Origin of the sequence: Sorangium sp. So ce367 (assembly GCF_051520455.1) — a bacterium.
Classification (GTDB): domain Bacteria; phylum Myxococcota_A; class Polyangia; order Polyangiales; family Polyangiaceae; genus Sorangium; species Sorangium cellulosum_B.
Genome location: NZ_CP150334.1, coordinates 4800928 through 4915646 on the forward strand (window position 1 = coordinate 4800928; position 114719 = coordinate 4915646).

General features: G+C 69.8%; 96 protein-coding genes (2 of these 96 only partly in view). 47 read left to right on the plus strand and 49 right to left on the minus strand.

Annotation, left to right across the window (positions count from 1 at the left end):
- The 6 genes from araA to WME97_RS18275 all read right to left on the minus strand — a co-directional run.
- Positions 1 to 1127, minus strand: the 5' portion of a protein-coding gene (gene araA / locus WME97_RS18250) for an L-arabinose isomerase (RefSeq protein ID WP_437555418.1). 379 nt of this gene lie to the left of the window's left edge; 1127 of the gene's 1506 nt are visible here — the first part of the coding sequence; the start codon lies at positions 1125 to 1127; its stop codon lies off the left edge, out of view.
- Positions 1128 to 1138: 11 nt separating this feature from the next.
- Positions 1139 to 2833 (minus strand): ribulokinase, encoded by a 1695-nt coding sequence (locus WME97_RS18255; RefSeq protein ID WP_437553358.1) that lies wholly within the window; start codon positions 2831 to 2833, stop codon positions 1139 to 1141.
- 320 nt (positions 2834 to 3153) lie between these two features.
- On the minus strand, positions 3154 to 3720 hold the full coding sequence (locus WME97_RS18260; RefSeq protein ID WP_437553360.1) for a hypothetical protein: 567 nt from the start codon (positions 3718 to 3720) through the stop codon (positions 3154 to 3156).
- Entirely contained in the window at positions 3717 to 5141 is a 1425-nt protein-coding gene (locus tag WME97_RS18265) for a M64 family metallopeptidase (protein ID WP_437555420.1), read from the minus strand. Before WME97_RS18265 ends, WME97_RS18260 begins: the two co-directional genes overlap by 4 nt.
- Before the next feature lie 310 nt (positions 5142 to 5451).
- Positions 5452 to 6888, minus strand: a complete 1437-nt coding sequence (locus WME97_RS18270; protein ID WP_437553361.1) for a DUF1552 domain-containing protein — start codon at positions 6886 to 6888, stop codon at positions 5452 to 5454.
- Positions 6885 to 8585 (minus strand): DUF1592 domain-containing protein, encoded by a 1701-nt coding sequence (locus tag WME97_RS18275; RefSeq protein WP_437553363.1) that lies wholly within the window; start codon positions 8583 to 8585, stop codon positions 6885 to 6887. The genes WME97_RS18270 and WME97_RS18275 overlap by 4 nt, the downstream gene beginning before the upstream one ends.
- A gap of 848 nt (positions 8586 to 9433) precedes the next feature.
- On the opposite strand from WME97_RS18275, the gene WME97_RS18280 reads away from it, so the two are divergent.
- Positions 9434 to 10486 (plus strand): LacI family DNA-binding transcriptional regulator, encoded by a 1053-nt coding sequence (locus WME97_RS18280; RefSeq protein ID WP_437553365.1) that lies wholly within the window; start codon positions 9434 to 9436, stop codon positions 10484 to 10486.
- A 341-nt stretch (positions 10487 to 10827) separates the two neighbouring features.
- Positions 10828 to 12045 carry an endo-1,4-beta-xylanase gene (locus WME97_RS18285; protein WP_437553367.1) on the plus strand — a complete coding sequence of 406 codons (1218 nt, stop codon included), beginning with the start codon at positions 10828 to 10830 and terminating at the stop codon, positions 12043 to 12045.
- A 236-nt stretch (positions 12046 to 12281) separates the two neighbouring features.
- Here the strand turns inward: WME97_RS18285 and WME97_RS18290 are convergent, their stop codons facing one another.
- The gene (locus WME97_RS18290; RefSeq protein ID WP_437553369.1) at positions 12282 to 13505 is read right to left on the minus strand and encodes a vWA domain-containing protein; all 1224 of its coding nucleotides are present in this window, start codon (positions 13503 to 13505) and stop codon (positions 12282 to 12284) included.
- 680 nt (positions 13506 to 14185) lie between these two features.
- Positions 14186 to 15619: an ADP-ribosylglycohydrolase family protein gene (locus WME97_RS18295; protein WP_437553371.1), complete on the minus strand. Its 1434-nt coding sequence runs from the start codon at positions 15617 to 15619 to the stop codon at positions 14186 to 14188.
- A gap of 121 nt (positions 15620 to 15740) precedes the next feature.
- Here WME97_RS18295 and WME97_RS18300 point away from each other — a divergent pair, with 121 nt between their 5' ends.
- The 5 genes from WME97_RS18300 (at position 15741) to WME97_RS18320 (ending at position 22800) form a co-directional block, all read left to right on the plus strand.
- The gene (locus tag WME97_RS18300; protein WP_437553373.1) at positions 15741 to 18506 is read left to right on the plus strand and encodes a DUF2961 domain-containing protein; all 2766 of its coding nucleotides are present in this window, start codon (positions 15741 to 15743) and stop codon (positions 18504 to 18506) included.
- A 50-nt stretch (positions 18507 to 18556) separates the two neighbouring features.
- A complete protein-coding gene (locus tag WME97_RS18305; protein WP_437553375.1) occupies positions 18557 to 19108 on the plus strand; it encodes an SRPBCC family protein in 552 nt (183 codons plus the stop codon).
- 215 nt (positions 19109 to 19323) lie between these two features.
- A complete protein-coding gene (locus tag WME97_RS18310) occupies positions 19324 to 20346 on the plus strand; it encodes an ABC transporter substrate-binding protein (RefSeq protein WP_437553377.1) in 1023 nt (340 codons plus the stop codon).
- A 7-nt stretch (positions 20347 to 20353) separates the two neighbouring features.
- Positions 20354 to 21862, plus strand: coding sequence for a sugar ABC transporter ATP-binding protein (locus WME97_RS18315; protein ID WP_437553379.1), 1509 nt, complete (start codon positions 20354 to 20356; stop codon positions 21860 to 21862).
- Positions 21859 to 22800 (plus strand): ABC transporter permease, encoded by a 942-nt coding sequence (locus WME97_RS18320; protein WP_437553381.1) that lies wholly within the window; start codon positions 21859 to 21861, stop codon positions 22798 to 22800. The genes WME97_RS18315 and WME97_RS18320 overlap by 4 nt, the downstream gene beginning before the upstream one ends.
- A gap of 205 nt (positions 22801 to 23005) precedes the next feature.
- Here WME97_RS18320 and WME97_RS18325 read toward each other — a convergent pair whose 3' ends face one another.
- Entirely contained in the window at positions 23006 to 23458 is a 453-nt protein-coding gene (locus tag WME97_RS18325; RefSeq protein WP_437553383.1) for a hypothetical protein, read from the minus strand.
- Between the two features lie 295 nt (positions 23459 to 23753).
- On the opposite strand from WME97_RS18325, the gene WME97_RS18330 reads away from it, so the two are divergent.
- Together WME97_RS18330 and WME97_RS18335 are read left to right on the plus strand one after the other, a co-directional pair.
- Entirely contained in the window at positions 23754 to 24884 is a 1131-nt protein-coding gene (locus WME97_RS18330; RefSeq protein ID WP_437553385.1) for a hypothetical protein, read from the plus strand.
- A gap of 126 nt (positions 24885 to 25010) precedes the next feature.
- The gene (locus WME97_RS18335; RefSeq protein ID WP_437553387.1) at positions 25011 to 25964 is read left to right on the plus strand and encodes a hypothetical protein; all 954 of its coding nucleotides are present in this window, start codon (positions 25011 to 25013) and stop codon (positions 25962 to 25964) included.
- A gap of 16 nt (positions 25965 to 25980) precedes the next feature.
- Here the strand turns inward: WME97_RS18335 and WME97_RS18340 are convergent, their stop codons facing one another.
- The 4 genes from WME97_RS18340 to WME97_RS18355 all read right to left on the minus strand — a co-directional run bounded on the left by WME97_RS18340 (position 25981) and on the right by WME97_RS18355 (position 29597).
- The gene (locus tag WME97_RS18340) at positions 25981 to 26565 is read right to left on the minus strand and encodes a hypothetical protein (protein WP_437553389.1); all 585 of its coding nucleotides are present in this window, start codon (positions 26563 to 26565) and stop codon (positions 25981 to 25983) included.
- A gap of 74 nt (positions 26566 to 26639) precedes the next feature.
- Positions 26640 to 27650 (minus strand): anion permease, encoded by a 1011-nt coding sequence (locus WME97_RS18345; RefSeq protein ID WP_437553390.1) that lies wholly within the window; start codon positions 27648 to 27650, stop codon positions 26640 to 26642.
- Between the two features lie 10 nt (positions 27651 to 27660).
- Positions 27661 to 28311 carry a DUF47 domain-containing protein gene (locus WME97_RS18350; protein ID WP_437553392.1) on the minus strand — a complete coding sequence of 217 codons (651 nt, stop codon included), beginning with the start codon at positions 28309 to 28311 and terminating at the stop codon, positions 27661 to 27663.
- Between the two features lie 245 nt (positions 28312 to 28556).
- Entirely contained in the window at positions 28557 to 29597 is a 1041-nt protein-coding gene (locus WME97_RS18355; RefSeq protein ID WP_437553394.1) for an AraC family transcriptional regulator ligand-binding domain-containing protein, read from the minus strand.
- A 224-nt stretch (positions 29598 to 29821) separates the two neighbouring features.
- On the opposite strand from WME97_RS18355, the gene WME97_RS18360 reads away from it, so the two are divergent.
- The 3 genes from WME97_RS18360 (at position 29822) to WME97_RS18370 (ending at position 32551) form a co-directional block, all read left to right on the plus strand.
- A complete protein-coding gene (locus WME97_RS18360; protein WP_437553396.1) occupies positions 29822 to 30790 on the plus strand; it encodes an aldo/keto reductase in 969 nt (322 codons plus the stop codon).
- A gap of 179 nt (positions 30791 to 30969) precedes the next feature.
- Entirely contained in the window at positions 30970 to 31734 is a 765-nt protein-coding gene (locus WME97_RS18365) for a zinc-dependent peptidase (RefSeq protein WP_437553398.1), read from the plus strand.
- Positions 31735 to 31810: 76 nt separating this feature from the next.
- Positions 31811 to 32551, plus strand: coding sequence for a hypothetical protein (locus WME97_RS18370; RefSeq protein WP_437553400.1), 741 nt, complete (start codon positions 31811 to 31813; stop codon positions 32549 to 32551).
- A gap of 149 nt (positions 32552 to 32700) precedes the next feature.
- Here the strand turns inward: WME97_RS18370 and WME97_RS18375 are convergent, their stop codons facing one another.
- The 3 genes from WME97_RS18375 to WME97_RS18385 are packed head-to-tail and all read right to left on the minus strand — an operon-like array spanning position 32701 to position 35891.
- A complete protein-coding gene (locus WME97_RS18375) occupies positions 32701 to 33288 on the minus strand; it encodes a hypothetical protein (protein ID WP_437553402.1) in 588 nt (195 codons plus the stop codon).
- Positions 33289 to 33297: 9 nt separating this feature from the next.
- Positions 33298 to 35433 carry a molybdopterin cofactor-binding domain-containing protein gene (locus WME97_RS18380; protein WP_437553404.1) on the minus strand — a complete coding sequence of 712 codons (2136 nt, stop codon included), beginning with the start codon at positions 35431 to 35433 and terminating at the stop codon, positions 33298 to 33300.
- On the minus strand, positions 35430 to 35891 hold the full coding sequence (locus tag WME97_RS18385) for a (2Fe-2S)-binding protein (RefSeq protein ID WP_437553406.1): 462 nt from the start codon (positions 35889 to 35891) through the stop codon (positions 35430 to 35432). Before WME97_RS18385 ends, WME97_RS18380 begins: the two co-directional genes overlap by 4 nt.
- 234 nt (positions 35892 to 36125) lie before the next feature.
- Here WME97_RS18385 and WME97_RS18390 point away from each other — a divergent pair, with 234 nt between their 5' ends.
- Positions 36126 to 37790: an NTP transferase domain-containing protein gene (locus tag WME97_RS18390; RefSeq protein WP_437553408.1), complete on the plus strand. Its 1665-nt coding sequence runs from the start codon at positions 36126 to 36128 to the stop codon at positions 37788 to 37790.
- Here the strand turns inward: WME97_RS18390 and WME97_RS18395 are convergent, their stop codons facing one another.
- Together WME97_RS18395 and WME97_RS18400 are read right to left on the minus strand one after the other, a co-directional pair.
- Positions 37791 to 38558 (minus strand): hypothetical protein, encoded by a 768-nt coding sequence (locus WME97_RS18395; protein ID WP_437553410.1) that lies wholly within the window; start codon positions 38556 to 38558, stop codon positions 37791 to 37793.
- A gap of 82 nt (positions 38559 to 38640) precedes the next feature.
- The gene (locus WME97_RS18400; RefSeq protein ID WP_437553412.1) at positions 38641 to 39165 is read right to left on the minus strand and encodes a hypothetical protein; all 525 of its coding nucleotides are present in this window, start codon (positions 39163 to 39165) and stop codon (positions 38641 to 38643) included.
- A 325-nt stretch (positions 39166 to 39490) separates the two neighbouring features.
- Between WME97_RS18400 and WME97_RS18405 the strand changes: the two genes are divergently transcribed.
- On the plus strand, positions 39491 to 40060 hold the full coding sequence (locus WME97_RS18405; RefSeq protein ID WP_437553414.1) for an SgcJ/EcaC family oxidoreductase: 570 nt from the start codon (positions 39491 to 39493) through the stop codon (positions 40058 to 40060).
- Between the two features lie 33 nt (positions 40061 to 40093).
- Here the strand turns inward: WME97_RS18405 and WME97_RS18410 are convergent, their stop codons facing one another.
- Both WME97_RS18410 and WME97_RS18415 read right to left on the minus strand, forming a co-directional pair.
- The gene (locus tag WME97_RS18410) at positions 40094 to 41338 is read right to left on the minus strand and encodes a glutathionylspermidine synthase family protein (protein WP_437553416.1); all 1245 of its coding nucleotides are present in this window, start codon (positions 41336 to 41338) and stop codon (positions 40094 to 40096) included.
- Positions 41335 to 42186 carry a DUF350 domain-containing protein gene (locus WME97_RS18415; RefSeq protein WP_437553418.1) on the minus strand — a complete coding sequence of 284 codons (852 nt, stop codon included), beginning with the start codon at positions 42184 to 42186 and terminating at the stop codon, positions 41335 to 41337. Before WME97_RS18415 ends, WME97_RS18410 begins: the two co-directional genes overlap by 4 nt.
- Positions 42187 to 42345: 159 nt before the next feature.
- Between WME97_RS18415 and WME97_RS18420 the strand changes: the two genes are divergently transcribed.
- Genes WME97_RS18420 through WME97_RS18430 form a run of 3 tightly spaced genes read left to right on the plus strand, consistent with a single transcriptional unit; the run spans position 42346 to position 45217 of the window.
- The gene (locus tag WME97_RS18420) at positions 42346 to 43287 is read left to right on the plus strand and encodes a hypothetical protein (protein WP_437553419.1); all 942 of its coding nucleotides are present in this window, start codon (positions 42346 to 42348) and stop codon (positions 43285 to 43287) included.
- A gap of 5 nt (positions 43288 to 43292) precedes the next feature.
- Complete coding sequence (locus tag WME97_RS18425; RefSeq protein ID WP_437555422.1) at positions 43293 to 44642, plus strand: hypothetical protein; 1350 nt, start codon at positions 43293 to 43295, stop codon at positions 44640 to 44642.
- Between the two features lie 2 nt (positions 44643 to 44644).
- Positions 44645 to 45217 (plus strand): hypothetical protein, encoded by a 573-nt coding sequence (locus tag WME97_RS18430; RefSeq protein ID WP_437553421.1) that lies wholly within the window; start codon positions 44645 to 44647, stop codon positions 45215 to 45217.
- Positions 45218 to 45327: 110 nt separating this feature from the next.
- On the opposite strand, the gene WME97_RS18435 is transcribed toward WME97_RS18430, so the two are convergent.
- Both WME97_RS18435 and WME97_RS18440 read right to left on the minus strand, forming a co-directional pair.
- On the minus strand, positions 45328 to 45933 hold the full coding sequence (locus WME97_RS18435; RefSeq protein WP_437553423.1) for a hypothetical protein: 606 nt from the start codon (positions 45931 to 45933) through the stop codon (positions 45328 to 45330).
- An 11-nt stretch (positions 45934 to 45944) separates the two neighbouring features.
- Positions 45945 to 47225, minus strand: a complete 1281-nt coding sequence (locus tag WME97_RS18440) for a TPM domain-containing protein (RefSeq protein WP_437553425.1) — start codon at positions 47223 to 47225, stop codon at positions 45945 to 45947.
- A gap of 1728 nt (positions 47226 to 48953) precedes the next feature.
- On the opposite strand from WME97_RS18440, the gene WME97_RS18445 reads away from it, so the two are divergent.
- On the plus strand, positions 48954 to 49193 hold the full coding sequence (locus tag WME97_RS18445; protein WP_437553427.1) for a hypothetical protein: 240 nt from the start codon (positions 48954 to 48956) through the stop codon (positions 49191 to 49193).
- 51 nt (positions 49194 to 49244) lie between these two features.
- Here WME97_RS18445 and istB read toward each other — a convergent pair whose 3' ends face one another.
- Positions 49245 to 50027, minus strand: a complete 783-nt coding sequence (istB, locus tag WME97_RS18450) for an IS21-like element helper ATPase IstB (protein ID WP_437544978.1) — start codon at positions 50025 to 50027, stop codon at positions 49245 to 49247.
- Positions 50024 to 51262, minus strand: coding sequence for an IS21 family transposase (gene istA / locus WME97_RS18455; RefSeq protein ID WP_437555340.1), 1239 nt, complete (start codon positions 51260 to 51262; stop codon positions 50024 to 50026). Before istA ends, istB begins: the two co-directional genes overlap by 4 nt.
- 217 nt (positions 51263 to 51479) lie before the next feature.
- Here istA and WME97_RS18460 point away from each other — a divergent pair, with 217 nt between their 5' ends.
- Positions 51480 to 51740: a hypothetical protein gene (locus tag WME97_RS18460; RefSeq protein ID WP_437553428.1), complete on the plus strand. Its 261-nt coding sequence runs from the start codon at positions 51480 to 51482 to the stop codon at positions 51738 to 51740.
- A 519-nt stretch (positions 51741 to 52259) separates the two neighbouring features.
- Here WME97_RS18460 and WME97_RS18465 read toward each other — a convergent pair.
- Positions 52260 to 53015 carry a hypothetical protein gene (locus WME97_RS18465; protein ID WP_437553430.1) on the minus strand — a complete coding sequence of 252 codons (756 nt, stop codon included), beginning with the start codon at positions 53013 to 53015 and terminating at the stop codon, positions 52260 to 52262.
- A 1948-nt stretch (positions 53016 to 54963) separates the two neighbouring features.
- Between WME97_RS18465 and WME97_RS18470 the strand changes: the two genes are divergently transcribed.
- From WME97_RS18470 to WME97_RS18500, 7 genes are all read left to right on the plus strand, one after another.
- Complete coding sequence (locus WME97_RS18470) at positions 54964 to 55614, plus strand: ATP-binding protein (protein ID WP_437553431.1); 651 nt, start codon at positions 54964 to 54966, stop codon at positions 55612 to 55614.
- 64 nt (positions 55615 to 55678) lie between these two features.
- Positions 55679 to 56290 carry a hypothetical protein gene (locus tag WME97_RS18475; protein ID WP_437553433.1) on the plus strand — a complete coding sequence of 204 codons (612 nt, stop codon included), beginning with the start codon at positions 55679 to 55681 and terminating at the stop codon, positions 56288 to 56290.
- 1511 nt (positions 56291 to 57801) lie between these two features.
- Positions 57802 to 58338, plus strand: a complete 537-nt coding sequence (locus tag WME97_RS18480) for a hypothetical protein (RefSeq protein ID WP_437553434.1) — start codon at positions 57802 to 57804, stop codon at positions 58336 to 58338.
- Positions 58335 to 59099: a hypothetical protein gene (locus tag WME97_RS18485; protein ID WP_437553436.1), complete on the plus strand. Its 765-nt coding sequence runs from the start codon at positions 58335 to 58337 to the stop codon at positions 59097 to 59099. The genes WME97_RS18480 and WME97_RS18485 overlap by 4 nt, the downstream gene beginning before the upstream one ends.
- A complete protein-coding gene (locus WME97_RS18490; RefSeq protein ID WP_437553438.1) occupies positions 59096 to 59662 on the plus strand; it encodes a hypothetical protein in 567 nt (188 codons plus the stop codon). The genes WME97_RS18485 and WME97_RS18490 overlap by 4 nt, the downstream gene beginning before the upstream one ends.
- A 377-nt stretch (positions 59663 to 60039) precedes the next feature.
- A complete protein-coding gene (locus WME97_RS18495) occupies positions 60040 to 60510 on the plus strand; it encodes a hypothetical protein (RefSeq protein ID WP_437553440.1) in 471 nt (156 codons plus the stop codon).
- A 215-nt stretch (positions 60511 to 60725) separates the two neighbouring features.
- Positions 60726 to 60875, plus strand: coding sequence for a hypothetical protein (locus tag WME97_RS18500; RefSeq protein WP_437553442.1), 150 nt, complete (start codon positions 60726 to 60728; stop codon positions 60873 to 60875).
- A 176-nt stretch (positions 60876 to 61051) separates the two neighbouring features.
- Here the strand turns inward: WME97_RS18500 and WME97_RS18505 are convergent, their stop codons facing one another.
- Genes WME97_RS18505 through WME97_RS18515 form a run of 3 tightly spaced genes read right to left on the minus strand, consistent with a single transcriptional unit; the run spans position 61052 to position 65276 of the window.
- Positions 61052 to 62596, minus strand: coding sequence for a hypothetical protein (locus WME97_RS18505; RefSeq protein ID WP_437553444.1), 1545 nt, complete (start codon positions 62594 to 62596; stop codon positions 61052 to 61054).
- Between the two features lie 36 nt (positions 62597 to 62632).
- Positions 62633 to 64231 (minus strand): hypothetical protein, encoded by a 1599-nt coding sequence (locus WME97_RS18510; protein WP_437553445.1) that lies wholly within the window; start codon positions 64229 to 64231, stop codon positions 62633 to 62635.
- A gap of 52 nt (positions 64232 to 64283) precedes the next feature.
- Positions 64284 to 65276 carry a PEGA domain-containing protein gene (locus tag WME97_RS18515; RefSeq protein ID WP_437553447.1) on the minus strand — a complete coding sequence of 331 codons (993 nt, stop codon included), beginning with the start codon at positions 65274 to 65276 and terminating at the stop codon, positions 64284 to 64286.
- A 350-nt stretch (positions 65277 to 65626) separates the two neighbouring features.
- Here WME97_RS18515 and WME97_RS18520 point away from each other — a divergent pair, with 350 nt between their 5' ends.
- The 5 genes from WME97_RS18520 (at position 65627) to WME97_RS18540 (ending at position 68539) form a co-directional block, all read left to right on the plus strand.
- Positions 65627 to 66706, plus strand: coding sequence for an RNA polymerase sigma factor (locus tag WME97_RS18520; RefSeq protein WP_437553449.1), 1080 nt, complete (start codon positions 65627 to 65629; stop codon positions 66704 to 66706).
- 119 nt (positions 66707 to 66825) lie between these two features.
- Complete coding sequence (locus WME97_RS18525) at positions 66826 to 67713, plus strand: helix-turn-helix transcriptional regulator (protein ID WP_437553451.1); 888 nt, start codon at positions 66826 to 66828, stop codon at positions 67711 to 67713.
- Positions 67714 to 67863: 150 nt separating this feature from the next.
- Positions 67864 to 68130: a sigma factor gene (locus tag WME97_RS18530; protein ID WP_437555424.1), complete on the plus strand. Its 267-nt coding sequence runs from the start codon at positions 67864 to 67866 to the stop codon at positions 68128 to 68130.
- Positions 68118 to 68330 carry an RNA polymerase sigma factor gene (locus tag WME97_RS18535; protein WP_437553453.1) on the plus strand — a complete coding sequence of 71 codons (213 nt, stop codon included), beginning with the start codon at positions 68118 to 68120 and terminating at the stop codon, positions 68328 to 68330. Before WME97_RS18530 ends, WME97_RS18535 begins: the two co-directional genes overlap by 13 nt.
- Positions 68327 to 68539, plus strand: a complete 213-nt coding sequence (locus WME97_RS18540) for a hypothetical protein (protein ID WP_437299416.1) — start codon at positions 68327 to 68329, stop codon at positions 68537 to 68539. Before WME97_RS18535 ends, WME97_RS18540 begins: the two co-directional genes overlap by 4 nt.
- 64 nt (positions 68540 to 68603) lie before the next feature.
- On the opposite strand, the gene WME97_RS18545 is transcribed toward WME97_RS18540, so the two are convergent.
- A complete protein-coding gene (locus tag WME97_RS18545; RefSeq protein ID WP_437553455.1) occupies positions 68604 to 69671 on the minus strand; it encodes an efflux RND transporter permease subunit in 1068 nt (355 codons plus the stop codon).
- On the opposite strand from WME97_RS18545, the gene WME97_RS18550 reads away from it, so the two are divergent.
- The 3 genes from WME97_RS18550 to WME97_RS18560 all read left to right on the plus strand — a co-directional run bounded on the left by WME97_RS18550 (position 69664) and on the right by WME97_RS18560 (position 74288).
- Positions 69664 to 70422, plus strand: a complete 759-nt coding sequence (locus tag WME97_RS18550; RefSeq protein WP_437553457.1) for a sensor histidine kinase — start codon at positions 69664 to 69666, stop codon at positions 70420 to 70422. The genes WME97_RS18545 and WME97_RS18550 overlap by 8 nt on opposite strands.
- Positions 70419 to 71834 carry a sigma-54-dependent transcriptional regulator gene (locus WME97_RS18555; RefSeq protein ID WP_437553459.1) on the plus strand — a complete coding sequence of 472 codons (1416 nt, stop codon included), beginning with the start codon at positions 70419 to 70421 and terminating at the stop codon, positions 71832 to 71834. The genes WME97_RS18550 and WME97_RS18555 overlap by 4 nt, the downstream gene beginning before the upstream one ends.
- Positions 71835 to 72038: 204 nt before the next feature.
- Complete coding sequence (locus WME97_RS18560) at positions 72039 to 74288, plus strand: copper-transporting P-type ATPase (protein WP_437553461.1); 2250 nt, start codon at positions 72039 to 72041, stop codon at positions 74286 to 74288.
- Positions 74289 to 74305: 17 nt separating this feature from the next.
- Here the strand turns inward: WME97_RS18560 and WME97_RS18565 are convergent, their stop codons facing one another.
- The gene (locus WME97_RS18565) at positions 74306 to 75175 is read right to left on the minus strand and encodes a sterol desaturase family protein (protein WP_437553463.1); all 870 of its coding nucleotides are present in this window, start codon (positions 75173 to 75175) and stop codon (positions 74306 to 74308) included.
- A gap of 63 nt (positions 75176 to 75238) precedes the next feature.
- Here WME97_RS18565 and WME97_RS18570 point away from each other — a divergent pair, with 63 nt between their 5' ends.
- A complete protein-coding gene (locus WME97_RS18570; RefSeq protein WP_437553465.1) occupies positions 75239 to 75895 on the plus strand; it encodes a TetR/AcrR family transcriptional regulator in 657 nt (218 codons plus the stop codon).
- A 73-nt stretch (positions 75896 to 75968) separates the two neighbouring features.
- On the opposite strand, the gene WME97_RS18575 is transcribed toward WME97_RS18570, so the two are convergent.
- From WME97_RS18575 to WME97_RS18595, 5 genes are all read right to left on the minus strand, one after another.
- A complete protein-coding gene (locus WME97_RS18575; RefSeq protein ID WP_437553467.1) occupies positions 75969 to 76814 on the minus strand; it encodes a hypothetical protein in 846 nt (281 codons plus the stop codon).
- A 368-nt stretch (positions 76815 to 77182) separates the two neighbouring features.
- On the minus strand, positions 77183 to 77578 hold the full coding sequence (locus tag WME97_RS18580) for a four-helix bundle copper-binding protein (protein ID WP_437553469.1): 396 nt from the start codon (positions 77576 to 77578) through the stop codon (positions 77183 to 77185).
- A gap of 416 nt (positions 77579 to 77994) precedes the next feature.
- Positions 77995 to 78366 carry a cupredoxin domain-containing protein gene (locus tag WME97_RS18585; RefSeq protein ID WP_437553470.1) on the minus strand — a complete coding sequence of 124 codons (372 nt, stop codon included), beginning with the start codon at positions 78364 to 78366 and terminating at the stop codon, positions 77995 to 77997.
- 71 nt (positions 78367 to 78437) lie between these two features.
- On the minus strand, positions 78438 to 78587 hold the full coding sequence (locus WME97_RS18590; protein WP_437553472.1) for a hypothetical protein: 150 nt from the start codon (positions 78585 to 78587) through the stop codon (positions 78438 to 78440).
- 272 nt (positions 78588 to 78859) lie between these two features.
- Positions 78860 to 79642, minus strand: coding sequence for a hypothetical protein (locus WME97_RS18595; protein ID WP_437553474.1), 783 nt, complete (start codon positions 79640 to 79642; stop codon positions 78860 to 78862).
- Between the two features lie 179 nt (positions 79643 to 79821).
- Between WME97_RS18595 and minC the strand changes: the two genes are divergently transcribed.
- On the plus strand, positions 79822 to 80667 hold the full coding sequence (minC, locus tag WME97_RS18600; protein WP_437553476.1) for a septum site-determining protein MinC: 846 nt from the start codon (positions 79822 to 79824) through the stop codon (positions 80665 to 80667).
- Between the two features lie 54 nt (positions 80668 to 80721).
- Here minC and WME97_RS18605 read toward each other — a convergent pair whose 3' ends face one another.
- Positions 80722 to 82464 carry an ABC transporter substrate-binding protein gene (locus tag WME97_RS18605; RefSeq protein ID WP_437555426.1) on the minus strand — a complete coding sequence of 581 codons (1743 nt, stop codon included), beginning with the start codon at positions 82462 to 82464 and terminating at the stop codon, positions 80722 to 80724.
- Positions 82465 to 82784: 320 nt separating this feature from the next.
- Between WME97_RS18605 and WME97_RS18610 the strand changes: the two genes are divergently transcribed.
- Entirely contained in the window at positions 82785 to 83477 is a 693-nt protein-coding gene (locus tag WME97_RS18610; protein ID WP_437553478.1) for a cyclase family protein, read from the plus strand.
- A gap of 71 nt (positions 83478 to 83548) precedes the next feature.
- Here the strand turns inward: WME97_RS18610 and WME97_RS18615 are convergent, their stop codons facing one another.
- Positions 83549 to 84514, minus strand: coding sequence for a DUF4423 domain-containing protein (locus WME97_RS18615; RefSeq protein ID WP_437553479.1), 966 nt, complete (start codon positions 84512 to 84514; stop codon positions 83549 to 83551).
- Between the two features lie 151 nt (positions 84515 to 84665).
- Between WME97_RS18615 and WME97_RS18620 the strand changes: the two genes are divergently transcribed.
- Positions 84666 to 85325, plus strand: a complete 660-nt coding sequence (locus tag WME97_RS18620) for a hypothetical protein (protein ID WP_437553481.1) — start codon at positions 84666 to 84668, stop codon at positions 85323 to 85325.
- Between the two features lie 83 nt (positions 85326 to 85408).
- Here WME97_RS18620 and WME97_RS18625 read toward each other — a convergent pair whose 3' ends face one another.
- The 7 genes from WME97_RS18625 to WME97_RS18655 form a co-directional block, all read right to left on the minus strand.
- Positions 85409 to 87106: a hypothetical protein gene (locus tag WME97_RS18625; RefSeq protein ID WP_437553483.1), complete on the minus strand. Its 1698-nt coding sequence runs from the start codon at positions 87104 to 87106 to the stop codon at positions 85409 to 85411.
- A 148-nt stretch (positions 87107 to 87254) separates the two neighbouring features.
- Positions 87255 to 87692 (minus strand): NADAR family protein, encoded by a 438-nt coding sequence (locus WME97_RS18630; RefSeq protein ID WP_437553485.1) that lies wholly within the window; start codon positions 87690 to 87692, stop codon positions 87255 to 87257.
- Between the two features lie 88 nt (positions 87693 to 87780).
- Positions 87781 to 88944, minus strand: coding sequence for a sugar ABC transporter substrate-binding protein (locus WME97_RS18635; protein WP_437553487.1), 1164 nt, complete (start codon positions 88942 to 88944; stop codon positions 87781 to 87783).
- Positions 88945 to 89311: 367 nt separating this feature from the next.
- Positions 89312 to 89566: a hypothetical protein gene (locus tag WME97_RS18640; protein ID WP_437553489.1), complete on the minus strand. Its 255-nt coding sequence runs from the start codon at positions 89564 to 89566 to the stop codon at positions 89312 to 89314.
- Positions 89567 to 89610: 44 nt separating this feature from the next.
- Complete coding sequence (locus tag WME97_RS18645; protein WP_437553491.1) at positions 89611 to 90798, minus strand: sugar ABC transporter substrate-binding protein; 1188 nt, start codon at positions 90796 to 90798, stop codon at positions 89611 to 89613.
- A gap of 371 nt (positions 90799 to 91169) precedes the next feature.
- The gene (locus tag WME97_RS18650) at positions 91170 to 92612 is read right to left on the minus strand and encodes a DUF1552 domain-containing protein (RefSeq protein ID WP_437553493.1); all 1443 of its coding nucleotides are present in this window, start codon (positions 92610 to 92612) and stop codon (positions 91170 to 91172) included.
- A complete protein-coding gene (locus WME97_RS18655) occupies positions 92612 to 94237 on the minus strand; it encodes a DUF1592 domain-containing protein (RefSeq protein ID WP_437553494.1) in 1626 nt (541 codons plus the stop codon). The genes WME97_RS18650 and WME97_RS18655 overlap by 1 nt, the downstream gene beginning before the upstream one ends.
- A gap of 63 nt (positions 94238 to 94300) precedes the next feature.
- Between WME97_RS18655 and WME97_RS18660 the strand changes: the two genes are divergently transcribed.
- The 3 genes from WME97_RS18660 (at position 94301) to minE (ending at position 95886) form a co-directional block, all read left to right on the plus strand.
- Entirely contained in the window at positions 94301 to 94570 is a 270-nt protein-coding gene (locus tag WME97_RS18660) for a hypothetical protein (RefSeq protein ID WP_437553496.1), read from the plus strand.
- Between the two features lie 158 nt (positions 94571 to 94728).
- A complete protein-coding gene (minD, locus tag WME97_RS18665; protein WP_437553498.1) occupies positions 94729 to 95556 on the plus strand; it encodes a septum site-determining protein MinD in 828 nt (275 codons plus the stop codon).
- 12 nt (positions 95557 to 95568) lie between these two features.
- Positions 95569 to 95886: a cell division topological specificity factor MinE gene (gene minE / locus WME97_RS18670; protein WP_437553500.1), complete on the plus strand. Its 318-nt coding sequence runs from the start codon at positions 95569 to 95571 to the stop codon at positions 95884 to 95886.
- Between the two features lie 8 nt (positions 95887 to 95894).
- Here minE and WME97_RS18675 read toward each other — a convergent pair whose 3' ends face one another.
- A complete protein-coding gene (locus WME97_RS18675; protein ID WP_437553502.1) occupies positions 95895 to 96824 on the minus strand; it encodes an SWIM zinc finger family protein in 930 nt (309 codons plus the stop codon).
- Positions 96821 to 100015: an SNF2-related protein gene (locus tag WME97_RS18680; RefSeq protein WP_437553504.1), complete on the minus strand. Its 3195-nt coding sequence runs from the start codon at positions 100013 to 100015 to the stop codon at positions 96821 to 96823. Before WME97_RS18680 ends, WME97_RS18675 begins: the two co-directional genes overlap by 4 nt.
- A gap of 866 nt (positions 100016 to 100881) precedes the next feature.
- Here WME97_RS18680 and WME97_RS18685 point away from each other — a divergent pair.
- The 3 genes from WME97_RS18685 to WME97_RS18695 all read left to right on the plus strand — a co-directional run bounded on the left by WME97_RS18685 (position 100882) and on the right by WME97_RS18695 (position 104605).
- A complete protein-coding gene (locus WME97_RS18685) occupies positions 100882 to 102504 on the plus strand; it encodes a DUF1552 domain-containing protein (protein ID WP_437553505.1) in 1623 nt (540 codons plus the stop codon).
- Positions 102505 to 102634: 130 nt separating this feature from the next.
- Positions 102635 to 103597, plus strand: coding sequence for an SMP-30/gluconolactonase/LRE family protein (locus WME97_RS18690; protein WP_437553507.1), 963 nt, complete (start codon positions 102635 to 102637; stop codon positions 103595 to 103597).
- A gap of 24 nt (positions 103598 to 103621) precedes the next feature.
- Complete coding sequence (locus tag WME97_RS18695; protein WP_437553509.1) at positions 103622 to 104605, plus strand: asparaginase; 984 nt, start codon at positions 103622 to 103624, stop codon at positions 104603 to 104605.
- Between the two features lie 94 nt (positions 104606 to 104699).
- Here the strand turns inward: WME97_RS18695 and WME97_RS18700 are convergent, their stop codons facing one another.
- The gene (locus WME97_RS18700) at positions 104700 to 105920 is read right to left on the minus strand and encodes a hypothetical protein (protein WP_437553511.1); all 1221 of its coding nucleotides are present in this window, start codon (positions 105918 to 105920) and stop codon (positions 104700 to 104702) included.
- 695 nt (positions 105921 to 106615) lie between these two features.
- Between WME97_RS18700 and WME97_RS18705 the strand changes: the two genes are divergently transcribed.
- The 3 genes from WME97_RS18705 to WME97_RS18715 are packed head-to-tail and all read left to right on the plus strand — an operon-like array spanning position 106616 to position 109869.
- Positions 106616 to 108241, plus strand: a complete 1626-nt coding sequence (locus WME97_RS18705; protein WP_437553513.1) for an FG-GAP repeat domain-containing protein — start codon at positions 106616 to 106618, stop codon at positions 108239 to 108241.
- A 30-nt stretch (positions 108242 to 108271) separates the two neighbouring features.
- On the plus strand, positions 108272 to 108820 hold the full coding sequence (locus WME97_RS18710) for a hypothetical protein (protein WP_437553515.1): 549 nt from the start codon (positions 108272 to 108274) through the stop codon (positions 108818 to 108820).
- A gap of 23 nt (positions 108821 to 108843) precedes the next feature.
- On the plus strand, positions 108844 to 109869 hold the full coding sequence (locus WME97_RS18715) for a hypothetical protein (protein WP_437553517.1): 1026 nt from the start codon (positions 108844 to 108846) through the stop codon (positions 109867 to 109869).
- An 18-nt stretch (positions 109870 to 109887) separates the two neighbouring features.
- On the opposite strand, the gene WME97_RS18720 is transcribed toward WME97_RS18715, so the two are convergent.
- Both WME97_RS18720 and WME97_RS18725 read right to left on the minus strand, forming a co-directional pair.
- Positions 109888 to 113559, minus strand: coding sequence for a serine/threonine-protein kinase (locus WME97_RS18720; RefSeq protein ID WP_437553519.1), 3672 nt, complete (start codon positions 113557 to 113559; stop codon positions 109888 to 109890).
- An 11-nt stretch (positions 113560 to 113570) separates the two neighbouring features.
- A protein-coding gene (locus WME97_RS18725; protein ID WP_437553521.1) for a protein kinase domain-containing protein crosses the window boundary here: on the minus strand, positions 113571 to 114719 show its 3' portion. The gene runs 387 nt beyond the window's last position; 1149 of the gene's 1536 nt are visible here — the last part of the coding sequence; the start codon falls outside the window, past its right edge; the stop codon is at positions 113571 to 113573.

Sequence of the window (114719 nt, forward strand, 5' to 3'; positions counted from 1 at the left end):
CCGCCGATCGAGAGCGGGTGGATCTCCAGCGACGGCCTCCCGGCGGAGATCGACGGACAGATCTCCAGCATGTGGGCGCCGAGGACGCGCTCGTGCCCCGGGACCAGGTGATACGTGTAGTCCTCCATGAAGGAGACGCCCCCGCGCAGCCCCGTCGCCATGACCTTCAGGGCGCGGACCAGGCCGCAGGACTTCCAGTCGCCCTCCGCCCCGAAGCCGTAGCCGTCGTTCATCAGGCGCTGCACGGCGAGGCCGGGGAGCTGCTTGAGACCGTGCAGATCCTCGAACGTCGTGGTGAAGCCGCCGAAGCCGCCCTCCTTCAGGAAGGAGCGCATCGCCGCCTCCTGCCTCGCCGCGTACCGCAGATCCCCGTGGCGATCTCCGCCCCTCCTCAGGGCGGGAGCGATGGTGTACGCCTCGTCGTACTCCGCCACCAGGCGATCGACCTCACGCTCGTCGACCTCTGCGATGCGCCCCACGAGATCGCCCACGCCGTAGCCGTTCACCGACCAGCCGAACTTGACCTGCGCCTCGACGCGGTCGCCGCCGGTGACGGCCACCTCTCTCATGTTCATGCCGCCGAAGCGCGCGATCTTGAGCCTCCGCGCGTCGGTGATGGCGCAGGCGGCGCGCGCCCAGACGTCGAGCTTGGCGAGGACGTCGTCGTCCGTCCAGTGGCCGACGATGACCCTCCGGTCGATGCGCAGGCGAGCGCCGATGTACCCGAACTCGCGGTCCCCGTGGGCCGACTGGTTCAGGTTCATGAAGTCCATATCGATGCTGTCCCAGGGCAGCTCGCGGCCGTACTGCGTGTGCAGGTGCGCGATCGGCTTCTCCAGGCGCTTGAGCCCCGCGATCCACATCTTCGCGGGCGAGAACGTGTGCATCCACGTGATCACGCCGGCGCACCGCGGCGACGCGTTGGCCTCGCGACAGACGGCGAGGATCGCCTCGGGGCTCTTGAGCGTCGGCTTCCAGACGACCCTGACCGGGAGCTTGCCCGAGGCGTCGAGGGACGCGGCGATCTCCCGCGCGTGTTCGGCGACCTGCTTCAGCGCCTCCTCACCGTAGAGGTCCTGACTGCCGGTCAAGAACCATACCTCGAAGCCTTCTCGAAGATCCTGCATGGCGATCCCGCTCATTGCGTCAACTCCCTCTCAACAAACGATCCCAGCGCGACGTAATCCCGGTACAGCGCGTCATAGAGCCTGGCGCGCGTGGGATCCGGCAGATACCGGGCCTCGGTTCCAGGCGACATCGCGCGCTGCGCGTCCTCGACGGTGGCGTGAAGGCCGGCGGCGGTCGCGGCGAACATCGCCGCGCCCAGCGCGACCGGCTGCTCGCCGGCGCGGACCTCGACCGTCATGTCGAGCACGTCCGAGAGGACCTGCATGGTGAGGGGGCTCTTGCGGGCGACGCCGCCGACACCGATGATGCCGTCGATGCGGAGCCCCTCGGATCGGAACCGCTCGACGATGGCGCGCGATCCGAAGGCGATCCCCTCCACGAGCGCGCGGTAGATCCGCGGCGCGTCCGTGCCCAGATCGAGGCCGACGATGGCGCCCTTGAGCCGCTGGTCCGCGTCCGGGGTCCTGCGCCCGTTCAGCCAGTCGAGCGCCAGCACGGAGCTCCGCGCCGGCGGGATCTCCGCGGCCGCCCGCTCCAGCTCGGGGATGATCCGCTCGATCGCCGCATCGGCGAGCGTCACGTCGGCGACCGTCGTCCGGAGCGAGTGGCCTTCGCCGGGCAGGGCAGGGAGGATGGCGAGGAGCGGCCAGCTAAGGAGCTGCTTGAACCAGGCAAAGACGTCGCCGAAGGCGGACTGCCCCGCTTCGTAGCCGATCGCACCCGGGAGGATCGAGCCGTCGACCTGGCCGCAGATCCCGGCGACGAGGACCTCCGGCGCGCCGGTCTTCGGGACGACGAGCATATCGCACGTGCTCGTGCCCATGACCTTGAGCAGGCGGTTCGGCTGGATGTTGCCGCCGACCGCGCCCATGTGCGCGTCGAAGGCGCCGACGGCGACGACGACGTCGTCCGGGATGCCGAGCGTCGTGGCCCACCCGGCCGAGATCGTCCCGAAGGGCACGTCGGCGGTCCAGGTCTGCGAGCCGAGGGTGGCCTTGAGCGCGGGCAGGCGCGGATGGAGCCTCGCCAGGAACTCGTTCGAGGGATAACCGTCGAACTCGGGGTGCCACATCGCCTTGTGCCCGGCGGCGCAGCGGCTCCGCCTGATCTGCCGGAGGTCGTCGGTGCCGGTCAGGACGGCGGGGATCCAGTCGCAGTGCTCCAGGACGGTGACCGCCGCGCGCGCGACCGCCGGGTTGGTCTCGAGGACGTGGAGCACCTTGGCCCAGAACCACTCGGACGAGTACACCCCGCCCTCGTACTTCGTGTAGTCCACGCCGCCCCAGGTCCGGGCGACGCTGTTGATCCGCGCCGCCTCGGCCACCGCGGTGTGGTCCTTCCAGAGGATGAACATCGCGTCCGGGTCCTCCTCGAAGCGTGGGCTGAGCGCGAGAGGCCTGCCCTTCGCGTCGGCCAGGACCGGCGTGGACCCGGTCGTATCGACCGCGATCCCGCGCACCTGCGCGGCGACGTCGCCGCCCGCCTGGTCCAGCGCCGCGCGGATGGACGCCTCCATGGCATGCAGGTAGTCGAGCGGATGCTGGCGGAACCGGTGCGCGCGCGCGTCGCAATAGAGGCCCTGCGCCCAGCGCGGGTAGGGCGCGACCGAGGCCCCCGCGAGCTCGCCGTTCCGCGTGTCCGCGACGACCGCCCGAACGGAGTCGGTGCCGAAATCGATCCCGATGACGAATGTTCCCTTGCGCATGACGACCCGTAAACCGAGCTAAGCCAGTAAGGATGTGCCCCGGGTTAAATGTGAACGTTCACAATGTGACTGTCAATCACAATCTGCTGGATCGCGACGCTTCTGCCGTCCCGGAGGATGAACCAGGCTGCAACTCTCTTCTCGTGCGGTGAGGCCGGGAGGGGGCGATGGTCCGCCGGCTCACGCGACGAGCACGACCACGACCACGACCACGACCACGACCACGTGAGCGTTCACGTTGGTGACCGATGGTGGTGGAGGGGGGCTTCGCGCCCTGAGCGTGATCGAACGAGCTTGGCGAACGCCTGTGGGGAAGCGGCTCAGCCGCCTTCGAGGCAGAGCCTGCGCACGAAGCGCCTCACGGTCGAGGCGCGATGCTCGGCGTAGTAGCCCTCCGCGGCCGCTCTCGACGCCTCGCCCGGCGCGTCGAGGCAGTTTGCGATGATCTCGTAGCCGTCCTGGAGATGGTTCGGGTCGCCGGGATGCGTGCGACGATATTCGTGCACGAGCTCCCGCATGCGCGCGCCGTTCCGCGCGCTCATCGCGTCGTTGAGCAGCCCGATCAGGCCGTTCTCATGCTGGATCTCGACGTGGCGCTGCGTGATGGGGTGGGGGTGGGCGGGGCCGTCGTGGCGGTCGTCAGGGCTCGGCCCGATGACGGGCAGGTCGTCGATCGCCGCGGCGAGCACGGTGCTGCCGGCCGACGCCCGTGGTTCGTTCGACCCACGGCGCGACGTTGCCTCGCGCGGCGCCTCCTCTCGCGACGTCTCCTGCCGAGAGGAAGGCAGCCGTCGCGCGTCGGGCTCTCGAGAGCGATGCACGAGGTAGAGCGCCGCGCCGAGGAGCAGCAGCGCGGCGACGGACCAGCGCGTGCGCGCCGACCTCATGGAATCGTCACGGTCCACGTCACCGTCTCTTGCGACCGGGGCCAGTTGTCGCGACCCCAGCAGGGATCGTAGTAGCGGGGATTGGTCGAGGGAGGAGGGTCGAGGCACTCGCCGCTGCGGTAGCGCACAAGCTCTTCGCCGGCGTTGTCGTAGGCCTTGGCGACAATGGTGTGGGTGCCCGAAGCGAGGCCCGCCGCGGCGACGTTGTAGACGGGGCCGCCGTCCGTCGCGATCACCTCGCCGTCGAGCGTCCAATCCACGCTGATGACGTCGGGATCGATCACCTTGACCGCGAGCGTCGCCGGATCCGTGACGGCCCCTGCGGGCGGATCGGCCGAGTCGATCGGCTTGATGCGCATCCAGATGTCCATGATCATCTTCTCGCGCGAGACCGGGTTGAAGCTCGTGTTCTTGTTGTCTCCGAACAGGCTGTTCATCATCGAGTTCGAAGACGGGCGGTACTGTCCGCTATCCACGTAGCGGCTGCCGATGAACGTGCCCTGGACGCCGGTGGCGTCGACGGCGTCGTACTCCAGCCACTTGTCCCATTTGCCCGCCGTCGTCGTGCAGTTGCCCGTGGTGTTCACCTCGACGTACTCCGTGCCGCCGCCGCTGCACGTGTTCGCGCCGCAGGCAGAGCCCGTCGCCTTGGCGCAATACTCGTCGGCGAGCTGATGGAAGCCGTGGCCGCCTTCGTGCAGCGCCGCTCCGGCGGCTTCCTCATGCCCGCCGGACCAGAGCATCCAGGCCGAGCCGGTGTTCCACCAGCGATCGTTGTTCAACACGATGGCGTGCCAGTCGACCTCGAAGTCCTCGGGGAGGTTCGCCTTGAGCGCCTGATCCGCCGCGCGGGTGTCGCACTCCGCGAGGCGGCTCTCGTCGTCGCCCGTGCAGCCGAGCGCTCCAGGGATGCCGTTCGAGCGGCTGACCAGCTTGACGGCGCAGATGTTGACGAACTTGCGATACCTGCCGTACGGCTCGCCGATCGGGCTGCTGAAGCGCTTGGCCATCGCCTCCTCGATGTGCTCGAGGTACGTGGTGTTCACGGTCGTGGCGTCGTAGCCGTCGCCCACGATGACGTAGTTGATGCGGTTCTCTGGTGGGCCCGCGCTCTCGATGGCCACGCCGTTCGCGCCGCAATCGAGCACGTAAGCGGAGTCGCCTCCTCCTGTGCCGCCGGGCACGAAGCTCCCCCCCGCGCCCGTGCCGGTCGAGCCGCTCTGGGCCGCGCCACCTGCGCCGCCGGAGCCCGGAGTTCCGCCGCCTGTTGCTCCGCTGCTCACAGAGCCGCCGGAAGAGGAGGTGCTGCCCTCCGACGGGCCCCCGCCGTCGGTCGTCGCCGCGGGGCTGTCCGACGCCTCTCCGCAGGCGCAGAGCGCCACGACGCTCAAGAGGTGCAGGTGGAAGCTCGACCTCATCATCTTCACCTCACGACCTTTCGCAGGCGACGTCCACGCCGAGCTCCACCGTATCCCATCCCCGAGGCTCCCCAGGCGTCAACCAAGCCCCTTCGGTCACGCCGGGCACGAAACCCACCCCCTTCACCCACCATCGTTCACCAACGTGAACGTTTACGTGGTCGTGGTCGTTTACGTGGTCGTGGTCGTGGTCGTTCACGGCCGACCGTTGACGACCACGACCACGACCACGACCACGTGAACGTTCACGTAAACGTTCGGATGTGGGAGGACTCTGCGCGAGGCTTGGTTGACGGCTACGGCCGGCTCACGGTCACCCGAACAGCCCTTCGATCGCGGTGGTGTGCAGGTCGTTGTCCCCCATCACGAGATCCGGGACCCCGAAGGAGCCCGCGATCGCCATCCACAGGTCGTTGGTGGAGCGGGCGCCGCGGTTGCCGTTGGTCCACACCTGCCCGCCGCGGAGCTTGGTGCCCGCGCCGCCGAACAGCACCCACGCCATCTTGTCCCAGTTGTGATGCCGCGTGCCGACCTCCGTGATGTACGGGACCAGCGTGGTGTCGAGCAGCGTCCCGCCGGCCACGTCCTTCGTCTCCGCGAGCTCCTTCAGGAAGCCGGCGACGTAGCCGGCGTAGAACTCTTCCACCCGCGTGAGGAACTCGAGGGTGTCGGGCGTATCGGGATCGTGGCTCGTCGTGTGGTGCACCTTGAAGATGGCGGAGTTGGGCGGCCACAGCTCGCCGAAGCTCACGTGGTTCGTGCCAGGGGACCACTGGAACGTGACCACGCGCGTCAGGTCGCAGCGGAACGCGGCCTTGATCACGGCGAAGTGCAGGGCGCCGATGCGCGCGTGCTTCACGTCGTCGCGCTCGTTCACGACGTGCGAGCTGCCGTAGGGATCGATGTGCCCGCTCACCTGGATGACCTCGGGCTCCTGGGGCATGCCGCAGGTCGCGGGATCCCTCGGGTCCGCGTCGAACTCCGCCTCCACCTCGCGGATGGCGGCGGCGTGCCCCTCCAGCGCGTCTCGCTGGGAGCTCGGCGCGAGGCTCTGAAGGCGCTTCAGGTCCTTCATTGCGAAGTCCAGCACGCTCTTCTTCTGCAGGCGCGCCCGCGCCAGGGCGTCCAGGTTGTCGTCCGTCGGGCCGCCCGGCATGAGCGTGCCGAACACCCGCCTGTACACCTCTTGCGGCTGGTAGTAGGGCTTCATCGGCGCGCGTGCGCCCGAGTAGGACATGTGGCGGGTCGACACCTCGGGCGTGTCGGCGCGGTTGTCGCAGGAGACCTGGAGGGACGCGATGGGCGTGCCCTGGAGCTCGGCCGCCTGCTTCACGAGCAGCTGGTCGATGCTGGGCGCCTCGGCCATCGGATCGTCGCCGCCGTTGCCCGGGTACAGCTGCTTGGTTCGCGTCCCCGTGCACATCAGCACCGTCCCGCGCTCGTGGCCGCCGCCGACAGACCCCTCGTGCGGCAGCTTCAGGTCGCGCATCACGACCATCCGAGACTTCATGGCCTCGAACGGGGTCAGGATGCGGGAGAGCGTGAAGTTGGTCCCGTTGCCTTGCGGCCAGTAGTTCTCGTACACGGTGCCCACCGGGCGCTGCACGATCAACAGGCGCCTCGGGGGCGCCGCGCCCTCGGCGGCCGACTCGAGGCCCTTGAGCACCGTCATGAGACCCGCGGCGGCGCCGATGCCTTGCAGGAAGCGGCGGCGAGACCATCCGTAAGAAAGGTTGTAGCCCACGGTCATTCCTCCCTGGCGCGCTCGGTCAGCGCGGGCGACGCCACGATGGCTTTCACGACGTTGGTCAGCGTCCGCTGGCCCTCAGGCAGCGCCTCGATCACGCGCTCGACCTGACAGTCACGGGTCTGGAGCGCCTCATCGTCCGTGCCGTAGGTCAGCAGGTGCCGGGTGATGCAGGCGGCGAACCCGTCGTTCTGCGCGACGGCCTCGGCGAACTCGACGGCGCTCGAGTAACTCCCCGCGACCTCGGCGATGTTGCCCAGGTTGACGCGCGCGTCGATCGGCTCCCCGTCGAGGGTGTCGCGGTACCGGCCGACCGGATCGTAGTTCTCGAGCAGCAGGCCGAACGCGTCGAACTGGGCGTGGCACGCGGCGCAGGTGGAGTTCGCGGCGCGCGCGTCGGCGCGCTCGCGCTCGGTCATGTCGGCCTCGAGCAGCTCCTTGATCGCGTCCGAGAGCGCCTCCGGGGGCGACGGGATCTTCCCGAGGCAGAGCATCGCGCCGCGCACGAAGAGCCCTCGCGCCACGACGCTCGTGTTGTCGGTCCGGGCCAGCGCCGCGAGCAGGCCGGGCTGCGTGAGGATCCCGGCGCGCTCGTCGGCCGGCAGCTCGACCTTCGTGAACTCCTCCGGGCTCGCGCCCGTGTGCTCCACGCCGTAGACCTCCGCGAGCACGCGGTTCACGAACGTCTCCCTCGTGGTGAGCAGGGCCGACACGTCGGCTTCGCGGCTCCACAGCAGGTCCTCCAGGAGCAGCTCGGTCTCGTGGAACATGCTCGCCTGGAGCGCGGGGGTGTACTCCGGGAAGAGCCCTCGATCCTTCACCGTGCCGAACAGGTTGCTGAGCCCCCACGCCGCGATCAGCGTGGTGTTCAGGGTGCTGCGCGTCTCGGGCTTCTCGAGCAGCCGCTCGGCCTGGCGCGCCAGCTCCTCCGGATCGTTCAGGGCGCCGGAGTCGGCGGCGGCGGCGAGCTCAGCGTCCGGCAGGCTGTCCGTCAAGAAGAACGAGAGCTCGCTCGCGACCTCGTGCGCGGCGAGCTTCACCACGTCACCGTCCGCGGCGCCGCCGAGCTCGGTGCGGTAGGAGAACGAGGGGGACGCGATGAGCGCCTCGACCGCGAGCGAGACGCCCCGCTCGTAGCTCTGCTCCTTCCCGAGCGCGTAGACCGACCACAGGTTGTCAAGCTCCGTCTCGTCCACAGGCCGGCGGAACGCCCGTTGCGCGAACTTCGTCAGGAACGTCTTGGCGCAGGCGTCGTCTCCGTCGGGGGCGCACCCCGTCACCTGCTCGAAGCGCCCCGAGATGCTCTCGGCCGCGTAGGCAGCCCTCGCGAGCCGCGTATGCACAAGGGAGGTCCCCACGACAAGGCCCTTCTTGGCAAACGGCTTCAGCCGCGCGTCCGGCGCCTGTTCCGCCTCGATGGCCTCGTCCCCCAGGAGATCCCGGATGGCGTTCATGAACTGCAGGTCGGCGAGCAGCACAACCCGCCGTTCGAGCCGCGGGTTGCACACCGCGTCTCCGCCGCCCGAGGAGCTCGTGCCGCCGCCGGTCGGGTTCGCGCCGGCGCTCGAGGAGCCCGAGGAGCCCGAGGAGCCCGAGCCGCCGGCGCCGATGTCGCCCACGCACCCTGCGACGAGGAGCGAAGTGCACGCGGCCGCTCGCAGCAGCCGGGAGGCTAACCCGCTGTGAATGGATGTTTCCACCTCCCATCGATCACGCGCGGTATCAGGACCGCTATCGTGGGAAGATTTCATGGCTCCGGCTGCGCGACCTCGGCCATCGAGCCACCTCGGCGCTTTGCGGGGCACGCGCCTCAAGGCGGCGGCCAATAAAGAAGATAATTTCACACGATCCCTCCTGTGAGTCCGCCCTGCTGTGTGAAAAAGTGCCTTCCTGACGTCCGGGGCTGCGGTAGATGAGCTGGCGCCGCGCCGCGTAACACCTACACGAGCCGCCGCTGCCGCGCGGCCGACCCCAATGGGTCGGTGGCGCGGGAGGCGAGCGCACCGCGCAGCAGGTCAGACCCGCCGCCTCTCCTCGCGCTGACATCAATGACGAATGCCCCGGTGCGAATGACGTACGACGACGACCTGACCGGCGCAATGCCTAAGGATGTTTCCCAGATTGTGAACGTTCACATATCGAATGTCAACTAGAATCGACCGATGCCCAGCGATTTCTGAACCGGTTGAGTACGAGGGCCGGCGGCGCTCCTCCGGAGCGCCGCCCTCGAGGGGAGGAGAGGCCTGGCCGCGGACCTTGTCGACGTGGCCAGGCCGGCCGGCAGCCGTCGGCACGCCGTTCGCATGGGCCAAATCTGACAGCCGGCGTGAAATCTGCGGGATCGATCGCGGCTCCACCGGGAATGGCATCTACGACGACGAACGACCAGCGTCGGTGCCGCGCTCCAGTCCGATGGCGACGATCCCCGGCGCGCACCCGCCCCGTGACGCGAAAGCCGAGTGAAATGAAGAATCCCGAACAGTTTGTGAACGCTCACATTGAAGAACTCCGTTCCAATCGAGCGGCCCGCGACTATCCTCCCGCGCCGATGGCTGAGAAATCTCTTCCGGAGCGCCGCGTCAAAAGGGGCGGCGGGCGGCGGGCCGCGGTCATGGTCGACGTGGCCAAGCTCGCTGGCGTCTCGTATCAGACGGTCTCGCGGGTCCTGCACGACAGCCCGCACGTGCGCCGTGACACGAGGGAGCGGGTGCTGGATGCGATCCGCCAGCTCGACTACCGGCCCAGCTCGGTTGCGCAGGCGCTCGTCACCGGGCGGTCGCGGACGCTCGGTGTGGTCAGCTTCGACACGACGCTCTACGGTCCGGCGTCGACGCTCCTGGGGCTCGAGGAGGCGGCGCACGACGCAGGTTATGGCGTGAGCATCTCCAGCTTGAAATCGTTCAGCCGCGCGCCGGTGCTGGAGGCCGTGCAGCGGCTGCGGGACCAGGGGGCCGACGGCATCGTCGTGATCGCCCCGCAGCGGTCGGCGGTGGACGCGCTGCGCCACGTCACCTCCGATGTGCCGGTGGTCGCGGTCGAGGGCGGTCCGGACGACTCGGTGCCGGTGGTCGCGGTCGACCAGCTCGGGGGCGCCGTGTCCGCGACCCGCCACCTGCTCGATCTGGGTCACAAGACCGTGTGGCACATCGCCGGCCCGACCGACTGGCTCGAGGCCGACCAGCGCATCGACGGCTGGCGCTCGGCGCTGCAGGCGGCCGGCGCCGAGGTCCCGCCGCTCCTGCGGGGGGACTGGAGCGCGCGCTCCGGCTACGAGCTCGCCCCGCAGCTGACGCGCACGCCGGGCGTCACCGCCGTGTTCGTGGCCAACGACCAGATGGCGCTCGGCCTCCTCCGCTTCCTCCACGAGAACGGGCGCGAGACGCCGCGCGACCTCAGCGTCGTCGGCTTCGACGACATCCCGGAGGCGGCCTACTTCACGCCGCCGCTCACCACGGTGCGCCAGGACTTCTCCGAGCTCGGGCGCCGGTGCCTCCACGTCCTGCTCGGGCAGATCGAGAGCGGCCAGCGCTCGTGGTCGCGGGTCGTGGTCGAGACCGAGCTCGTCGTGCGCAAGAGCACGGCCGTCCCCCGGCGCCGGTGAGACCGTGCGCGCTCTACCGTACCGACTCCGTGATGTGTTCACGGACCGGACCTTAAGCGGGTAAGCGAGGGGTACCGAGCTGGGCTGCCGCTTGAATTGCAAAGTTGCTTCGCGATTGCAACATGCGCTGTCGATGCACGTTTCCTGTCAGCTCGAAACTTGAGATGTAGGACGCTTCGCGCGCGTGTCGTGATCACTTCCAGGTGTGGCGGGAATCATCCGTCGCGAGTTGCACGGCGTGCGTATCGCTGAGTGTGGGCGCCGCCGTTCGTGCCGCTGCCCCCCGGCCTTCTCGCTCCCAGCTTCACCAACGACAATCGTCCGACTTCCGGAAGTCCAACATGAACAAGAAGCGTTCTTCTCGATTGCTGTGCAGCACGGCGTGGATCGCGCTCGGAATGGCGACCCTCTTTGGATGCGGCGACGGGGGCGGCGGGGTTGACGACGGCGTGGGCGGCTCGGGCGGGGCGGGGAGCACCGGCACCAGCGCCAGCACGAGCTCCAGCAACGGCACGACCAGCAGCTCCAGCGCCAGCACGACGACCGGCGTCGGCCCTGCCACCAGCAGCAGCTCGGGCGGTCCCGGGACGACCAGCTCCAGCTCCGGCGGCGCGACCACGGGGGTCGGCGGCGGGGACGCGTCGACAAGCGCGTCGACAAGCGCGTCGACCGGAACCGGCGGAACCGAGCCCGAGGGGAAGTTCGTCGGCAACATCACGACGAGCGGCGCCGTGCGCGACGGCTTCGCGAAGTACTGGAACCAGATCACGCCCGAGAACGAGGGCAAGTGGGGCTCCGTCGAGAGCTCCCGCGGGAACAAGAACTGGAGCTCGCTCGACAGGACCTACAAGTACGCGCAGGACAACAAGATCATCTTCAAGCACCACGTCTTCGTGTGGGGCAGCCAGCAACCCTCCTGGCTCGGGAGCCTCTCGCCGGATGAGCAGAAGAAGGCCGTGCGGAGCTGGATGGAGGAGTTCTGCAAGCGCTACCCGGACACGAAGTACATCGACGTCGTCAACGAGCCGCCGCCCCACACCACGCCTTCGTACACGGCCGGCCTCGGCGGCAACGGCGCCAGCGGCTGGGACTGGATCGTCAACTCCTTCAAGTGGGCTCGCGAGTTCTGCCCGAACGCCGTTCTGATCCTCAACGACTACAACAACATCGAGTACGAGAACGAGCACAGGCACTTCAAGGACATCGCGAAGAAGGTGATCGAGGCGGGCGCCCCGGTCGACGCCCTCGGCGCGCAGGCGCACGACGCCTTCAAGATCAACACCAACACGGTCAAGGGGTACATCGACTCGCTCGCCGAGCTGGGCAAGCCCGTGTACATCACCGAGTACGACATCGGCGAAGCGAACGACAACCGGCAGAAGCAGATCATGGAGGAGCAGTTCACCATGTTCTGGAATCACCCCAAGATCCCGGGGATCACCCTGTGGGGTTACATCGTCGGCAAGACGTGGAGGAACGGCACCGGCCTCCAGCAGGAGAACGGCACCATGCGGCCGGCGATGCAGTGGCTGATGGACTTCCTGGACCGTGGTGGCTGACGCGGAGCCGGCGCGCTGAGCTGGACGAGCTCCCTCGACCGGAGGGGCTCGGGCGCGCCCGTATCTCGTACGAATGCGGGCGCGCTCCCTCCAGGTCTGCGTCGGTCTCTCTGGCCTGAGCCGGGTTCACGATCCGATCCTGGATCGTGAACCCGCTCGCTGGCTGCGTATCGGGATGCGAGAAGCTGGCCGGCGCCTCCTCGCGAAGACCCGTGTCGGCCAGCGAGCGTCGTCGATCACTGGGGCACTTGGATCACGTCCTCGCAGGTGAAGTCGACGCCCAGCGAGACCTCGACGTCGGCCTGGACCACGGCGCAGGTATCGTCGCAGAGGACGATCGCCGTCGGGTTCGCAGGGTCGTCGTAGCGCCATGTCCCCGCGGCCGCGCAGGCCTGGTCATACGTGAGGGTCGTCGGCATGTTGCTCGTGGCGCTCGTGTAGGTCACGTTGACCTTTTGCTTGTCGAAGCTCCTCCCGTCGGGCGGCGGCGGGATCGGGATCGTGCACGAGACGGCGGCGCCGCGGATCTTCTCGATGGCCGTCTTGAACGCGGCGATCGTCTCGTCTGGGTTGCCGGTGTTCAGCATGGATGCCTCTCCCGTGCCGCCCGCCTCGGCGATCTGGTGCAGGTTGGTGAGGCTAGGCGGCGCGTCTGCTTCCCCCTGCGGACTGTCGACCCCGATCACGAAGGTCGGGATGTTGGCGGCGCGCGCCGCGTTGACCTGCGTCACGACGGCCTCGAGCGTGTCCGCCGTGCCCCCGCACAGCTGCGGATAGCCATCGGTCACGAGCACGATCGCATATTTCCCGGGGTTCTGCTGGCGCTGCGCTTCGATGAAGGCGAGGGTGCCTTCGACCGCGAATACCGTCGGCGTGGTGGTGCGCCACGTTCTCGAGCTGCTGATCTCCGGCTCGATGGCATCGATCGCCATGCCGAACGCCGGGGAGGGCAGCGGCGTCATCGGGACATGCGGGGTCAAGTAGATGTCGGCCTGGCACGCCTGACGCGCCGCTTGCGCGCCTGGGAAGAACGTGAGCGACGCCTGGAACCCGGCGGACGAGGGATCCACGAAGAACTGCTTCGTCGCGATCGCGACGGGATCCCACTTGAGATCCTTCCTGCGCCACTCCACGTCGCTCGCTGTCATGCTGGCCGATACGTCGAACGCGAACGCGAGGTACACCTGTTGAAATCCGGCCTGGGACGACTGGGTGGCGCACGCTTCCCCCGCGCCCGTCGAGCTCCCGTTGCTGCTTCCGGTCGCGCCGGAGCCCCCGCCCGAGCCCGCGCCGCTTCCGTTGCCGAAGGTGTCGTCATAGCCGGTGCTGGTGCTGGTGCTATTGCCGGAGCTAGAGCCGGAACCGGAGCCGTTGCCGGTGCCGGTGCTGCTCTGCGAGCCGGCGCTGTCCCCGTTGCCGTCGTTGGCCCCGCCGCACCCCGCGCCGATCAAAGCCACCATTGGCAATGCAATGGCTATCCTAGGCAATCTCATGAGCCGACTCCTTCTGGAACGCGTGCCAGCGCGGTCCGCGGGCACGAAGTTAGTTCGCGACGAGAGGTCTCCAGAGGCGGAATTTTCCAGTGCATGCCTCGCCGGAGCCCCGGGATCGATGACGAGTATAATCGATGACGCTGATCTTTGCGCGGGATACGGTCTGGCGGAGCTCCTTGCGGTAAACGTCTTCATCGTGCAGCGACGCTGCACGCGTTGGTCGTCAAGAGCAGCTCGCGTGCGCCGGTCGCTTTCTGGAAAATCGACCCCACGCAAAGATTCATCCACGTGTCGAATTGCCCCGGTCGCGCTGCGGCGCGCCGGGAGAGAACAGATGCGATTCGGGTTCGCAAAGTACACCGAGAATACCGAGGAGGTGCCGACCGGAGAGGGCCTCTGGAAGACCGCTGGACCGATTAAGATGCACCGGTACCTCGTCGACACGGAGCAATGTGGAACGATGTCCGCGGCCAAGGCGTACTTCGACGTCTTCAGCAACAAGTCGGTGGAGCCGCCGTTCGGCGAGGGCTGCGAGCGCCTGGAAGGCGGCCAGGCGACCGCTCCGTGCCCCGTCGGGATCCCGGACGGCGTCACCATCGGCCACCGGCGCTACCTCGCGGATGGCCCGAGGCGCCTTGAGCGCCAGGTCATCTCGCCGGGCGAGGAGCGCGAGGCCGCGGCTCGGAACCGGGCGCGGCGCGCGCGCTGGGTCCTGTGCCGTCGCGGCGGCGAGGCGGGACGACCCATCGGGTCGGCGCGACCTGGCCGCCTCCCTCCCGCACGGCGAGGTCGACAAGCGCGGCCATCCTCGTCGCTACCTCCGTGAAGGTGTCCTCGGCCTCGCGATCCTGCGGAAGCCGGTCCGGCAGGGTGGGGCGCGTGCGGTGGATACGATATCGGTCGGACAGGCGCGCGCCGGGGAAGGCGCGGCGCAGCTCCTCCATCCCGCCGATGAGCGCAACGAGCGAGCCCATGGTCGCCGTGCCGTTGTCGGAGTCCCAGCCGGACAGGGTACCGATCTGTACGGTGCGCCGGAAGCTCCCCTCACCGAACAGGAGGGCCAGCGTCGCGGTCGCCAGGTTGATCGCGGATTCCGTGAAACCCCGATAGACGAAGCCATGCGCCGAGGCCCGCTCCTGGTAGCGATCCGCAATGGCGTCGCGGGCGCGCTCCCAGTCGTCGCGAGCCTCGGCGCGATCGCTGGCCGATAGATAGGCGGACAGCACGAAGTCGATGACGTCGGCGGCCTTGGACTCCGCCGGCAGGTAGCTCCTGGCCTCACGGACGATCCGCACGATCTCCTGTCGCCGCGGCTTCTCCAGATCGACGGTCGTCGCGAGCGAGAAGAGGAGAACATGGAACGCTGCGGCATGCGCGGCGTGATCGCGCGCGGTGGTCCGGATGGGGAGGTCGGCGATCCGCAGCGCCAGCTCCGGCATTCCGGGCGCCAGGGCGCCGAAGATCTCCGTGGTGAGCTGGGCGTCGATCTGGAGCGCGTCCGGGTTGAGCGCCGGATCGCTCGTCGCGGGGGGCAGCAGGCCGCGCTCGAGGAGATCGCGCGCCCTCCGGTTGGAGACCCAGATGAAATCGTTGATGTGCGCGCGCCATCCGTCCCGGATCCGCTCGGGGGAGAGGAAGAGCGTCCCCGCCTCGGTCATGAGGTGGAGGTAGACATACTCGATGTCGGTGTCATCGTCGGCCGGGCAGGGGTCGAGGAGGACGAAGTCGATCGGCGCCCCGTCGCGCCCCAGGGGCTTTCCCCAGTCAGCGTCGGTGAAGAAGGGGCGCGCGATGCGGACGCCCTCCGTGCGAAGCCCTGTCCAGTTGGCGATGCACGCGCCAATCCACATCGCGCGGAGCCGCTCGGCGTAGGCTGCGCGATCGAGCTGGAGCCGCGGCCTCGGGGACATTCCCGGGGCGTCCCGTTGCTCCATGGGAGCGGCGAGCGCGCGGCGCGGCGCGTCGCCGGCGCCCGCGAGCGGCGATAGAGAGAGGAGCGCGAGCAGGAGGCCGCGCGCGCATGCGCGTGGCCCGACGCAGGGCGAGCCTTCGACAGGGCGTCGATCGCGGCGGGTGCGCATGAATTACCCCCCTCGAGTGCGCGATCGGTGCGTCGCGCATGTCCTCGCTTCGCGGCGGTGCAAGCGTGGTGCCTCGCCGAGCCCGCTCCCCTGGCGTCGTTCGCGCCATTAGGTTTCGATCATGAACGCCGGAAGTCTCGATGGGCGCGGCGCGCTCCTGGACCGCCTTGTCTCGAGCGCGGCCCGCCATCTCCTCGGCGCGTCCCTCGCCATTGCGCCGGGCGCCGCGTCGATCACGCCGGTGCTGGAGGATCTCCTCTCCTTTCATCCCGGGTGGATGACACGGAGCGTGACAACGCATGACCCCGCAGGGGGCAACGATGATGGATATCGCCCGGGGGTCGCGCTCGAGGGGGACCACCGGGTTCTGTTTCACGCCCGCGGGGAGGGGAGAATCGCGCGCATCTGGATGACCGCCCCCCGCGCGGAGCTCGAGAGGCCGGACCAGGAGATCTGGATCGAGATCGACGGACACACGGCGTTCCGCGGGTCGCCGGGCGATTTCTTCGGAGGCAGGGGCCCCTGGAGATCGCCTCTCGTGCTCGACGTGGACGCGAGCTCGGGCGCGTATACCAGCTACGTCCCCTTCGCCTGGTCGAGCGAGGCCAAGGTCCGCTTCCGGGGCGTTCCCATCTATTACCAGATCACGTACCGCGAGGGCCCAGGGGCCGCGTCGGGACCGACGCCCGAGGAGCTGTCGCGATTCATGGCGGAGGACTGGACAGCCACCCTGCCGGCCCGGTCGCGCAGGGAGAGCCCGAGCGCCAGCGCGCCGCTCGTCCTGGCGACAGGCCCCGCGACCGTATCAGGGATCGACGTTCACATCCCGGCGGGGAGCTTGAACGACCTGTCGGTGAGGATCGGCGGACAGCCGCCCATACCAGCGTCGTTCTTCTTCGGCCTCGCCAGCTCGGGCACCGACGCCGACGGCGGATGGACGACCTTCCGGAGCGCGCTTCACGCCGCCTGGACGCCCGACGCCAGAGGGGCGGGCAGGCTCGCCACGCGCCTGCCGATCCCGCTGGCCGAAGGCGAGGTGCTCTCGCTCGAGGCCGCGCCCGGGCAGGAGATCGCGGGTGTCGAGGCGGCCGTCGACCTCGCGCCCGCCCGCCGAGGCGTGCGGCTGATCGCGCAATACCGCGATCAGATGGCCCCCGGACGCGAGACGACGATGCCCCTCTTCGAGAGCGATGAGCCGCTCCAGTTCGTCGCGCTTCTCGAGGAGATCAGCGGCGGCCGGCCGAACGATCGGACGTACCTCGAGGGCGACGAGATGATCCGGACCGACAGGATGTCGCACCCGCTGCAGATAGGGACCGGCACCGAGGACTACTTCAATGGAGGCTTCTATTTCCTGGGCGCGCACCATAACCCCTTCAGCGGGCTGCTCCGCTTCCTCGTCGTCGATCCCGAGGATGGATGGAAGAACGCCACGTTCGTCCATTCCCTGTACCGCCTGCACGTGGCCGATCCCATCGTGAGCCGCTCCGGTCTGCGCTTCGGCATCGAGGCCGGGCCGACCGGCGCCTACACGCCGCTGCGGGTGCGCTCGCTGGGCCTCTCTTACGCATTCCCGGAATATCAGGTGATCGGTGAGCAGGAGGTCCGTGCGGCCGGGCGGCGGCGGCTCGTGCATTCGGCCGTCGACGCCGAGCGGCTGGAGGTCCGGCGGCGATCCTGGTCCAGCGAGGGCCGCGGGATCACCCGGATCGAGGTCGCTTGCCCGTCCGATGCGCGCGGCCTGCTGCTGCTCCGCGCGTACTCCGCGGCGAACGCCCCGCAGACGGCGCGCGTCATGCTCGACGGGCGGGAGGTCGGCGTGCTCCACGAGATGCAGGCGAACCCTGTCCGGTCGGTCGCCGAGGACGCGCTCTGGATCGACCTCCTCCCCGAACAGTGCGGCGCAGGCAGGCGCCCGGTCCTCGAGATCGACGCGACACGCTCCCCGGCGCCCTGGAGCGAGCGGGGTTACACGCTGCGGTTCTTCTCCGGACCTCCCACGCCTCAGCTCACGCAGGGGCCCGCGGTGAAGATCTTCGATTCGGAGAGCATCCCCGGAGGGCCGTTCTATGTGAACGATCACTCGATGATCCAGCTCGCCGACGGCCGCTGGATCCTCACCGGGATCTTTCACCTCGAGCCTTATCGACCGGACGCCGAGCGTGAGTTCGTCCTCGCCACCGCGCCTCGACCTGGGCCGGTGAGCTGGATGGAATCCGTCTCACCGAGCCTCACGCTGGCGCCGGAGCGCTCCTCGATTCGCGCCCTCTCCGACGAGCGCTGGATCTGGGCCCCGCACATGGTCCGGGACCGGGACGGCAGCCTGGTCATGATCTTTCACGTGGGCACGCACGACCCCGACCGATCCGGCTTCCGGATCGCGCGCTCGCGCGACGGGTTTACCTGGAGCCGCGAGGGAGGGACGCTGTTCGAGGACATCTGCGTCGCCCGCGATCCGATGCTCGCCCGGCTCGGCGATCTGTGGGTGGTGTACTATACGCGCTGCGCGTCGATCGAGTCGCCCCTGAGCGGCGTCGCCTACCGCACGTCGCTGGATCTCTTCCACTGGAGCCCGCCGGCCATGGCGCTCACGCTCGGGCCGGAGACGGCGATGCGCAACAGCGGTTATACCGAGTCGCCGTTCGTGTTCGAGCGGAAAGGGTGGTTTTACCTGACGCTCACCAGCTATCCTGTCGACTACGACGCCACGTTCGTCTACCGCTCGCGCTCGCCGTTCGCGTTCCCGCCGCGCGCCGTCGCACGGCTGCGCGCTCACGCGGCCGAGTGGGTCGCGGAGGGCGGCGACTTCGCGTCGGGGCGCCTGTTCTTCACCCACGCAGGGGCCGGGAAGGGCGGCGTGTTTCTCCAGGAGCTCCTCGGCCTGTGAGGCGAAGGCGAGGGGTTTCAAGCCCTGCGTGCCGGGTGTAGGGTTCGCGCATGAAGGTACTCAAGCGCGTTGGGCTCGGGCTCGTGGCGGTCGTCCTCCTGTTCGTGATCGTGGTGATGACTCGGCCTTCCACGTTCCGCATCGAGCGTTCAGCGACGGTGGCGGCGCCTCCAGAGGCCGTGTACGCCCAGATCGTCGACTTCCACGCCTGGGAGCGGTGGTCGCCGTGGGAGGGGCTCGACCCGGCCCTGAAGAGGACCTACGCCGGGCCCGCGGCCGGCCCCGGCGCGTCGTACGCGTGGTCCGGCAACGACGACGTGGGCGAGGGCAAGATGACGATCACGGGCGCAGAGCAGCCGTCGAACGTCACGGTCCGGGTCGAGTTCATCAAGCCGATCGAGGCGACGAACACGACGAACTTCACGCTCGTTCCGGCGCCCTCCGGCACGAAGGTGACGTGGGTGATGGAGGGGGAGAACGGCTTCATCGGCAAGGCGTTCGGGATGTTCATGGATATGGACAAGATGGTCGGCGCCGACTTCGAGAAGGGGCTCGGGGCGATGAAGCAGATCGTCGAGTCGAAGGCGGCGCCGCCGAGCTGACTGAGCGGCGCCGTCCGACCCGGCTCGACCTGCGCGCGCGCTCGCCGGTACGACCCGGGTGAATCACGAGCTGCAGGCGAGCGTCGCGCCAGGATGAGCTTGCCTGCGCCGGGTGCAGCCGAGAACTCCCAGGGTGCTTGTCGGACGGATCTCCGCCGGCGACATGCTCGCCCGCGCGAGCGTGGCCGCGATCCGTCGACTATCCTCTCGCGCCCATGAGCGTCCATGTCGTCGTGTGCGCGTTCGCGATTGCCGTCCTCGCCGCGTGCTCCAAGACGTCGTCATCGGCGACGACGTCGACGGACGCGGGCCCGGGCGCGACGGGCGGCGCGCGCCTCCGCATCGCCGTCGTGCCGAAGGGGACGACACACGAGTTCTGGAAGAGCGTGCACGCAGGCGCGGTGAAGGCCTCGCGCGAGCTCGACGTCGACGTCGTGTGGAAAGGGCCGCTCCGGGAGGACGACCTCAAGGCGCAGGTCGATGTCGTCTCGAGCTTCGTCGCGCAGGGCGTGTCCGGCATCGTGCTCGCGCCGCTCGACGCCGCGGCGCTGAGGGCGCCGGTCAGGGCGGCGCGGCAGGCGAAGATCCCGGTGGTCGTGTTCGACTCCGATCTCGCCAGCGACGATCACGTGAGCTTCGTCGCGACCGACAACGAGGCGGCCGGGAGGCTGGCCGGTGAGCACCTCGGCAAGGCGATCGGCGAGGACGGCAAGGTCGTCGTGCTCCGCTACCAGGAGGGCTCGGCGAGCACGCAGCACCGCGAGAAGGGGTTCCTCGACGCGATCCGCGCGAGTCCCGGCGTCACCATCGCGAGCGAGAACCAGTATGGCGGCGCCACCACGGAGTCGGCGTTCCACAAGAGCGAGAGCCTGCTGCTCGCGCAGAGGGCGGCGGAAGGGGCCATCGCCGGGGTGTTCACGCCGAACGAGTCGACGACGTTCGGGATGCTGCAGGCGCTCCGCAAGACGAACATCGCGAGGAAGGTGAAGTTCGTCGGCTTCGACGCGTCGGAGAAGCTCCTCGGCGCGCTGCGCGAGGGCGACATCGAGGCGCTCGTCGTGCAGAACCCGTTCAACATGGGGTACGTCGCGGTCAAGACGATGGTGGCGCACCTGCACGGAGAGAAGGTCGAGGTGCGCATCGACACGGGCTCGCGCGTCGTCACGAGGCAGGACCTCGACGACCCGGCGGTGCAGGAGATCGTGAGACCCGACCTCGCCAGGTGGCTCGGGGAGTGAGCGGCCCGTGGGCGGAGAGCGCGCGCCCGTCCTCGAGGTGACCGGCCTCGCCAAGGCGTTCGGCCCGAACCCGGTGCTGCGCGACGTGTCGCTGCGGGTAGCGCCCGCGAGCATCCACGCGCTGCTCGGCGAGAACGGCGCGGGCAAGAGCACGCTGGCGCGCGTCCTGCTCGGCATGGAGCGCGCGGACGCTGGCGCGATCCTGCTCGGAGGGGCGCGGTACGCGCCGGCGTCGGCCGAGGAGGCGCGCCGCGCGGGCGTCGTCCTGGTGCCGCAGGAGCGGACGCTCTGCACCCACCTCACGGTCGTCGACAACGTGGTGCTCGGGATCGAGCCGCGCGCGCGCGCGCGGCTAGGGCTAGAGATCCGGGACCGCCCGCGCGCGCGCGCCGTGGCGCGGGCGGCGATCGCGCTCGTCACCGCGGATCCGGGCCGCGTGCCGCTCGACGCGCGGGCCGGGGAGCTCGGCGTCGCCGATCAGCAGCTCGTCGAGATCGCGCGGGCGCTGGCGCAGGGCGGCCTCCGCGAGGACGGGCGGCTCGCGGCGCGGCTCCTCGTCCTCGACGAGCCGACATCGAGCCTGGGCCAGTCGGACGCCGCGCGCCTGTTCGAGCGCGTCGGCGCCCTGCGAGACGCCGGCCTCGCGGTGCTGCTCGTGACCCACTTCCTCTCGGACGTGCGCGCGCACGCCGATCGCTACACGGTGCTCCGCGACGGCCGCGTCGCGGGAGAGGGCGATCCGCGCGAGATCGAGCCGGCGCAGATCGTCCGCGAGATGCTGGGCCGCGCGCTGGATGACTCGCGCGCGAGCGCGGTGTCCGAGGCGGCGCCTCCGGACGGCGGCGAGGTGGTGCTCGAGGCCGAGGGCGTCTCCGGCGTGAAGCGGCCGAAGCGCGCGTCGCTGACGCTGCGCCGAGGGGAGATCCTTGGCATCGCCGGCCTCGTGGGCTCGGGGCGGACGGAGCTCCTCCGCATCCTCGCGGGGCTCGATCCGAGGCGCGGCGGGACGGTCGCGCTGCGCGCTCCTCGCGGGATCGGCCTGCTGAGCGAGGATCGCGGCGGGGAAGGGTTGATGCTCGGCCGCTCGCTCGCCGAGAACGTCTGGCTCTCACCCCGCGCCCCGCGCTTCGCCAGGCCGAGATCGGTCCTCTCGGAGGGCGCGCGCTGGATCGAGGAGCTCGCGATCCGGGCACGCGGGCCGGAGCAGCGCGCCGGCGAGCTCTCGGGCGGCAACCAGCAGAAGGTCCAGATCGCGCGGCTGCTCCGCGAGGATTTCGACGTGCTCCTCGTCGACGAGCCGACGCGCGGCATCGACGTGGCGAGCAAGGCGCAGGTGCTGGCGCTGCTCCGGGATCTGGCGCGCGCCGGCAAGGCGATCGTGCTCGTGTCGAGCCAGCTCGACGAGCTCGTCACGACCTGCGATCGCATCGCGGTGCTCCGCCGGGGGACCCTCGACCCGCCGCGGCCCGCGTCGTCATGGACCGAGGCGTCGCTCCTCCTGGAGGTATCCTCGTGAAGAAGCGTCCGCCGTGGGTGGGGCCGCTCGTCGCGCTGCTGCTCGTCTATGCGCTCTTCGCGGCGCTGACGCCCGATACGTTCCTGCGCAGCCAGAACCTGCTCACGATGGCGCGGCAGACGGTGGTGGTCGGCATCTGCGCCGTCGGCATGACGCTCGTCATCGCGACCGGCGGGATCGACCTCTCCACGGGCTCGCTCGTCGCGTTCACGACGGTCGTCCTCGCGAAGCTCCTGCGCGCGGGGGTGCCGGCGCTCCCGGCGGCGCTCGTCGCCGCGGCGGCGGCGGGCCTCGTGGGCGCCCTCGTCGGGACGCTCGTGGGGCGGGCGCGGATGGTGCCCTTCGTCGTGACGCTGGGCACGATGAGCGCGCTGCGCGGCGCCGCGAAGGGGCTCGCGTCCGAGCAGAAGATCGACGCGGATCCGCGCGGTCTCGACGCGCTGCTGTCGTCCGACCTCACCGCGCCCGGGCTGTGGATGACGGCGGCGCTGGCGATCCTGGTCTTCGCCGTCCTCATGTTCACGCGCTTCGGGCGGCACGTGTTCGCGGTCGGCAGCAACGAGGCCGCGGCGCGCCTGTGCGGCATCGACACGGGGCGCGTGAAGATCGCGGTGTACACGCTGTCGAGCCTCCTCGCCGGCGTCGCGGGGGTGATGGAGTTCTCGACGCTGACGGTGGGTGACCCGACCGACTCGATCGGCCTGGAGCTCGAGGTCATCGCGGCGGTGGTCATCGGCGGCGCGCCGCTCTCGGGCGGCGAGGGGAGCGTCGCGGGGAGCGTGATCGGGGCGCTGCTCATCACGGTCATCCGGACAGGCGGCGTCCACCTCGGGTTGCCGAGCTGGGTGCAGGAGATCGCGACGGGCGCGATCATCGTCGTCGCCGTCGCGGTCGACCGGGTGCGGCGAGCGCGCGGGGCGCGCGCCGCCGCGGGCTGACGGTGATCCGACGCGCTCGGCCGGTGTGTCGAGGCGTGTCCGATGCTCACGGATCCGAGGGAGCAAGCGGGCCAGGTCGGGCTCGCCTGGCGTCGTGGGCCGCGCACAGGCGGCCTCGGCGCCTGGATCAAGGGCAGGGGCTCGGGCTGCGCATCGCTTACCGCGCGGCGGAGCTCCACGGCTCCCGCCTCGGTTTGCGGCCATCTCACGGGATCTGCACGTCGGCGGAGCCGATCTTCTTCGGATCGTTCGGATCGTTGATGTTGTCCCAGCGGCGGTACAGCTCGACGGCAAAGGCCCCCTTGCTCAGGCCCTTGATGGCCATGTCGATGTCATAGCGGCAGTCGCACCCGGCCACGGACCCGGGGTCCATGTCCACGGGTTGCACGAGCACATCCACCCTGCTGTCGGCGATCCGGACAAAGCCTTCCACCTCCTGGTCGCATCGGAACTGCGCGGCGCGGTACTCGATGTGAACAGCGCCGCGCTCGGGCGTCGCCACGAGCGCCTCCTGCACCGTGTCTTCGGACACGCCCGCCTTGCACTCGCTCTGGGTGAGGCCCTCGATCGCCTCTGCATCCTCCCAGCCCTCGGGCAAGTCCGCCCCGCCACAGCCGACCACCAGGAGCGCCGCGACCATCCACGCCATGTTGTGCATCTCGTCCCTCCGGTGAGCTCTCATGGCAACGTGTGTGCCTGGTGTGTGCCCCCAACCTCACAGGGCGCAGCGGCTGATCGCGGGGGACATCCGTGTCGCGGGTGTGCCATGGGCTCTTCGGTCGCTGTGGGATCGATGAGCGGACCGCCGCACGACGGAGGTACGCTGCGATGATGCTGGCGACTGGCCACGCGAGGAGCGAGCGGCCCGAGAGGTGTCCACGCCGCTGAGCAAAACCTTTCGGATCGAGGAGGGCGTGATGCGGCGATCGCTGGGGCTGATCTTGTGCTTGTCGATGGCGACCGTAGTTGCGGCTTGCGGGGACGACCCGCATGGGGGTGACGGGGGGACAGGCACGGGCGGCGCCGGAGCGACGAGCTCCTCGGGAGCCGGCCCGGGCTCGGGCGGCTCGACGCCGGAGCCTCCGGTGCATGAGGGGGATGGCCCCGCGGCAGGCAACCCGGAGGGGAGCTGCGCTGTTCCGGCCGAGGCCCAGGCCGCCGACACCTCGTCACCGACGACGGTGATCGGCGACGGGACGCCGGAGAGCTGCACCTCGGAGGCCGTCGTCAGCGCCGTCGCGGCCGGCGGCATCATCACGTTCGACTGCGGCCCGGAGCCGATCACCATCACGCTCGAGGAGACGGCGAAGATCTTCAACGATACGGGCCCCGAGATCGTGATCGACGGCGGCGGGCTCGTGACCTTGAGCGGGGGCGGGCAGCGGCGGATCCTCTACATGAACACCTGCGACGAGGCGCAAGTCTGGACGACGCCGAACTGCGACAACCAGGACCACCCGCGCCTGACGGTCCAGAACCTCACGTTCTTCGGGGGCAACTCGACGAACGATGACGACGAGGGCGGCGGAGCCATCTTCGCGCAAGGCGGGCGCCTGAAGGTCGTCAACTCACGCTTCTTCAACAACACGTGTGATCCGACCGGCCCCGACATCGGCGGCGCCGGGATCCGGGCGTTCATGCAGTACAACGGCCTTCCGCTCCACGTGGTGAACAGCACGTTCGGCGGCGCCGAAGGCTACGGGAACGAGTGCGCGAACGGCGGCGGCATCAGCAGCATCGGCGTCTCGTGGACGGTCATCAACAGCCTGTTCTCCCACAACCGCGCGCTCGGCAACGGCGGCAACCCCGCGATGGCCGGGACGCCGGGCGGCGGCAGCGGCGGGGCCATCTACAACGACGGCACCACGATGACGCTCACGCTCTGCGGGACCCGGATCGAGCGAAACGAGGTGAACGCCCACGGGAGCGCGATCTTCTTCGTGAGCAACGATCACACCGGAAACATCGTCATCGACCGGTCGGTGATCACCAACAACATCGGCGGGTCGTGGTACCCGACCTATCCGCAGATCTCGAACCACGATGACACGCCGATCATGGTCACGGCGTCGACCATCGAGTGAGGGCGGCCGGTAGGGCCCGGTGGACGCCGCCGGCGGGGAGACGATCATGACCCGGCTCGCCGACGTCCTTCGCCCGGCCGTGACCGCATCCGGTCACACTCCGCCGCCGCCGCGCGATGAAGGGGGATGCCGAACCGCCGCTCGCTCCCCGGACCGCATCACCTGCTCGCGCTCGCGCTGGCCGCGGCGCTGACCGCGCCCGCTGCCACCGCGCGCGCCGAGACCTGCGCCGCCACCGAGAGCCAGGCGCTCCCGGACGCGCTGCCGATGCGCGATTTCGCCGCCCGCCTCGGCGAGCGCATCGACGCGTGCGCCGCCGACGCGCGGCGCCCCGACGCCGAGCGCTTCTGCGCGGAGCACGGGCTCGAGTGCGGCGCCGGGCGGGTCCGCGACTACGTGCGCGTCCGGACGCTCTTCGAGATGACGCGCGACGGCGGTCCGTTCCGGCTGCGCTGGAGCATCACCGATCGCAACCCGACCGCCTGGCACATCTGGGCCGCGTGGAGGCAGAGCCCTCCGCTCGCGTCGTCGGCCGGGCCCTCGGCGACGGCGGAGTGCGACGAGCTCTCGGCGCTCTTCGCCGGGCTGGCGCGCCGGCTCGACGTCCGCGGGGTCGGCCTCTTCTGGCCGACGTGGAACCACACGATCGCCGCGTGGGACGTGGCCCCGTCCGTCCGCGTGCTGGTCCCGACGTCGCAGATCTTCCTCTCGTGCGACGCGACGTTCGATCGGACCACGTTCCTGCCGTCGAAGCAGCGTGTCGTCTACGAGCTCCGCCTGACCGACGCGCTCGACAGCGTGCCCGTGCCGCGGCCCCTGGCGGCGTTCCTGCTCGATCAGGTGGCGCACTACGCGGGCGCGTCGCTCGACGTGCTCGCGATGATCCGGACGCACCGGGCGCTGCGCTACGGATCGAGCGTGCCGGCGTCCTGCGGTGAGGGCGCCGCCGCGGCGGCGAAGGCGCTCCACGCGCGGCCGCTCTCGCCGGCAGACCGCCGGGCGCTCGCGCGCTACGGGGCGACGGAGCTGGGGCTCGCCGCGCCGTCGGCCGAGGCGGCGCTCGCGCAGATCGCGCGCTGACCGCGCCGCGCGGCGCTCAGTCCTCGCCCTGGACGCGATGGATGATGTACCTCGCGGCGAGCTTCCCGAGCTGGCTCGCCGCGGTCCGCGCGCGCCCTCCGCTCGACGGGTTGGTCAACGAGGCTGGCACCGCGGTGTCGATCAAGAACTCGTCGAACACGCCCCCGGCCGGATCGGTGAGCTGCACCATCGCCTTGAGGCGCGTGTTCTTGTTGAGCACGACCGCGAAGATGCCGGGCTCGTAGAACGTCACGTTCGCGCGGAGGAAGAACGGCGCGTCGGCTGCGCTCCTCGCCCTGACGATGGCGACGCCCTCCGACGCCGCCGTCGCGATCAGCGCCTCGGTGAACTCCTCGTTCATCGCCGCCTTGTCCTCCTGCCAGCTCTGCTGCTGCTCGGCGTCCTTCTCCGCCATCCACTCGGCCTCGGAGCCGTCGCCGACCTGGAGGCCGTAGAAGACGATCGGGACGACCCCGAAGCGCCCCTGGCCGTAAAACGGGTTCGGCACGGCTTCACGCATGGTCTTCCAGGGGTGCCCGCACGCGGCGAGCAGGGGAGCCAGGCAGAGCATGAAGATCCAGAGCGCATGGCGACGGTGCACGGAGGGCCTCCTTGGGAAGCGTCAGCTGTCAGCTGTCAGCGATGGCGGCGCGGCGCGGCGCGGCGCGTCGACGCTCAACCGCCGAGGATCGACGAGAGTCCGAGATAGCAGGCCCAGGCCACGACGGCGCTCACCGGGATCGTGAGCACCCACGCCCAGAGGATGCGCGTGGTCACGCCCCAGCGCACCGCGCTCACCCGCTGGCTCGCGCCCGCGCCCATGATGCAGCCGGTGATCACGTGGGTCGTCGACACCGGCATCCCCAGGAACGACGAGGTCAAGATGGTCGCCGCCGCGCTGGTCTCGGCGGCGAAACCATGAATCGGCTTGAGGTCGATGATCTTGGTGCCCATGGTCTTGATGATCCGCACCCCGCCCGCCGCCGTGCCGAGGGCCATGGCCGTCGCGCAGGCGAAGACCACCCAGAGCGGCACGTGGAAGTCGCCGTGGCCCGAGGGGATCGCGCCGTACGCGACGAGCGCCATCGTGATGATGCCCATGGTCTTCTGGGCGTCGTTGCTCCCGTGCGAGAGCGCCATGAAGCCAGCGGAGACCATCTGCAGGATCCGGAAGCGCCGATTGACCACCGCCGGCCGGGTGCGCCGGACGATCCAGAAGATGGCGATCATCCCGAGGAAGGAGATCGCGAAGCCCACGACGGGGCTGATGATCAGGCTCTTGACCACCTTCAGGAGCCCCGCCCCCTGCACGGCCGCGGCGCCCGCCCGCCCGGCGCCCGCGCCCACGAGCCCGCCCACGAGGGCGTGAGACGACGACGACGGGATACCGAAATACCAGGTGAAGAGGTTCCAGAAGATCGCGCCGACGAGCGCGCTGAGCACCACCACCTGGGTCACCGCCGAAGGGACGATGAGCCCTTTCCCGATGGTGCTCGCCACCGCCGTGCCGGTGAGCGCGCCCCCGAAATTGAACAGCGCCGCGAGCAGCACGGCGGTGCGGATGGGGAGGACTCCGGTGCTCACCACCGTGGCGATGGCGTTGGCCGTGTCGTGGAAGCCGTTGATGTAGTCGAAGATGAGCGCGACCACGACCACGAGGGTCAGCGTGACGAGGAGAGTGTTCATGGCGCGCCCCTCAGGCGTTCTTGATCACCAGCGCCTCCAGCGCGTTGGCGACGTCATCGCAGGCGTCGAGCGTGTTCTCGAGCCCCTCGAGGAACTCCTTGTGCTTGATGAGGTGGATGGCGTCCTTCTCGGTGTTGAAGAGCTCGACGATCGCCGAGCGAAATATCTGATCGCCGTCGTGCTCGAGCTTGGCGATGGCCTTGCAATGCCGGTATATCTCCGACACCCGCTTCATCCCCCGGAGCAGCTTGACGGCGCTGTGGATCTCGTTGCACCCTTCCAGGATCTTGGCGGCGAGCTCCTGGCTCGCCGGCGGGAGATCCTCCATGGCGTGGACCACGACCCGCATCATCGTCGAGTGGACGCGATCGGAGACGTTCTCGAGGTCCGTCGCCAGGGCGTAGATGTCGGAGCGATCGAGCGGCGTGACAAACGTCTTGTTGAGAGCGTCGTAGACGTCGCGGATCACCGCGTCGGCGGCGTGCTCGACGTCGGTGATCCGCGAGACCAGGGCTTGCCTCTCGCTGGCGCTCCGGGCGCTGCAGCACTCCGAGAGGACGTTGGCGCTCTGCAGCGCGCAGTCGGCGCCCCGCTCGAGCAAGTCGAAGAAGTGCTCTTCACGAGGTAAGAGCGATTTGATGACCCGATCGAGCCACATCATGCACCTTTCTTGGCGGGCGGGCGCATCCTAGCACGATGCGCGTGACGCTCGATGGGGGCGCTTCGCGCCGGGCAGCCGCCGCCGCGGCTGTGTAAGGTCTTATCGAAGCGTTGTGTAGGGGGGTGAGAAAAATCTACCCTTGTGTCCGTGGTCACGGGCGTCTCGAGGGGGAACGTCGGCGGTCGCGGTGGTTCGGGGCCTGCGCCGCCGGGGGTCGCTCGACGCCGCGCCCACGCCGGAGCAACTCAGCGGCGGCGGGACCACGCGCCGGGCGGCACGCCGGTCCAGCGCTTGAACGCGCGGGTGAACGCGGCGACGTCGGTGAACCCGACCGCGAACGCCGCCTCGGTCACGGTCGCGCGGTGCGCCGCGAGGAGCTCCTCGGCCATCGCGCGCCGCGCGTCGTCGACGATCGCCTGGAAGCTCGTCCCGCGCTCGGACAGGCGGCGCTGGAGGCTGCGCGCGCTCTGGCCGACGGCGCGCGCGACGTGGTCGAGCGTGGCCTCGCCCTGCGGGATCGCCGTGCGCAGCTCGCGCCGCACGCGCGCCAGCACGTCCTCCTCGGCGCGCGGCAGCACGCGGTGCTCGCCCGCGGGCAGGCCGAGCGCGCGCTCGAGCTGCTGGGCGAGGAGCGCGTAGAGCATCGGGTCGGTGGTGCTCATCCGCGCGTCGAGGAGCGCCCTCGGGTACTCGACCTCGGCGCGCGGCTCGCCGTAGCGGATGGGCGCGCGGAAGACGGTGCGCGCGAGCGCGTCGTCCAGGAGCGGCGGGCGCACGAGGCGGACGACCGTGGGCTCGCGCGGGGGCGTCGCGGCGCGCCGGAAGCGCAGGACGGTGGTCGCCGCGAGGTAGTCCCACACCGCGCTCGGGGCCGTGTGGCCGGGCGCGAGCGCGAAGCGGAACGTCACGTGGGCCGGCCCCTCCTCGAACGTGTGCGCGGCGGCGTCGTGGATGAGCCGCTGGAAGCGCAGGAACGCCCGCACCGCGCCGCGCACGTCGCCCGCGCTCGCGAACGTGTACTCGACGAGCGACTGAGGCGCGGCGTCGACGAGCACCGCGGCGCGCAGGCCGAACGACTCGTCCGCAGCCGAGAACGCGGCCCACGCGCGGCAGAGCTCGTCGTGCGTCACCCGCGCGTCGGCGCGGCCGAGCACCGCGGGGTCGACGCCGACCCGCGCGCACACCTCGGGCGGCGCGATGCCGTCGCGCTGCGAGGCGGTCACGACCGCGATGCCGAGCGCCTGCGCGAAGACCGTGGCCGGCTGGGTCGCGGGGCGCGGGGTCACGGAGGAGGAGCCAGGGTTTCTGCGAGGGGCGGCGGCGTCAAGCGGCGTTCCGCCTGGCCCGCCCTTGGCGCACCGCTTGCAGACTCCGCAGATGCAGATTGCGGGGGCGCCCAGCGCAGCCGTGAATCGCGCGTCGTGTTGTGTGACGCGGAATACCAACATCCCTCGCTCAGGGGCGCAACCAGCCGTTGCGACCAGCTCGTGTTCGCTCTCGGAGGAAGACCATGACCGATCTGCCCACTCGCCTTCTCGGACGCACCGGCGTCCGCGTCACCACCCTCGGTTTCGGCGCCATGGAGCTGCGTGGCGCGCCGCGAGGCCCTGAGCTCTCGGATCAGGAGGCGGAGCGCATTCTGAACGACGTGCTGGACGCCGGGATCAACTTCATCGACACCTCCATCGACTACGGTCGCAGCGAGGAGCGGATCGGGCGCTTCCTCTCGCACCGCAGGCACGAGTACTTCCTGGCCTCGAAATGCGGGTGCGTCGTCGGCGGAGCCCAGGGCGAGCACGTGCATACGGCGCAGAACATCCGGCACGGCGTCGAGAACAGCTTGCGCCTGCTGAAGACGGACCACCTCGATCTCGTGCAGTTTCACCGCAGCCTCACCCGGCAGGAGTTCGAGCAGGACGGCGCCCTGGAAGAGGCGCTGAAGCTCAAGAACGAGGGGAAGGTGCGCTTCCTCGGCGTCTCGGGCACGCTGCCCAACCTGGTCGAGCAGATCGAGCTCGGCGTCTTCGACGCCTTCCAGATCCCGTACTCCGCGCTGCAGCGCGAGCACGAAGAGGTGATCAGCAAGGCCGCCCAGGCCGGCGCCGGGACCATCATCCGCGGCGGCGTGGCGCGCGGCGCGCCCACCGACTGGCAGCGCACGAATTACATGCTGCCGGGCACCACGATGCAGGACCGGTGGGAGCGGGCCAGGCTCGACGAGCTGCTCGATGGCCTGAGCCGGATCGAGTTCACCCTGCGCTTCACGCTGTCGCACCCGGGACTCAGCACCACGATCGTCGGGACCCGGAACCCGAAGCACCTGCGCGACAACCTGGAGTTCGCGAGGAAGGGCCCCCTGCCGAGCGAGGTCGTCGCCGAGGCGAAGCGGCGCTTGAGCCAGGCGGGATCGGCGCCGGAGGCGGTGCCCGCGTCGAGCGTCCGCCCGGTCGGCGCGGCGCAGGCGACGGCGCAGGCGTAGGCGCAGAGCCGGCTCTGACGAACCGCCGCAGGCGGCGCGCCTGCTCAGGGCGGCGCCGCGGACCCTCGTTGCTGCCATGGCAGCAGGCGGTGGTGATCCGCTGCTGCGGCACGGGCACTCCGCGAGGGCCGCTCACCGCTCTTCCGACAGCGCCACGCGAGCGGGTAAGGTGGTCGTCGATGCTGGCCTTTCTCAGGAAGCGGCGGCGCGACGCCGTCCGCCGTGAGCCCTTTCCTCCCGCGTGGCGCGAGATCCTCGACCGGAACGTGCCCTGCTTCGGCCGCCTTCCGGCCGAGGACCAGCAGGAGCTCCTCGGGCATATCCAGGTCTTTCTGGACGAGAAGCCGTTCGAGGGGTGCGGCGGCCTGGAGATCACCGACGAGATCCGGGTCACGGTGGCGGCGCAGGCGTGCCTCCTCCTCTTGCACCGCGAGACCGACTACTACCCTGAGCTCGAGGTCGTCCTCGTTTACCCGAGCACCTACGTGGCCCGCGGCCGGGAGGTGCGGGAGGGGGGCGTCGTCGTCGAGGGCGATCACGCGCGGCTCGGAGAGTCGTGGTCGCGGGGGTCGGTCGTGCTCGCGTGGGACGGCGTGCTCGCGGGCGCGGCGGACATGAGCGACGGTCACAACCTCGTGCTCCACGAGTTCGCGCACCAGCTCGACCAGGAGGAAGGGCCCGCCGACGGCGCGCCCGAGCTGCCCGAGCGCTCGATGTACGCGGCGTGGGCGCGCATCCTCGGCCGCGAGTACGAGCGCCTCCTCCGCGACGAGGCGAGCCTCAAGCGCACGGTGATCGACCCGTACGGCGCGACGAACCCGGCCGAGTTCTTCGCCGTCGTCACCGAGGCCTTCTTCGAGAAGCCACGGAAGCTCAGGGCGAAGCACCCGGAGCTCTACGAGCAGCTGAAGGCGTTCTACTGCCAGGACCCGGCCGGCCGGTAGCGGCGCCGCTCAGCGTCGGCGCCGCGCGGGCCGATCGCCCGAGCGCCGCCGGTCGTGGTATCTCCCGGCTCCCCCGATGGCCCGAAAGCGCAAAGGCAGGTCCCGCAAGGGCGGCGTGTCCTCCGCTCCTCGCCCGGCGTCTCCCGCGTCGCCTGCGGCCGCCGCGCCGCCCGCGAGGCGCGTGCGCTCCTTCCGCCTTCGCCTCGACATCACCGCCCTCGAGCTCGCCTCCGGCCACGACGGCCTCCTCCGCGGCGCGCCCGAGCCTGTCCTCCTCCTCGCCGCGTACCTCCTCGTTCCCCATGACCCGACCGGCACGGCGGGGCTCACGCCCCCTCGTCCGCTGGGCCGCACCCTTGTCCGCTTCCGCCCGCCGGAGGGCCGCTTCCCCGCCGTCGTCACGCTGCGCGCGCCGCTCTCGTTCAAGGCCCGCGCTCGCGCCCGCGAGGACGACCGCGTCCTGCTTCTCGCCCTCGCCGTCGAGGAGGACGCCGGCAAGGAAGTCGAGCGGCTCTACGCCCACCTCACCGATGCAAAGCACCTTCGCCTCTGGGACCTCGACGCGCCCGTGCCCGCACCGCTGGCGCCCGCCGAGCTCATCGCTGCGCCGTACCTGCGGGAGAACGTGGCTCCGGTGCGCGTCGGCGTGCTCGACGACGGCGGCGATCTCCGCGACACCTGCCGCGAGGACGATTTCGTCGGCGCCTGCGCGGCCGTCGTCTCGACCGCTCGCCACGAGGACACGCTCCGCTTCCACTTCGTCTCGGCCGACGGCCGCAACGACTGGACCGCCGTGACAAGCGTCAGCGTCGATTGACGCCAGCCCTCGTCGGTAGGGGCGTCAGGGCCAAGGGGCGTCGCGCTCCGCCGGCGCTCCGACACGGACCCGATGTCGAGGCGGGACACGACCCCATGCGCCGCATCATAGAGCAGGCGCTGCCCGGCGGCGAAGCGCGTGACCGTCGATCATCCACCCGGGCAGGGCGCGCCGGCGCGGGCCCAGGTCTCCCACGCAGCGACGAACTCGGCGTAGGGCGTCGGGATGGGCGTGCGGCCAGCGCCAGGGTTCCAGCCCCAGGTCACGAGGGGATCCTCGAGGTGGACGCGCAACGCCGCCATGTCCTTGCCGCCATTGCGCTTCGGATCCTTGATCTGCTCGCACAGGGCGCCCGGGGCGACACCGACGAACACCATCGGCATCTCGGGAGGCGGCATGTGCCAGCCCTTCGAGACGCCCGGCGGCACGTGCGTGCCAAAGCTGTTCGGCGGGTTGGTCGGCCCGTGGCACGTCGTGCACTCCGCGCCTGGCATGCCGTGGCCTGTGGGGCCGCGGAGCACGAACTGCGTGTGCAGGCGGCCCTCGTCGCCCTGGAGCGGCACGTCGCCGGCAGGGTGACAGTTCTGGCAGCGAGGGTGCTGGAGCACGCCGCGCACGGTCTCGAACGCGGCGAGGGCGGTCTCGCGGCTGACCGGCGACGGCGAGGGCGCGGCCCCGGGCGTCTGTCCCCCGCACGCGGCGAGGAGAGAGGCGAGGACAAGAGAGGATCGGATCATGGTCAGTTCCTAGGCGAGGCGAAACGGAAGGGAGCGCAGCCGCTGCTTGGTCAGCGCGAACACTGCGTTCGCCACGGCCGGCGCGATCGGCGCGGTGGCGGGCTCCCCGATGCCGCCCATCTTGGCCTTGCTCGGGATGAGATGGACGGCGATGCGCGGCATGTCGAACATCCGGAGCATGGGGTAGTCGTGGAAGTTGCTCTCCTGGACCTTCCCCTCGGCGATGTTGATCTTGCCGTAGAGCGCGGCCGTGAGGCCGAAAGCGACGCTTCCCTGGATCTGCGCCTCGATGCCGAGCGGGTTCACCGCCGTACCGCAATCGACGCTGCAGGTGACCGAGTGGACGCGGATGCGCCCCTTCTCGATCGAGACCTCGGCGACCTCGGCGATGATGGAGCCGAACGACTCGTGCATCGCGAGCCCCCGCGCCCGCCCCGGCGCGGGCGCGGTGCCCCAGCCGGCCTTCTCGGCGGCGACCTTCAGGGCGTTCGCGTGCCGCGGCTTGTCCTTGAGCAGCTCGAGGCGGTACGCGAGCGGATCCTGCCCTGCTGCGTGCGCCAGCTCGTCCACCATGCTCTCCACCGCGAAGGCCGTGTGGGTGTTGCCGACCGAGCGCCACCACAGCACGGTGACCGGCGTCCTCGGCGAGTGCAGCGACACGCGGAGCGCGGGCGTCCGCTCGACATAGGGCGACTCGGCGATCCCTTCCACCGAGGTCAAGTCGACGCCGTTCTTCGTGACGAACGACTCGAGCGGCGTGCCGGCGACGATCGACTGGCCCACGACCACCTGATCCCACGCCGCCGGCAGGCCGCGCGCGTCGACGCCGACCTGGATCCGGTGGACGAAGGCGGGGCGGTAAAAGCCGCCGCGCATGTCGTCCTCCCGCGTCCACACGACCTTCACCGGCACGCCGGCGGCCTTCGCGACGATCACGGCCTCCCCGACGAAATCCGCCACGGGGCTGGCGCGCCGCCCGAAGCCGCCGCCGAGGAACGTCGTGTGGATCTGGACCTTGTCGGGCGTCGTGCCGAGGATCTTCGCCGCGGCCATCTGGTCGCCGGTCTGGAACTGCGTGCCGGTCCAGATCTCGCAGCGATCGCCGTCGATCTTGACCGTACAGTTGAGCGGCTCCATCGGCGCGTGCGCGAGGTAGGGCACGTCGTACTCCGCCTCGAGCCGGGATTTGGCCGCGGCGAGCGCGTCTTCCACCTTGCCGACGCTGGCGGCGACGGTGCCGGGCGTCCGCGCCTTCGCGTGGAACTCGGCGAGCAGCTTGGCGCTGTCGGCCCCGCCTCCCTCGGGCTGCGTCCACTCGGCGCGGAGCGCGTCGCGCCCGAGCTTGGCGGCCCAGAAATGCGCGGCGACGACGGCGACGCCGTTCGCGGTGGGGACGACCTTCTCGACGCCGGGCACCTTGAGGGCGTCGGCGGCGTCGAACTTGACGAGCTTGGCGCCGAACGCCGGCGGGCGCAGCACCACGGCGGTGCGGAGCCCGGGGAAGTGCACGTCGAGCCCGAACTGCGCCTTGCCCGTGATCTTCTCCGGCGTGTCGATGCGGCGCACGAGGGTGCCGATCAGCTTCCAGTCCTTGGGGTCCTTCAGCTTCACCTTCGCCGGCGGGGCGAGCTTCATCGCCTCCTCGGCGAGCTGGCCAAAGGTCAGCTTGTCCTTGCCGTGGGTGACGACGCCGTTCGCGGCGGTGCACGCCGCGGGCGAGACCTTCCACCGGGCGGCCGCCGCGCGCAGCAGCATGTCCTTCGCCATCGCGCCGACGGTGCGATAGCGCTCGAATTCGCTGTTCGTCGTCGTCGACCCCCCGGTCATCTGGAACTGCAACACCGGATGGCCGTAGACCGGCGCGGTCGGCGCGTGCTCCGACCGCACCTTCGACCAGTCGCACTCGAGCTCCTCGGCGATCAGCATCGCGAGCCCGGTCCAGATGCCCTGGCCCATCTCGGAGTGCGCGAGCACCACGGTCACGGACTCGTCGGTGCCGACGCGGACGAACGCGTTCGGCGAGAGCGGCGGCGGCTGCGCCGCCTTCGGCGCGGCGCGGACGCCCTGCGGGACGTAGAAGCTGATCAGGAGCCCGGCCGCCGAGCCCGCGGCCGCTTGCAAGAAGTCACGCCGGGAGACGGTCACTTGCCACCTCGCTTGAGCCTCGACGCGAGGATCACCGCTTCGCGCACACGAACGTACGTCCCGCAGCGACACACGTTGCCGGACAGCGCAGCGTCGATGTCGGCGTCGCTCGGATCCGGCTTCTGTTCGAGCAAGGCGACCGCGGTCATGATCTGCCCGGACTGGCAGTACCCGCACTGGACGACGTCGGCCTGCGCCCACGCCTGCTGCACCGCGTGCGACCCGTCGGGCGACAGGCCTTCGATCGTCGTCACCTTGCGCGACCCGACGCTGGACACCGGCAGGACGCACGAGCGCGCTGGTTTGCCGTCGATGTGGACCGTGCATGCGCCGCACTGGGCCATGCCACAGCCGTATTTGGTGCCGGTCAATCCCAGCAGATCGCGGAGCACCCAGAGCAGGGGCATCTCTGGACTGGCATCCACGTCACGAACAACGCCGTTGACATCGAGCTTCATGGCCGTTCAGGCCATACTTTTGGGCCGGCGCGCCGTCAAGCGACTGCACATGTTCTTATCATTTCTTCACCATCGGTCATCGGCCCGGGGGCGCCGGTGCTCTGTCACGCTCGCACCCCCGACCGCGAGCGGCCGAGCGGCGTGCAGGGCGATCGGTCACCAGCGTTACCAGCGTCGCCAGCGACGATGAACGCCCTGGCGGGCGCGCCACGAAGGGTGAATGATGCCGGGCGCATGAACGAGCTTGAGCGGATCGTGCGCGAAGCGGCGACATTGGTGGCAGAGCGGTCACCGTTTCTCCTCGCGACGGTCGTGCGGGTGTCGGGGTCGTCGTACCGGCGTCCGGGCGCGCGGATGCTGGTCGCCGGCGATCGCTGGGTATCCGGGTGTGTGAGCGGCGGCTGTCTCGAGGGCGACGTGATGCTCCGCGGAGAGCACCGGTGCCGCGATGGCGCCGTGGTGGTCACGTACGACTCGACCACCGAAGACGGGGAGACGTGGGGGGTGGGGCTCGGCTGCAACGGCGTCGTCGATGTCCTGCTCGAGCACGTCGCGGCCGGCGCGACCCACGACGCGCTCGCGTTCGCCGCCGCCTGCTTCGCGGAGGAGACCGCCGGCACGCTGGTCACGGTGATCCGCTCGACGGCCGGCGCGGTCCGGGTCGGCGCGCGCCTCGCGTTCGGTCCGCCGTGCGCGCTCGCGCACCCGGTGACCGATCCGGCCGCACGCTCCGCGATCGAGGCCGCGGCGCGGGGGCCGGCCGGCGTCGTGGAGCTCGACGGGCTGGGGATCACCGTGCTCGTCGAGAAGATCGCGCCGTCGCCGCAGCTCTTCGTGCTCGGGAGCGGTCACGACGCGGTGTCCGTCGTGACGCTCGCGACGTCGGTCGGGTTCCGGGTCACGGTCGCCGGTCCCACGATCCGCCAGGGCGCCCGGTTCCGCGCCGCGGATCGCGTCGTCTCGACCGGCGGCGCGGCGGATCGCCTCCGCGCGCTCATCGACGCCGCGGCCGAGCCGTACGTCGTGATCATGCACCATCAGGTCACGCCGGATCGCGACGCGCTCGCCGTCGCCCTCGCGTCGCGCGCCCGCTACATCGGCGTGCTCGGGCCCGCGCGCCGCACGCGCGATCTCCTCGCCGAGATCGGCCACCCCGGCGACGATCCGCGGCTCCACGCGCCGATCGGGCTCGATCTCGGCGCCGAGACGCCCGAGCAGATCGCGCTCTCGATCGTGGGCGAGCTCCAGGCCGTCGCGCGCCGGGCGCAGGGGGGAAAGCTCCGCGCCCGTGCCCGGCCTCTGCACGCGCGCGTGGCGCTGGCCGTGCTCGCCGCCGGCGGCTCACGTCGCCTCGGTCGCCCCAAGCAGCTCGTCGAGCTCGACGGAGCGCCGCTCGTCCGGCGCGTGGCGACCACGTGCGTCGAGGCGCGTTCCGGACCGGTCGGCGTCGTGCTCGGCGCCAGCGCCGGCGCGGTCGCGCGCGCGCTCGGCGATCTGGAGGTCGCGCACATCGCGAACGATGGCTGGGAAGAGGGCATCGCCTCCTCGGTCCGCGCCGCGGTCCGGTGGGCGGAGGCCTCGAAGGCCGACGCGCTCCTGATCGCGCTCGCGGACCAGCCCCTGCTCACGGTCGAGCACGTCACCGCGCTGCGGGACGCGTGGCTCGCGGGCGCGTCGATCGCCGCGTCGCGGTTCGGCGGCGTCGTCGGCGCGCCGGCGGTGTTCGACCGATCTCGCTGGGACGCGCTCTCGCGCCTCCAGGGCGACCAGGGCGCCGGCCGCCTGCTGCGCGTCGAGGACGTCGCGGCGATCGACTGGGCGGGCGGGGCGATCGACGTCGATACGGCCGACGACGTGCGCGCGCTCGGCGGCCACGCGCCGGCGAACCCGCCGAGCTGATCACCAGCAGCTGTAGTCGTAAACCGTGCGCGACGTCTCCCCGAGGCGCTCGACCAGCAGATCACCGTCGAAGACGTAGGTGAAGGCCGGGATCGATGGGCTGGGCGTGCCGTCGAGCGGGTTCACCCCCTGCTCCCGGCGGAGGAGACGACAACCCTCGTAGACGATCTCCGTCGTGATGGTCGGCAGATCATCCGAGAAGCGGTCGAACGTCAGCTGAGCGGGGCGCCCCTGGTCATCGCGGTCGTATCGGACGAAGTAGTCGTCGTTCCCATAGGTGATCGCCCGCGCGTCGTCGTTGTAGTCGATCTCGAGGACACGGGTGTCGGCCGGGCCGGTCCGGGTCATGCGGACCATGCGCTCGCCCTCGTAGTCGAAGGTGTGTGTGTGGGTTTCGCTGCCCAGCGTCTCGACCGCTCCGACGAGACGCTGGCCGTCGTATTCGTAAACGAACGATATCTCCTGTCCCGTGTCCGTCTCCGTGTCCGTCTGGGCGCACGGTCCGGGATGAGGCCCATACATCCACGGACCGAGCTCCGGCATGGGGACGCGGCCAACGAGCTCTGGACAGCCCGTCGCGCCGCCGCCCCCGCCTCCCTCACCAGACCCGCCAGCGCCGCCCGTGCCTGTCGACGCCGCCGAGCCTGAAGCGCCGGCGCCCCCGCTCCCCGACGTCTCGTCGGAGCCCTCGTCGTCACCGCAAGCCACGAGCGTGAGCAGGCACATCGTGGCCAGGTATCCGCACGTCCTGAAGACAAATCGATGCATCTCTCTCCTCATCCGTCAACCTGGGTCGGGTCGCCGGGTCGTCGCGCCCCGGTCGTCGGAATGCCAACCTGGGGCGGGTTCCTCAGACATCCTGGTACGCGACCGTGATACCGGACGTCCGACCTTGGCCCTCGAGCAACAAGCCGGTGGGGCCAAGGAGAACCTCGTCGACCGAATTGAGAACGAAACCTGGCTCCAGCTCCGGCGGCCCATCGCCGAGCCAGCGGAGGAGCGCCTCGTGCGCGAAGAAGCGCGCGAGCTCCCTGGCGAGGATGGGGTTCTTCACTGCCTCTGCCGCGCCGGGGAAGTCCGCGTCGATGAGCGCCCTGTCGAGCGCCTCCGTCGGCTCGGGAAAGCGCCTCGTATCCTCGATGAGCGCTGGAAGCTGCCCGGGCTCTGCCAGGAAAGCAACGAAGTATGCGCCGGGGAGCTCCAGGGAGTAGGAAATCAGGGGCACGTCCGGGGTGCGCCAATGCTGGCCGAAGTTCATCGCGCGAACCGACAACGATTCGAAGGGCACCGGCCGGCCGTCCACGAAGGCGGACGCCCTCAACTCCAGGAACCGGGCTCGCAACGCGCGTCGGCTCAGTCCGGCGATCGACATCATGACGTCAGGATGACATCGCGGTGCGCGGTGAACGCGAGCTCCTTCAAGAACCTGTGATCCCAAGCGCAGCTCATCGCCTCAACAGCACCGCCGGGCAGCGCGCGCGGCGGACCCAGCGGAAACCCAAGCGTACCTATCCGCGGCCGCCCTGGCAACCTACGATTCCGCCGAGCGCTGATCCTCGATGACGGTGCGAGCGAATCAACGCCTGTTCCACGTGATCGAGGCACCTCTACCGCCCGCGAGGACAGCAGGTTGACCCGCAGCCAGGATCGAGCGCGCCGCTGGTTGACGTCTCGCGCCGGTTCGCAGTAAGGGGCGTACCATGCATAGAGCCCTCGCCCTGGCTGCGCTCCCGCTCCTGGTCCTCGCGTGCGCCCCCGCGACGCCCCAGCCTGTCGCGCCGGCGGCGCCAGCGCCGGCCATCGCGGCGGCGGCGCCCGACGCCCGCGAGCAGGCGGCGCTGGGGGAGCAGCTCGTCGCCGCCTTCAACGACGCCTGGAACCGGCACGACATGGATGCGTTCGCCGCGCTTCAAGCGGAGGACGCCGATTTCGTGAACATCTTCGGGATGTGGTGGCATGGGCGGGAGGAGATCCGCGCGAATCACGTCGGCATTCACAAGACCGTCTTTGCAAAGAGCCGGCTCGCCAGCGTGCGTGTCGAGACACGCTTCGTCGCGCCGGATCTCGCGGTCGTCCGCTGGGCATGGGAGCTGACGGGCGTCGTCACCCCGGATGGCCAGCCCGTGCCCGACATGCAGGGCATCCTTGTGCACGTGGCGCGGCGCGCGGGGGACCGGCTCCAGATCGTGACGACGCAGAACACGCAGGCCACGGCCGACGCGTTCCGCGCGGTGCGCGCCATGGATGCCCCGGCCCGACCCGCCCAGTAGCCGCCCGCGGGCGCGTCCGCCCGGCGAACGCGCCTACCGCACGAGCGCCGGCGCGCTCAGCGCGGCCACGTCGGTCATCCCGGCCTGGACGCGCGCGTAGATGCCGCACGCCTCGCCGGCGATCAGGTAGATCCCGTAGTTGACCGACTCGCGCCGCGCGTTCTCCAGCGCGGAGAAGTACCGCTGCGCGATCCACCGCCCCTCCCGGGCCTTGGCCAGGGACGCGCGCCAGACCTCGTCGGGGGTGTGGCGCCCGAGGATCACCTCTTCTCCCTCGGCGCCGTAATCGCTCTTCAGGACCCACTCCTCGCGCTGCGCGAGGAGCAGCTCGGGGTGCACCGTCTCCAGCCGCGACGTCACCGGGACGTGACGCTGGATCACCGACTGCGCGTGCGGCGAGAAGCGATGGAGGTGCTCCCACATGAACGCCATCGAGCGCTTGTTCTGCGGCAGCACGGCGCCGAGCGGGTTCAGGATTGCGGCGCGCCCGTCGGCCGCGGCGGACAGCACGGCGCCGAGCGGGCCGGCGAGCGGCTCGGCGTCGGGGATCTGCTCGTCGGTCCACACGCTCGAGCGCTCTCCCCACCAGTCCGTCTTGTAATGGCGCAAGAGGACCGAGAAGGGGACGTCGAAGAGCGACAGGCCGCGCTCGTCGTGGCCGAGGTTGTACGGCGAGCCGAGGAGCACGGAATACCCGCGCTCCGTGAGCCAGCGCTGGTAAAGGCGGATGACCGAGAGGTCCTCGGTGAACTCCGTCGGATAGACGAAGCCGAGGCGCCGCGTCGCGGCCTCGCCGAGGAGCGCACGGGCGACCTCGTCCACCATCGCGCAGAACCGGGCGCCGAGCTCGCCGTTGGGGTCGCGCGCGCCCGGATGATCCGGCGCAGCGAGCGCGCTCAGCACGACCGCCTCCGCCTCGCCCGTCGGCGTGTCGCAGTTCAGCTCGGCGATCGCCGGGCCCTCGTCCGTCAGGAAGACGTCGGCGCGCGCGATGCCGTGCCACAGCGGCTGTGACGAGAGCCACATCGCCTTCTGACAGGGCGTCAGACAGAAGAAGTCGTCGAGCAGCGACGGCTCGTCCGCGACGATCAGGCAAAGCTCGTTGTAGACGGCCGCGACCTCCTCGGCGGCGCGGTACAGGGCGCGCTGCTCGGCGGCCGTGACGAACACCGGCTCCTCCCGGAAGCGCGGGGCGCCGTCGAACCAGGGGTCGGTGATGAGGCCCGTGTCGACGATCTTCGCGGCGAAGGCGTCGTAGGCGTGGTCAGCGGAGGTCATAGGAGGCGCGCGATGGCGATCGCGGTCGCGAGGTAGGTCGTCGCCTCGAGCGCGCCGAGCCCCTCGTTGCGGTCGGCCGCGATGCCCGCGTCGAGGCGGCCGCCGCGCAGCGCGAGCGGCGCGCCGAGCAGCACGCTCTGCACAAGGAGCTGCCGCACAGGGTAGAGGGCGAACAGATAGAGCAGCACCCCGCCATAGCCCTTCAGCGAGATGAAGAGACCCTCGAAGTCGCCCTCCAGCGCCCGCGCGATGATGATGGCCACCGCGATCGAGGCGCCGGCGTAGCTCAGCGCGGCGGCGAGGTTCTCTCCCTGGATCTGCTCGGCGTCATCGTACGTGGTGAGCGCCCGGAAGAGCGAGATGAACACGTGCAGCGTGATCTGCGCGAGGACGAAGAAGCCGAGGGAGATCGCGAGATCGCCGAGATCCTTGCCCGCGATCGCGCGCGAGGTGATGAGCCCGGTCGCCACGTAGTGCGCGCCCGCCGCGAGCCCCGCGGCCGCGTTGCCGCGCTCGATCTCGGCCGGGAGCCGCGCCCTGAGCAGAAGGCGGATCCCGAGCTGGCCGGTCGCGAGCACGAGGAGCAGGCCCACGACGGCGAACGCGCTCACCCAGAGGAGGTCGCGCGCGAAGCCTTCCCCCTCGAGGCAATTCTTCACGGCGTTCGCGGCGACGAGGAACACCGCGAGGACCTGGCCCACCGTGAGCAGCCGGCGGGCGGCGTTGCTCTCCGTGAGATCGCGGGCGACCGTGTGCGCCGGTGAGAAGACCCTCTGCCCGATGCGCAGCAGGGCGAGCAGAGCGAGCGTGGTGCCCAGCCCGAACCCCATGACGTAGGACAGATCCATGGGACGCACGCTACAGAACGCGCCGCGCCCTCACAAGCCCAAGCCTCGCGTCACGCCGCCGCGAGGCGCGGGCCGGTTTCGGGGTTTGCGGGGCGCCCCGGGCTTTGTGATATGGGTAGGCCTGCCGGGCTGTGACGCCCCGGCTCCGGCGGCGGACCCATGGTCGAACCTCCTTGTGACTCCGGCATCCAGGGCGTCTTCGCGCGACCCTATATCGATCTCGAGCCGTACCTCGACCTCGCCCCGCTCGACGAGATCCACGAGGAGATCTGCCTCGGGCTCACGCAGGTGCCGATCGATTACACCGGCGGCAGCCACCGCACGATGGGCATCATGCCACCTTCGCGCAGCGGCGAGGCGTTCGCCGACTACGGCGAGGTGATCCGCGGCCTCGGCGACGAGGAGTTCGCCACGTTCCAGCGCCTCTCGGACGACCCTTCGTCGATCGAGAGCTCCGCGCGCGCCGGGCTCGAGTTCGGCGAGGAGCGCGAGATCCCGCTCTCCCGGCGGCAGATGCTGTGGCTCAAGTTCCGTCATGGGGTCTACTTCCCCTGGAAGGTCTATGTCGAGCTCATCCCGAACCGCTATTGGAGCGACAAGAGCCGGAGTGAAGGCAAGGACTTCACCCGTCTGGCGAAGTCGTTCTTCCCGAGGACGATCGCCTACGTGAAGCGCCTGCCGTTCGCGTCGATAGGGCGTTGCAACATCATGGGTCTCGAGGCCAACGATCACGGCACGGTGCACCACGACGGGGAGGGGAGAGCGCCGGACAGCGAGCCCGACCACTTCATCACGCTCTGTCCCGCGGGCAACAAGCGCCTGTTCCTGTGGGACGAGCGGGCGCGGCGGAAGACGGCGGTCGCCGGCCGGGCCTACTGGTTCAACGATCACGATTACCACGGCGTCGAGGCGGACCCGTACTTCAGGTACTCGGTGCGCATCGACGGCACCTTCACGCCGGAGTTCATCGAGGCGCTCCGGCGCGACCACGCGCGGGCGGTCGATGTCACGCCGCCCGCGCCGCCCGCGCCGCCCGCGCCGCCCGCGCCGCCGGCGCAGGCCGAGCGCGCGCCGCAGGGCGCCGGGGAGGCCGCCGCGTGAGCCAGATGGACGAGCCGTTCGAGCGCGCCGAGGTGCTCGACAAGCCCGGGATCGTCGGGGCGCGCTGGTGGCACAAGGGCCTGGCCGACGCGCCGAAGGACGCGTCGCGGCGGAACGCGATCCTGGCCGCGCTCGGCGCGGTCGGGCTCGTCGGCGTGGCGGCCGCGATCGCCGTGGCCGCGGACGGGTGCTCGGACGACGAGACCGCGGTGCAGAGGAAGCGGGCGCTCGACATGCAGCGGACGTTTGGCTGGAGCTTCGGCGCCGCGCAGGAGAGCGTGACGTTCGACGGCGAGTCGAAGAAGCCGTTCGACCGGGCCGCGCTCGCGAGGATGTCCACCGACCTCAGGCCGGCGGACGAGGGCGCGCGCGCTTACTACGTGCCCGCGCTGTTCGAGTCGCCGTCGGCCGTGCCCACGCTCGTCGCCGAGGGGGATCCGGCGCCCATCACGCCGCTCGGCGACGTGCTCCGGCCGATCTTCACGCCGGCGATGGACCGCGCCTACCGGAGCGGCAAGGCGCTCGCGTCGCTCCTCCTCGCCGCCCGGACGGACAGCGGCCTTCGCCGCGACATCGCGGTCATCGTGGATCTCGACGGCCCCGAGTCGGTGGCCTTTGCCGCCGGCGCGGCGGAGGCGTTCGACCCGGTGTTCACGTTCGACAACTGGCCGCACCCGCGGGGCGTCGTCAAGGCGCACCTGACGCTCGCCTCGGCGGCGTACTACCAGCCGCTCTTCGCCCGCTCGGTTCCCGGCCCCCGCGCGACGATGTTCGTCCTCGATCGACAGCGGCTCTCGCCCTATTCGGACGACGCCACGCAGTTCGACAACCGGCATGTCGCGAGGCTCCCGTCCGCCGATGCGCTCTGGGACCGAGGGGTTCGCCATGTGCTGGTCGTGGTGCCCACGGAGAGGGACACGACCGAGTCCGACGACCTCAACGACGACCTCGTTGCGTTCCGGTCGCGCCGGCTCGACGTCGGGTTGATGGCCGCGAACGTCTTTGCCGCCGACCCGGCGGAGCCGAAGCCCGCGAACGAGACGGAGGACTGGCCTCCCTGCTACTATGGCGGCCGCGCCGCGTCGCACGGCTGGTTCTGGATGGACTATCCGTGGGGGCTGCCCCCTCGCCCGGCGCCGGTCGAGCCGAGCGCGCCGAGGCCCGGCAAATCGTACGTGCCGGCGCAGCGCGCGACGGCGTTCTCGAGCGGCACCGCGTCGAGCGGGGTGTCGCCGGGCCCGGACGGCTTCGGGACGGTGCCAGTCGTCGTGGCGCTCGGCACCGGCGTGATCCTCGGCGCGGCCCTCAGCCGGAGCGGCTCGTGGAACCGGGCTTCGGGCGGATACGGAGGCTGACCGTGGAGCACTCGATCTTCGCGATGGAGGTGTGCGCGCGCATGGACCCCGGGAGCACGCTGCAGCGCGCGCTGCACGATGCCGTCCAGGTCCAGTTCGAGAAGATGAGCCTGCAATACAAGTGGTACCAGTACCGCCGCGCGCAGATGGCGCTGCTGTCCAACCTGCACGCCCTCGAGAAGGGGTGCTGGGACTACTTCGATGACGACTCCCGGGCGCTCAACGATTACGGCATGTGGTCCCGCGGCATGATCACGGAGGAGGGCGCGCGCAAGGGGCCGTCGGGGACGCCGGACCCGTACCGCGGCCAGCCCCGCTACCTGACCTTCACGATGGCGTTCCTGCTGATCCAGGGCTCACCCACGGATCGGATGCTCCGAACGGTCTGCGACATCCCCAAGGACCGCCTGTGGCGCCGCGACGTGTTTGGCCACATCCTCCAGAACCTCGGCCACGTGAGCTTCGCCAGCGTGAAGTCGGATGTCATCTACCTGATCCCGCGGGACGAGGGCTGGGCGCTGACGGCCGACGATCTGACGGATCCCAAGTTCCACTACTTGCGGAAGATCGTGTAAACCGAGGGATACCGCTTCGAGAAGGTCCACGAGGAGTCGAAGGGCGAGACGCCCGCCCGCCGGCGCGTGGGATTGGCCGGCAGAGGTGAGAGCAGCAGTCGGCCGCTGCCTTACCAGGCGTCGATCTCGTTCGAGAGCGGCACGCGCGCCGGCAGGCCGAAGAGGCGCGCGGCGAGCTGCGCGGAGAGCCCCGCGGCGAGCGCGTTGTACGTGCTGGCGTCCTCGTCATAGCGCCTTCGCTCGATGCTCACCCGGTTGTCCGCGCCGGCGAGCTCCGCGTCGCGCTCGGGCGAGGGCGCCGCGCCCTCGTGGCGCGCGCGGGTGCGCTCCCGGCGCTCGACGACGTTCTCGACCTGCGCCCTCCTGCGTTCCACCTCGGCGCGCCCCTGCTCCAGCGAGGCGCGCGCCGAGAGGAGCAGGCCGCCGAGCACCAGGGCGATCGCCGAGAGGGCGGCGCCCGCCCAGCGGAGTCGCCGCCGGGCCGCGGCCCTCCGCGCCGCCTCGCGCTGCCGCCGCGCCGCGAGTTCCTCCACCGCCCGGCGCACGTGGTGGGGTGGTATCTCGAGCTCGGCGCCGACGCGCTCGAGATCCTCGATGCGGAGCCGATCCTTGTCCGCCTCGGCGAGGCGCGCGGCGAGCGCGATCACCTCGTCGACGTCCTCGTAATCGACCTTCCTCGCCTGCTCCGCTTCGAGCTCTGTCGCACGCTCGTTCATCGACGTTCCTCCTACCAGCTCGAGCTCGCGCCGCCGCCCCCGAATGATCCGCCACCGCCGCTGTAACCGCTGCTCGATGATGACGACGAGGACGAGGAGGAGGACGAGGAGTCCGAGGACGAGGAGTACGACGAGGTCGAGCTCGAGGCGGAAGACGAGCCCGACGACGCGGCCCGGCCGCTGGCGGGCAGGAGCGTCATGGCCGGGACCAGGCCGAACACGAAGCACATGAAGAGCGCCAGGTAGAGCGACACGTCCATGGAGCTGACGAGCCCGAACAGACCGGCGCCGAACGGGACGACGATGGCGATGGCGATGGCAGATAACCTCACGCGCCGTAGGAAGGGTTCCTCCGGCGCTCTCTTCAGAAACAGGCTCCGTCCCGCGACCAGGCCCATCAGCGTCGCGATGAGCATCACGCCGAGGAGCGGGCCTGCCTGGTTCGTCAGGTAGGTCGATGCGGCGGCCTGGGAGAGCGCCCCGTAAGCCGATACCGACGCGAACGCCGCGAGCCCCGGGACGACCAGGAAGGCGAGGACGGCCGTGGCGGCGATAAGCAGTTTCCCTCGCCGGCCCGCCATGTGCCCTTCGAGATCGCCCAGCGTCGCAGGGGAGCGCGGCGCGCGCCGGACCACGAAGCCGAGCAGGACGCCGAACAGCGCACCGAGCGCGTAATGCGCGATGTAGCGCGCCTCGATGTGCGTCGACGGTGACCCGAGCAGCGCCAGCGTCCCCCCCGGCCCCATCTTCTGGTCCGCCGTGAGGGCGACCAGCCTGCCCACCACGAAGCCCGCGGCGCTGCCGTACTGGGAGCGCCGGAGGTCGTCGCGGGACCCGTCGAGGATCGCGCGGCACACGCCGTCGGTCAGGATGTCCTCCAGGCCGTAACCCACCTCGATGCGCATCCGCCGGTCGTCGATGGCCAGCGTGTACAGCACCCCGTTGTCCTGCTTCTCCGTGCCCCCGCCCCAGGCCTCGGCGATCTCCAGCGAGTAATCCTCGATGGGCACGCCGCCCGTGGTCCTCAGGAGCAGAACGGCGATCTGCACGCCGGTCCTCTCGCGGTGCGCGAGGAGCTTGCGCGCGAGGTCGGCTCGCTCCTCCGGCGTGAGCACGCCCGCGTGGTCGTTCACCGGGGCCTGGATCGTCACGGCCGGCGCCCCGAGCGCGTAGGATGCCGTGAACAGGATCACAAGCACGCCGAGCGCTGCGGCGAGGAGGAGCCGCACACCGCGGCCACTCCCCACCACCGTTCCCACCGCCGGCCACCCTCCCGGTCGAATTGAGCTCATCCGACCATGGAGAGCCCGGGTCGAGGGGAGGAGCAACACCGAAGCCCGGATCGGACGCCACGGCATTGCGTCGTGACGCCGCCCATCTGCAAGGGGGAAACAATTTCCACACGCAAAAACAATGCTGAGTAGTTTCGGGTAGTTGTCGGCTGTGCCCGGCGTGGGACGGCGGCTAGCGGGCGGACGCCGTCGAGGCTGCACGCGAGCCATCGGGGCGCGCCCGTACGGTCCCAGCGGTCGCTGGTCGTCAAGGGCGCGGCTTCGGATCGCTGCGCCTGGGGCACGCGCTCGGGGCTGCGGTCGTTCACCATCCAGCAGCTCAACGAGGAGGAACTCGGCGCGGCCGGTGTCGAGTACATGGCGCCGGAGCCGATCGGCGCGGTCCCTCGCCGCGGCGCGGGCCTTGGTCGGCGTGCCGCTCGACGCCTAGGCGGCGTAGAGCGCCCTGTGCACGAACTCGGGGCCGCGGTCGTCCACTTGGGCGCGCTCAGGGCCGTCGCAGATGTCGAGATAAACGTCGGCCAGCTCGGTGCAGTGGCTCTCCACCTAGCCGAGTGCAGGAGCGACGCTGGCAAAGGGCGAGCGTGGTGCCGTCGCCCATCTGGCCGAGTACAGGAGAGGCGCCGGCGACGAGGCGCGAGCTCGGCTCCTCTCCGCCGCTGCGGTCGTAGAGGTCGAAGCGCATGCTGTGAGACACGGTGCGGCCGCCATAGTCAAGCGGAATAGTCGTGGCGCGGCGGATTTACGGGTGAGGACCGTTCGCCAACCACCTGGTGAACGAACAGCACCGTCGCGTACGCGGCTACGCGTCGTCCCACTTGCGGCGGCCGGGCTACCTCGCCGGGCTCGGCGCGTCGCTCTTGCCCATGTAGCCGTTCGTCGGCCGTCGGCCGACGAACGGCTAGTCACCTGCGCCTGAGGTGTCTCTCGACCTTCGCGGCCGCTCTTCGCTCTTCGCCCCGGCAGGTGGACATCGACGGCCCCCCAAGCTCGCAGGCGTCCCCCCTCGACCCCGACCCCCGCGTGCTCGACCATGCGACGGCACATCGACGCGGCCAACTCGCCGGCGTCCATCTCAACCCCGCGGCCGCTGTCTGCTCCGGCGCCATGTAGCGCAACGCCGGAGCGATCCCAGGCTCGCCGGGCGTCTACCTCGAACCAGCTGCCAGACCGGCCTGGTCTGCGCGAGCACGGCGGTCAGGCGACGCCTTCTCCGGGGCGCACGGGTGGCGGGAGTTTGTTGGCGCTTGACAGATGGGCGGCGCTTGCGGGTAGTGAAACGGAGCACGGCCGGCGAGGCGTCGGCCCGATTGGAGGATTTCATGCAGAAATCGAACAGATCGAAGCTCCGGGCGACCAGCGGTCGCCTGCGTTCCACTCCGTCCGCTCGTCTCCGGCGTTGATTGGCCTGAGGAGGCCCCACCCGTTCGGCAGGGCCCTGGCGGGCGCCGTAGGCGTCCCGGCGGCCGGCTCGGGCGGGCGGAGCGCCTTAGGCCTCGGGGGCTCCCTAGCGCCTCGGCCAGCGCCGCCGAGACGAACTCAGCGCGGCACGTGGCGGAGGAGTATCACGCGCCGCTGCCTTGACCGAAACGCGATGCCGTGCGAGCGAAATCGGATGAACAAGAACCACTGCGAACTTGAGAAGTTGCGCCGTCATGCGCAGGAACGCTGTCAGGACTACGCAGACGCGCTGTCACACGCCGCTGCGCGAGGACGAGGAGGCACCGGATGCCGATCACCCATGTGACCACTGAAGCCGATATTACGGTAAGGCTGCCAGATGGCAACTACGAAGGACGTGCCATCATGGGGAGTAGCATGCTGCACGAAACACTGGTCGAAATAACGATGACACAGCCGATCCCAACGGGTGGGATCCATAAGCAGATTACAGCCTACGCCGTTATCGCGAAAACACTTGAGCAGGCGGCTACGGAGTTGCTGGGAGCTGTTGTCAAGCGACAGTAACTTTTGACCCCCTTGCGACAGTAAAACTGACCCCCCTCCCGCGCCCATGGATCACCTGATCGGCGCGGTGTTCCCGCCGAGCAGACCCGCCTTCTTTTTCTGTTTCAGCCTGTAGCTGTCTCCCGAGATCATCAGGGTGTGGCTGTGGTGGAGCAGACGGTCGAGGATGGCGGCGGCGAGGACTTCGTCCCCGAAGACCGTGCCCCACTGCGTCACCACCTGGTTTGTCGTGATCAGGGTGCTGCTCTTCTCGTACCTCCTGGCAACGAGCTGGAAGAAGAGATGGGCGCTCTGCCTCTCGAAGGGCAAGTAGCCCAGTTCATCGACCACCAGAAGCTTCGGCTTCGTGTAGAACAAGAGCTTCTCCGCGAGCTGCCCCTCGGTTTCCGCCTTCGACAGCGTCGCCAGGAGCGCGGTCGCACTCGTGAAGAGCACCGAGTGCCCCGCCTCGACGGCGGCCCGCCCCAGCGCGATGGCCAGATGCGTCTTGCCCACCCCGGGAGGACCGAACACCAGCACGTTCTCGGCCTCAGCGATGAAGCGCCCGGTGGCGAGTTCGCGGACGAGCTTCTGGTCGATCGAGGGCTGGAACTTGAAGTCGAAGTCCTCGAGGGTCTTGATCGCCGGAAAGTGCGCGATCTGGATCCCCATCGCCACCCGCTTGCGCTGCTTGGACCCGATCTCCTCGCAGAGGAGCTTGTCGAGGAAATCGAGGTAGGTCGGCTCGGTTCTGGCCGCCTCGGAGAGCAGGGCATCGAGCCGCTCGGCGATGGAGCGCATCCTGAGCCGGCTCAGGCTCTCGACAACGCGCGCATGCACGATCTCGCGGCTCACGAGGCCACCTCCCCGATCACGGCCGCGTAGTCCGACAGGCTGCGCCCCATGGCCTCCAGGGCGCTCAGGGGCGCATCTAGCGGCGTCGGCGCGGCAGGCCTTCGCCACAGCCCGTCAAAGTGGCGGGGCTCGACGACACGAGCATGAGGCTCGAAGGAGCGCTCGTGCCGCGCCACCAACTCCGTTCCCCGATAGATGCGGACCTCGCGCTCACCGACAACGACGTCCACGGTGTCGCGCACAAGCCGGTGCGGGACGCTGTAGCGGATGGTGTCGACGTCGACGAGGGCGTCGTTGGCTACGCGTCGTCGGAGCCGCTGCTCTCGCACCGGCAGGGGCCGTGACGGCAACGGCCGGAGCGCGTGCCGCTCATCGCGCTCGAAGCGCACCATCGGCGCCTCGTGGGTCGTGCCGTGGATGCGCTGGTCGGCCTCGCCCATCCACCGGACCAGGTGGGCTTCGAGCGCGGCGAAGGACTCGAACTCGCGCCCCGCCAGCCCGTTGCGCTTGACGTACTTGACGCCCGACTCGGTCTTGCCCTTGGTGCGCGCCCGGTAGGGCCCGCAGGCGCGCGGGGTGACGTCCCAATCGCGACAGAACGCGAGGTAAGCCGGGTGGAACGTCACGGTGCCTGTTTCGCGCTCGCGGCCGAGCACCAGCGAGCGCGCATTGTCCCCGAGTACAGTGCGAGGCACGCCGCCGAAGTGGCGGAAGGCTTCTGCGATGCCTTCGCGCCAATCGTCCTGTCGCTCGCTCAGAAAAGCCTTGACGAACAGCCTTCGTGAGTGACTCAATACGGCGACCAGCAGGTGCACCCGCACGAATGTGCCGGCGATGCGGACCTGCTTCTGACCGAAGTCGATCTGCATCTGATAACCAGGGGCGGTCTCGAACCGTACGCTGGCCACGTCGGCAGCCCTTTGCCCGCGGCGAAGGTCGGCCACCACGCGCTGTACGGTCCTCGGGCTTACCGTGATGCCACGGCTGACAAGCTCGCCTGCGACGACCACGGCGTTGCCCTCCGCCAAGCCGGTGAAGAGCTGCTTGGCCTCGGCGCGGCCATCCTCGTCCAAGCAGCGACGACCAGGGCGCACCTGCGCCTCGGCGGCGGCTCCACCGCGCAAATAACGGCGGACCGTGTTGCGAGCCACGCCGAGCTCCGCGGCGATCCGTTTGGACCCCCACCCTCGGGCCGTGAACTCGCGAATCTGCCGGATAACGTCCGGCTCGATCATCTCCTGCACCTCCGAACCGAGAGGTGCCACGTCCAAGTCCCTGATTTCCATGCCGTTTCCTCCGCTCTGGCGCGAGGGAGGGGGGTCAGTTTTACTGTCGCGCGGGGGTCATTATTACTGACGCTCTACAGCTGTCTCTCATTATCGAAAATTCAATGCCTTCAATGTCGAAGGAGGTCTGTCTCGTGTTGACATTCGACCGAAGGGTGCTCCGCTTGTGCGGCTGCGGTTGCACGGCGGCGCCACGGTCGATGTTCCGTCGTGGACCAAGGCTATTCCAGTTGACCACGACGGCACGCACGATTCGTTGCGCGATGGTCCCCAATTTGTGGGAACAGAAGCACTCCGCGCACTTGAGTTTCTTGCGTCCTCCATCGATCGAGCCGTTGGCAACGCCGTCGTGTACCGGCCAAGCCATAATGCGGATTTCGTCATCCATGCAATTGTCGAAGGTGCGCCGTCAACGGCCGACGCTTAGCTGTACGGAGCCTTGGCGATGCTCCTATGCGCCGAACAAACTCAGCTGCACCGGCGTCCGCGGCTTCAGGCGCCAGGCGAACAGGTCGAGCTGACGGGAGGGCTCCGGCCGAGGCGCAACGGGCTTAATGGCGACCGGCGTGGCGGGAGCCGCGGCGGCGGGCATGGGAGTCGGCGGAGGCGCCGGGGCAGCGCTGGGCGCCGGGGTGGGTGCCTTCGGTGATGGCTTCGCGACGTGGCCGTCGACTTGCGCCGCCGCTCCACGGTCGACGAGGGGCCGCGGCGCCAAGCCCCGCGCTCGAAGAACTCGCCGGCGGCGTGGCCACCAGGCGGATGGCGACGACCCAGGCGAGCATGCTCAGCGCTGGTGAGGTTGGGGCCATCGCTGTCCAACCGGTCGACGAACGTCCAGTCACCTGCGCCTGATGTGTCCCTCGACCTTCGGGGCCGCTCTTCGCCCCCGGCCAGGTGGGGCGAGGCTGGCCGGTGAGAAGGACCGCTTTCGACGTCGTCCGTCGCGCTAGCTTCTTCGCAAACCTCTCGCTTCGGCCGCCCCTGCCGCGAGCGATCCCAGGCCCAGGATCTCGGTCACCCTCTTGTTGGGCGAGGCCGCCTCCATCACGGCCCTCAGGGCATTCAGGGCCTTCTGGCTCGGCGAATCCAGGCCCAGGATCTCGGTCACCCTCTTGTTGGGCGAGGCCGCCTCCGTCGCGGCCCTCAGGGCCTTCTGGCTCGGTGAATCCAGGCCCAGCATCTCGGTCACGCTCTTCTTGGGCAAGGCGGCCTCCATCGCGGCCTTCACGCTCGGCGAAGCCAGGACCCCCAGCTCGGTCACGCTCTTCTTGGGCAAGGCGGCCTCCATCGCGGCCTTCACGCTCGGCGAAGCCAGGACCCCCAGCTCGGTCACGCTCTTCTTGGGCAAGGCGGCCTCCATCGCGGCCTTCACGCTCGGCGAAGCCAGGACCCCCAGCTCGGTCACGCTCTTCTTGGGCAAGGCGGCCTCCATCGCGGCCTTCACGCTCGGCGAAGCCAGGACCCCCAGCTCGGTCGCGCTCACGCTCTTCTTGGGTAAGGCCGCCGTACCAAACCCCGGATCCTCGGCGGAGTGCTCTAACGCCTTCGCGGGGCTAGTGCGTAGAACAGTTGACCGCCGCTTTTCCTGCGACTTCGCGGCATCCAGTGTGCTGAGAACGTGGCGACGGGCAGTCGTATACTTCTCGCCAGCCTCAGCCATGCGTGCACGGATACGGGCCTTGAATTGGCTATGCTTGGTCATACATCCTTCCGAGATGCCGCACGGATCCTGACCCCCGCTCACGACCCTGCGACCACGAAGGACGCCACCAGCATTCCCGAGGAGACGAGCTCCCCTTGCTCCAAACGAAGGCTCCGCGGGGGGAAGCCACCGGAGGAATGGCGCGGGTCACGCCATAGGGCAATTACAGGGTAGCATGCATCTGGACGCCTGCAAGCCCGTTCAGCTCTACCCGCTGGCAGTTCCGTGGCCCGTGCGGCCGCTCCGCACCCGACCAGGGCATCGACGGCCCCAAGCCCGAGTTCACGGGCGTTCACCTCGCCCCCGCGGCCGCTCCGCGCTCAGCCAGGCCGCGGCACCAGCCCGCGCTCGAGGACCTCGCCGGCGACGTGGCCGAGCTCGGCCAGGCGGACGGCTACGGCCCCGAGCTCGCAGCGCTGAGCACCGGTGTCCAGTCACCAGCGCCCGACGCGGCCCTCGACCTGCGCGGCCGCTCCGCGCCGGCCAGGGCGTCGGCGGCCCCGAGCTGGCGGGCGCCCATCTCGGCCCCCGCGGCCGCGCTGTCTGCTCCGGCGCCCTGTAGCGCCACGCCGGCACGATTTCGCGCTCGCGGGCGTCCACCTCGACACCGCAGCCGCTCCGCGGTCGACCACGCCGCGAGCTCGGTCGCGCAACGGCCACATGGGCAAGAGCGCCGTGCCGCAGCGGAGTGGCGCCGAGCTTCCCGATAAGGCGCCCGAGGTAGAACCGGTGAGGGGCCCGAGCTCGCCGGGGTACGCCTCGACCTTCACCCCGCGCCTATACCCGGTATTGTAATGCAGAGCTCGCCCGCTACCATGCGCCTCGACCTTCACCGCCGCGGCCGTGACCGGAGGGTCGGCGTCCGGAACTCGCCGCTCGAGCTGCTCGTCCTTGCCGGCAGCGTGGTCCGAGCTCGGCCGGGTGGACGGCACCGCCGGATCATCTCCTCAAGGGAGAAGCGCCGCCAACGCTGGGCTCGGCGTGGTACCTGGTACCGGCCCTACCGCCCGACCACCGGAAGTCGGCGTCAACCCGCACGATGGCTCGCGCTGCAAGTGATTGCTCGGAAAGGAGACGCCGACAGGCGGGAGCCCCCGCCGCCTATACGGTCAGCGCTGCAGGACCCCGACCGGGGCCGGGGTACACCTGGATCTCGACCTAACGACCGAGAAGCCTCCGCTTATCGCGCACCAGCCGGCAGCACGCGGGTACACCGCCCCCCTCGGCGCCGGCGGAGAATCACCTTCCAACGCCGGCGCCGACGGTCAGGAGCGATGCCGACAGGATGGCGACCGTGGCGCAAGGCGGTGGAAGCTGCAGTCGCCCCGCGCTGGGGTGCGGGTAGGAGCGGCGACGAGGAGGACTCGACGCCGGGATAGGTCGTGAGGTAGCCGGTGCTGCGGGTAGTTCACGCGCGGAAACGCCTGGCTTTTCGCGGCCCACATTGGTCGGTCCAAACCCACTTCCACGGGCGCCGCGGGCGGGGGTGCGAAGGCGCCGAGGGAGGGCGGAAATGGGCGGAGTGGCGCGCGTTTGCGAGGTGGACAAGGGCGGGCGCGGATAGCGTCCTTGGACGCCGGATAGCGTCCTTGGACGCCGGACTAGACAGATCGGCCGAGCCCGGATCGGGTAGACCGACTGACACCACTTCGCAAGATCGGTCCAAAGACATTATGATGGAATCGGCTGATCGATAGATCACTAGTTGCGCGGGGCGTCGTGGAGCCCAGCTGTCGAGGTGTGGCCTATGGCATGCCGCTGCCCGCAGCCGTCAACCGAAGGACTTGCGGGGGAGGTGACGCCCGTGTTATCTGCAGCATATGCGTTCAGGCTGCAGAGCCCGTGGTCGCTCAGTTTTCGGCGTCTCGCCTCCAGATGACGCCTGCCACTGGTTCGGGCAGGTCGCGTCGATCGAGGACATCCCGTCGCAGTCTGGAGGGGCGCAACCGTGGTCGATTTGAGCTACGACGAAATCGAGAACCTGCGCGACCTCGCAAGGAAGCTCTTCCTGCCGTCTGCGCCGGTGACGACTGCCGAGCTTCTTTACGGCCGCTCCGCTCAGCTTCGGCAATCGAGAACGGCGCTTGCCATTCCTGGGCGGACGATCTTCGTCCACGGAGAGCGCGGGGTCGGAAAGACATCGCTCGCAAAGACCGTCGCGTACGAGTTCCACCATTCTGCTTCAGAGCCGCCGTACGTCGGCTGTGATCCGGACGATGACTTCAACGCACTCGCGGCACGGATCCTTCGTCGCTGCTTGGGTCAACTTCCGGGAATTGCATCCAAGGAGAAGCGCGTCCGTGAAATGGGGCTACAACTAGGAGCGATCAAACTGCTCCAACGCCTCGAAACAGAGTCGGCATCCCTGCCTGATGTCAAGCTGACTCCCGATGAAACGGTTGAGATTCTAAGCGCGCTACATCGCATCAACAAAAACCCGTTCGTCGTTATTGTTGATGAGGTCGATATCCTGAAGAACCCAAGCATTCGCGAACAGATCGCGTTCTTCATCAAGGCGCTGGGAGATCACGAATGTACGATGAAGTTCATTTTTTGCCGGCATCGGGCCAGACATCGATTCATTGCTGTCCGGACATGAGTCGGCTTCCAGGTACATTGCCGCCATTGAGCTAAAGCCACTGGGACTGGATGTTCTCCGCGACATGGTAAAGGACAACTTCGGCCGCCTTGGCGCATCGGTATGGGAGCACGTCGCAACACGCATTGCGGTCATTGCCGACGGATACGCGCACTTCGTGCATCTCATCGGGCTGCATCTCGCGATGAGAATGCTTGACGCTAATCTGCTCGAAGCGAAAACAGATCTCCTCAACGACGCAATTCACGATGCGGTTGAAGATGCCGCCCCTTGGCTCCGCTCGTCGTACGAACGCGCGACCCAGAAATATAAGAACCGATACGAGCCGATTCTCTGGTCCCTCGCACATCATTGGGAACTTGTACGATCAACGGAGCAACTGTTTCCCGTCTACATGCGCATCTGCGAGATGCTTCAGCTTGATCCGCTGTCGCGGAAGGACTTCTCGCTTTCCCTGAATAAGCTGAAGGATGAGACGCATGGGCGAGCGGTATTGAGCAACCGCAGGAGTTGGTTCCGGCTCCGGCAAACGATGTTGCGCGGCTACTGCCGTATGATCGCCGAGTCAAAGGGCATCAAAATCGGGTTGCAGTACCTTCAGTCCGACGACTCGCTGTTGCGGCCAGATCCCGCCCAACAAGTGGCTGCAGCCGACGCCGCTTCGCGGCGCAGCTGAGCCGCAGGTCGTTGGGCGGACGGGCACGTCTTTCTGGCTGTTCAGTGGTCCGGCTGTTCGTCAGCCAGGTGGTTGACGAACACTCCCGCCGCGTAACCGCTTGCGCACCTGCGCCGCCAGGGATGGGTCGACCGCCTTCCATCCCGGTTCCACCGCAGCGATTCTCTTGTCACCGAAACGGCGGCGGCGGTCGCGAGCGGTCGCGACCACCGCGCAAAACGCCCGGGTTTCCCCTTCTCGCGGCGTGTTGAGCGCCCTCGCTCGTTCTCCAGATAGAAGCGCCGCGTGAGCTCGTGGCCGTCGTCGGCGAGCTCCTCGAGTGCGTGCTCGGCGCTGCGGCCCCTGGTTGACCGCGGAGCGGCCGCGGGCGTCGAGGAGGACGCCGGCGAGCGCGCGCGATCGCGCTGGCGTCGTACATGGCGCCGGAGCAGACAGGAAGGCTGCGTTTCTCGCTCCGGAGCGGCCTCAGGTGCGCGGGGCCGCCGACGGCGCGCTACATGGCGCTCGAGCAGACAGGCCGCAGGGTCGAGGTCCGCGACCGCTCCGCGCGCGGGAATCGAGGTGGACGCCGGCGAGTTCGGGGCCATCGATGTCCGCGTGGTCAAGCGCTTCGGGCCGGGCCGTCGCTCGTTGAACGCGGGCGTCCAAGCAGCGCGTGGTCGCGGCACTGCAGAATCGTGAGGCGCGGTGCGGCCCGCCCTTGTCGCGCGGGCGCCGTCGACCGAAGACCGCGGCTGCGCAGCGGTATGGTCGAGCTCTTGATCCGTCCGTTCTCCGGCCCCGCTCGCCGGTGTACCGCGTGCGGTGTGATGGAGGTGATGGCGCTCCTGGGCGATCTGCATCGCCTGCGCGAGGTGATCGGCGTAGTCGCGGCTCGGCAACTCGACGACGCCGAGAGACCCGCCGGCCGGGGCAACAGCGGCGACGCCCTCGAGCAGTGGCGAGGCCTGCGGGAGCATCCGGGCTGCGGTGCCTGCGGAGCCCCATCGGGCCATCCGTAGCCGGTCTCGTGGCTCCCCGCCAATGCCGCCGCGATGCGTGGCGCTCGCGGGCGGCGCAGACGCGCGAGCAACGTCGTGCGGCTCCGGGCGCGTGAGCGCTAGCGCGTCGTCATCGTTGACCGTGCAGGCCATCGCCAGGCGCCGCGCTCGCGGGCAGCGCGGCCGCGCGAGCGACGTCGCATGGTGCCACGCGCGTGGGCGTCACGGCGCGCGGTCACCGCTGCCTGGGCACGGTGCCGCGCTGGGTCGGGCTTGCAGCCGAACACGCGCAGCCCGGGGCGCGTGGCCGGTCGCCCGCACCCGCGGCGGTGCGGCCAGGCGGCTGGCGCCAGCACGTCGACACGCGCTGGCGCCGCACGGGTAGCTGCTCGCTGGCGCACGCTCTGGACGGTACGACCCCTGGCCAGTGTAGTGTGCTCGCCTAGATTCTGTTTGACGCCGATCCTCTGATCAGAAGAATGCCCCGCCTCGGCACGTTGCTCACGAGTTGCGGAAGACGGGAAGGGGACGATGGGCACAAGAAGGCGGCGGATCCCATGGGCGATCCTGATCATCCCGCTGCTCGTCGTACCGACGCAAGGAGACGCCTCCGAGCTGAGCGCTGGTGTGAGTCTCGGGTGGCTCCAGGCCGGTACCGTTCCGCGCCTCGCGGTGGGGCCGCACGCGGGCATATCTTGGCCCATCCAGCGAGACATCCTGTTCACGGTGCACGACCTGTGCACGATCCTTCCCCCGATCCAGGAGGACGGGCTCGGGATCTACAACCAGACCTCGGTTGACATCGGGTACGCGTGGAAGGACGGCAACGTCAGCACGGGGCCGTCTGTGGCGTTCTACCTCATGCCGGCGTGCGGCGTCACCTTGTGCGGCCACGTCGGTGGCTTGGCCGTAGGCGGCCACGCGCAGTCCAACGCGTACGTCGCCGGACCGCTGGGGGTGTCGGTGAGCGTCAACGTGGATTGGGTCGGTCGTGGCAGTCTGGTGCTCCCGGGCTATGTGTCCGTCGTCATTGTTGCTGGTCCTGTGCTTCGATGGAGTGAGAAATGAACGCGAGAAAAGTTCTATTATTGATCTTGACTATCGCGGTTTGGGCGCTGGCGGCGTGCAACATGACGTTCGACGACTGCTATCCTGTGGGGGAAAGAACTTCGGGTGCAGGGGCCGGTCCGGGCTCCGAGCCACGCCCCGTCTTCACCTCCTCCGCATCCGGTGACTTCGGGGCCGACCCCCAAGGCGGCGGCGAGCGCAAGATCGCGTGCAACGAGTGGGAGCTCGAAGACGAAGAGGATAAACCGAGCGACAGCTCGGAGACCCCAACGAGAACTAGCCCGGAGACCCCGCGAGACCAGTGCCCCGGAGCCGGCGATGTAGCGGGAGCCGGAGCGACCTTCCTGAGCTGTAGCGGTGCATGCAGCTCGAAGTGTCCGAAGCCTGGAATGGCCCACTTCGTCTGGGTAGATTTCGATTCGTCGTTCTTTACGTTCGTTACCACTGTCGAGGATGACGGCCGGGGGGCTGCAGGCGGGTACCAACAGGCCAAGACAAACCTGAATTTTAAGCAGGTAAGTTCAGCCGGCACGAGGGAGTGGTCCTGTCCTATCACCATCAAGATGCCGCTCCGGACTGAGTTGATGGGGAAAATCGATCACCTCCGTGCAGCCGAACTCAGCGAGGAGATCACGGAGGAGGTCGCGCAGCTCATGGATTACAATCTTCCGCCGGGAATCTTCTGCGATAGGTTTCACCGCGCGGTGGACGCTGCGTTCAAGTTTAAGTATAAGGGACTTGGCGCCTCGGTGACGAAATGATGGTGATAAACCGCTCGGAATTGCTCGGCGTCGTCTACCGCTTCTACCCGCGGGGCGTGCATAACTTCGCCCGCGTGCACGTGCCTCCCCACGAGACCTTCTACGACGACACAGAAGAGCACCGCCGCCTGGTGGAAGCCGCAGACCGCGGGCGGGCGGAGTACCCGACGTGGAAAGCAATGATCCACCGCATGTACGAACGATACCGCCTTCAAAACGAGTCGCTCAGCCTTGTGGCAGGGGGGAGCGACCCGGCGTACTCGGCCCGCATCTATCGCCCCAAGGACTTGGAGCCCGTTCCCTCGCCCAACAGCAGGGCTTCGCTCAGCTTCCACGTGAGCCTCCTCGGGCCCTATTATGGGATCCACGATACGGGCGAGCCCGACGAGATACCGGCGGCGGTCGCAGAAGAGATCGAGGCCACGTACCCCGGTTACCAGACGATCCCGCCGGAGCTCGGGAACGAGGTGGTGCCGGACGTGGCGATGGACGGGGCGTTGATGGGCGAGGCGACGATCTACATGTGCCTCTTCTCGAAGGTCTGGACTTGGGTGGATCCGTAACTACTCCCCCCCGGGCAGTCGCCGTCCATGTGGCTGAGCTCGGGCGCTTCGTCCTCGGAAGCGCTCGCGGGGAGCTCGGCGGCGCTCCGCCGCCGCGGCGCGACCGTGGCGATGCGCGCCGGGGGACCTCAGGCGGCTCGCACCGGCAGGGGATCATCTGCTCCAGGGATGGGTGTCCGGATAAGCTTTCGGACTTTCTGAACGACCCTACGTGATCCTATGTGATCCTTCTGTGATAGGTTTCACCGCGCGGTGGACGCTGCGTTCAAATCCAAGTACAAAAGGCTCGGTGCCTCGGTGACGAATCCATGAAGACAACTCGCTCCGAGCTGCTCGACATCATCTACCGATTCTACCCGCGGGGTGTGCAATAAATCATGCGCATCTATGTGCCTCCGGGCGAGCCCGTCTACGAGGACACGGAGGAGCACGGCCGCCTGGTGGAAGCCGCAAACCGCGGGCGAGCGGCGTACCCGACGTGGGAAGCGATGATCCACCGTATGTACGAACGATACGGCCTTCACAACGAGTCGCTCAACCTGTTTGCGGGGGGGATCGACCCGGCATACTCGGCCCGCATCTGGCTCACTGAAAAAACGGCGCTCAGCTTCCACGTGTCCTTGCTCGGCCCATACTACGGGATCCACCTCCCCGGCATCCCCGAGGAGGAGCCGGTGGCGCGCGAGGTCGCCCGGGAGATCGAGGCCACGTACCCCGGTTACCAGCCGATCCCGCCGGAGATCGGGAACGAGCTGGTGCCAGATGTCGACATGTATTGGTCGTTGATGGGCAAGGCGACGATCTACGTGTGCCTCTTCTCAGGTGTCTGGACTTCGGTGAATCCGTAGCCATTCCGTGGCGTCCGCCGTCCCATGGCCGGATTCGGCGCCACGGTTTGCGGAGCGCCCGCGCGCGTCGAGGTCGACGCCCGCGGGCGCGCGATGACGCCGGCGTCGCCCATGGCACCGGAGCAGATAGCGGGGCCGCGGCGTCAAGGAATCTCGCGGCGTGGTCCGCACCTGCCGGCGGACCGGCGGCGGTGGTTGATGAAAAGGATGGGTGCATGATGAAAAGAGCGTGTTCTCCCGGGTGCGGCGCGGGGGCTGTCTACTTCAGCGCGGAGCCCCGGGATTGGGTGTGGGTCGCCGTGGCCCTGCTCGTGCTCGTCGGCATGGGCGCGGCGCTCGTCCTCGGCTTCACGCGCCGTCGCTGAAGCGGTAGGCCGCCCGCACCCCGGAGGGGGCCCGCTCCCTTGTCCTTCCGGTCGGCAGTGGCCGTCGCCGCAATCGGCTGGAGCGCGGCGATGGTTCCCGCGATCACGCCATGGCGGATCGCCCGAGGCGTATGCGCTTCACACCGTTTGCAGGGTTCGCCTGATGTGTCGTCATCCTAGTCAGGGAAACGCAGCGTCTCGACTCGGGTGCCGTCCTGCCCGTGGATCTCTTCGCCGGACCAATCCCAGCTCACGCCGCCCTTGCCCGGCGGTCCGAGATCGTAGGTGACGTCCTCCAGCGTGAGCTGGTCCTCGTCGAGGTAGGCGATGCCGATCGAGTCGCCGCCGCGGCCGGGTCCGCCGTAGCCGCCGTCGCCGCCTCGACCACCATTGCCACCCTCACAGGACCACGTACCGTCCCCCACGGCGCCGCCTGGAGCGCCTCGCCCCCCTTTGCCGCCGTCTTCGGGCTCTCCGCCGTCGCCGCCTGGGCCCGCGTCGATGGTCGTGACGACGCTATCGCGCAGCGTCAGCTTGGCGTGGAGCGCGACGATGCCGATGGTCGGGTGCCCGTTCTCGCTTCCGCGGCCGCCCCTGCCGCCGCAGCCGCCGACGCCTCCCGAGCCGCCGCCGGCGCCTCCCTTGGTCGCCACGCCACACACCGCGAGTTCGCCTCGCCGGCCGCCGCCGCCTCCGCCGCCTTGCCCTGGCATCCCCCTGCCGCCGTCGCCTGCCCAGTCGGCCTCCCAGCCTGTCTCGGTGATACGCCCGATGCCCTGACCCGCGGTGCCGACGGCGCCGTACATGCCGGAGATCCCGTTGTTCCCACCGTTGCAATGGATGCCTGGCACGTCCCCGCCTCCTCCCCGGCCAGCGTGCGCGGCGTCTGGAGTTGGCGTCGGCTCCCCGTCATCCCCGTCCTCCGCGCCGTCGGGGAGCCCGTCGCCTCCCTTGCCACCAACGCTCGGGATTCCGCCGTCGCACGGATTCACCACCGCCGGACCGCCGGGGACGGTGTCCGCCGAGCACGCATCGCCGCCGTACAGACCATCCGGTCCGTCCACTGCGCGATTGAGCCCGCCCCATTCCTCCCCATCGTGACCTGCCCATCCGTACGACGTGCGAACCTCGCTCCGGATGACCTCCACGACCGTGCCGGATTGCACGAGCATTCCGATCGGGCCGCCCGACTGAAACCGCATGTCGACGATCGTCGATACTCCGTCCGCGGTTCCCGTGTCTCCGGCGCTCGCCGGTACGACGGTCAGAGCGATGTCGTCGGTAGCTCTAATCTGAAGGATCGAGGGCGCGAAGCGGGGCATCCGCTTCCAGTCGATGCAGCTGAAGCCACCGATCAGATCCACGCCGGAAGGCAGCGCGAGGGGCCCGAAGAAGCCGTCGGCGCACGCGAACACGCGCCCTCGTGCGGCACGCGCGAGCTCGACGGCACGCTGCAAGGTGCGCACGGGCCGCTCTTTCGTACCCGGGTTCGTGTCGTCGCCGTCGCCCCAGATGCCGGCCACGAACACCCCGCAGCCATCCTCCCACACGTCCGCGGCGAGGCGCTCGAGACAGAACGACTCTGTCGGCGCGTCACCCTGACACGACGAGGTGCCGTCGCATCCCGTTCCGCCCGGCTCGTTGGGTCCCGGTGCGGTGCCGCAGCTGGCCGCGACGAGCAGCAGCGCGGGGGACAGATGGATCGCTCTTGTGGTTCGCATCGTTCTCCCTCGATGTCGTGTCGTGAAGGGGGACATTCACTGGGGCGGTGGGAGATCGGGGACTTCGAATTGCCGATAAGTCATGGATTCGCCTTGCAGGCCCATCCCGACGGGGTCATCAGGCGCTGCATTGCCGGCGAGACCCCCGTCCCCACCTCTTCCGGCCGTTGCGGGCGCGTCCGGACCGAAGGTCACGAAGGCAGCGATGGACGCGACGCCGTACGAAGGGCCGCCAAGGCCACCTCCGGCATCGCCTCCGCGGCCGCCGTTGCCTCCGAAGCCGCCGCGGCAACCTTGCCACATTCCCGCCACAAAGGTGTGCCCACCGTGGCCACCATCTCTACCGTATCCACCCAGTTGGCCCGTCCCGCCGACCCCGCCGTTGCCGCCGTTGCCTGCAAACACCTCCGTGCGCTCGAGCGTCAGCGCGCTCCCCTGCAACGCCATAATGCCGATGCTCGCCCCGCCATAGCCTCCGCCCTTGCCTCCCTGGCCGCCGCAGCCCCCGCTTCCTCCCGAGCCGCCGGCCGCCCCGGCTTGCGGTCGGCCTGCCGGGCACGCCATCATCTCGCCTCGCGATTTGCTACCGCCACCGCCACCGCCCCCCTGGCCGACGCCGCCCTTCTTCCCGTCCTCACCCCGGACGCCGATCCAGCCATCGATGCTGAGCTGGCCGATGCCCACCGCGCCGGCCGCACGACCGCCGTCAAGGCCGGCCATCCCGTCTTCGCCATCTCGGCAACCCTCGCTCCCCGCGCCAGGGCCTCCAAGACCCTTGCCTGCTGGATTCGTCGCGGGCACCGGCTGCCCCGAAGCGCCATCCCCCCCCGATTCGATGTCGCCGTAGCCTCCAGGTCCGCCCGTCGACTCGATGCCGTCCTCGCACACCGTCACGACGGGCAGAGCACCTTTCGCGAAGTCCGCGGTGCAGGCGTCCGCGCCGTCGTTCCCCTGCACGCCGACGTTGGCCGGCTCGCTGCGGGCGTCCTCTCCCGGCTCCCCATCCTTGGCGTTGCCCGCGATGATCTGGCTGTCCCGCACGATCGCCCGGGCCCCCGAGCTCAAGATCATCGCGATCGACGACTTTCCATCACTCGCGGAGGCGTCGGCCGCCACGGCGCGAACGCCGACGATCACCGACGTCGCGTCGTCCTCCGCGATGCCCGCATCGTCGCCCTCGAGGACCCGCACCGGGATCCGCGCAGGCGGCGCGATGACGGTCGACGCATTCGGACCGATGCCCGACCATTCATACGACCAATCGCCGCCGTCATTACAGAGGCGGCTGCCCCAGAGGTCGACCCCGGAAGGCAGCGAGATCTCCTCCTCGAACAAGCCGCCGCACGCAAGCACGCGCCGGGTCGGCGCCTCGCCGTGGCCTCGTCCGCTCGCGGCGAGCCCGATCGCATGCTGCAGGGACTTCACCGGCGCGCCCTTCGTGCCGGGGTTGCTGTCGTCACCCGACGACGCGCTGACGAACACCCCGCATTCGTCGAGCGCCGGCGCCGTTTTGGGGTTGCCGTCACAGAGAGACGTCGGCGGTGTGAGGCAGAGGCGTCGGTCGTAGCAGCTATCGTCGTAGGCGCACCCGGAGAGGCCGCCCGCGAAGGCCGTGGAGACGGCGCCTACAGCCAACAGCAGCCGCATTCGTCGCGGTTCGAGAAGAGACATGTCCTGGCCCCCCTGATCACCACGCGCCGTACGCCACGAGGCCGGCCTGTGTCGGCGCGATCGTCGGCACCAGAGCGACCCGAGCTTTGGTCGGTTCAGCCTGCAGGAAAGAGAAGTCCGTGAAGAACGAAGCCAGAGTCGCAGCGCCCACCACACCGCTCGTCACCACCATCGCCGTGCCGAGCCCGGCGAAGAGATCCCGCTCTCGTTGGAGACTCGTCAGCTCGGCGCACGCGGAGGGTTTCGGCGTTTCCCGACATACCCGTTGAGAGACGCCCACGGCGTCGAGCTTCGCGTTCCGCTCGTCCAGGTCTCCGTCGGCGGCCCTCGCACGAACCATGAAGACCGCACCGAGCGAGCCTGTCGCCAACGTCAACCCGATACCGGTGATGCGTAGGGCGCCTGGCCAGGATGTCCAAGGGCTGGGCGGCCGGCCCCGCACGGCAGGCGACGAGCTCCTGGTCTTCGGCGTTTCCTTCGGTGAACCCGGCGCGCTCTCCGGAGCTTGGCTCACCGCCATACGCGCCAACGGCATTCTGACGTTGTAAGCCGTTGCGGCCACAGCCCCGAACTCATGGAAACCATCCTGGCGGCCCGGTGCGCGGGCCCGCACCATGCGTTGGCCGGGCTCCAAAAACAGCTTGTAGGTCCGCGCGACCCGGCCTACCCACTTGCCGTCGACGAGCACCTCGGCATCCGGCGGATCGACCGAGAGCACGAGTGTCGCGACGTGCGATGTTGCCTCGCGCTCTCCTTTCTCGAATCGTAGCTGAAGCGCGAGCGGCAGCGCCGTGCGCTGCTCGAGGCTAAAGGCCAGGTGCTCGGCGGCATCGCGGTACTTGCGCAGCGCGAGCTCGCAGAGACCAAGCTCGCCGGCGAGCTCCGCGCGCTCTCGCTCCGTGCTGGACGCTGGGTCTGCTGCCTCCAAGGCGGCCTTGTAGGCGGCGTATGCCTCGGTCCACTGCCCGGCGTTGCGCGCCCTGCGACCGCGGCGAACATGGTCCTTCACCGTTGCGCCGTCACGTGGTCCTGGCGCCGGATAGGCGTCCTGCGCGCTGGCCGAGCTCGCAGCGCCGGATGCGGCGAGGAGCGCAGAGAAGAGCAGAGCGCATGCGGAACATCGCATGGTTGGACGGTACTCGCGCCAACCGCGCGGCGTCAACGGGAGCGAATCGATGCAAAGTGACCCTGGCAGTGGCAAATTGCGTTCGGGTGCGGCAATGCGATCGCCTGTTCGCGGCAGCGTAGCGAAGACTCGAGCGCCTGAACGCATGTATCGGCGCCACCTGGTGCTACCAAAGTTGCCGCTCCTTGCACTTTCCTGCACCGTTTCGAGCGGCTCAGGGATGCTACCTAACCGTGGGCAAGCCAGCGACCCATCTCCTCAGCTTCAACCGCTTCCGGCGCCTGGCCAGGCTCCACGGCGTGCCGGCACGCGACGCCGAGGACGTCGCGCAGAATGCGCTGCTGCGGGGATTGGAAGTGGCGAGGCGGGTCGAGCTGAGCGGCGATCCGGCGCGGTACTTCGTCACGATCGCCCTCAACGAGGCACGGAAGCACAGGCGGAACGAGCGCCGCCACGGAGAGGTGCTGACGTCGTTCGAGGAGCGCGATCCCCGAGACGAATGCCCCACGCCGGAGGAGCTGCTGCGCTTGCGGCAGCGGGAAGAGCTGACCCGGGACTTGCTCGACCGGATCGGCCCCAAGTACCGGGATCTCTTGGTCAAGCACGAGCTGGAGGGGACACCGCTCTCCACGATCGCCGCCGAGCTGAACGTCCCGTTGGATACAGTGAGGGCGCAGCACCGCCGGGCTTGGGATCGACTCGTTGCGGCTTTCAAGCGGTGGACGGCCCAGCAACCCGCGCACAGTAGGGACGAGAGCGCCTGCGTCCCGCTGGTGCTCGGGCTGGACCGCCCTGCGTCGTGGACGGCCTGGTTGCGCCGGCTGGGCGTGAGGATCGTCGTGCAGGGTGCGTTCGTCGTGTTGACCGGCGCGCTCCTCTCGGCGGTGCCGCCGCTGCCCAGCGCGGAATCGTGGCTGCACCCGGCGGCATTCCGCGCGCCGGGGGGCGCGCCCGCACCAGACGACGTCACGGCGCAAGGCTCACGTGACAGCGCGCATTCCGCTGTCGCGCCCGCCGCGCCCGAGAGCGCGTCGCCGGCGGCGACAGGCAGCGCGCGCACTGAGGCTGTGGCGAGCAGCACGCCCGCGCCCTCTGTGGCGATAGTACCTCGTATCTCGTCCCAGGGGCGCCCCGTGAGGCCAGCGGTCACCGCACGCGAGATGCGCCTGATCAGCCAGGCCCGACGGGCGATTGAGGACAACGACGGAGAGGGCGATCACGAGGCGCGCCTGCTGCTCGAAGCCCATGCGCGGGAGTTTCCGCGCGGTCGGCTCGCGGCGGAGCGCGAAGCGCTGTTCAGGCACATTCGCTGAATCGTCGGCCGTCGATTGACGGCGAGCTGACGGTGACGCTGAGGGTGTCTTCGGACCAGACAGCACAGGGCCGAGATCTGTCTTGCGTAGGAATGCTTACGCCTAGGAGGAGAATCGCTATGGAGGACAGGCTGGGTGCGATGTGGCTCGTCTCGCCGCTCGGGCTCGCGATGATAGCCTGTGTCGCGATCGGCTTCGCGGTCACCGCGCGCGAAGCGCTGGGACGCGAGCGCGGCCTTCGCAAGGCGCGCGAGCACGCGCATGACGACGAGGAGGCAGCCCTCATCGATGCGAAGGAGCAGGCAGTGGGGGAGCGGGACCGATGCCGGCGCCTTCTGGACTGTCACGTCGACGCGGCGCTCGCGGAGCTGACAGACGCCCGTGCGCGCCCCGTCCCCTGGCCGGGAAGGGTCCTCGAGTCGTTTTGCGCGACGATGCCTTCGTGGAGGAGGAAGCTGGCCGAGAGCACGGGGTTGGAGCCGAGGGAGGTGGAACGGTTGCTGAGGAGCGACCTCCCGATGACGCCCGGCCTTGCCCGGCAGCTGGAGGCCTTCACCGGCACGCCGGCGCGGTACTGGGAGCGCCTCTGGCAGCTGCACCACGACCACCGGACGGACGCCGAGGCGACCGTGGTGATCCAGGTCGGCGAGCCCGTCACCAAGCGCGAGAGCGCGGCGCGTCCCGCGTCGTCGCCGGCGCAGAGCTCGACGCCGCCGACGCTTCCTCCCCGCGCGTTCGACGTTCCTCCGCCTGTGGTGCCGTCGCCCGAGCTCGCGGCCATGAGCCCGCGCGCGAAGCTCCCGCCGCCGCCGCAGCCGCGCCTTAGGTCGCCGCTCCCTGTCCGCGCCGCCACGGGGACTGAGCCCGCCCGGCGCGCTGCCACGCTGACGAGCTTCCCGCTACAGCGTGACGAAGGCGGGCCGGGTTCCGCGAACATTGCCGATTGGGACGACGCAGAGCGCTCTCCGCTGAACACGACACTTCCGGGAGTAGGGAGCCATGGGTGAGCGCAGCCGTGCCTCGCATTCATCATAGAATGCGATTTCGCAAGGGGGGGTAAAGTCATGGATTGTCCGGATGAAGGAAAGCGCGCTGCGGCGTACGCGCGCTTGTTTTGCCCGATGCTGGTTCGTGCGGTGTTGCTCTGGTTGGAGAGGATGGGGGTCCCTCGGTGCCAGCGTGGCGACGTCGCGGGCCAGGTCTGGCTCAACGCCTGCGAGAGCTGGCCCAGGTTCGATCCGAAACGCGGCAGGCCGGAGCGCTGGTTGAACGCGATCACCGTACGCGTCGCCTCCCACTACCACGAGCGTGCGCGAAAGCGGAGGGAGGAATTGGTCAGTTCGATCGAGGTGCTTGATCCAGCGCCAGATGCTGCTGCTGTGATGGAGTCCGACAACGTCAGGGCAGCACCATGGATGCAGTGAATGAACTCGATCCGGTGCTGCGACTCGTTCTCGTGGCACACGATTTGGGCGGAGTTTCGATGGCCCAGATCGCCCAAGATGCAGGGCTGCCCCTCACGACGCTTTACAGGCGACGCGCACGGGCCATCGGTGAGTTGCGTAATATCCTTATGCTTCGGGAAGCCGGCGAGGTCTCTTCGCGGGGAGTGGGACTGCAATGAGCGTCAAGGGCCTGGTTGTTCACTTCCGGCGCGACCTGGATGACGACGAGGCGGAGCGAATGATCGACGCTCTGATGATGCTGAAGGGCGTCGCCAAGGTATCATCTGTCAAGGCCGGTTACGAAGACGAACTGAACCGGCAGCGGGTCAAGCGAGAACTGCTAAGCAAGATTGATGGGCTTCTAAGAGATGACGAGGTCCCGATCTAGCTGCCGACGAACCCACGTCGCGAGGCACCCGTGGTCGGCGCAGCTCCCGCACCACGCGAGCAGTTCAAGGCGCTCCGGCGCAGACCCCACGCTCCACGGCGACGCTCCCGCATTCATGCTGCGCCGCACCGGCGAGGTCGACCTGGGCGCCGCCCGCGCTGTTCCGGGCGCGCGCCAGGCGCTCCGCGGAGCCGCGGCCGAACTTCAGGAACACCGCCGGCGTGACGACGATGTCGAGCAGCGTCGACGAGAGCAGGCCGCCGAGGATCACGACCGCGACGGGCTGCAGGATCTCCTTGCCCGGCTGGCCCTTCGACAGCGCGACGGGCACGAGCGCCAGGGCGGCGGTGAGCGCGGTCATCAGCACCGGAACGAGGCGTTCCAGCGAGCCGCGGACGATCATCGCCTCACCGAACGACTCGCCCTCTTCCTTCATGAGGTGGATGTAGTGCGAGATCATCATGATGCCGTTGCGCGAGGCGATGCCGCACAGCGTGATGAACCCGACGAGGGTCGCGACCGACAGGACCCCGCCGGTGAGCACGACGGCGAGCACCGAGCCGACCAGAGCGAGCGGGATGTTCAAGAGGATCTGGAGGGCCACGCTCCACGAGCGGAACCGGGAGTAGAGGACCACCAGCATCCCGGCGAGGCTCGCGATCGAGAGCAGGCCGATGAGCCGCGACGCCGCGCGCTGGCTCTCGAACTGCCCGCCGTACGTCGCGTAGTAGCCCGGCGGCTTCGGGATCGCGTCCACGGCGCGCTGGATATTGCTCACGACTTGCTCCAGGTCGCGCCCCGCCACGTTGGCCGAGACCACGATGCGCCGCTGCGTGTCGTCGCGGCTGATCTGGTTCGGCCCCATGCTCTCCGTCACGTCGGCGAGGTCGGACAGCGGCACCTTCGCGCCGCTGGGCGTGTCGACGAGCGTGCGCCGCAAGGCGTCGATGTCCTCGCGGAGCTCAGGTGGGTACCGCAGCACCACATCGATGGTCCGCTGCCCCTCCAGAAGCTGTGTGACGGTGCCGCCCGCGAGGGCGAGCTCGAGCATGTCCGAGAGCTGACCCGCGTTGACCCCGAGCTGCGCCGCGCGCTCTCGGTTCACCTTGATGGCGATCTGCGGGATGAGCACCTGCTGCCTCGATCTGCAGGTCCTTCACCCCGGCGACGCCCTGCATCGCGTCGCGCGCCGCCTTGCCGAGGCGCCGCAGCTCGCCGAGATCCTCGCCGAAGATCTTCACGGCCACCTGCGCACGGACGCCCGAGAGCAGGTGATCGAGCCGGTGCGAGATCGGCTGGCCCACGTTGATCGCGACGCCGGGGATCTTGTCGAGCTGGAAGCGGCGGCCTGCCAGCGGATCGCGGAGGAGCTGCTCGTGTACGCGCGCTCTCCGATCCTCTCGCCGCGCCCTGTGCAGGCCGAAGAGCTCCTCAGGGACGCTGCCTCGCACTGCGACGGCGGGCCGGGGCGGCGCGACCAGGGCCCGCTCGTGGACGCCGAGCCAGCCTTCATCAACGTGGATCCGCTCCGCATCCGGCAGGTCATCGTCAACCTCGTTACCAACGCGCGCGAGGCGACCTCTGGACCCTCGGAACGTGATGAGATCCTCGTGCGCGGAAGGCGGCAGGACGATGGCTACCGGATCGAGGTCCTGGACCGGGGAGCCGGTGTTCCCGAGGAGGCGCGCGAGCGGCTCTTCGAGCCGTTCTTCACGACCCGCCGCGACGGCACCGGCCTCGGCCTCGCGGTCTGCTATGGTCTGGTGACCGCGCACGGCGGGACCATCCGGGCGGAGCCCAGGCCGGGAGGCGGGTCCCAGTTCGTGATCGACTTGCCGGGCGTCCTCATCGAGGAAGCAAGGGAGAGCCAGGAGCGCGCATGAAGCCGACAGTGCTCGTCGTCGACGACAAGGCGAACATGCTGGCGCTGCTCTCCAAGGTGCTCGGCAAGAGCGCCAAGGTCCTGACGGCGCGGGGCGTGCGAACGGCGCTCCAGATCCTTGAAACCGAGCCGGTCACTACCGTCGTCTGCGATCTGCGCATGAACGACGGGGACGGGCTGGAGGTGCTCCGGGCAGTGCGCGCGCGCTGGCCCGGAGTGCCCTTCATCCTGATGACCGCGTATGCGTCGGTCCCGACCGCGGTCCAGGCCATGCGCGAGGGCGCCTATGATTACGTGACGAAGCCGTTCGACCCGGACGAGCTGCGCGCGCTGGTCGAGCGGGCCATGGCGCAGGCCGTGGTGCTGAAGGGCGAGCAGGAGACGCCGGACGCACAGGGCTTTGCGGGCATGACGGGGCGTTCGCCCGCGATGCGGGCGCTCTACCAGCTCATCGAGCGCGTGGCGCCGACGGACGCGACAGTGCTCATCCTGGGCGAGACAGGCACCGGGAAGGAGCTCGTGGCGCGCGCCATCCATGAGCACTCGTCCCGCGCGTCGCACCGCCCCATTGCCGTCAACTGCGCGGCCATCCCCCGTTCGCTCATCGAGAGCGAGCTCTTCGGCCACGCGCGCGGCTCGTTCACGGGCGCGACCACGGATCGAGCGGGGCTCTTCGAGGAGGCGCACGGGAGCACGCTGTTCCTCGACGAGATCGGCGAGCTCAGGCCGACGGTCCAGGCGAAGCTCACGCGCGTGCTCGAGGAGCGGGCGGTGCGGCGCATCGGCGAGTCGCGCGAGCGCAAGGTGGATGTGCGGCTCATCAGCGCAACGCACCGCGACCTCCGGGCCATGGTCAAGACGGGCGCCCTCCGCGAGGACCTGTGGTTCCGGCTCAACGTCTGCGTCGTCGAGCTGCCCCCGCTGCGCGAGCGCGCAGAAGATATCCCGCACCTGGCGCAGCGGTTTCTCGCCGAGCGAGCGCCGCAGTCGCGCTCGTCCGCGACCGGGTTCTCGGCGGCGGCGATGAGCGCGCTCCAGATGTACCGGTGGCCTGGCAACGTGCGCGAGCTCAAGAGCGCCGTCGAGCGGGCGCTGGTCATCGAGACGACGAGCGAGATCCGCCTCGAGTCGCTGCCGTCCGAGGTGCAGGGGGCGAGCCCGCTCCGGCTCACGAGCTCGAGCGACGTGGACCTCGCTCAGCTCTCGTACCGGGAGGCGGTCGACGCGTCGCGCGAGGAGATGAACCGGCGCTACCTGGAGGCCGTGATGCGCCGCTTTCGCGGCGACGTGCTGAAGGCCGCCGCCCACGCGGGCGTCGAGCGGGAGAGCTTTTACCGGCTCCTCCGCCGCTGCGGCCTCTCCGCCGACGACTTCCGCGAGGAGCGCCGGGGCACGGACGGTTCGAAGAACTGAGCGGGCATTCACCGCGAAACATGGGCGAGCTGGCGCCTCGAACGCCGGAGACCAATTGACCTGCTCGCCCGCCATCGCGGGCGTCATTGGGCACCGCCTGCTGCGGGAGCTCCGGGCAGCCGCGCGAAGCGACAAGCGACGCCCGCGGGGTGCTCGGGATGTAAGAAGTCCGAACCGCGAACGTCGGCGGGGGAGGGAGACGACATGAACCACGGGCATCACCACGACCACGGCCACCCTCACGAGCACGGCCGCCCTGCTCCTGCCGACCTGGACCGAGCGCAGACGAAGGATCCGGTCCGCGGGATGGCCCTGGAGCCGCTCGATCCGGCTCAGGCGACGCGCGTCGAGTACGTCTGCCCGATGCACCCCGAGGTCGTCCGCACGGAGCCGGGCTCCTGCCCGATCTGCGGGATGGCCCTCGAGCCGCGCACGGTGACGCTCGGGGACGCGCCGAGCCCTGAGCTCGCGGACATGTCCCGGCGCTTCTGGATCAGCGTCCCGCCGAGCCTCGTTGTCCTCGTGCTGGGGATGTCCGAGATGATCCCGGGCCAGCCGGTGCAGCTGCTCCTCGACCGATGGCTCGTCTGGATCGAGCTCGCCCTCGCCACGCCCGTGGTGCTCTGGTGCGGCGCTCCGTTCTTCGAGCGCGGCTGGGCCTCGATCAGGACTCGGCACCTCAACATGTTCACCCTGATCGCCCTCGGCACGGGCGCCGCCTACGCGTACAGCGTCGTGGCGACGCTGGCGCCGGGGATCTTCCCCCACGCGCTGCGCCACGGCGGAGCGGTCCCGGTCTACTTCGAGGCGGCCAGCGTCATCGTCTCGCTCGTGCTGCTCGGCCAGGTCCTCGAGCTCCGCGCCCGCAGCCGGACGAGCAGCGCGCTCAAGGCGCTCCTCGGCCTCGCCCCCAAGACCGCCAGGCGCATCGGCGCGGGCGGCCGCGAAGAGGACGTCTCTCTCGAGCTCGTGCAGCCAGGCGACCGGCTGCGCGTGCGGCCGGGGGAGAAGGTGCCTGTCGACGGCGAGGTCCTCGAGGGGAGCAGCGCGGTCGACGAGTCGATGGTCACGGGCGAGCCCATCCCGGTCGAGAAGACGCCCGGCGCCCGCGTGGTCGGCGGCACCGTCAACGGGACAGGCGGCTTCGTGATGCGGGCCGATCGCGTCGGGCGCGACACCCTGCTCGCCCGGATCGTCCAGATGGTGGGCGAGGCCCAGCGCAGCCGCGCCCCCATCCAGCGCCTCGCCGATGCCGTCGCCGCGTACTTCGTGCCCGCCGTGATCGCGATCGCGGCACTGACCTTCGTGGTCTGGCTGCTCGTCGGGCCGGAGCCCAGGCTCTCCCACGCGCTCGTCAACGCGGTGGCCGTGCTCATCATCGCGTGCCCGTGCGCGCTCGGCCTCGCCACGCCCATCTCGATCATGGTCGGGACGGGGCGCGGCGCGACGGCCGGTATCCTGATCAAGAACGCCGAGGCGCTCGAGACCTTCGAGAAGGTCGACACCCTCGTCGTCGACAAGACTGGCACCCTCACCGAGGGCAAGCCGAAGCTCGCCTCCGTGGCGACGCTGGGCGACCTCCCGACGAACGAGATCCTCAGGCTCGCGGCGAGCCTGGAGCGCGGGAGCGAGCACCCGCTCGCGAGCGCGATCGTCGCCGGGGCCCTCGAGCAGGAGCTCGAGCTCCTGCCGGCAGAAGGGTTCCGGTCGATCACGGGCAAGGGCGTGGTGGGCACGGTGGCCGGGCGCTCGGTCGCGCTCGGCAACCTCAAGCTCTTCGAGGAGCTCGGTATCCCGCCGGATGATCTCCCGCGTCGAGCCGAGGAGCGCCGTCAAGAAGGCCAGACGGCGATGCTCGTGGCGGTGGATGGCAAGGCGGCCGGCATCGTCGGCGTGGCCGACCCGGTGCGCGCCTCGACCGGCGAGGCCGTCCGTCTCCTCCGCGAGGAGGGCATTCACCTGATCATGCTCACCGGCGACAGCCGCACGACGGCGGAGGCGGTCGCCCGGAAGCTCGGCATCGAGCACGTCGAGGCCGAGGTGTTGCCCGATCAGAAGGCCGCGGTCGTGAAGCGCCTCCAGGCCGAAGGCCGCATCGTGGCGATGACGGGCGACGGAATCAACGACGCGCCCGCGCTCGCGCAGGCGCACGTCGGCGTCGCCATGGGCACCGGGACCGACGTCGCCATCGAGAGCGCCGGGATCACGCTCGTGCGCGGCGACCTCCGCGGGCTGCTGCGCGCGCGGAAGCTGAGCCGGGCGACGATGCGCAACATCCGACAGAACCTGTTCTTTGCGTTCGTCTACAACGCGCTCGGCGTGCCGGTCGCGGCGGGCGTCCTTTACCCGGTCCTCGGGCTGCTGCTCAGCCCGATGCTCGCCAGCGCAGCGATGAGCCTGAGCTCGGTGTCGGTCATCGGCAATGCCCTCCGGTTGCGCCGCGTCGAGCTCTGATCGAAGGCGCGAACAGGTCAGCGTCGGAACGGCAGGGCCAGCACCTTCCAGAACTGCTGCGACGGCGGATAGCCCGCGGAGCGGTCGACGCCCAGGCGGCGCGGGGTCGCGTCCGGCCGGTAAACGAACGTCCCGAAGACCAGATCCCACAGCGGAAGTACGGTCCCGAAGTTCCGGGCCTCGTCGATGTCCGCGCTGTGATGATAGCGGTGCAGCTCGGTGCCGATGAACACGTAATTCAGGAATCCGGCGCGGATGTCGACGTTGAAGTGCGAAATCATCGTCTGCAGATCGATGAGCAACATCACCGCGAAGACGGCCTGCGGCGACAGCCCCAAGAGCAGCAGGGTCGACTGGATCAGCACCGCCGAGATGAGCGCGTTGAGGGGGTGAAACACGCCGTGCATCACCACGTAGACGCGATCCGGAAGGTGATGCGCCAGGTGGATCTTCCACAAGAAGCGCCCCAGGGCTCCGTTGCCTTCGTGGCTGAGGCGATGGAACCAGTACTGCAGCAGCTCGAAGACCACAAGGAAGACACCCACGCTGAGGGGCACGGAGGCGCTGGCGAGCGGGCCCTGATGCCGCTCGCTGAGCCACAGGGCCAGCGTGCCGGAGCCGGTCCGCACCACCGCGATGGTGACGCCCGAGGCCAGCAGGTACTTGAGGTCGCGCCAGAAGCTCTGGCGGGTCATGCCCCAGTCCAGCGACAGCGGCAGCAGGCGCTCGACGGTGATGAGAAAGACGATCAGGCCGAGGAGGTAGCCCCAGAGGGCGCGGCTCAGGTCCCATCCCTGCGTCACGGCGGCGTAGATGATGTACAAGGTCACCGCCAGCAGCAGCGGGTACAGCAGGCGGCTCGTCATCCAGATCAGCGTTCCTCGCATGGGATGGATGCTGAGGTCGGGCGCCTCTTCCACCTAGCGACACGGACCGCGGATTGAACGTTAATGAACAAGAACGCGAAAAAGTCCGGAAACGAGGACAGGGACGGGGGTGGCGACAGGACGCGGGCCGCCGGCAAGATCGCGGATCGGCGCGTGCAGGATCGGCGCGTGCAGAAGACCCGGAAGCTGCTCTCGGACGCCCTGGTCGCGCTGATCCTGGAGAAGGGCTATGACGAGGTGTCGATCCAGGACATCATCGATCGGGCCAACGTCGGGCGGTCCACGTTCTACGCGCACTACGAGAACAAGGAGCAGCTGCTGCTGTTCGGACACGAGCACCTGCGGGCGCTGTCCCTGCGGGATGCGGGACGTCCGTTCGACTTCCTGCCGTTTTACCGCCACCTCGCCGAGATGCACGAGCTGGTGCAGAAGCTCCTGTCCGCGGAGAAGAGCGAGCGGGTGCTGACGCGCTCCCTGGAGGACATCCTTCAGAGCAGCATCTGCCGCCTGTACGCTCCGCGGATGGCGCCGGAGGAGGGGGCCCTGTTCATGCTCCGCTCCGAGGCGGCGGCGGCGGCGCTGGTGCGGCTGATGACGAGCTGGATCCACAAGGGAATGCCGTGCTCACCGGAGCGGATGGCGGAGGAGAGCACGGCGCTGCTGCAGCGGGTCCTCGCGGACGAGCCGGCCGCGGCGAGCGGACGGACGCGGAAGGAGTGAGGCGCGACCGCGCCAGCACGTCGCCTTGCCGGTGAGCGGACGGATCGAACGTCACCCGTCGCGGAGGAGCTCATCAAGGCTCGCCATACAGCGTCGCCGCCCCGGCCTCGTCGAGCCAGGTCAGCACGTAGTCTCCCCCGTTGGTGCCCTCGCACCGGCTCTCCGCGTTGTAGTGCATCACCGACCGCGGATCATAAGGCGTGAGCGCCCGCCAGCCGGGACGCTCTGTGCAGGCGCCGTTGCCCTCCGGCCGGGCGTGCTCGTGCCGGAAGCCGAGGACGTGCCCGAGCTCGTGCCGGAGGACCCCGGTCAGGGTCTTCGAGCCGGAGCGAGCGATGTTCTCTAGATCGATGAAGACCTGGTGATACCCCCGCGCGACCATGCTCGGAAGGAAAGCCCGCCCGTTGTACGTGGTGCCGCTGGCGGGGACCACCTCGAACAGCGCGGGATGCTCCTCGTAGTACTCGCAGGCCTCGTCGTGGTCGGGCTCGTAGACGAAGCGGACGGCGGCGGCGCTCGCCCAGGCGGACCCGGCCGACAGCGTCGCGGCGACCACCGCGTCATGATCGTCGCCGAAGCGCGGAGAGACGCAATACGTCAGGTTCATCTTCTGCTCGTCGCCCCAGCGGTCATCGCTCCCGTCGCCGCGCGTGTTGACGATGAGCGCCCCCGGTTGCTGGTACTCGGCGGAGAGCTCCTTCAGGGTCACGTCGTCGTGAACGCCGATGTCGCCGTCGACGAGATAAGCGCCGTCGTTCGGATCGCGCGGGAGGCTGGCCTTCCATTCATCGAAGCTCTGGTAAGTATCACCGACGGGCTCGCCCGCATCGGACGACGGGTCGACGACGCAACCCGCCGCGAGGACGGAGGAGACGAACAAAAGGAGGAGAGAGCCGTGAATGGATGGAGGGATGAACATGGTGGGCTCCTTACGCGGGCCGATCCGATTCAACACCCCATGACTGCGCAAGCGCCATGCCAGGGCTTCAAGGCCGCCGGGAGGACGGAAGTTCCCGCGCCAGGCTCGATCGCCCCGGTGAAGGAGCGAAGCGGCCGCCTCGTTGTGCGTTCCAGGGCCACAGACGATCCTCGTGCGGCATCAGTTCTCGTCCATCGAAGCGCGGCTCCGGTGATCGGCCAGCGTGTCGGCCGGGAAGTAGACGAGGCGGTAGACCAGGTGGGCGTCGAGGAAGCCACCGACGAGCACCCAAGCGAGCCGTGCAGGGCCGACAGCGCTGCGTAAAATCGTTCCATTCAGCGCCGCCCCGCGCGGCGCCCCGGCCGGTCTCAGGGCACGCTCTGGTGCCCCGCGCCAGCTGCCCCGCCCGGCCGCAGCTGCGCGACCTGCTGACACGCGGCGGCGCAGCGGCGGCACTCGTCGGCGCAGGCCTTCATCTGGGCATCACCCGTGAACCTGTCACAGCTCTGGGCGCAGAGCTCGCAGATGCTCGCGCATGCGGCCGTGACCTGGCTGTGTTGCGGCGAGCCGCGCATCAGGAACGTCGCGGTCGTCTCGCAGATCTTGGCGCAATCTTGCAGGAGCTGAATGTGGGAAGGCTCCGCGTGCGAGCCTCCCATATGGAGGCAGTGCTGGATCGTCTGGACGCAGATCGACTCGCAGCTCTGGGCGTGGCTGGCCGTGCTCACGAAAGCCGTGCTCAGAGTGAACCCCTTGTGGGCCATGTGTCCCTCCCTTGTTCCGATGATGTTTCTCGATGCCTCGTGAGCTCGTCTCGCGCGCGCACGGGATGAGTCCGACGGGCAGGGCGAGAGACTTGTCGAATTCACCAGGCTCGTCATGTCGGAGCGCTCCGCATTCGCGGCTCGGATGGAGGCTGAACCAGCGCCGGCGCGGCGCGTGCGTCGTGCCATTCCGCTCGCCCATGCGTCTGGGCTGCTCACAGGGCGATGCTTGGAACAGATCTGGGCGGATGGGATTCGAGAGGGGTGATGGGATCGATGTGACCTGCACGGTCACTTTCATCTATCCGAACGACCAGGCTGTCGCCATCCGCGGCCGGTGCGCTGGCGCGAGCACGCGGCTCGCGCCCGCTGGAGGGCTCGCTCGCCGTGAGCCAGGGACCGCTTCCGTCCGCTGCTCACTGCTTCGGTGCGACGGCGATGGTGCCCTTGATCATCCCCATGCCGCACTCGAACTTCAGCTCACCTGCCTTCAGCTCGGGGAGGTCGATGGTCACCGGCTGTCCGGTCGGCAGCTCCTTGCGGATGCCGAGGCTCGGGAAGACGACCTCCCTGGTGCAGCCGCCGCTGTCATGACGGACGAGCCTGAGCTGCAGGCGCTCCCCCTCGACCGCGGCGATCTTGTCGGGCACGAAGGCGCCGTGGACCATGATCTCGACCACGCGCGGGGCCTTCTGTGGCTCGGCGCTCGCGGGCTGCGAGCTGCCGAGCACGGAGGCGACCGAGGTGATGCCGAGCGCGATCGAGAGAATTGCGTGCGTGATCTTCATGAGAGGATCTCCTGTGAGGTTCTGGGTGGAAGACGCGCGCGCCTCCGCCGCATTACGGTCGAGCGCCGATTTCAGCTCGCGTGCGGGAACCGGCGGAGCCGGAGGGAGCTGAGGAGCACCGAGACGCTCGACAGGCTCATGGCCGCGCTCGCCAGGACCGGCGACAGGAGCCAGCCGGTCAGCGGGTAGAGCGCGCCGTCGTTGATGCCGTCGCCGACCATGGCGACGGTGCGCCGAGCTGCGGCCGCCCCGCCGTGAGCGTGCCCGTCTTGTCGACGAGGACGGTATCGACGCGGCTGGCGGCCTCGAGCGCCGTACCGCCCTTCACGAGCACGCCGAGCTCGGCGCCGGTTACGACGTGCGTCCCCGCGCCGCCTGAACGCCCGCGGCGCCCGGGGCTCGTGGCCCGACCTGGGTGACTGGGTGACCAGCTGCCGCCGTCGACCCGCCGAGGGCTCCAGGCTCCAGTCCCTCCGGCTGTGACACCGTGGCGCTAGAACCACGTCTCCCAGCGGCCGCTGTCGATCTCGGCCGCGTGCACCGTCGCGGAGATGCGGTCGCGGTCACCCGGGAACGGCTGTATCTGGTGCAGGCGGTAGCTGTCGATGACCAGCGCTCCGCCAGGGCTGTAGCCGGCGACGAGGCTCCGCGCGGAGCGCGCCTCGTCGCCCGGGTCGTCTCGCCCGTCGTAGAGGACATCCCACAGCTTGAGCCCCCCGTCCGCGTCGGGGAGCTCCAGCATCACGACGACGGTGATCGCGCGGAGCCGGCGGGCAAGGTGGTAGTCCGAGAGCCCCTCCGTGTCGAAGTGGACGACGCCGCCTTCGCGCGCGACCTTCTCCCCCGCAGGGAAGATGTGGACGCCTGGCCCGCAGAAGCCGCGCCGGGGCTGCGCGAGCCCGCCGGTGAGCGCCGCGACGAGCTCGCGCATCCGGCGCTGGAGCCCGGGGAGGTGGCGCTCGACGCGGGCATCGGAGGCCGCCGCGTCGGCGAAATAGACCCGGGAGCGCCCCTGCTCCAGGTGCGTGTAGAAGGCGCGCCCGAGCGAGAACTGCTCGCCTCCGAAGTCGGCAGTCCACTCGGCGCGGGCCGCGCGGACACCCGCGACGAGCGCGGCGCGCTCCGCCTCGGAGAACACGCGCGGGACCTCCAGCGCGAAGTGGTGATCGAGCGCGTCGACCGGTCGGGGCGTCGCGCGCGGGGACGCGGGAGAGGGAGAGGACGAGGCGGGAGGGGGATCGAGCCGCAGTACGGAGGCGCGGCGCGCGGTCGGCATGGCCAAACCACCGTTAGCACCGCGCGAGGCGGCCAGCCAAGCAGCGGCGCGCCGGCCCGAGGCGGCGACGCGCCGGCGGCGCGGCGAAGCCCGGAACCCCAGCGGTTTTTCCCGCGCGAGCCCCCGGATCCGGGGTAGAGTGCCGCCGCGGAAGCACCTTTTTGCGAGCGAGGACAGCGATGGTGTCGGGCAGGCGAGGGGAGAAGCGGCAGGAGCAGCAGGCGTTTGCGCTCAAGGGCACGATGCCTGCCATCACGATGCTCTGTCTGAAGACGGCGAATGTCTCGGCCGTCGAGCGTCAGCTCGCCGACCACATCTCGCAGATGCCGCACTTCTTCCTGCACCTGCCGATCCTGCTCGACCTCGCGGAGCTCGGCGACGAGCCCGTCGATCTCGGCGCGCTCGCCGGGCTGCTGAGGAAGCACAACCTCGTGCCCATCGCCGTGCGCAACCCGACGGACGCCCAGCGCGAGCGGGCCGTCGCCGCCGGCCTCGGCGTGCTGCGGACGCCGCTCACGCGCTCGTCACGCCAGGCCGGGCCGGCCGAGGGGAGCACCCCCACGCCGGGGCCCGTGGCGGTGGGGCCCGCGCCGGACCGCGGCGCGCCAGGGGCCGCCGCGGCGGAGCGCGGCCCGGCGGGGCCCGCCCGCCGCCCGAGGGACGCCGCGCCGCCGCCGGACGCGGCCGGGGAGCCGCCGCCGGCGGGGCTCACCGTGCGGCAGCCGGTGCGCAGCGGGCAGGTCATCTACGTGCCGCACGGCGACCTCGTGGTCCTCTCGCCGGTCAGCTCGGGCGCGGAGCTCATCGCGAACGACAACATCCATGTCTATGCGCCGCTCCGCGGCCGCGCCATGGCCGGCGCTCACAACAACGCGGACGCGAGCATCTTCTGCATGAGCCTCGAGGCGGAGTTCGTCTCGATCGCCGGCCGCTACCTCATGGCCGACGAGATCCCCGACGAGCACCGCGGCAAGCCCGCCCGCATCTCCGTGCAGAACGATGGGCTCGTGATCACGCGTCTCTAGACCGGTTCCCCCCGCCGCTGGCACCCCCGACGCAGAGCGGCGGTCTCCCGCTCTTTATCTCGGCCGGAGCTCGGTCAGGACGAGCAGGTACTCCGGCGGGTTGTTCGGCGTCAGCTTCGCGTACGGGTTCTCCATCGTCGGGAAGCCGGTGAACCGCTTCGTGCTGTATTCGCCCCACGACGGGTTGTTGAAGAGCGGGATCACCGGCGCGGCCTGCACGAAGATCATCTGCAGCCCGTCCAGGATGCGCTTCTGATCGGCAGGGGACGTCGCGGACTCGAACGCGTGGAACAGCACGTCGGCCTCCCTGGCGCCGAAACGGTGCCAGTTGCGCGGCGCCACCTCGCCGAGCGGCTTCACGAGATCTGCGCTCATCAGATCGCGGTAGAAATTGTACGGCGTGGGCTCGACGCTGGTCCAGCCCATCGACAGATCGAACAGGCCCTTCTGCAGCGCCGCGTAAAACGCGCTGAAGTCGTAGGTCTTCATCGACGCGGCGATGCCCACGCTCTCCAGGTTCTGCGTGATGATCTGGACCGCGCGGACCCAGTCGGACCAGCCGCTGACGACGTTGATCTCGAAGCGCATCGGCTTGCCGAGCCTCGTCCGGATGCCGTCCGCGCCCCTCGGATAGCCCGCCTCGTCGAGGATCTGGTTCGCCCGCTGCGGATCGAACTTCACCCAGTCTCCCGCCTCCACCGCCTTCTCGCTGCGAAACCGCTCGTAGGAGTCGTCCAGCCCCGTCGCGTCCGCGCCATGGGTGTAGTTGTCCGCGGCGAGCTTGACGATCTGGTCGCGGTCGATCGCCATGCTGATGGCCTTGCGCACGCGCACGTCGTCGAACGGCTTCTTCGTGGCGTTCGGGTACAGCGTGGCGGTGCCCCCGACGAGCGGGAACCAGTAATGATGATTGGCCGGATCCTTGGCGACGAAGACCCGCTCGATGTCCGGCACGAACGCGCCCGCCCAGTCGATCTCGCCGTTGACGAGCGCCAGGGTGACCTGGTCGTTGCTCGGGTACGCCGGGAAGCGCAGCCCGTCGACCGCCGGCTTGCCCTCCTGCCAGTAGTGCGGGTTCTTGCCGAGCTCGTACACCTGGTTCTGGAAGACCTTCACCTCGGTGAAGGGCCCTGTCGCCACGGGGTTCTCGTTCGCGAACGTGACCGGATCGACGACGTCCTTCCACACGTGCTCCGGCACGATCGGCTGGTGGCCGATGTAGCTGAGCCCGGGGACATACGGCCGCCGCAGCGTGAACTCGACGGTGGTGTCGTCGATCGCCGTCACGGCGCCGAGGAACCGCCACACCCCGGCGAGATCGAGCGCCGCGTGCTTCTTGATGAGCGCGAACGTGAACGCGACGTCCCTCGCCGTGAACGCCTGTCCGTCCGACCACTTGACGCCGGAGCGGGTCGTGAAGGTGAGCTTCTTGTTCGCGTCGCTCCACGCGTAGCTCGTCGCGAGCCACGGCGTGTAGTCGCTCCGCATCGTGTTGTAGACGAGCAGCGGCTCGTAGATGCCGGCGACCGTCGGGAAGCGCACGCTCCCCTCGGGGAGCAGGGGGTTGAAGTTGCGCACCCAGGTGGCCTGCTGCTCCCTCGCGATCGTGACCATCGCGGCCCGCTTCGTCGGGGGCTGCTGCGCGGAGGCGGCGGCCGCCGCCTGCGCCGACCCCCCCGGCGCCGCCGCCCGCTCCGGCGCGGCGGACGGGTTCTCGCTGCCATTCTTCGAACGACAGCCCGCCGCGGCGAAGGTGGACAGCAGCAGCGCCGACAGGACGAACGCGCGGCGCGGCATGGTTCGACTCATCCCAGACATCCACCTCTCCACGCGGGCGATCTCGACCCCCCCGCGACGCTCCGTTCCCGTGACCACTCCAGCGACGACGCCCGGCCCTCGCCGAGGCACCCATGCACGACGCTCGCCCCCGTGAACCATCGGACCAGGTGTCGCCGCGCTCGCACTCTATCGGCGCATGTGAGCGCATGTCAACTCGACCGGCTCGCGCCCGATTTCTGGATCTCCTCGCGCCCTCCCGCGAAACTGGCGGCGGCTCGGGGCCCCGACCGGGCGCACAGGAGGCTCCGCCGCGCGGAGCCCCTTCCAAGGAGCCGACCGTGACCACCCCCGCCTCACGAACCTTCGTCGACCTGAGCCATGACGTCGAGCACGGCATGACGACGTACAAGGGTATTCCGGCGCCCGTCGTCTGCGATTTCCTCTCGCGCGAGCAGTCCCGCGGCGTTTACGCGGAAGGCGTCGAATTCCACATCGGCCGAATCGACATGGTCGCCAACACGGGCACCTACGTGGACAGCCCGTTTCATCGCTATGCGAACGGCAAGGATCTCGCCGGCTTGCCGCTCGAATCGCTGGCCGATCTGGAGAGCGTGGTGGTCGAGGCGCGGGGCCGGTCCGGGAGGGCGATCGACGCCGACGCCTTCGACGGGCTCGATCTCGCCGGGAAGGCCGTCCTCGTGCGCACGGGCTGGAGCGCTCACTGGCGCACAGCCCGCTATTTCGAAGGACACCCGTACCTCACGCGGGACGCGGCGCGGCTCCTGGCCGGCGCAGGCGCCGTGTTCGTCGGCGTCGACACTTACAATATCGACGACACGGCCGATCCCGCGCGGCCAGTCCACTCCCTCCTGCTCGGAGCGGATATCCCCATCTGCGAGCACATGACGGGGCTCGACAAGCTCCCCGCCGCCGGGGCCCGCCTCTTCGCCGTCCCGGTGAAGGTCCGCGCCTTCGGCACGTTCCCGGTCCGGGCGTTCGCCATAGTAGGAGCCGCGCAGGCCGCCCGGTAGAAGCTCGGTGAGGCGCGGGCTTCCCGGGCGTGGCGTCGCGGCGGCGCGGCGCCGCGGTGTCCGCAGCCGGCTCAGCCTCTGTCGAGCGGGAAGAGCTGCAGGTTCACGGCGACGACGCGCTCGGGCGGCCGCGACTCCGCGATCACCGCGCGCATGTTCTGGAAATAGCTCACGTGGAGCTCGGAGAGCTTCTCGAGATCGGCCGCGGAGACCGTGAAGACGTTGAACGAGAAGCGCCCCTCGGCCTTGCGCGTGAGCCGCGCCAGCCCGACGCCGGCCCAGAAGCACTTGAGCCGGTGCTCCGCGTCCGGGTCCGGGCGCGTGTCCACCGTCCGGATCGGCGCGACGATCCACCGCCCGCGGCTCCTCCGGATCTGGCCGGCCTCCGCGAGCCGATCCAGGCAGCGCGCCTCGTCCTCGACGGGGAACCCGAGCCGCCGCGCGATCCACCCCGGCTCGTGGCGCGATAGCGCCCGGTAGGCCGGCAGCTCCAGCGCGAGCAGGACGGCGGGGAGCAGCGGCTCCTCGTAGACGGCGCGGCGCTGGGCCTCGAGCGTGCGCCACGCCGCGCTAGCCGCCGGGAGCGCCGCCGGATCGGCGACGAGCGCCACGAAATCGAGCAGGCGCAGCGAGCAGGCCTCGACCATCCGCAGGAAGTCCGGGAGCCGCGGCTCGGCCTCGCCCGAGAGCCAGCGCGCGACCGCGTAGCGGCTCCTGCCCGCGCGCCGCGCCACGTCGACGATGGGCGACATGGAGCGCATCTCCGAGAGGAGCGCCGCGACGCCCTCCGCCGACGCCGGATCGGTGCGCGCGAGCCACGCGGGCAGCGACGGGAAGAAGCGCCTCACCGCCCCCGCGACGTCGACCCCTGCGCGCCGCGCGGCGACGAGGAAGGTGGCCGCGGTCGGCCAGCGCCTTCCGGACTCCCACGTGTAGACGACGTTGGTGCGGAAGCCGAGCCGGCGGCTGAAGGCCAGTTGCGAGCGCCGGCCGCGCAGGGCGCGGATCAGCTCTTTTGCAAGGGATTCATGGTCCACGTACCGCAGATTCGCACATGTGGAGGCCAGTTTGCCCTATGGAATGTGCGAAGCTGACCTGGCGTCGCGCCGACCGCGAACGCAAGGTACGCCGCAGGAGGTCGTGAACATGCGCGAGCGGCGTTGGCTTTCTTGTATTGGTGCAGCGGTGATGAGCGTCGGGCTCTCCGGGTGCGCGGATGGCGTAGGCCAAGGTCCACCGGACAACAGGCCACAGGGCGGCCAGATCGGGGGGGCCTACCGGGGGTGCGATTTTGAGGCGGAGGACATCGGCGCCGACGACGTCTCGCCGCTGGGCTTCTCGGCGCGGGACGTCGCCTCCGCCGTCTCCGGCGAGCGCTCCGTCCCGCTCCTGTGGAGGGAGTGGAGGGAGGATCAGCGCACGACCGCGACATTCTCCGTGGGCGAGCTCGTCGCCGCGCGTCTCGTGCGATCCACGGAGCCCGATCCGGGCGAATCGAGCGGCAGCACGGATCTGTACCCCTCGGTCTGCTCCGACTACGTCCAGGTGGATGTTCCGCTGGCCTTCTCCACCGAGGACGGCGCGTTCGACGAGTCGCTCGTGGTCAAGCTCCGCGCCCGTCAGCCCGACGTTGCCGACTTCGTGCACAGTTTCGACCTCGCCGCGCTCCAGGGCTCGTACGAGGTCACCAAGATCAATCCTGCAGAGTTCCGGGAGGTCAGCGTCCACCTGTACGGCAAACTAAGCCCCGGCGCGATCGAGGGCTCGATCGGCGGGAGCGGCGACGGCAGACCGGAAGGCTCGGTCTACTCGGGCTACACGGAGCTGTTCGACGTGGCAGAGTTCTGAGCGCGAAGCCACGGTCGCGGGCAGCCATCTGCGGTGGAGCATGGCTGTCCCTGATGATGTGCACCAGGCGCGGCCCCGGCGCGTTACTCCAGCTTCTCTGCCGCTGCCTTCGCGGTGTTGATGTAACGCCTGACGCCGTAGACGGCGAGCGCGGCGCCTGCGCCGAGGATCTCGACCCCGCCATGGCCGCTCAGCGTGAGATCCAGCCCGCGGTCGCTCGGCGCGAGCGCGAGCGAGACCAGCGTGGGCGATGCGCCGAGCGCGCCGAAGTTCGCCGCCGCAGGGCCTTCGAGCACGCCCGCGAGCGCCTGACGGTCGATGTACAGCTGCAGATGCGAGGCGCCCTTCGCGAGCGCCCGGGCCTCGGCGAACGACGGGGTCGCGGCCAGCGATTCCTTGTCCTTCCCGAAGCGCGCGGCGACCTGGGCGAGGTACCTGCGGTCGCCCGCGCCGATCAGGATGAACCCAGGCCGGGTCTCGGCCCTCAGCTCGTTGCCGTCTTCGAGATCTTGCGCGAGCGACCCCGGCTTGGCCCTGAGCTTCTTCGATGTCCGCTTCATGTGCGCGGCGACCGCGCCGAACACCTTCTTTTGCGCTGCCTCATCCGCGGTCGCCAGCGCGATCAGCACGGCGCTGTGCCTGAGCGTCTCGGCGCGCCCGGCGCCCGCGAGGCCGAGCTTGTGCTTCGGATCGCGGTAGATCCCGACCGCGGCCTCGCCGCCGAGCGCCCTGTCCACATCGCCGAGCTCGAGCCCTACCTGGGCGAGGGCGGCCGCGGCCGACGCCGCGGTGGGCTCGCCGGCGAGCCTGTCGAAGGCGCCGAGGACGTCGCTCACCGTCTTTCCCGGCGACCGCTGAAGGGACAGCCCGAACGTCACGAGCGCCCCCTGGGGCAGCTTCGCCACGGCGGCATGGTCCGTCGCCGCGAGCACCGCGCCGAGCGCGGGAACTTCCGGTCCGTAAAGCTCGAGCTCCACGCGGAGCCCGGGCGCGTCCTGGCTGATGGGAACGGCGATGAAGAGCCGCGAGCCGGGCTCGGGGCCGGTCGCGCCGCCGCCTTGCACCCGGTGGAGGTCGATCGCGAGCCAGGGATCCTTCGCGCGCTCGGCCTGGAAGAGCGCGGACGTCTTGAACGACGGCTCGCGCTGCCCCGCGACGCGCAGGGCCCTCGACAGCGGCTCTGGCCGGGCGCAGACGACGGCGACCCGCGCCTCGGCGAGCCACGCGCCGTGGGCGATCACGTCGTCGTCGTCGCCTCGGAGCGCGAACCTGCCCTCGCCGGCCTCCCGCGGCAGCTCCTTCAGCAGCCGCTCGACCGGGGCTCCGTCGCGGAATCGCGCCGCCACGCAGCCGCGCTCGACGAGCGCCCCCAGGGAATCGCGCGGAGCCGCCTCGCCCCCGACGAACAGCGTGGCGCCGTCGAACGATGCCACCAGATCTCGGGCGAGCTCAGGGCTCAGGCCGGGCCGGCGCGCCAGGACCGCCGTGACCTCCGCGAGGAGCTCTTCCCGGATGGCCGGCGCAGCGCCGGCGAGGAGCGCGCCGGCCTGCGGGACGCTCGCTACAAGCACCGCGTCGCCGGGGATGACGTCGACGAGCGACTCCACGCTTCGCGGCATCTCGGGGCCCGCTGGCGGCGCGGTCCCCGCGAGCGCCGGGGCCGCGGCCGAGCGCGGCGGCGTCGCCGCGGGGGGCCCTCCGCAGGACGCGAGCGCGACCAGCCCGGCCACGGTGAGAAGTCTGGGAAACGCCAGGCGCATGGACAGGGGGGTTCTCCTCATGGACGTGCGCTGTGGTACACCCGACCGGCGCAGGCGTCTCCGCCAAAGCGCCTGAGCGGCCGGGAAGCGCGTGCCCCGGTGGCCACGCGCGTCCTGCTCATCGCCGGCGATCCAGGGGCGTCCGAGGAGAGAGGGCCGCCCTGACGCGTCAGCGGCGCAGCTGCGCGCGGACTTCCATCAGGATGATACCCAGCATGTTCCGCCCGCTCCCGTCGCCGCCGTCGGCCCAGTAGGCGTCGTTCGCTGTGTGCTCGACAAGCTCCGCGTCCCCGGTGTCGAGCAGGGCGCGCCGGAGATCCTCGTGCTGGGTGAACTTCGCCAGCACCACCTCGCGCATGACATCGTCTTTGACCTGCTCCCAGTCGGGGCGCAGCGGGCGGCTCCGCTGACGGCCCATGCGGGCCGCCTCGCCGGGGCCGGGGGCGTTGCGGATCACCTCCTCGTGCTCGGTGCCGGGGAACTTCTGGGCCTGGAAGTAGTGCTCGCTCGTGGGCCACACCTTGCCTTTGAGCGTGACCGGGTGGCGCGAGAAGTTGGAGAAGCACCCGTGAGCGTCGCCGGAGCGATAGAAGCGGATGACGGTCATGAGCCCAGTCTACCCCACGGCCCCCGCGGCGCCGGGGTGGAACCTCGCCGCGAGCCCGCCGCCGTCGCCGTCACGGTCCACCGCGCCGCTACTGGATCGAGCCGATCCGGTCGAGGAAGTCGTTGTAGGCGTCGACCCGATCCGCGGGGACCACGTCGACGCCGAGGTTGACCCGGTGCTCGTCGGGCATCTGGTTCTCGTCGATCATCAGCGGACTGAGGATCTGCTTCGTCGCTTCGAGGCCGAGGTGCTGGATGCCATAGAGAATGTAGGGCACGAGGTAACCCTCGTAGTACTGCCGCTGGACGACCGTCGCCTTGATGAGCTTCTTCTGCATGTATTCGGCGGTCTTCGGATCGAAGTCGAACGCGACGATGGGGATCTCCGGCCTGCCGGCGGCCTCTGCGGCCAGCACGCAGCGATACGAGATGTTGAAGACGCCGATCATGCCCACGACGGGCGGGTCCGCGTTCAGGATCAGGGTCTTCAACTGATCGACGTCAAAGCCTTCCTGGCCGTTGATGAAGACGGCCTGGACCACCTGCGTCGTGAAGCCGGCCGCCCCGAGCGCCTCCAGGGCGCCGAACGTTCGCTGGGACCCGTCGTACCACTGCGTCGACGCGTCGCCGTGGACCAGCACCGTGCCTGGCCCTCTCGGTATCATCTTTATCAGGGTCTCCGCCGTCAACTTGCCGGCGGATTTCGGTGTGGCCCCGACGTAGAGCGTGCGCCCCGAGTCCTTCAGGTCGGTGTCGAACGTCACCACGTTGAGCTGCGCCTCCACGGCTAACTTGATGGAGGCCTCGTTGAAAGAATCGTAGGGCGACACGCCGATGCCCTGGGCGCCATCCTCAATCGCGTTCGCGATCTGTTGATTCTGGAGCGCCTGCGACTCCGTGCCGCTGTCCGTGCCCGTCTGGTTGCTGGGGCCGAGCACGTTCCCCACGGCCTCGAGCTCCCCCATGGCCCGGTTCGCGCCGGTGGCGATCGGCTCGAAGAAGGTGGAGAGGTGCTTCAGGAGGACCACCATCTGAATCGGCTTGAGCCCGCTCTGGTTGATCGCGCCGATGAGGTGGTCGACCGTCCCCTCGATCTCGTCTGGCGTGAACTCGGTGACCGGGGTCCGGTCTCGCCTGATCTCTACGACCTCCTCGGTCGGCTTGTCCGACCAGGGGGCGTCCTCTGCCGCGCAAGCCGCCGTCATCAGCATGAGCCCGAGGGCCGTCATCCAGCGTCGTCCTGTCATCTTCATGACATTCCCTCCTCGGCGGCCGGCGAGCACGATGCCGAGTTCTGGGACGCGAGTCCCACAAACATCCTGGTTTCCATACAGCGCAGCCGACATCGGCGATAAGCGAGCACCATGTCGGTTCGACGGGCGCATTGCAACGTCGTGGGCGTCCTGAAACCCATGTTTGCAATTTTGAGATACGACGTCGACGAAGTGACTGTCAATAGGCACGGAAAATCGCCGATGAGGAATGGCGTGAAGGCGAGGTGGGAGCTCTCGGCTGAAGGCACCACGCGCAGGGGCGCGATGGAAGCACGATGCCACGCGTCGCGCCGACGGCGCGTCACGGGCGAGGCTCCGCCGGCGGGCGGAGCGCCGGTGCAAGGGCTTACGTGAGCTCGCTGAGCGCGCCCGTTGTGAGCGCCGGGTCGGGCTGGGAGCCGAACGACTCGATCTCGACGCCGAACGCCTGGGCGATCGACACGAGGATCCGGCTGTTCGTGACGGGCGTGAACGTGGAGTCCGTCTCGCCGCACCACGGCGCGTCGGCAGGGCAATCCGCCTTGAGCTTGATGCGCCGGCCCATCCTGAACTTCCCGTTCGCCCCGCCCGCCAGCAGCGTCAGGAGGTCGACCCGCGGCACAGGGGTGGAACCTCGCCGCGAGCCCTCCGCCATCCACGGCGCCGCTACTGGATCGAGCCGATCTGGTCGAGGAACTCGGTGTATTTGTCGAACTTGTCCCACGGAACCACGTCGACGCCGATGTTGACCCGGTGCTCGTCGGGCATCTGGTGCTCGTCGAGCATCAGCGGAGCGAGGATCTTCTTCGTCGCATCGAGGCCGATCTTCTCGATTCCATAGAGGATGTAGGGCACGAGGTATCCCTCGTAATATTGCCGCTGGACGACCGTAGCCTTGATTCGCCCCTTCTGCATGAATTCGGCGGTCTTCGGATCGAAGTCGAACGTGATGATGGGGATGTCCGGCTTGCCGGCGGCTTCTGCGGCCATCACGCACCGATAGGAGATGTTGAACACGCCGATCATGCCCACGACGGGCGGGTCCGCGTTCTTGATCACGTCGGTCAGCACGCCGACGTCAAACTCCTGACCGTTGACGAAGTAGGCTTGACTCAAGACGACCGTGTAGCCGAGCTTCCCGAATTCGTCCAGCACCCCGTTCGTTCGCTGGACTCCATCGTACCACTGCGTCGAGGCGGCGCCGTGGACCACCACTGTCCCTGGCGGGGGGGGCAACGCTCCGAACTTGGGGTTCCCGAGATTGGCATCGAGGAGGGCCTGCGCCGCCCGGACGCCGGCTTTGTACTGGAGGGCCCCGACGTAGAGCGTGCGCTTCGAGTCCTTCAGGTCGGTGTCGAACGTCACCACGTGGAGGCCCGCGTTCACGGCATCGTTGATGGAGGCTTCGTTGGCGGCGTCGAAGGGCGAGACGCCGACGCCATCGGCGCCATCCTCTATCGCGTTCGCGATCTGTTGATTCTGGAGGTTCTGCGTCGCCATGCCGTCCTCCGTACCACCCGGCGTGGTCGGACCGAGCACGTTCCCCACGGCCTCGAGCTCGCCCATGGCTCGGTTCGCGCCGGTGGCGATCGGCTCGAAGAAGCTGGAGAGCTGCTTCAGCAGGACCACCATCCGGATCGGCTCGAGCCCGCTCTGGTTGATCGCGTTGACGAGGTTGTCGACCGTCCTCTCGAGCTCCTGTGGCGTGAACTCGGTGATCGGGGTCCGGTCTCGCCTGATCCGCACGACCTCCTCGGTCGGCTCGTCCGACTGGGGGACGTCCTGAACTGTGCACGCCGCCGTCATCAGCGTGAGCCCGAGGGCGGTCATCCAGCATCGTCCCGTCATCTTCATGACATTCCCTCCGCGGCGATCGGCGAGCACGACGCCGAGATCTGGGACGCGAGTCCCACAACCATCCTGGTCTGCATACGGTGGAGCCGACGTCTGCGATAAACCAGCACCATGTCGGTGCGACGAGCGCATTGCAACGTCGTGGGCGTCCTGAAACCCACGCTTGCAATTTTGAGATACGACCTCGACGAAGCGACTGTCAATAGACACGGAAGAGCGCCTATGAGGAGTGGCGTGAGGGCGAGATGGGAGCTCTCGGCTGAAGGCACCACGCGCAGGGGCGTCATGGAAGCACGATTACACATCTCGCCTCGCGCCGACGGCGCGCCTCGGCCAGGCCGCCGCCCGTCGCGGAAGGAGGTGGAGAATGCTTACGTGAGCTCGCTGAGCGCGCCCGTTGTGAGCGCCGGGTCGGGCTGGGAGCCGAACGACTCGATCTCGACGCCGAACGCCTGGGCGATCGACACGAGGATCCGGCTGTTCGTGACGGGCGTGAACGTGGAGTCCGTCTCGCCGCACCACGGCGCGTCGGCAGGGCAATCCGCCTTGAGCTTGATGCGCCGGCCCATCCTGAACTTCCCGTTGGCCCCGCCCGCCAGCAGCGTCGGCACGTTGCGCGTGCTGTGCAGGGCGGGGTTCCCCATGTCGCTCGACGCGTAGATCAGCGTGCTGTCGAGGGCGCCGAGCTCGTCGAGCCGCTGCATGAGGCGCGCGATCTTCGAGTAGCTGTACCGGTTGAACTTCGCGAGCGGCACCCAGGTTTCGGGCTTGCCAGCGCCGGGGCGACCGTTGTTGCCGACCGGCGAGGCGTCGTACGTGTGCGCGACCGAGCCGTGGTTGTCCGTCGGCAACCCGAGCGGGTTGTTCGCGTAGGACAGGTCGTTCATGAACAGCGTGGCGAAGCGCGTGACGCCGCAGGCGAGCGCCTGCGCCAGGAGGTCGACGTGCGCGTCGGTGATGGCGTCGAAGTAGGGCTCGCCGCCGTTGTACTGCTTCACCGACGGGAACCTCGACGCGTCGGGCAGCGGCGGCACGACGCACGACGGCCCGCCGGCCGAAGGCGCGGCGTACTGCTTCTCCAGCTCGCGGAGCGACGTCAGGTGCTGATCGAGCTTCTGCTGCTCGGCGGGCGCGAGGCGCGTGCGCAGGCGGTTGATGTCGCCGTTCACGAAGTCGATCACGCTCTGGCCGAGCTCGCGCTGCCGGGCCGCGCGGGCCTGGGCCTCGGGGTCGTCGCCCACGACGAGGCCAGCGAACAGCAGGTTGAACGCCTCCACCGGGTGGATGATCTTCGGCAGCGGCGCGCCGCCCGCGCCGAAGGACAGCGTCTGCCCGGACTCGGTCCCGTCCATGCCCACCCCGAGCGCGACGCTCGTGATGCGCGTGTCCGCGCCGAGCCCCTTCTCCACGGCGAGGTACTGGTCGAGCGAGAGGTTGAGCGGCATCTTCCCGTCGATGCGGCTGCCGGTCAGCATCGTGCCGGCCGAGTCGTGCCCGTTGGCGTTCGACAGGTGGTCGATGCCCTCGACGACGAGGATCTTGTCCTTGAAGCTCCGGCCGTAGGTCGCCGCGTCATCGAACGGCTGGAGAGAGCAGTTCTCGTACGCGATGTCGAAGCTCGTCTCGGTGTCCCCCGCGCGCATGGCCCAGTACTCGGCGGCGACGCCGTGAGGGTGGTAGACGGCGACGAGCTTGAGCGGCAGATCCTCGCCGCCCGCCCGGGCGACGGAGTCCGCGAGCATGTTGACGAAAGGAAGCGTCGCGAGGCTCGCCCCCACGGCGCGAAGGAAGGTACGGCGGGTCGACCGGCGCATCACTGGGGCCTCCGATGGCTGAAGAGACTGCTCTTGACGTAGGTGATCAGCGTTTCGACGAGCTTGCCCTGCTCTGCCTCGGGGACGGCCTTCCATGCCTTCAAGAACGCCTCCTCGCTCTCCGCTGCGGCCTTGCCGCTGCGGCCCACCGAGGCGCGGAGCACGTTGCGGGCGAAGCACGAGCGCACCGTCGGGCTCGTGGACAGGGCCTGCGCGAGGGCGTTGCTGTCGGCGTACGCCCCGTCGAAGTCGGCGCCGATCGCGACGGTGACCGCGCTGTCGACCCTCTGTTCGTTGTCGAGCTCACGGAGCATGCCCATGCCGTCGAACCGCTCGAACGAGAACCCGATCGGATCGATGCTGTTGTGGCACCCCTTGCACGCCGCGTCGGTGGAGTGGATCTCGAAGCGCTGCCGCGTCGTCTTGCTCAGATCGGGCATCGGCGGGACGACGTTGATGTTCAGCTCGGTGGGCGACCGCAGGTTGACGCAGGCGACGCGGCGCAGGACGGTCACCCCGCGCAGCACGGGCGCGGTCTCCGTGGCGTGCGCATACACGGAGAGGAACGCGCCCTGGTTGAGGAGCCCCCGCCGGTCGGAGAGCGACACGCGCCCTGTGCCGGTGACGCCATACACCTTCGAGAGCGGCTCATCGATGATGCTCCAGTCGGCGCCCAGGAGCTCGCCCACCGTCCCGGTGGAGTTCATCAGGACCTCCGTCACGAAGTCCTCCGTCTCGCGCTCCATCGACGCCCTGGCGTCGGCGAACTGCTCGTAGACGTTCGAGTCCTTCGCCGTCATCGCGATCCTGTCGACGCCGAGCCACTCGCGGACGACACGCACGATGCGCTCGCGCGCCGCCGACGTCTGGAGCAGCCGGCGCACCTCGGCCTCCCGGCCCTCGGGGGTCGACAGCGCGCCCGCGGCGGCGGCCTCCATCAGCGCATCATCGGGCGGGCCAGCGGTGATGAGGTAGGAGAGGGAGCTCGCCAGCTCATGCGGAGTCAGCGCCAGCGCGTCTCCGCCGGATCCGTCGCCGACCTCCGTCAGGTAGAGGAAGCCCGGCGACTGCAGGACCGCGCGCGCGACGAGCTCGATGCCGTCCGCGTAGGTCGCGCCCTTCGCGCCGATCCGATAGACCGCGAGCAGCGCGTCGGCCTCCGCCGCGTCGAGCGGGCGGCGGTAGGCGCGCCCGCCGAACGACGTGATGAACGTCCTGGCGCAGCTCTCCGCCAGCGTCCCCGGATCGGCGCAGGGGGCGAGCTCCGCGACCTTGCCCTTCACCTCGGCGGCGAGCGCCTCCGCCGCGGCGGCGAGCTGCTTCGCCAGCACGGGATCGACGCGCTGCGCGTCGTTGACCGTGAAGCCGTCTTGCCGCGAATCCGGCGCGAACCCCTCGCTCGGGTTCTTGGTGGTCCCCGTCAGCGCGCGCACCGAGGCGGCATATTCGGCGTTGGTGAGCCGGCGGATGCGCGCTGGGAGGAGGCTCGCGCTCTCCGTCCCATCGGGCAGCGTGACGCCGCCGGCAGCGCCGGGATCCCCTACGTCTCCCGTGCAGCCGGCGACCCCTGCCAGCGCCATCGCCAGCATGATCCCGTAAGAATGATAACCAAGTAATCGACCCATGGTTCATTTTATGCGCGCTGGCGCTGCCGGCTGCAACCGCCTGTCAGCTGACGCGACGCCGAGGTGGTCGCTCTCACGACCGTCGATCTGCTCCTCCTCGACGACTTCGTGCTCGAGCTCGACGACTTCGTGCTCGAGCTCGAGGACTTCGTGCTCGAGGCGATGAACAAGGAAGAGCGCCGCGACGTGCGCCAGCGCCTCGAATCGCCCCGCGCTCGGCGCGAACCTGCCGCCGGCAGGGCGCACCTACATGTAGGTAATTTGGATCCAGATCGCCGCCGGGTTACGCTGCAAGTTTCGTCGCGAAAAAGTTGTTCGTTCGGTTCGCGATGACGTACCCAGTCGAGCGCGTCCCCGGCCTCAATGGAATCGGGTGGGCGCCGAGCTCCCATCACGTCGACGCCGCCCCCTCAACGCCGGGAGGCGGGCATCCGCGCGGGCTCGGCCGTAGGACAGGCCACGTCTCTCGAACCATCTCAAGGAGGTTTCTGGTGTCAAAGGTAGTCGTCGTCACCTCGGGCAAAGGCGGAGTCGGCAAGACCACCACGACCGCAAACCTCGCGTCCGGCATCGCGGCCGTCGGTTGCAAGACGATCGCCATCGACTTCGACGTGGGGCTCCGCAACCTCGATCTCGTGATGGGGTGCGAGCGGCGCGTGGTCTACGATCTCGTCAACGTGATCCGCGGAGAGGCGACGCTCCGTCAGGCGGTGATCCGCGACAAGAGGCTCGATTCGCTCTACGTGCTCCCCGCGTCGCAGACGCGGGACAAGGACGCCCTCACGCTCGACGGCGTCGGGCGCATCCTTGACGAGCTGCGGGGCGCGGGCTTCGAGTACATCTTCTGCGACTCGCCGGCGGGCATCGAGTGGGGCGCGCAGATGGCGATGTATTTCGCCGACGAGGCGATCGTGGTGACGAACCCCGAGGTCTCCTCGGTGCGCGACTCCGACCGCGTGCTCGGCCTCCTGGACGCGAAGACCCGCAGGGCGGAGCTCGGCGAGCCGCCGGTGAAGACGCACCTCCTGCTCACGCGGTACGCGCCGGCGCGCGTCGCCAAGGGCGAGATGCTGGCGCACCAGGACGTGCTGGAGCTCCTCGGCATCCCGCTGCTCGGCGTGATCCCGGAGTCGCCGGCGGTGCTCCAGGCGTCGAACGCCGGGACGCCCGTGGTGCTCGATCCGACGAGCGACGCGGCGCAGGCCTACCTCGACGTGGTCCAGCGCTTCCTTGGCGCGGAGCGCCCCCACCGCTTCCTGGAGCCAGCCAAGAAGGGGTTCTTCAGCCGAATCTTTGGCGGCCAGGCGGCGACCGTCTGAGGGAGTTCTGCCATGTCGATCATGGATTATTTCCGTAAGTCGCAGCCGAAGTCGGCGTCCGTGGCGAAGGAGCGTCTGCAGATCATCGTGGCGCGCGAGCGCGTGCGCCCGACGGGCGAGCCGGACTACCTGCCGCGGCTCAAGCAGGAGCTGCTCCAGGTCATCTCGAAGTACGAGCGGATCGACCTGGACCAGGTGAGCGTGAACGTGGAGCGGAGCGGCGATTGCGACGTGCTCGAGCTGAACGTCGTGCTCTCCGAGTCGGAGCGGGCGGCCGTGCGCGCCGCCGCCGCGTCCCGGACGGGCGCCGCCGCCGCGCGGAACTGCTGACGCGCGGCTCAGCCGCGCCCTCGCCCCCGCGGCGCGCCCTCCGCCATCGCGATCTCCCGCGCCCGCTCCGACGCCGCTCGGAGGAGCGGTCCGAAGAGATCCGCAGGAGAGCGCTCCTCGGTCCAGCCCGGCGGCGCGCCGAGCTGGGACAGGAGCGCCGCGTGCGCCGCTGGCGGCTCGAGCGTCACGTCGAGCGCCGGCGGCGCCTCGCGCCAGGCGTCGTAGTCCTTCGCCGCCATCTTGCCGGGCGTCACCGTCGCGATCGCCGGCGCATCTCCGGCGCAGGGGGCGCCTTTGCCGGCGCCCGCTCGCTTGGCCCGGGCGCGCACGGGGGCGCCCCGCGCGGCGCGGATCGCCTCGATCACCTGCTCGCGCGTGCGCCCGCGCAGCTCGAACAGCAGGAAGGGGTCCTTGTCGAACGCCTCCCCGAGCACGTAGTGCGTCGCCGCGACGTGCTTGCAGGGGTTCGCCATGTCGGGGCACGAGCAGGCCGTGGTGAGGTCCTCCGGCCGCTCCGGGAACAAGCTCGTCCCGGCGCTCCGGAACGCGGTCTCGATGTCCTCCGGCATCTGGCCGGCGAGGAGCTCCGCCGCGAAGCTCGCCCGCTTCGCCATGGCGGCGATCACCTTCGCCCAGGTGGCGTCGTCGAGCCGCGCGATCGTGAGGATCACCTTGTACGGCCTCGGCTGCGAGCCGGTCACGCGCGCGGTCACGAGGCCGGGCTTCACCGTGAGATCGTGCGTCCTCCCCGTGCGCGCGTACGTGCGCCCTCGCGCGAGGCGGCCCGCGTCGTCGGGCGCCATCCGCTCCAGCGCCTCCACCCAGCGCTTGCCCCACCAGGTCGCGCCGGCCCGCTTCATCCGGATGCCTCGCGCCGGCGGCGGCGGCTTCGGCCCGGCCTCCCGGGGGAACGGCGCCCATCGCGCCGGCGGGCTCATGTGGGCGCTCCTCCCCGCGCTCGGTCCACCTGGCGCCTCGCGCCCGTCCGCCGGCTCTCCACGCGGCGCATCTGCCGCGCGCGCGGCGCGTCGCCGCGGCCGCCTTCTTGCGCGCCGCGCCCGTCCAGCGCGGCGCCGCGCTCCTCCCGAGGTCCCGGCTCCGGCTCCTCGCGATCGTCCAGCTCGCCCGCGCCGGTCACGGCGTCCCTCGACAGCGCGAACAGCTCGCGCAGCGCCGCGTCGTCGAGCTCGGTGATCCACGCCTCGCCCTGGCCCACCACCTGCGCCGCCAGATCGCGCTTCTGCTCCAGCATCCGGTCGACCTTCTCCTCCACCGTGCCCGCGCAGACGAGCTTGTGGACCTGCACCGCGCGCCGCTGCCCGATCCGGTGCGCGCGGTCCGTCGCCTGATCCTCGACCGCGGGGTTCCACCAGCGATCGAAGTGGAACACGTGGCTCGCCGCCGTCAGGTTGAGCCCCGCGCCGCCGGCCTTCAGCGAGAGGACGAACACGCGCGGCCCCCGCGGATCGTCCTGGAACCGCCGCACCATCGCGTCGCGCGCGAGCCTCGGCGTGCCGCCGTGCAGGAAGAGGACCTCCGTGTCGAGCGAAGGCGCGAGGTGCCGGACCAGCCGGTCGCCCATCTCGCGGAACTGCGTGAACACGAGCGCGCGATCGCCGACCGCGAGCGCCTCCTCGAGCATCTCGGTGAGCCGCGCGAGCTTGCCGGACCGGCCCGCGAGCGGCCCCGCCTCCCCGAGGCACTGCGCCGGGTGGTTGCAGATCTGCTTGAGCACCGTCAGCAGCGAGAGCACGAGCCCGCGCCGCTCGATGCCCTCGGCCTCCTCGATGCGGCGCATCGCCTCGTCGAGCGCCGCCTGGTAGAGCGTCACCTGCTCGCGCGTGAGCGTGCAGAAGACCCTGGCCTCGTCCTTCGGCGGAAGGTCCTGAAGCACGGCGGGATCGTTCTTGATGCGTCGCAGCAGGAACGGCCCGGCGACGCGCCGGAGCCGCTCCGCGGCCTTCCGGTCGCCGTAGCGCTCGATGGGCACCGCGTAGGCGCGCCGGAACGCCTCGAGCGGGCCGAGCAGGCCGGGGTTCGCGAACTCGAGGATCGACCAGAGCTCGGCGAGGCGGTTCTCGACGGGCGTTCCGGTCATTGCGACGCGGTGCGGGGCGCGGAGCGCGCGCGCGGCGCGGGCGGTGCGCGACGAGGCGTTCTTGATGTTCTGCGCCTCGTCCAGCACGACCGCGGCCCAGTCCACGCCGGCGAGCGCCGCGGCGTCGCGGCGGAGCACGCCGTACGTGGTCAGGACGAGCCCGCCGCCCGCGCGGCGCGCGACGCCGTCGCCGCCCTCGGCGGGCCGCTCGCTCGCGCCGGACGCCCGCGACGCGATCTCCTCGGCCGAGCGGGCGCGCCCCTCGCCGTAGTGCCGCACGAGGGGCAGGGCAGGGGCGAAGCGCGCCGCTTCCCGCTCCCAGTTGCCGACGACCGACGTCGGGGCGACGAGCAGCGTAGGGCGCGCGTCCTCGGGCGCCGCCGCCCGCCGGCCGACGAGGAACGCGAGCAGCTGGACGGTCTTGCCGAGGCCCATGTCGTCGGCCAGGCAGGCGCCCAGGCCGAGGCTCGCCATGGTCTGCAGCCAGGCGACGCCGCGCGCCTGGTACGGGCGCAGCGTCCCCACGAACCCCGCGGGCGGCGCGGCGGCGCGCTCGGCGCCGGAGCGGAGCCGCTCCATCGCGCGCGCGAGCGCGCCCTCGGCGACCACGGGGACGGCCAGGCCCTCGACGTGGGTCTCACCCGCGAGCGCGCCCTCCAGCGCCTCGCGCGCCGAGATGCGGCCGCCGCCAGCCTCGAGGCGCCGCGCTATCTCGGCGAGCTCCTCGGGGACCACGACCACCCAGGCCCCGCGGTGCCGGACGAGCGGCGATTTCTGCCGCGCGAGGGCGGCGAGCTCGCGCGCGGAGAGCGCCTCGTCGCCGAGCGCCGCCTCCCACGCGAAATCGAGCGCCTCGTCGAGGCCGAGCCCGGCGCTGCCCGCGACGACGCCCGCGGCGGGGCGCGCCGCGCCGACGCGCATGCGGAGGCGCAGGCGGCGCTGCCCCGAGGCAAGGAGCTCGCCCGGAACGACCACGCCGAACCCGGCCTCGCCCAGCGCCGGCGCGGCCTGCGCGAGGAAGTCCCACGCCTCCGCGGGAGCGAGGTCCACGTGCTCCGGCCGCGCCTCGCCGAGGGCCCGGGCGATCGGCGCGAAGAGCCGCGCCGCGGCGCCGAGCGCGCCGAGCAGGACCTCCTCGGCGCCGGAGAACGCGCGCCCGAGCGCCTTCAGCGTGCGTCCATGGGTCTTCCACACGTCGGCGGCGGGCACGAGCAGGCTGGGATCGTCGGTCGCCTGCAGCAGGAAGCGGAGCACGAAGCCGCGGTCGCCCTGGGGCAGCTCCAGCCGGAAGCAGGCGCGCAGCGCGTCGCACGCGCCGAGCGCGGGCCGGACCCACGCGTCGAGATCGGCCACGAGCGCGCGCTCGGCGAGCCCTTCCGCGGCGAAGGCGCGCCGCGGGCCCGTCAGGGCGAGCACCAGCCGGCGCTCCCACGGGGCGTGCGCCGGACGCGGCGCGCGCGCCGGGCGGTCCGTGGCGCCGCCGCGCGCGAGCGCGTCGGCCGCGGCGTCCAGGAAGGCGCGCAGCAGGGCCTCCGCGGACCAGATCTCCGCGGCGTGTGGCCCGCGGGGGTGCCCGCCGTCGCCGCTGGCTTGCTGCGCGCCCGCCGGCACCGCGTGCGCCGCGGGCGGCATGGCGCGGGCGAGCGCCGCGACGCGCGCAGCGTCCTCCGGGGCGGCGAGCGACACCGCCCAGCGGGCCTCCGTGCGTCCCCGCGTGGCGCCGACCGGCACCACGCGGGGCACGACCCGCTCCCGCACCACGAGATCGAGCGCGAGCTTGCTCGCCAGGCTCCACGCGGCGACGGACGGCGGCGCTCGCCCGAGGTCATCCTGGGCCATGCTGGCGAGCGCGGACAGGCCGTCGAGGAGCGGCGCGGCCTGCCCAGCCCTCCTCACGGCGCGGCCCGCCTTGGAGACCACGACCGCCTCCGCCGAGGTCGTCGCGCCGAGCGACCGGGCCGAGAGCTGATCCACGGCCGTGTCGTCCCAGAGGAAGAAGCGGAGATCGCCTGGCAGAAAGACGAGCGGCATCGACGCGCAGATCCATTGCACAGCCGGCGACGGCGAAAAGGGGGCTTCCCGCGTCGTGAGTCAAAAAAGCGATGGGCCGGACGGGAGCGCTCCCCGCTGAATCACGGGTTCAGCTCATTGCGTGTCATGGCTGCGAATTGCCAGAATTTGTTTGAAACCTCTGTTCGGGAGGGTTGGAGAACATCTCATGGAAAAAGATCGTGGCTCGAGGGAATGGGCCTCGCAGCGTGCTGCGCTGGGAGCGTGACGAGCTCGAGCGGACGGCTGACGCCGAGCGCGCGCAGGGGCGCCTGGGCCGCCCGGGCGCCGCGCGAGAGGCAGGCCGCCACCGCTCCGGCGGCCCGCTCGCCGTGCCTGTGAGGCCCGCGGTGGCCGTGGACGCGCTGGAAGGCACACCGCCGGGTCGCGCGTCCTCTTACATCTCAACGTTTACGTGGTCGTGGTCGTGGTCGTTCACGGCCTACCGTTGACGACCACGACCACGACTACGTAAACGTTTACGTTGGTGACCGATGGTAGGCGGAGGGGGCGGGCTTCGTGCCCTGAGCGTGACCGAGATGCCGGCATCTGCGGTAAGCGCAATTGTCTGCCCGCGCAGTACTGCGAGGGCGCCCCGACGCCCTGTTCCGAGATCCCTCTCGAGGACTGCCGCGACGCGTCGGGCTGCCGCGTCGCGCGGTGATCGACGGGGCATCTCTCCGCTCTCGACCAACGCGCCCGACCGAGCGAATTCCAAATACGTTCACGGACCCGCGGAGATTATGGGGGATGGAGCCGTGGCAAACTCGGGCATCCGAGGGCGTTCCGAGTGGCAGCCGGGCGTTTGCCTTCATTGAGGCAGGAAAAATACGACCATGTCAAAGCGCATGAACCGAAGAATTTTCCTCCGGGGGCTGGGCGGAGCTTGCGTCGCGGCGCCGTTCCTCGGCTCGATCCTCGACCGCTCCGTGATGGCGCAGCCGGCCGCGCTACCGAAGCGGCTGATCGTGATGTTCACGCCCTATGGCTGCATCACGACAAGGTGGTTCCCGAAGAAGTCGCACGGCCCGCTCACCGCCGCGGATCTCCAGTCGACGACGCTCAAGCACCTGGCGCCTCACGCCGACAAGCTCCTCATGCCCCGCGGCATCCGCGCGATGAACGAGTGGACGGCGACGCTGGCGCGGGGGCAAGGGAACGACCCCCACACGCAGGTGTTCGGGTCGTACTTCACCTGCCAGCCGGTGACTCCCAACAGCGACGACCCGTTCAGCTTCGACTCCGCGACGAAGTTCAACGCCAAGCCGACCGGTCCCTCGCTGGACCACGTCATCGCACGACAGCTCAGCCCGCAAGGCACTCCGTTGCTCTTGAACATGGCGGGTCAGAATGAAAGCCCTCAGTCGGCGATCTCCTACTCCGCCGCCGAGACCCTCTTCAGGGGCCTCAACGCGTCGCAGGTCTTCAGCAGCCTCACGGGCATCTTCGAGCCAGGGAAGCCGACGTCTCCGGACACCTACGCGGCGATGCGCGGCAAGAGCGTCCTCGACATCGTGAAGGATGATCTGCAGAGGCTCGAGCGGTTCGACATGAGCCGCGCCGACAAGCAGAAGCTCGCATCCTGGAAGGAGCTCATCCACGCGACAGGGAATGGGATGGCTTCTGCGCAGTGCAACACGGCCCTCGCCACGGCGCTCGGCGCGACGCAAGAAAACATCAACCAGTGGGGCACGGCCCCGAGCGGCGACGACAGGCTGACGCGGCGAATCTCGGACACTCTGGACGGAGCGGACCTCTGTTCGAACCTCGCCGTGCTCGCGGCGGCGTGCAACGCGAACCCCGTCATCTTCCTGAAATACCCCGGGAACTACCTCTTCAAGGGGCTCGGCGTGAACCACGAGAGCGCCAGCCTCTCGCGTCGCCTGGACAGCGCGAACATGACGGGCACCTGCGTCCCGGGGGCGATCGACATGCTCCTCACGATCGACGACTACTATGCGAGGAAGTTCGCCCACCTCGTCGAGCAGCTGAGCCGCCTCGAGGAGGGCGACGGGACGCTCCTCGACAGCTGCGCGGCCGTCTGGTTCCAGGACGTGTCGGACGGCTGCGCCCGCAACCTCAACAACCTGCCGATCATCCAGGCCGGCAGCGCCGGCGGCTATTTCAAGACCGGCTGGGCCGTGAACGTCGAAGACGGCTCGTCGAATCTCACGACCGGCAACAGCGAGTTCACGTGCACCGAAGGCACCTCGAACCAGGTCGACGCGATCTCCCAGGAGACGGGGACCGATCCGTCGCTCGCCAACGCGCCGATCAACAAGTACTTCTGCAGCTTGATGAACGCCCTCGGGGTCAAGGCAGGCGCGGATGGTTTCCCGGCACCGGGCGGTTCGGGGCCGGTGACCCACTTCGGCAGGTACGACAGGACGGAAGACTTCATCGGCGGCGGGGTCAATCCCCCCACCATCCACGATCCAGGCGAGTTCACCGCGCTCAAGGCGAACTCCTGAGCGGTCTCGCTCCCGAGCCTGTCGGCGCGGGGCGGCGCGGCTGCTCGAGATGTCCCCGTCGGCGAGGGCGGGTGTTATGCTCGCGCGCGTCGAGAAGGCGCGGCGCGGCGCCGTGCCGGGAGGTCGCTGGATGTCATCTGTCAGGGGTTTCACCCTCGAGCTGTCTCGGATCGAGTACGTCGGGCAAGGCCTTGTCAGGCCGGAGTGCGTGATCGTCGAGCCCGGCGGCACGCTCTGGACCTCGGACGCTCGCGGCATCGCGACGCGCATCGAGCCCGATGGCAGGCAGGCGACCCTCGGCCCGGAGGTGCCCGAGCCGAACGGCATGGCGATGGATCGGCAGGGCAACCTCATCGTCGCCAGCATGTCCGGCGGCAAGATCCACAAGCTCCACCGCGACGGCCGGTCCGAGGTCCTCCTCGACTCCGTCGACGGCAAGCCGCTCGGCGCCGTGAACTTCTGCTTCATCGACTCGCGGGATCGCCTCTGGATCTCCGTCACGACACGGCAACTCCCGTGGTGGCCCGCGGTCGCGGGCGGCATCCGCGACGGGTACATCGTGCTCGTCGACGAGAAGGGCGCCCGCATCGTGGCCGACGGCCTCAGCTTGACGAACGAGGTGCGCCTCGACGCCGCCGAGCGGTTCCTGTACGCCGTCGAGACCGTCCCCGGCCGCCTCCTCCGGTTCCCGGTGCGCGACGACGGCAGCCTCGGCGATCCCGAGCAGTTCGGGCCCGATAGCCTCGGCATCGGCGGGTACATGGATGGCTTCGCCTTCGACGCCGAGGGCAACATCTGGGTGGTGGCCGTCTGTCGCAACGGCCTCGGGGTGATCTTCCCCGACGGCAGCTACCAGACCGTCTTCGAGGATCCGCGCCCCGCCGTCCTCGAGACGATGACCCTGAAGCAGAGGAACGGCGCCATCGAGCCGGCCGATCTCGGCGCCTGCGCGGGAAACACCCTGCAGCTGCCCACGAGCATCGCGTTCGGCGGCCCCGATCTCCGCACGTGCTACATGGGGTCGCTGGCGATGCCCCACCTCCTCACGTTCCGCGCGCCCGTCGCGGGGCTCCCGCTCTCGCACATGCGCTGATCGGCTTCACGCCAACAACCATCCATGCCTCGCGTTCACCTCGTCACCACCGGCGGCACCATCGCGAGCCGCGTCGACCCGAAGACGGGCGCCGCCGTGCCCGCCGTCCGCGCGGAGGAGCTCGTCGCCGACGTGCCCGCGCTCGGCCGCGTCGCCGAGATCGCGGTCACCGAGTTCTGCCTCGAGAGCAGCTGGAACCTCGGCCCGGACAGGATCGCGGCGCTCGCGCGCGCCGTGCGCGATCTCCAGGCCGATCCCGAGGTGACCGGCATTATCGTCACCCACGGCACGGACACCCTCGAGGAGACGGCGTTCGCGCTGGATATGCTGCTCGACGGGGACACCCCGGTGGTGCTCACCGGCGCGATGCGGGACGCGAGCACCGCTGGGACCGACGGCCCGCGCAACCTCGTCTCGGCCGCGCGGATCGCCGTCGAGCCGTCAGCGCGCGGGCTCGGCGTGCTCGTCGCGCTGAACGACGAGCTCCACGCGGCCCGGTGCGTGATGAAGACGCATACGACCGCGCTCGGCACGTTCGCCTCGCCGGGCGTCGGGCCGCTCGGCTGGGTCGACGGCGAGGGAGTCCGCGTCCACGCGCGCCCCGCGAGGACGCCGACGCTGCCGCTCGCGCCGCCCGAGCCGCGGGTCTACCTCGTCAAGATGGCGTCCGGGATGGACGATCTCCTTCTGCGCGCGATCCTCGAGGCCGGCGCGCGCGGGGTCGTGATCGAGGGCTCGGGCGCGGGGAACGTCTGCGGGAGCTGGGAGGGGGCGATCGGCGCGCTGGTGCAGGCGGGCACGCCGGTGGTGCTGAGCTCGCGCTGCCCCGGCGGGCGGGTCACGCCGACGTACGGCGCGCCCGGCGGCGGGCGGCGGCTCCGGGATCTCGGGGTGATCGCCGCGGGCGCGCTCTCGGGGCCCAAGGCGAGGCTCGCGCTGATGTTCGCGCTCGGGGCGGGGCTCGACGGGGCGGCGCTACGCGCGTACTTCGACCGACTTGCCGGGTAGACCCTCGCTCTTCGCGCACGGTTGCGGGCCGCGCCGCTCGTCGCCGGCGCTGCTCGCCGCCTGCTTCCGCTTCAGCTTCTCCTCGACCCGCGAGCTAGCAGCTGCTCGCCGGGCCACCGCCGGGGCAGATGGTCGGGAGGCTGACGCCGGTGGTGGTCCCGTTGATCCAGTCCTTGTAGGTCGAGTGCTGCACCTCGTAGCCGATCCAGCCGGTCCCCTTGGCGAAGTAGTACACCTCGTCTTTTCCGGCGCCGTCGATGATGACCTTCTTGATCACGTCCGTGTAGACTTGACCGTTCGGAGCGGTGACGGAGGACAGGTGCTCGACCGTGTACCGCTGCCACGTCGAGCCCTCGTGCCACGAGTCGCAGGCGCCGCAGGTGGTCTCGCTCTGCGCGTCGACGTAGATGTCGAACGTGTAGGTCTGGACGCCGCGTGACTTGTCGAAATAGCGCGGCAGCACCTTCGCACCTCCCCAGTCGGTGGTGTCCTTCGGGGCCTGGTAGGCGTAGCCGCCCGCAACAGGGTCTCCGCGCCACTGGTGCCTGCAGTCGGTCGGGCTGTTCAGCGCGCCGCACTGCTCATCGCAGTACGTCTGGATGCCGGTGTCGAAGTACGCCCACGAGGTGTCCTTCCACAGCCGGATCCACTGCTCGTCAGCCGTGTAGGACTCGTAATCGGCGCCGTTCCTGCCCTTCACGTACACGAACTGCCTGCGGCCCGAGAGGTCCTTGCCCTGCGGGACGTACCATCGAGCTCCGGTCACCTGCGTTGTGTACTGGGGGCCGCTCGCGCTGCATCCCGGCGTCATGTAGTCGAAGAGGTCAACGACGCTGGAGGTCCGGCAGGACGTCGAGGTCGTCCAGATGGGCTTGCCGGCGGTGTTGTAGATGACGAGGTTGCAGTCGTCCTGGAGGACGAAACGCGCGCCTGGGTTTCCCGCCGTCCTGGAGTTCCAGAGCGCGCGGGTGCCGGCGTAGAGGACCAGGTTCCCGTCGGTCTGCATGATGAACCTGGTCGTGTCCGACCGGGGCGCCGTGTGCGTGGCCCAGGACGCGCCGGTCTCGTCGTAGGCGACGACGTTGCCGTCCGTCTGATGCACGAGCTTCACCCGGCCATTGCACGACCGGATCGACTGGCTTCGATCGAGAGACTCCCCCGGGGCGAGCCCGCCGCACGCGAGGGCGCCCTCGGCCGTCCCGGTGAGCTCGTCTGGCGCGGCGAGCTCGTCCGACTCCGACGAATGGCCGGCGCCACAGGCAGAGAGAGCTGCCGGAATCGCCACGAGGACCAACGGATAAAAGAATCGTTTCATTGTAAGTGTCTCCTTCTCGGAATGCAGCGAATAGAGGACGGCGCCAGGTGCGCAGAGCTCACCCAACGAACTGCCACGTGCGGCCAGGGAAGGCGCCGACCGTCGCGCCGGGGCAGCTTCGCCCCGGAGCGGGGAAGGGCCGTCTTCCTTCAGGCCCCGCTGCGCGGTCCGCGTCCCGTCACGTGCGCTGAGCACCCCGCGTGCCAGACGTCCGCAGCGCCCCTCGGGCCGCGCCAGCGGCGCCCCGACCTCGGGTACGCAACGGCTGCGTAGTAAGGGGCGAGGAGAGAACGCAGGGCTTGCTCAGGTAAGCAAGTCTTGCTGGCGCCCCGACCGCCACCGGAAGGCCGGGCCGCTCCGGCCTCCCTCAGGCTGTGATGGGACAGCCGAGATCTGTGACGGGATTTCGCTCGACCTGCGCCGCGGGCGGGTCATGGCGCCGCGCGTGGGGCCACACCGGAGCCGCCCTCGGCGGCGAAGCACTCGATGACGATCATTCCGCGCCGGATTGGCGGCTGATACCTCAACGATCCCGCGACCGTCGAAGGCTCGCTGCCGGCCCGGGCGGGCTTATCGTGGGCCGGACGGGGGATCACAATCGCCTAGACGATGACAAGTTTTCATGAAAGCATCGCACATCTCGCCCTCTTCGGACCAGCTACGCCCGGTCGCATTGCTCGACCCATCTGCTCCGCATGCATAGCCTCGAGTTCCTCCACAAGCAGGTCGTATCGGCGTCGCGGCGGCGATTCGCGGCGGCGCTCGCGAGCATCGGTCTTTCGGCTTGCCACGGCCCGCCCGCGGGCGGCGGCGCTCCCGATGCTGGCGCGACTTCCGCGGAGCCAAGCGCGAGCGCCCCGGCCGCCGACACGACGCCGAGCGGCGTCAGCCTCCGTGACGTCTACGTCCGCACGGACCCTTATACGACGGCCACGATGGGCCACTTCGCCACGGGCCTCGCCCTCGCGGACATCAACGGCGACCATCTGCCGGACATGATCGTGTCGAACGGGAACGACATGAGCCCGCAGCCGCTGGTGGTCTTCACCAACGATCCCCGCAACGGCAACCGATTCGCTTCCTGGCCTACCTGGCTCGCCGACGTCAACGAATATCACGGCGGCCTCGCGGTCGGCGATGTCGACAAGGACGGCTGGCTCGATGTCGCTGTCGCCGTGGCTTCCGGCCGTGATCGCGACATCTCGGGCGGAGGCGTCCGCATCTACCGGAACCTCGGAGGCAAGCTCGAGCAGGCGCCGTCGTACAGGACCTCCGATCACTACATGACCGCTGGCTGCGCGCTCGGCGATATCGACGCCGACGGGGATCTCGACCTCGCGGTGGCGGTGATGCTCGAGGGCACCGGGACCATCCCGCCGATCGCCGGCACGCCGCCTCCGACGCCGGGCCGCGCGCGGATCTACCTCAACGAAGGCGCCTCGATCGCGACCAAGCCGGCGTGGCGATCCGAGGTGGAGATGATCGCCGGCGACGTCACCTTTGCCGACGTGAACCAGGACGGCTGGATGGACCTGGTGGTCGTCGGCGAGCGCGCGCAGGTCTTCTATGGGCACGCGCCGAAGCCCGGCGAAAAGGTGCCCATCGACGTCCGCCCGAGCTGGGAGTCGAAGGACACGTTCCCGTTTTCCTACTCGGTGGATGTCGGGCGCTTCGGCCAGGACCCCGCCCTGTCGCTGGTCGTGTCCGACAGCTGCCTGTTCAGCGATTGCGACAGCCGGTTCGTCATGTTCACGCCCGCATCGGGGAACGAGTCCGTCTGGCGCTCGGCTCCGGTGCAGTATGCCTCGAAGGTCTACCTCGCCGATCTCACCGGGGACGGCAACCTCGATCTCATGGCCGGCCAGTGGGGGCCCAACAAGCAGGGCGGCCCGCTCTGGGGATTCGATGGATCGGCGAAGAGCCCGCCGTTCGCCGCATCGCCGGATTTCGTGACCGAGACCAGCTCGGTGCTCGAGGGGCTCGCCTCGGCCGACGTCAAGCGGCGGTGTCTGCGCACCAGGCGACACGAGCTCTCGTCCACATCGAAGCGCGCCGTGATCACGCTGCCCGATCGCCGGATCGCGGCGTACCGCAAGGTCCTCCGGAACGGCGCCGAGCTCCGGCCGGCGCAGTACACCTGGACGCCGGCGGGCAACTGGATCTCGCTCCGCAAGCCGCTCGACGCCGGCGACCGGATCGAGGTGGAGTACGAGTACTCCCCTGTCCAGGACATGGCCGTCGCCAACTTCCAGAACTACAGCCCCAGCATAGGCAATTACGTCTTTTTTAGCTTCCTCGCGCCCCCGACCTGCCCCCCTTGACGCCGCCCGGACCTGCGGCACACGCCGAACATGCACGACACAACAAAGCTCTCTCGTCTGATCACCGAAGCTGCCCGAGACCACGAGGTCAGAACGCGCATCCGCAGCGATCCGGAGTCCGTCTTCAAGGAGTACGGGCTCTCCGACCCGGACCTCGCGCTCCTGCGGCAGGGAGATCTCGGCGCGCTGGCGAAGCATCTCCCCGCCGAGGTGTTCGAGCGCCTGCTCGATCTCCTGAAGAAGCTCGAGGAGAAAGCGCACGTCTGCATGCCCTGGCCGCCGTCATCGATCACGGTGACGGAGATCACTCCGGCGAGCACCCCCCCCGGCGCGCTGCCGAAGTCCGTCAGGGTCACGGTCACCGGCACTGGCTTCGATGCTGGGGCGAAGCTCAGCTTCAAGCGTCCGTCTCACAACGTGAATGCCACGACGGTCAGCGTGACCCCGGGCCCCTCATCGAGCCTCATCGCCGATGTCACGTTCGCCCCGGGAACGCAGGGGTGTTACAATGTCGTCGTGACCAACAAGAACGGCCTCAGCGGCACCTTGTCGATGGGCTTCACCGTGACCAGCGGCTGATCGTCCTACGGAGCGAGGCAGCGATGCTTCACCCGATGCGCGGGCTCCTCGACGTCGTGGCCCCGTGGCTCCCTACGTCGCTGCTCGCCGAGCCATGGCGCGCCCGGATCCGGGACCTCGCCGAGCAGCTTCCCCCAGCCTTTGACTGGGGCCTCCTCGAGTGTCGCCTCGGGCAGGACGACCCGCGCGTCGACTTCATGGTGTGCGCGTCGGCCCGCGACGGTGGCCGCGAGCGGCTCGCGTCGCTGCCGCCGGACCACGCGGCAGCAGGGACGCTGGGCGCGGCGGGGCGCTTCGTCGAGGAGTGGGGCCGGGAGCGCTCGCCGATTCACCGCAGCGTCCCGCTCATCTGGCTCGAATACGACATCCTGCCCGAACGCGACGCGACACCTATCGTGGGTGCCTGCGTGGATCCGACCTATTTGTCCCCGGAGCCCGTGCCGCCGCTCTCGATCCCTGAGCTGCGGGCGGTCTGCGCGAGCGTCCTCGGCCTCGTGCTCGGCCGCCCGGCAGATGAAGAGGTCCTCGACACGCTCGAGCGCTGCGCCGCACTTCTACCCGCGAACAGGCATATCCTGAGCCTCGCGGCGATGCCGCGGCGTGGCCCTCGTGACGTGCGGGTTTATGTCGCCTTGCGCCTCGCGGAGATCCCAACCTGGCTCCGGGCCATCGGCTGGTCAGGCTTCGAACGGCTCATCGACAGCGGCCTCGAGCTCCTCGGCCCGGGCGAAGAGCTGTTCGGCGTCCACATCGACGTCGCGGAGACCGTGGGCCCGTACTTCGCCGTAGAGCGGTATGCGGGACCTACCCCCGCGGCCACGGCCGAAGGCCTTCGCCTGATCGAGCGGCTCGTCCGGAGCGGCGCGTGCGCTCCCGAGAAGGGCGAGGCGATCGCGCGGTGGTCGGGCGCCACGAAGGTCGACCTGCCCGGCGCTGGATGGCTCGTCCGCGTCGACCGGCAGTTTTACATCAAGCTGATCCCGCGCCCCGACGCCCCGCCCGAGGCCAAGGCATACCTCGGGTTTCACCCCTCCTTCACCCTGCTCTGATCGGGCCGCGCGGGCGCGTCACACCTCGAGCAGGCGAGCGTCGAACGGCGCGAACACCCGCGTCCAGCGCTCCGGGTCGGCGACGCCGCGCGCGCGCATCCAGTCTTCGGCCTCACGCACCTGGTCGGCCCGGGAGGTGAGCTGGCCGAGGAGGCGCTTCGCGCAGGCGGCGGAGAGGTCCATGGCGAGCGCGGTGTACTGTTCGATCGCCGACCCCAGGAGCTCGCGCGCGCGGCGGCGATCTCCCTTGAAAGAGGCCGAGGCCGCGCGGATCAGCGCGGCGTGCGCCTTGCCGTCCTTGCGAATCGGCTCCTCGTCGAGGGTCCTCGCGATCGCCTCGCACGAACGGAGGGCCTCGCCGCTCGTCCTCGCGAGCGAGAGCTGGACGCGCGCCTTCATGGTCCACGCGTCGATGCGCGACATCGGCACGCGGAGCGCATGGGCGCGCCGGATGCGCGGCCAGTCCCGCTCGAGGCGCGCCCGCGCGGCGTCGGGCCGGCCCTCGTAGAGGTCGCAGTAGGTCTCCACGCGCGTCGAGTAAAAGTGCTGGACCGTGTACCCCTCCTGCGTCCAGCGCTCGAGCACCCACCGCGCGAGCCTTCGCGCTCCGTCGGTGTCGCCCCGCGCGATGCGGCAGTACGCTGCGTCCTGCGCGAAGCGCACCTGCCCGTAGAGATCGCCCCGCTCGCTCGCCTCGAGCTGGGCCTCGGTCGCGCGCCGCTCTAGCTCCTCGATCTCTCCGCGCGCATCCAGCCCGACGTGCACGAGGCCATCGCCCACCGCGCACTCCCAGTGCACGCCGCTGCACCGGTCGCGCAGGATCCGGGCGCCGCGCTCGGCCTGCTCGAGCGCTCGCCAGCGGCCGACGTACATGTGCTCCAAGGCTCCCCAGATCAAGATGACGCCTTCGAGGTAGGGCGAGCCGCTCTGCCGCGCGAGCTCGCTGGCGCGGGCGAGGTAGGCCCCTCCACGCCTCGAGAGCCAGGCTCCCATGAAGCGCATCGTGCCGCCGACCTGCGCCAGGCTGCGGCCGACCCGCGTCGGCTCCCCGGCGTCGAGGGCGAGCAAGAGCGTGTGCAAGCTGAACGCGAGCCCGTGGGTGGGAAGGATGGGGATGAGCCCCTTGCCGAGCGCCCAGCACAGGTCGATGCGGGCCAGGGCTTCGGCAGCAATCGAGGCTTCGGCCCTGGGAGCGAAGGCGATTCCCCGGAGCTGTAGCCGGAGCAGCTTGTCCAGGATGACCAGCGTCGCTCGCCCCGCCGACGCCGGGTAGGTGACACCGAGCTCCTCGAGCAGCGGCCTGGCCGCCGCGAGGCTCTGGTCCACGTGCCCGGCGACGAGGTAGGCCTCGACGGCCTGCCGCACGAGATCCCGCCGCTCGTCCCGCGGCGCGCCCCGTGCGGCGTCGAGCAGGACCGGCGCGGCCTCGACGCAGCGCCCCGCGTTGATGAGCGCGCGGCCCCTCCGGACCCTGAGGACACGGAGCTGCTGTGGCTCCAGAGGACCCCAGGCGATCGCCTGGCCGTAGAGCTCGGCGGCGCGATCGAAGGCCAGGGCGGCGTCGGCCTGCTCCGCGGCCAGCACCGTGTACTCCGCGGCGCGCGCCATGTCCCCGGCCCCGTGGAAGTGGTGGGCCAGGAGCTCGGGCTCCGCGTCGGGCGTCGCGAGGATAGCCTGCGCCAGCGCGCCATGAAGGGCGCGGAGCTCGTCGCTCGGCAGCTCGGCCACGACGCTCTCGCGGATCCGATCGTGGTAGGGCTCGACGAGATCCGTGCCCTTCGGCCCGCGCGTCCGGACGAGGCGCGCCGCCCGGAGATGGGCGAGGGCGCTCAGCGGATCTTCGCCCGGAATCCGCGCGGCAGCGACGACCGCCTCCTGCGTGAGCGGCCGCGCGGCGACGGCGACCGCGCGGAGCACCTTGCGCGCGTTGTCGGGGAGCTGCGCGACGCGCGCCTGCACGACGCGCTCCAGCGAGAGGCGGCGAGCGTCGCCGGGCGCAGGTGCGGTCGCGGCCTCCCGGGCCAGCTCCTCGACGAACAACGGGTTGCCGCCCGACTCCCGTGCGATCCGCTGCCCCTCCTCCGCGGAGAGCTCGCCGCCGCGTACCTGCCCCGCGAGCTCGACCGCCTCGTCCGGCGGAAGCGGGGCGAGCTCGACGACGGTGGGCTCGATCACCGGGATCTGGGCGTCGCGGAGCGCCTGGATCTCCCTGAAGAAGGGGCTCTGGGCGGCGTCGTCGCTGCGGTAGGCGGCGAGGACGAAGAGCGGCGCCGGGTCGCTCGGCGAGAGCAGCTCCACGAGGAGCGCCGCGCCGTCCGGGTCCGCCCACTGGAGATCGTCGAGGAACAAGACGACGCGCTGCCTCGCACACAGCCGGACGAAGATCTGCTTGAGACCGATGAACGCCCGGCGCCGCAGCTCCAGCGGATCACGCGCGTCGGCCGGCGCCGCGGGCAGCTGTCGGACCGACGGGCAGGTGCGCAGCACCGGGAAGATCCGCGCGGCGAGGTGCACGTCGCCGCCGAGCAGCGCCCGCTCCACGATCTCGGGCAGGCCGGCGATGTACTTCGCGAGCGCGTCGACGATGGGATCGAAGCCCTTGTACGGGACCGACTCCCACTCATAACACCGCCCCGAGAAGACCAGCGGCTGATCGAGATCGCGCAGCGACTCGAGAAAGCGCCGCGCGAGGGCCGATTTCCCGATCCCCGAGGGGCCTTTCAGATGGACGTAGGCGGGCGCGTTCGCCCCGCTGCGCCGGTAAATCTCCTGTACGACCTCGAGCTCTTGCTTCCGGCCGATCAGCGGCTGCCTCAACGCCTCGCGCGGCGGCGCGACGCCGAGCCGCTCGAGCACCTCGGCGCCGGAGGGACGATCGCCCGGGGCGGTGGCGAGGAGCCGAACGCAGAGCTCGTCGAGATCGGCCGGAACGTCGGGGCCGCGCGACGAGGGGAGCGGCGCGGGGAGCTGCGTCCGCGCGAGGAGGCTCTCCCACATGGAGCCGGGGAAGGGGAGCTCCCCGGTCAGGGCCTCGAAGAGCATCAGCCCCACCGCGTACCAATCGCTGGCCCGGCTCGGCTCCCGGCCGCCGACTTGCTCGGGCGAGAGGTAGAGCGGCGTGGCGGCGAGCTCGCGTCCCTCCCCCGGGGCGGCGTCAGGCGACGGCGACGAAGGAAGGGAGAGCCCGAAGTCGAGGATCACGACGCGCCCGCCGCGCTCGATGAGCACGTTCTCGGGCTTGAGATCGAGGTGGAGCAAGCCGGACGCGTGCAGGGCTGCGATGCCCCCGGCGAGCTGCCGCAAGATCGCGTGAATCCCGTCGCTCTTCCAGAGCGGAGCGCCGTCCGCCGAGCGGCTGGCTCTGATCTGCTCGAAGTAGGTCCGGAAGTCGGATCCGTCGATGAGCTCCATCGTGAAGAACCATCTGTCCTTCTCGGCGGTGAGCTCGTACAGCTGAATGAGGTTTGGATGGGACAGATCGGCGGCCCTGCGGAACTCGTTCTTGAAGCGGTAGAGGGTCTTTGGGTCCAGCCGCCGGAGCGTCTTGAGGGCGAAACGGCGGCCTCGCGCCGCGTCGACCGCCTCGTAGACCACACCCATGCCGCCTGCGCCCAGCCGCCGCAGCAGGCGGTAGGGGCCGAGTCGATCGCCGGCGTCCTCCGATGGCCGAGCAGCACCAGCGTTCTCCATATCCGGTCCTTTCACAGAAGCGCGCTGTCTGCCATTCTCGCCGCCGAGGATTGCTCCTGTTGTGGTCCTGCCGTGCTGTCAGGGGCGTCGAGCTCGAAAGCCTCCACGGTATCGGTGAGGCCCTGGAGCTGAAGGAGCCCCGCCGCCTTCAGCGTGAAGGTATCCCGGAGGAGCTTCTGCGCGCTCGGCCCGACGGCGATGTGACCGGAGAGCGCTGCCGTGGCCAGGCGCGCTGCGAGCCAGGGCGTCGTCCCGGTGACCGGCCTCGTGCCGCTCCGCTCGGCGGCCAGCGGGTCCGTCGTGACCGGCCCTGATTCGATGCCCATACGGGCCGTGAGCGCGGCGAGCGGCTCGTCTCCCTGGCTCGACGCCGCGGTGGCGACGGCGAGCGCGGCGCGCGCCGCGCTCGCCGGATGGCCGAAGAGGAACAGCGCCATGTCGCCGATCACGGCGGAGAGGTGTCCGCCGTGGACGCACGAGAGCTCTGCGCAGCGCTGCAGCCCCCTGCGCAGGAGCGCATCGAGCTCGCCGAGATCGCGCGTTGCGCTCTTCGCCGAGAGCGCGTAGCACAGGGCCGTGGTGGAAGGCAGGCAGTCCTGGGACAACCCCGCCATGGAAACCGTGGGCTGGTCCGCCCCTATGCGGATGGGCTCGACCCGGCTCCGCCACGGCGCGCTGGGCTCGAGGACGCACTCCTCTATCTCCCGGAACAGCGCCGACGCCGCGACGTCGCGCGCGTGCACGTCTTTTTCAAGCACGCGCCTGAGGATCGCGCCTATCGGTTCTGCTCGGATCGGCGCGGGGATCGGGATCGGCTCGGGGCCCAGCTGCTGGGCGATCGCCGCCAGCAACGAATCACCCGACAGCACCTGACGGCCTGTGAGACACTCGATGAACACCAGCCCCCACGCGAAGAGATCCGACCGAGGCGTCGGCGGAAAGGCTCGGAGCTGCTCGGGCGCGGCGTAGCTCGGCGTCCCGAGCACCTCGTTGGTCGCGGTGATCCTGGCGTAGGTACCGTCGATGAACGCGCCGATCCCGAAGTCCAGCACCAGCGCGTTTCGCCGCGCGCCTGTCGGGATCACCATGATGTTGCTCGGCTTGAGGTCACGGTGGACGACGCCTTGAGCGTGGGCGCACGCGAGCGCGTCGAGGACCTG

What these genes read in the sequence shown, in the direction of transcription:
- WME97_RS18550 (WP_437553457.1), top strand. Translation starts at nt 69,664, where the DNA reads ATGAGCACCTGCTGCCTCGATCTGCAGGTCCTTCACCCCGGCGACGCC.
- WME97_RS18425 (WP_437555422.1), top strand. Translation starts at nt 43,293, where the DNA reads ATGGACGAGCCGTTCGAGCGCGCCGAGGTGCTCGACAAGCCCGGGATC.
- WME97_RS18580 (WP_437553469.1), bottom strand. Translation starts at nt 77,578, where the DNA reads ATGGCCCACAAGGGGTTCACTCTGAGCACGGCTTTCGTGAGCACGGCC.
- WME97_RS18675 (WP_437553502.1), bottom strand. Translation starts at nt 96,824, where the DNA reads ATGAGCCCGCCGGCGCGATGGGCGCCGTTCCCCCGGGAGGCCGGGCCG.
- WME97_RS18540 (WP_437299416.1), top strand. Translation starts at nt 68,327, where the DNA reads ATGAGCGTCAAGGGCCTGGTTGTTCACTTCCGGCGCGACCTGGATGAC.
- WME97_RS18715 (WP_437553517.1), top strand. Translation starts at nt 108,844, where the DNA reads ATGCTTCACCCGATGCGCGGGCTCCTCGACGTCGTGGCCCCGTGGCTC.
- WME97_RS18255 (WP_437553358.1), bottom strand. Translation starts at nt 2,833, where the DNA reads ATGCGCAAGGGAACATTCGTCATCGGGATCGATTTCGGCACCGACTCC.
- WME97_RS18260 (WP_437553360.1), bottom strand. Translation starts at nt 3,720, where the DNA reads ATGAGGTCGGCGCGCACGCGCTGGTCCGTCGCCGCGCTGCTGCTCCTC.
- WME97_RS18685 (WP_437553505.1), top strand. Translation starts at nt 100,882, where the DNA reads ATGAACCGAAGAATTTTCCTCCGGGGGCTGGGCGGAGCTTGCGTCGCG.
- minC (WP_437553476.1), top strand. Translation starts at nt 79,822, where the DNA reads ATGGTGTCGGGCAGGCGAGGGGAGAAGCGGCAGGAGCAGCAGGCGTTT.
- WME97_RS18575 (WP_437553467.1), bottom strand. Translation starts at nt 76,814, where the DNA reads ATGTTCATCCCTCCATCCATTCACGGCTCTCTCCTCCTTTTGTTCGTC.
- WME97_RS18465 (WP_437553430.1), bottom strand. Translation starts at nt 53,015, where the DNA reads ATGACCAAGCATAGCCAATTCAAGGCCCGTATCCGTGCACGCATGGCT.
- WME97_RS18690 (WP_437553507.1), top strand. Translation starts at nt 102,635, where the DNA reads ATGTCATCTGTCAGGGGTTTCACCCTCGAGCTGTCTCGGATCGAGTAC.
- WME97_RS18265 (WP_437555420.1), bottom strand. Translation starts at nt 5,141, where the DNA reads ATGATGAGGTCGAGCTTCCACCTGCACCTCTTGAGCGTCGTGGCGCTC.
- istA (WP_437555340.1), bottom strand. Translation starts at nt 51,262, where the DNA reads ATGATCGAGCCGGACGTTATCCGGCAGATTCGCGAGTTCACGGCCCGA.
- WME97_RS18405 (WP_437553414.1), top strand. Translation starts at nt 39,491, where the DNA reads ATGCATAGAGCCCTCGCCCTGGCTGCGCTCCCGCTCCTGGTCCTCGCG.
- WME97_RS18710 (WP_437553515.1), top strand. Translation starts at nt 108,272, where the DNA reads ATGCACGACACAACAAAGCTCTCTCGTCTGATCACCGAAGCTGCCCGA.
- WME97_RS18290 (WP_437553369.1), bottom strand. Translation starts at nt 13,505, where the DNA reads ATGGTGGCTTTGATCGGCGCGGGGTGCGGCGGGGCCAACGACGGCAAC.
- WME97_RS18480 (WP_437553434.1), top strand. Translation starts at nt 57,802, where the DNA reads ATGGGCACAAGAAGGCGGCGGATCCCATGGGCGATCCTGATCATCCCG.
- WME97_RS18645 (WP_437553491.1), bottom strand. Translation starts at nt 90,798, where the DNA reads ATGAAGATGACGGGACGATGCTGGATGACCGCCCTCGGGCTCACGCTG.
- WME97_RS18555 (WP_437553459.1), top strand. Translation starts at nt 70,419, where the DNA reads ATGAAGCCGACAGTGCTCGTCGTCGACGACAAGGCGAACATGCTGGCG.
- WME97_RS18385 (WP_437553406.1), bottom strand. Translation starts at nt 35,891, where the DNA reads ATGAAGCTCGATGTCAACGGCGTTGTTCGTGACGTGGATGCCAGTCCA.
- WME97_RS18570 (WP_437553465.1), top strand. Translation starts at nt 75,239, where the DNA reads ATGAACAAGAACGCGAAAAAGTCCGGAAACGAGGACAGGGACGGGGGT.
- WME97_RS18680 (WP_437553504.1), bottom strand. Translation starts at nt 100,015, where the DNA reads ATGCCGCTCGTCTTTCTGCCAGGCGATCTCCGCTTCTTCCTCTGGGAC.
- WME97_RS18595 (WP_437553474.1), bottom strand. Translation starts at nt 79,642, where the DNA reads ATGCCGACCGCGCGCCGCGCCTCCGTACTGCGGCTCGATCCCCCTCCC.
- WME97_RS18700 (WP_437553511.1), bottom strand. Translation starts at nt 105,920, where the DNA reads ATGAAACGATTCTTTTATCCGTTGGTCCTCGTGGCGATTCCGGCAGCT.
- WME97_RS18560 (WP_437553461.1), top strand. Translation starts at nt 72,039, where the DNA reads ATGAACCACGGGCATCACCACGACCACGGCCACCCTCACGAGCACGGC.
- WME97_RS18305 (WP_437553375.1), top strand. Translation starts at nt 18,557, where the DNA reads ATGAAGGTACTCAAGCGCGTTGGGCTCGGGCTCGTGGCGGTCGTCCTC.
- WME97_RS18280 (WP_437553365.1), top strand. Translation starts at nt 9,434, where the DNA reads ATGGCTGAGAAATCTCTTCCGGAGCGCCGCGTCAAAAGGGGCGGCGGG.
- WME97_RS18635 (WP_437553487.1), bottom strand. Translation starts at nt 88,944, where the DNA reads ATGAAGATGACAGGACGACGCTGGATGACGGCCCTCGGGCTCATGCTG.
- WME97_RS18485 (WP_437553436.1), top strand. Translation starts at nt 58,335, where the DNA reads ATGAACGCGAGAAAAGTTCTATTATTGATCTTGACTATCGCGGTTTGG.
- WME97_RS18375 (WP_437553402.1), bottom strand. Translation starts at nt 33,288, where the DNA reads ATGATCCGATCCTCTCTTGTCCTCGCCTCTCTCCTCGCCGCGTGCGGG.
- WME97_RS18440 (WP_437553425.1), bottom strand. Translation starts at nt 47,225, where the DNA reads ATGAGCTCAATTCGACCGGGAGGGTGGCCGGCGGTGGGAACGGTGGTG.
- WME97_RS18395 (WP_437553410.1), bottom strand. Translation starts at nt 38,558, where the DNA reads ATGCATCGATTTGTCTTCAGGACGTGCGGATACCTGGCCACGATGTGC.
- WME97_RS18335 (WP_437553387.1), top strand. Translation starts at nt 25,011, where the DNA reads ATGCCGAACCGCCGCTCGCTCCCCGGACCGCATCACCTGCTCGCGCTC.
- WME97_RS18310 (WP_437553377.1), top strand. Translation starts at nt 19,324, where the DNA reads ATGAGCGTCCATGTCGTCGTGTGCGCGTTCGCGATTGCCGTCCTCGCC.
- WME97_RS18525 (WP_437553451.1), top strand. Translation starts at nt 66,826, where the DNA reads ATGGAGGACAGGCTGGGTGCGATGTGGCTCGTCTCGCCGCTCGGGCTC.
- WME97_RS18505 (WP_437553444.1), bottom strand. Translation starts at nt 62,596, where the DNA reads ATGCGAACCACAAGAGCGATCCATCTGTCCCCCGCGCTGCTGCTCGTC.
- WME97_RS18590 (WP_437553472.1), bottom strand. Translation starts at nt 78,587, where the DNA reads ATGGTCGGCGACGGCATCAACGACGGCGCGCTCTACCCGCTGACCGGC.
- WME97_RS18585 (WP_437553470.1), bottom strand. Translation starts at nt 78,366, where the DNA reads ATGAAGATCACGCACGCAATTCTCTCGATCGCGCTCGGCATCACCTCG.
- WME97_RS18330 (WP_437553385.1), top strand. Translation starts at nt 23,754, where the DNA reads ATGGCGACCGTAGTTGCGGCTTGCGGGGACGACCCGCATGGGGGTGAC.
- WME97_RS18535 (WP_437553453.1), top strand. Translation starts at nt 68,118, where the DNA reads ATGGATGCAGTGAATGAACTCGATCCGGTGCTGCGACTCGTTCTCGTG.
- WME97_RS18370 (WP_437553400.1), top strand. Translation starts at nt 31,811, where the DNA reads ATGGCCCGAAAGCGCAAAGGCAGGTCCCGCAAGGGCGGCGTGTCCTCC.
- WME97_RS18495 (WP_437553440.1), top strand. Translation starts at nt 60,040, where the DNA reads ATGCGCATCTATGTGCCTCCGGGCGAGCCCGTCTACGAGGACACGGAG.
- WME97_RS18650 (WP_437553493.1), bottom strand. Translation starts at nt 92,612, where the DNA reads ATGCGCCGGTCGACCCGCCGTACCTTCCTTCGCGCCGTGGGGGCGAGC.
- WME97_RS18365 (WP_437553398.1), top strand. Translation starts at nt 30,970, where the DNA reads ATGCTGGCCTTTCTCAGGAAGCGGCGGCGCGACGCCGTCCGCCGTGAG.
- WME97_RS18300 (WP_437553373.1), top strand. Translation starts at nt 15,741, where the DNA reads ATGAACGCCGGAAGTCTCGATGGGCGCGGCGCGCTCCTGGACCGCCTT.
- WME97_RS18345 (WP_437553390.1), bottom strand. Translation starts at nt 27,650, where the DNA reads ATGAACACTCTCCTCGTCACGCTGACCCTCGTGGTCGTGGTCGCGCTC.
- WME97_RS18605 (WP_437555426.1), bottom strand. Translation starts at nt 82,464, where the DNA reads ATGCCGCGCCGCGCGTTCGTCCTGTCGGCGCTGCTGCTGTCCACCTTC.
- minE (WP_437553500.1), top strand. Translation starts at nt 95,569, where the DNA reads ATGTCGATCATGGATTATTTCCGTAAGTCGCAGCCGAAGTCGGCGTCC.
- WME97_RS18325 (WP_437553383.1), bottom strand. Translation starts at nt 23,458, where the DNA reads ATGCACAACATGGCGTGGATGGTCGCGGCGCTCCTGGTGGTCGGCTGT.
- WME97_RS18695 (WP_437553509.1), top strand. Translation starts at nt 103,622, where the DNA reads ATGCCTCGCGTTCACCTCGTCACCACCGGCGGCACCATCGCGAGCCGC.
- WME97_RS18400 (WP_437553412.1), bottom strand. Translation starts at nt 39,165, where the DNA reads ATGATGTCGATCGCCGGACTGAGCCGACGCGCGTTGCGAGCCCGGTTC.
- WME97_RS18410 (WP_437553416.1), bottom strand. Translation starts at nt 41,338, where the DNA reads ATGACCTCCGCTGACCACGCCTACGACGCCTTCGCCGCGAAGATCGTC.
- WME97_RS18270 (WP_437553361.1), bottom strand. Translation starts at nt 6,888, where the DNA reads ATGACCGTGGGCTACAACCTTTCTTACGGATGGTCTCGCCGCCGCTTC.
- WME97_RS18350 (WP_437553392.1), bottom strand. Translation starts at nt 28,311, where the DNA reads ATGATGTGGCTCGATCGGGTCATCAAATCGCTCTTACCTCGTGAAGAG.
- WME97_RS18630 (WP_437553485.1), bottom strand. Translation starts at nt 87,692, where the DNA reads ATGACCGTCATCCGCTTCTATCGCTCCGGCGACGCTCACGGGTGCTTC.
- WME97_RS18475 (WP_437553433.1), top strand. Translation starts at nt 55,679, where the DNA reads ATGGTAAAGGACAACTTCGGCCGCCTTGGCGCATCGGTATGGGAGCAC.
- WME97_RS18720 (WP_437553519.1), bottom strand. Translation starts at nt 113,559, where the DNA reads ATGGAGAACGCTGGTGCTGCTCGGCCATCGGAGGACGCCGGCGATCGA.
- WME97_RS18655 (WP_437553494.1), bottom strand. Translation starts at nt 94,237, where the DNA reads ATGGGTCGATTACTTGGTTATCATTCTTACGGGATCATGCTGGCGATG.
- WME97_RS18295 (WP_437553371.1), bottom strand. Translation starts at nt 15,619, where the DNA reads ATGCGCACCCGCCGCGATCGACGCCCTGTCGAAGGCTCGCCCTGCGTC.
- WME97_RS18705 (WP_437553513.1), top strand. Translation starts at nt 106,616, where the DNA reads ATGCATAGCCTCGAGTTCCTCCACAAGCAGGTCGTATCGGCGTCGCGG.
- WME97_RS18625 (WP_437553483.1), bottom strand. Translation starts at nt 87,106, where the DNA reads ATGAGGAGAACCCCCCTGTCCATGCGCCTGGCGTTTCCCAGACTTCTC.
- WME97_RS18490 (WP_437553438.1), top strand. Translation starts at nt 59,096, where the DNA reads ATGATGGTGATAAACCGCTCGGAATTGCTCGGCGTCGTCTACCGCTTC.
- WME97_RS18285 (WP_437553367.1), top strand. Translation starts at nt 10,828, where the DNA reads ATGAACAAGAAGCGTTCTTCTCGATTGCTGTGCAGCACGGCGTGGATC.
- WME97_RS18620 (WP_437553481.1), top strand. Translation starts at nt 84,666, where the DNA reads ATGAGCGTCGGGCTCTCCGGGTGCGCGGATGGCGTAGGCCAAGGTCCA.
- WME97_RS18565 (WP_437553463.1), bottom strand. Translation starts at nt 75,175, where the DNA reads ATGCGAGGAACGCTGATCTGGATGACGAGCCGCCTGCTGTACCCGCTG.
- WME97_RS18435 (WP_437553423.1), bottom strand. Translation starts at nt 45,933, where the DNA reads ATGAACGAGCGTGCGACAGAGCTCGAAGCGGAGCAGGCGAGGAAGGTC.
- WME97_RS18530 (WP_437555424.1), top strand. Translation starts at nt 67,864, where the DNA reads ATGGGGGTCCCTCGGTGCCAGCGTGGCGACGTCGCGGGCCAGGTCTGG.
- WME97_RS18415 (WP_437553418.1), bottom strand. Translation starts at nt 42,186, where the DNA reads ATGGATCTGTCCTACGTCATGGGGTTCGGGCTGGGCACCACGCTCGCT.
- WME97_RS18500 (WP_437553442.1), top strand. Translation starts at nt 60,726, where the DNA reads ATGATGAAAAGAGCGTGTTCTCCCGGGTGCGGCGCGGGGGCTGTCTAC.
- WME97_RS18360 (WP_437553396.1), top strand. Translation starts at nt 29,822, where the DNA reads ATGACCGATCTGCCCACTCGCCTTCTCGGACGCACCGGCGTCCGCGTC.
- WME97_RS18420 (WP_437553419.1), top strand. Translation starts at nt 42,346, where the DNA reads ATGGTCGAACCTCCTTGTGACTCCGGCATCCAGGGCGTCTTCGCGCGA.
- WME97_RS18390 (WP_437553408.1), top strand. Translation starts at nt 36,126, where the DNA reads ATGAACGAGCTTGAGCGGATCGTGCGCGAAGCGGCGACATTGGTGGCA.
- WME97_RS18445 (WP_437553427.1), top strand. Translation starts at nt 48,954, where the DNA reads ATGCCGATCACCCATGTGACCACTGAAGCCGATATTACGGTAAGGCTG.